The sequence below is a fragment of the Acidocella aminolytica 101 = DSM 11237 genome (genome assembly GCF_900129125.1).
GTDB classification, from domain to species: domain Bacteria; phylum Pseudomonadota; class Alphaproteobacteria; order Acetobacterales; family Acetobacteraceae; genus Acidocella; species Acidocella aminolytica.
Map to the genome: position 1 here is coordinate 57,200 of NZ_FQVJ01000004.1, position 112,248 is coordinate 169,447.

The window sequence follows — 112,248 nt, forward strand, 5'->3', positions numbered from 1 at the left end:
GTGTCGATCACGTCAGGCTATGACTATCCGAAGGACGCCAATGTAAAGCTGACCGTCGGATCCCAGGACTTTGATTTCTATACGCAAAAGAATATCGCGTTTACCACTTCGGGCGAAGGCGCCGTGGCCGCCTTCAAAGCGGGAAATTTTGCCATTGTCACCGGCCCAGCGCCGAAGGATAAGCTCACAGTTACCGACAAATTCTCTCTCTCTGGCTTCACCGCAGCTTACAAGGCTATCTCCGACGCATGTCACTAACCACCAATCTCACCGCCGCTGAGCACGAGCGTATTCTGGCCAAGGCGGCGCATTTCTCGCCGCCGCCTTACATTATGCCCGATGGGCGGCGGGATCTGGTCGGGCTATCGCGCGAGGAGTTGGCGGCTGAGGTTGAAGCCTTTGGCGAAAAACCCTTCCGCGCCAAGCAACTTTGGCACTGGATCTATCACCAGGGCGTGCGGGAGTTCCCGGCAATGTCCAACATCGCCAAGCCCTTGCAGGAGAAGCTGGCGGAACGTTTCGTCATTGGCCGCCCGGAGGTGGCGACCGACCAACTCTCTAAGGACGAGACGCGCAAATTCTTATTCCGCTTCCGCGACCATGAAGCGGTGGAAACCGTTTACATCCCGGACCGCCAGGAGGATCGCGGCGCGGTATGCCTATCCTCCCAAGTAGGTTGCACCCTCTCCTGCCGTTTCTGCCATACTGGCACTCAACGCTTGGCGCGCAACCTCTCGGCGGCGGAAATCGTCGGCCAGTTCATGGCAGCACGTGATGCCTATGGCGAATGGCCCAGCCCCAAGGGTGAAACGCCGCGCTTGCTCTCCACCATCGTGCTGATGGGCATGGGAGAGCCGCTTTATAATTACGAAAACGTCGCCAAAGCCATGAAGATCATCATGGATGGTGAGGGCATTGCCCTCTCCCGGCGGCGCATCACACTTTCCACCTCCGGCGTGGTGCCGATGATGGACCGCGCGGGCGCGGAGCTGGGCGTAAATCTCGCCATCTCCCTTCATGCCGTACGGGACGATTTGCGTGACGAGTTGGTGCCGCTGAACCGCAAATACCCGATCAAGGACCTCATCGCCTCCTGCCACCGCTATCCCGGGGCATCCAACGCGAGGCGCATCACTTTCGAGTATATCATGCTGAAGGGGCTGAATGATTCCGAGGCCGATGCGCGGGAGTTGGTACGCCTCATCGCGGGCCTGCCCGCCAAGGTGAACCTCATCCCCTTCAACCCCTGGCCCGGCTCATCCTACGAGCCTTCAACACCCGAGGCGCTGAAGAAATTCGCCGCTATCGTGATGAAAGCGGGCTATGCCTCGCCCATCCGCACCCCGCGCGGGCAGGATATCCTAGCCGCCTGTGGGCAGCTTAAGAGCGCGCTGGAACAGGAAGCGGCTGAGTAAACGCCCCTTGGCAAGCTGCTCCGTAACATTAGCTTACCCGCAGAAAAACCTCATTTTCGCTTGAACATGGCCATCGTCGACCTGACATCTCGGGTCCGAAGATGGCCAATCCAGTGAAGGAGGTGCGGAAAATGGGTGTTTACCTGATCAGCGGCGGTGCAAAAGGCATTGGGGCGGACACAGCTGCCCGGTTGCTGCAGGATGGCCACCGTGTGGTCGTGGCTGATAAGGTCAAACCGGACAACACCAAGGCCCGCGCCGTCATCTGCGACGTTGCCGACCCCGCCCAGGTCGCCAGCCTGATGACCGGCATTGAAACAATCGAGGAGCGCCTGGACGGCATTGTCTGCAATGCCGGCTTCATGATTCGCAAATCTATTGAGGATCTGACGCCGGAGGAGTGGAACAGTGTGGTGGCCACCAACCTCACCAGCACCTTTCTGTTGGTGCGCGCGGGAGCGAAGATGCTGCGAGCCGCCCACGGGGCGGTCGTCACCATCTCCTCCACCCGTGCGCATATGTCTGAACCCGACACGGAATCCTACGCAGCCTCCAAAGGCGGGCTTCTCGCCCTGACCCATGCCCTTGCCGTGAGTCTGGGGCCGGAGATCCGGGTGAATTGCATCTCCCCGGGCTGGATCGATACCTGCCACTATCCCATCCGCCCGGAAGACCATGCTCAACATCCGGTCGGGCGGGTCGGTAAAACCCAGGATATCGCGGATCTGGCCGCTTATCTGCTCAGCCCCAAAGCCGGTTTCATCACCGGTGCGGAAATTATCGCCGACGGCGGCATGACCCGGAAGATGATCTACGAGGAATAAGAGGACAGAGACAGCTTGACATCAGACTGAGTTTAGATATATCTATTTGTATCTAAATACAGAAAGAGAAAGTTTATCCTCATCATGAGATCCAAACATCACTTCAAATCCATGTTTTCCGAAGGTCCCTGCCAAAACCGCCGCTTCATGCGGATGGAACGCGGCATAGGAAGGCGCGGCGGCAGGCGGTTGCTGGAGCAAGGCAATCTGCGCGTGCTGGTGCTGCATTTGATCAACGAAGCGCCGCGACACGGTTATGAGTTGATCAAAGCCATAGAGGACCTGACCGGCGGGGTTTATGCGCCCAGCCCCGGCGTTATCTACCCCACCTTAACCATGCTCGAAGAGTTGAGCCAGCTCTCTGCCACCACCGAAGGCACCAAGCGCCTGTTCAGCATCACCGATGCCGGAAAAGCCGCGTTGGAAGAAGCCAAGCCGGTCCTCGAAGCCATGCTGGCGCGACTGGCCATGGCTCCCTCCAGCGACGCCATGATGCCGGTTGAGCGCGCGGTGGAAAATCTCAAGACGGTGCTGCGCATGAAGCTCAGCAACCGCGCCGACGACCCCGAGGCCATGCGTAAAGCCGCGGATATGATCGACGAACTCGTCCGCAAAATCGAGGAGATTTGATCATGACTGAACAAACTCCCACACCCCAGAAAGGAAATTGGAGCGTGAATGCAACCGCCATCATCGCCACTGAGTCAGCCCGGCGTTATCTTGGCCAGTTTGTCAGCCATTTCGCCCATAAGCTCCCCGCCGCGCGCGAAGCTGACAACAGCCAGGGCGAGGTCAGCTTTGCCACCGGCCTCTGCACGCTGGATGCGGACGCGCAAAAGCTGTCCATCATCGTGAATGCCGGCAGCGTGGAAGACCTCACACGGCTAAAAGACGTGGTGGACCGGCATTTGCTGCGGTTTGCCTTCCGCGAGGACCTGCAGATCAACTGGCGGTAAGGCGTTTCTAAACCGTGCCTTTCGGCCAACGGCGATGCAGCCATAGCCAGTCGCCGGGCCGGGCGCGGATCCAGCCTTCCAGGGTTTGGTTCATCGCGTTTGTCACAGCCAGCATATCGGCCTGTTTGTCACCACTATCCGGCAAGGCCAGCGGCGGGTCGCATATAACCTGCAACCGCGCCGGGCCTTTGCGGACCACGTGAATCGGGAGAACTGGGCAGCGGAATTTCAACGCGAAGCTGGCCAGCGCATCCATGGTCATGGCCGTCTTGCCGAAAAACGGCACAGCCACTCCGGTATCCAACTTCTGGTCCACCAGCAGCCCCAGCGCGCCGCCTTTTCGCAAATGCGCATAAGCCGCCCTGGCACCCGTGGCCCCTTTCGGGAACATCTGCACCGGCTTGCCATATCCTTGCCGCCGCAATCGGCCGAGAATCTCGTCCACCGCCTTATTGGACGCGGCGCGATACATAAAACCGAAATCAAGCCCCTTCGTCTCGGCCATAACGGGCATCACTTCCCAATTACCGAGATGGCCGGTAAAAAACAGAACCGGCTGTCCGGGCGCCAGATTCGGCGCCACATGCTCGTTCCAGCCCGTCAGCACATAGCCGGGCTGGTCACTGCCCTCGGGAACTTCGCGGATTTGCTTCAGGGTCACCAGTTCTGTAATGCTCTGACCCAGATTTTCCCAGACCTGCCGGATAATCCGCTGGCGCTGCGACGCTGAAAGCGCTGGCAAAGCCAACCTCAAATTAGCGTCCCCCACCTTGCGCGAAACCGGCAAAAGCGGGCCAATCGTCCGGGCCACCGCACCGCCCAGCCTGGACGCCGCCGTAACCGGCAAGGCTGAAAGCAGCTTCACCAGCGCGCGAACAACCAGCGCCTCAGCGCGCCGGGAAAAGGGCAAAGGCGCGTCGTTCATGCATTCAACAACAATTCCAGCGCAAGCTCATCCTCCCAGACAAGCTGCGCCTGCACCACCAGACAAGCCGCGCGCAGATTAGGAGGCAGCTTCACAAAATCCTTCGCCGTGGTCACCAACCGAGCGCCTTTGTTGGCGGCCTCAGCCAGCAAGGCCGTTGCGTCCCGCGCCTCGTAAACATGGTGGTCCGGGTAGGCATGGCTGGCCACCAACTCCGCCCCCAACGACAATACGGAGCGGAAGAACTTATCTGGCCTGCCGATGCCCGCAAAAGCAATAACCGGGCGACGGCCCAGCGGCTCTATGCAGTCCGGGATCAGATTAGCGCGCAACACCGGCAGAAAAGGTGGAAGCTGCGCCAGGGCGCCGGTTTCATCATTACCAATGAGTATCGCCGCATGGCAACGCTGTGCCGCGCAGGCCACCGGCTCACGCAGCGGCCCGGCGGGCAATAGCAAGCCGTTACCAAACCCATAGCCGCCATCAATCACCAATAACGATAAATCTTTCTGCAAGGCCGGGTTCTGCAAGCCATCATCCATGACAATGGCGGTAGCACCCTCCGCCAAGGCCAACCTAGCCCCCGCCGCGCGGTCACGGGCTTTTACAGTTGGGGCTGCGTCGACCAGCAAAAGCGCTTCATCCCCAACCTCATCTGCGGTGTGCAGACCACGTTCCACTAGAACCGGCCCCTCCAGCGCGCCGCCATAGCCACGCGTCAGCGCAAAAGGGAGCCCTGGTAGGCGTGACAAAATATCCAGCGCCACCACGGTTTTTCCTGCACCGCCAACACTGGCATTGCCCACGCATATCGTCTTGATACCAATCGACAGCCCAGGCCGCCCCACCCGCCTAGCCGTAGCAAGGCGGGTGATCAGCCCAAAGGGCCGTAAAAGCTGCGCGGCAAGGCCACGCCTGGTCCAGAATTCGGGAGCTATCATGACACATCATCTAAGATGAGCCTTGCGAGGCGTTCAGGCAATCGCTCCACTTCCGCAAAAATCGCGGCCGCGCGTTGACCCGCCGCTCGTGCCTCCTCCGGCAAAGTCAGCCAGCCCCGCACAGTTCCGGCCAACCCGGCAGCGTCCTGCACTTCAGCCAGCGCCTGAGCCATCCGCAAACGCGCGGCCGCTTCCTGGAAATTCTCGAGATGCGGGCCGGAAATCACAGGCCGGGACAGCAAAGCGGGTTCAACGATATTGTGCCCGCCAAACCCGGCTAGAGAATTGCCAATGAATGCAAACGATGCCAGCCGGAAAAACAGCCCCAGCTCGCCCAGCGTATCCGCCACATAAACCTGCCCAGCCACTGGCGGCTGCCCCAAGGCACGGCGCGGCGCGGCGCCACACAACGCCGCCACCTCAGCCCCACGTTCAGGATGACGCGGCGCCAAGATTGTCACCAATCCTGGAAACGCCCCCAGCAAGGCCTGATGTGCTTCATAAACCAGTATCTCCTCACCGGGATGCGTACTAGCAGCCAGCCAAACCGGCCCCGGTAAGGCGGCTTGCAGCGCAGCCAGGGTTGCCTCGTCATACGGCAAGGGGGCCGCGAAGAATTTCAGATTGCCCCACTCCAGCACCCTCGCCGCCCCCAACGCCCGGAAATGCGCGGCATCCCCAGTTGATTGCGCATGGATGGCGGCAAACCCACCCAGCAGCCGCCTCGCCGAACCCGCCGCACACCGCCAGTTCCGGGTGGACGCAGCGGAGATCCGGCCATTGACCAGAAACCGACGAATCCCCCGCGCCTCGCAGGCCAGCAGCAGATTGGGCCAGATCTCGCTTTCCAGAAACACCGCCGCATCCGGGTGCCAATGCTCAAGAAACCTAGCTCCCCATTGCGGCACATCCAGCGGCACGAATTGATGCACGGCCCCTTCCGGCAAACGTGCCGCCGCCAGCAGGGCCGATGTCACCGTGCCGGTGGTCAGCAGCACCGGGCCGCGCGCCGCCAGCAGCTTAATCAGCGGCAGGGCGGACATTGTCTCCCCCACACTGGCGGCATGCACCCACACCAGCGACCCTTCAGGCCGTGGCAATGAGGCGAACCCCTCCCGCTCACCTAGGCGCCCGGCTACCTCCTTGCCCCGCCCCGCGCGGCGCCGCAACATCCGCCGCAACACAGGCGGCGCCAACCGGGTTGCACCCGCGTAAAGCCCTAAAATCATGGCACGGCCCGCTCTTGCGCCGCGTTCAACGCCGCCTCAATCGCAGGCAGTGCGGCGCGCCAGTCCTCACGCGACACCTCCACCGGCGCCCCGCATACCAGCACCAGCCGCCCGAATGGCAGCGGTATCCGCATCTGATCCCAGCTTTTATGCAAGGTGATAAACCGGCTCGTGGCCGCGGCGCAGGGCAGGATTTTCACCCCCGTGATTCCGGCCAAGGCCGCAACACCCGCCGCCGCGCGCCGGGCCGGGCCTCGCGGGCCATCCGGGGTGATCGCGACATGCGCGCCGCCTTTAATACTGCGGACAAGCTCCTGCATCCCAGCCACGCCGCCCTTGGAACTGGAACCAGACACCAGCCCCATGCCCAAAGCTCGCATTATATTGCCAATTAACTGTCCATCCCGGTGGCGGCTGGCCAATGCCACTGCCGGGCGCATCATGCCGGCTTTATGCACCTCCCGCCATAATACCGGCATTGTGGGCAGGGTTTCGTGCCAGAAGGCCGTGATCATTGGTTGTTCACCTGCCAAAAGGCGCATATTCTCCGCGCCTTCAATTCTGAAGCCAAGCTGCAAGCGCAAAACGGCATGGATATACCAGGCCAGCAGCCGGGCCAGGACAGCTCGCACAGGAGCGGATTTAAACAAAGAACGCACCCAGCGCGGGTAGCACCAACCGGCGGCAGTTGCCAACGCGTGACCCAACCTTTACCGGGCGCGCATGTCTATTTTCACGCTGTCGCACGGCCTGCTCTGGCCCACGCTCCACACACTTTCCGCGCAAGGCTGGCTGATTGTCATCGGCGCTTTACTCCTGGGCGGCCTGGTGAAAGGAGTTGTGAGCATCGGCGTGCCGCTGGTTGCCATTCCTCTGCTCACCGGGTTGCTCACGGTCAAGCAGGTAGTGCTTTTGCTTTCCATGCCCATCATCCTCGGCAACATTCCGCAGGCGCTGGAGGGTGGAAAAACTTGGCCTGCCCTCAAGAGCATCGGGTTTCTGGTCATCGGCGCGGTGGTTGGCATCGCGCTGGGGGTGAAAATCCTGTTCATGATTCCGGCGCATTTGGCCGTGGGGCTGGCCGGATGCATCCTGCTCGTCGCTGCCATCACCCTGCTCGCCGCGCCGAAATTCACCCTGCCAAAGAAGTATGCCGCGTCGATGGGGCTGCTAGCCGGATTTATCAGCGGGCTGATGGAGGGCGTTTCAGCCATCCCAGGCCCGCTTCTGGCCACCTATCTCATCGCCACCGGTGCCACGGGCAAACGTTTCACCAAAGAGATCGCGCTAGTGCTAGTGATCTCCGTGGCCGTGCTCATTGCCATGTTCGGGCAATCCCGCCATGCCAATGAGACAGACCTTCTAATCTCCGCCCTGGCGGCTGTTCCGGTCATTGCGGGAATCGTGGCTGGCCGCCCGCTGCGCGATGCCTTGCCGCCCAAGCTGTTCCGCGCCCTGGTGCTGCTGTTCATTATCGTGGCAGCAGTGCAGATGTTGCGGCGGTCAGGTTTGCTGGGGATCTAGCTCCTGCAGGCCGCGCCACTGTCGGTCCAGCGCTGCGTTAAACTCAGCCCCAAACAGTACGACATAGGCCGAAATATAAAACCACATCATCAGGCCGATAATCGTGGCCAGCGGACCGTATGTCGCGCTGTAGGCGGCAAAGCGGCCTACGTACAAGCCAAACGCCCAGCTTGCCGCGAGCCACGCAACCGTGGCGATGGTCGCCCCCGGCGCGTAGAACATGCGATCTTGCCCCGCCGGGCCAAAGCGGTAAAGCAGCCCGAGCGCGACGATGACAAAGCTGATCATCGCCCCAAAGCTGATCAGCCCGACCAGAAACTCCAAATTCCCCGGCAGACCGATATACGCCATCGCGATCGGCAGAAACACCAGAAAGCCAATGGCCAGAATGGTGCCCAGCACGGCGATGAAGGTCATGCTGAGCGCCACCAGATGAAAGCGGATCAGCCCGCGCGTCTCACGTTCATGATAAGCCAGCGTTAGCGCATTGATCACGGATTTCGTGCCCGTGGAGGACGACCAAAGCGACAGCAGTAAGGACACGGCAAAAGACAGCCCCAGCCCCTTGGCGGGCTGCGCCACCAGATTTTGAATCCGCTGCGATATCAGCATGTAAACATCCGGCGGCATGAAGCCTTGCAGATAAGCAAGCTGCGGCTGCACCGTATCCGGGTCGAACACCAATCCGTAAAGCGAGATCAGCATGGTAATGGTAGGGAACAGCGCCAGGGTGGCATAAAATGCACATCCCGCCGCCACCAGGGACACACGCTGCGAGGCCGTGGCCCGCGCGGCGAAGATTGCGGCACTCTTAACCCGCGGCATGTTCGCGCGGCTGAATATCTGACCCACCATAAGATGAGTTTAAAAATTCAAGCCGCTTATTCAAGCATGTAATGCAAGCTTCATCCGCACTTTAGGTCTCAGCCTTCAAGCAGAAAAGCCTTAATCCGCGCCTGGCTCTCATAATCCATCAGCGCCGGGGCATGGCCCGCATCCGCCACCACATAGCCCTCGGCACCTTCCTTCAACATACGCTCATAGGTCTCGCACAGCAGCAGATCGCTCTCAGCCCCGCGAATCACCAGTCTTGGCGCGTGAATCATCTCCCAGACAGGCCACATATCCACATCCAACGGCACGGCGGCACGCATCGGGTCGATGATCTTCGGGTCGTAATGCATGGCAATCCTCTTGCCGCTGCCGGTGGGGTCCAGCACCTGCCGGGCGGAGAACCGGGCCAGATGCGCCCACTCCGCATCAGAAAGCAAGCCAAACGGCGCATGAACCTCGCGCAGATGCTGGGTGAGGTCCGCCATTGACCCAAAACGCTCCGGCGCCTCCAGCATATAATCACGGATACGCTGCAACGAGGCTGAAGGGATGTAAGGGCCAATATCATTCAACACCAGCTTCTTGATCGGCGTATTCTGCGCGGCGGCGATCATCATGCCACAAATCCCGCCCAGAGATGTGCCAACCCAGGACACCGGCTTATTAAGTTGGGCCAGCAAATGCGCCAGTGCCACCACGTAGGTCGGCGGCTGGTAGGCCAGCCCATCCTGCAACCAGTCGGATTTTCCGCGTCCTGGCAGGTCTGGGCAAATAACATGGAACCGGTCGGACAGTGCCTCCGCCAGCGCATCGAAATCCCGGCCATTGCGTGTCAGTCCATGCACGCAGACTACGGCGGGCGCGGCCGGATTGCCAAACTCGACATAAGCCATTTTGTAAAAGCGCGTGCCAAACAAATAATTGACAGCCCCTGCCCGCGCCATGCGCTACTCCTTCTCTCGACCGCTCTGTAATCCTGCCTTATGGCCATAAATGATGCCGACCCGCGCCACAACCAACCCGGCCCGTTTGAATATAATGCGGCTCATCGCCGGGTGCGCCGCGCTGAATTTAACCTTACTGGCCTTGCTGTTAGTAAGCAAAGCGAGGCTGAATAGCGATTTCATGGCGTTTTGGGCTTATCCGCGGTTTGCCGCCGGGGCGCATCCGGAGTGGATCTATAACGCCGCCTCGCTTAAAGCATTTGAGCAAAAGCTGTATCCAGGCTTTCACAGCTTTTACCCCTACATCTACCCGCCGCCGATGCTGCTGGCGCTGTCCTGGCTGAAGACGCTGCCCTTCGGCGCCGCTGAACTCGTCTGGACCGCGCTGGGGGTCATTGCATTGGCCTTAGGCACGCGCGCCTTGTTTCCTGCCCGTCCCTGGGCGGCGCTGGCGGGGCTTTTGGCAAGCCCCGCAGCTTTGCTCTGCATTGCCACCGGGCAAACCGGCCTGTTCGCCACCGCGTTGCTGCTGGCGGGGTTTGCCTACCTGCCAAAACGCCCGGCGTTAGCTGGGGTTTGGTTCGGGCTGCTGACGCTTAAGCCGCAGTTTGGGCTGCTGGTGGCCGTGTTTCTACTCGCGCGCGACGCCCGGCGTTGCATCCTCACCGCCAGCCTCACCACCCTGGTGCTGGCGGGCGCGGCCTGCCTCTTTCTACCCGCCACCTTATGGCCACTCTGGCTGCACGCCATGCCGGCCTATCAAAATGGTTATTTCCAAGCGTCACACCTCAATATCGCCCCGGTTATCACACCTGCCGCCAATCTCGCGATGCTTGGCGCCGGGCCTGCGACCATCTGGGCCGTGCAAGGGCTGTGCGGGCTGATGATGATCGCCTTGACGGTTTGGGCAGCCCGGTGTGTTCCGTACCGGTTGGCGGTGGGAATCGCTCTAATCGCCAGCTTTCTCGCCCAACCACATGCTTACGCTTATGACAGTCTCTCTATTATCGCCGCCCTGGCCCTCGGGCTGGAAGCTGTGCCCGGCAAAGCAATGCAGGCGCTGGGGAGCGTTACCTATCTTGCGCCATTCTTGCTGCTCTCAGCTTTCTCACCTTGGTTTTTCTATTCCCCCCTGCTGGCTGCATGTCTGCTTGCCTTGATAGCCCTTGCGTTTTCGGCACGAAAAGGGGCAGACTCGATGCATGAGCCAGACCCTGTTCTACCCCCCTCAACCGCCTGATCAAGCGCTATCGGAAGGCGTGATTCTACGCCGCTGCGCGGCCCTGATCATGGATGCCATTTTCATGAGCATCTTCGGCTGGGCCATGGTCTTCGCCATCGCCATTTTCGGCGTGCTGACTTTCGGGTTTGGGTGGATTGCCTTTCACATTCTGCCCTGGCTGCCGTTTGTTTATTACACGCTGCTGATTGGCGGCACCGGCGCCACGCCGGGCCAGCGCATGGCCGGGCTTGCTGTCCGGCAGGACACAACGCTGGCCGCCCCAACGCTGGCCCAGTCCTTTGTCTGGTCGCTGCTGCTTTGGCTCAGCTTCGCGCTGGCGGGGCTGCCTTTTCTGCTTGCCTTCTTGAGTCCGCGCCGCCGCACGGCACATGACATGCTGTCCGGTCTAACACTAATCCGCGCCACGCAATTTCCTTATTGACGCCGGGCGCGCGAGTCTCAAACATAGGGCTTACAATGAGCTTCAAGCCCGCCAGGAGACCACACTTCTTCTACACCACCGCCCCTCTGCCCTGCCCTTACATTCGTGGGCGGACAGAACGCAAAGTGGTCACGGAACTCGCGGGCGTCTCTGCCGAAACATTGCATGACCGGCTTTCGCGCGGCGGTTTCAGGCGCAGCCACAACATTGCTTATGCGCCGGTCTGCCCTGGTTGCAATGCATGCGTGCCCATTCGCATCCGCGCCGATGCCTTCAGGCCAGACCGCACGCAAAAGCGCATCGAACGCCGCAACGCCGACTTGCTGGTACAGGAAATGCCACCTCGCGCCACGGCCGAGCAATATGCGCTGTTTCAGGCTTACCAGAGCGCCCGGCATGGGGATGGCGATATGTCCACCATGAGCTTTTACGATTACCGTGCCATGGTGGAAGACACGCCGATCGAAACCTCCCTTGTGGAATTCCGCCTACCCAGCGGACGGCTGGTGGGCGCCTGCCTGACAGACCGGCTGGAAGATGGGCTTTCAGCCGTTTACAGCTTTTTTGAAACAGAACTGGGGCCGCGTTCGCTTGGCACCTACGCGATCATCTGGCTGGTGCGCCGCGCGGTGGCGCTAAATCTTGAGAATGTCTATCTCGGCTATTGGGTCGAGGAGAGCAAGAAAATGGCCTACAAGGCCAAATTCCAACCCAGCGAAGTATTGCGCGGCGGCAAATGGAAACCGCTGGGCGAGGCTACGCCGCTGTTCTCCGGCCTGCTGTCACAACCCGTCTGAGATTTTAGGGCTGGACGCGCGGCCGCACCGTGCCCATCTGCAAAACTCAAGCATCAAACAGCCGAAGGTCTGTCTCAGATGGCCATGCCGCGCCCTAAACTGCATCACCTCGCAGCACTGTCCTTACCCGTTCTCGCAGTGGCTGGTTACACGGTCTGGAGTCGGCGCTCACCTGTCGGCAACCCGCTGGTGCCAGAACCGCTCAAACCCGTGGACCTCAACGCCTATCTCGGGCGGTGGTATGAGGTTGCCCGATATGAACAGGCTTTCGAGAAAGGTTGTGAAGGTGTCAGCGCTGAATACCGCCTGCGGCCGGACGGCAAGATTGATGTGGTGAATAGCTGCCGCGCACCGGATGGTAAGTTCCGTACCGCCCGCGGCACGGCCAAAATTGTCCCCGGCTCACAAGGGGCCAAGCTGAAAATTAGCTTTTACGGCCCTCTTTATATTGGCAATTACTGGGTCATGGACCATGCGGAAGATTACAGCTGGTCAATCGTGGGGGATCCCACGGGTCGCTATCTCTGGCTGCTGTCCCGGCAGCAGGTGCCGGAGGAGATGGAGCGGCACAGCCTCATCAAGCGTGCCACCGCACTGGGGTATGATACTTCACGGCTGGTGATCACCACGCAGCCCTGAAGCACGGCTCAGAACCCAAACATATGGTCGAGCGAGAAGCCGCCCGCCTCATCCTCCAACCCATGAAAGCCGAAAAGACGGCAAGTCACATCACGGATTAGCACATATCCCGCCTCGCCTGCCGCCCGCAGCGCGGCGGGGGCAAAATGCTGATCTGGCCGCATGAGCTTTGACCCTGAACAAGCAATGCGGATACGTGAGGTTTCCAGCAGCACCCCGTTCGCATCATACAGTTCCAGGTCAGTGCTGGAATGTTCTTCCCACGGCGCCGAAGCCGGATAAATCAGCACGCAAAAGCTCTCCCGCCCGCCGAAACCCAGCTTCAGGAACAACCGCGTGGAAAGCCCTGGCGGCTTACCGGTATAGCTTTGCGGCTCGTTCTTATAGACCATCAGCGTATTGAAAATATGCGCGCCGAAGCTGCTTTCCGCCGCATGGCCGTTGGCCCGATCCTCAAAGCGAAACAAAGCGTGCAGCCAGCCATCCGCCTCACCGCCGTCACGGAAATCATAGACGAGTTCCGCGTGGCCGCCTTCCAGCAGCGCGCCGTCCGGCAGCAGATCGTCGAGATCAACCGCGCATTCATGGTTGCGCGGCAGGCGGCCCAGGAATTTTTCAGCGATCTTCTCGCCCTGCGGGGTGAACACATCCAGCCGCAGCGGCATGTCGCGTTCAGCCTCCACCATCGGGGTGGGCAGCGCGAAAGTGCGGAACCGCCCACGCGGCAGCACCGGAAACGGCAGCAAATAGCCGCGCCCCATGGAGGGATGCAGCGCCTTAATCTCAGGGTCAGGACGCAAATCCGCGCGCTCGACATTCACATGCGCGATGCGCGTGCGTCCTTCCCGCACAACCTCATAGCGCGGGCGCACCACATGCCGCCCGGCGCGGACCTCAAGCTGGGCGGGCCAGCGCAGATCCGGGAAAAGTTCCGCCACGTCCAGCGCGCGGGTGGCAAAAGGCGGTATCTCCTCCTCCAGCGCCACCGGCGCATCCGCGCCCATACGGTCCAGCGCCAGATCGCCCGCCGGAATTGGCACGCCATGGCTGTTCTGCACCCAGAGAATCACGCGCTCATCCGCGCGCGGCGCGGGCAGCCCGGCAAAGCGCGCGGCTGGCCAGGCATTGGCGTCATGCGTGCAGGAGAGCGAGGCACCGTTATCCGTAGCGTAGGTATCCAGCGCATATTTCACCACATCATGCCCCGCGACACCGATGGCATGGATAAAAAGCTGCCCGGTAAAGGGCTTCAGCCCAAAGCGTGCGCGTACCTCCCGGCTGTCCACCACATAGCCGCCAGGCCCGGTGGGGGATTTCTGCGCCCATTCCGCCAAAACCTGCCCACCTTGGTCAAACAAAATATGCTGAAATAGGACTTCCTTCGCGCCATAACCCGCCCAGTAATTGGCCGTAGTCAGGCGCGTGGCAAAACGTTCATCGTCACGAAAAAACACGAAATTCGTGGCGAAATTCCGGGGCTCCAGATAACGCCTCGACACGGAGAGCCAATCTTCCGGCAGCTTCACGGCATCAAGCGTCACCAGCTCCGCACCGGGCGGCAGCAGGGTTTGCAAATGCTGGGCGCGGCGCCCGGCATCGAAGGCCGCCAGCAGCACTTTCCGCACCCGCGCCTGCGGCAGGTCCAGCAGAGCGCGTGCCACATGCCCGGTCCGGATCTGGCCGATCGCCTGGGTGTCCTGCACATACAGCCCCTCGACCTCGAAAGCCGGGCATAAAGCGAGCAGCGGCCCGGCAATGCCATCCGGGTCGAACAAAGCCACCGGCCCGACCGTCTCCGCCAGCCTGGTCAGGGCCCGCGCCGCCAGCGGATGCGACAGCGCCTTATAAACGACATTGCCGCCCCGTACATTGTCGAAGGTTTCAATATTCAGCATCCGTCACAAACTCCCAGGCGGCGGCGCAGCTCCTGGCCCGCCCATTCCGTGTCATCCAGTGGCGCTGTATCCCACAGCTCCAGCCGCCCTGCAAAATCCCGTACCCGGCCATCCGCCACCAGCGCGTCCATGAAGGCGCCGATACGCGCGGATTTGCCCGGCAGGCGCACCAGCAATACCGGCGCGCTGGTGGCCACTGCCTCGGAGACCATGGAGACAGAATCCGCCGTGCATACGACCTCGTCCGCGCAAGCCAGCATCCCGAAATAAGGGTTCTCGCCGATAAAATCCCAGATCCAGGCGCCCAGCGGCTCCAACGCCGCGCGCAGAATCGCCATCACCTCCGGCGCCGTGCGGCGTGACGGCGTGATCATCAACCCCGCCCCCTGCCGCATGATATCCGCCAGTTGCGCCGCCAACAGGGTCGCCTCGGCCGCTTCAAACCGGTAACGCCCGTTGGAACCGCCCAGCAGCACCGCCACCAGCGGGCGCGGCAGATGCGCGAAGCGCGGCGCCCACACCGCTTTTTCTAACGCCAGCCGGGTTCGCGTCACACGATGCAGCGCGGTGCGGGTTACGATCACGTTCGGCCCTTCAATCCCGTCATGCCGCCCCGCGAGAATCGCATCGAACCGCGCCAGCGCCATGCGTGGATGCTGGATGGCCACGGCCTTCACATCCCGTCCGCGCAGCGCCGCCGCCACGCGTGCGCCAGCTCCTCCCGCGCCGATTACCACCGGCGGCAATGGCGCCGCGAACAGCTCCGCCCCCACCGCCCAGTGGGGATTGAACCAGAAATTGGTGGGGATATGCCGCCATGGCGCCCGGAACCGCAACGCCCGAAAATCCGGAGCCAGCCCGGCAGCTTCCGCCAGCCCCAGCGCCTGAGATTTCAAACCCGCGAGATCAGTGCAGATAATACGCGCTTCACACATGGTGCCCGGCTTTGCGGCGGCAAGGGGATAACGTCAACCCAGCCGCATTGCACACCACCGCAGGTCGGCTAGAGTAATGATCATGACGTCCGGCCCCGTAACCGCACCGCAAACTGGCCTGCCGGTATTCGCGGTGGAGATTCCACCACCGGACCTGTCCGCCTATGTTCAGGGCAATACCGGCATACCCGGCTTCACCCTCATCGATTCAGGCCGGTCGGGGCCACATGTGGTTCTGGTTTCACTGATCCATGGCAATGAGTTCGCGGGTGCGATTGTCCTGAAAGAGCTGCTGGATAGCGGTTTCAGCCCCTTGCGCGGCAAGCTCACGCTGGGTTTTGCCAACCTTGCTGCCTATACGCGCTTCAACGCGGACAACCCCATCGCCGCGCGCTATGTGGAAGAAGACCTGAACCGCGTATGGGACGATTTCGCCCTGTTCGGCGTGCGCCGCTCGACGGAGCTGGAACGGGCGCGGGAAATTAAACCCATCGTCGATTCGGCGGATATTCTGCTGGACCTGCACAGTATGCTCTGGCCTTCAGACCCGGTGCTGCTCTGCGGGGCCGGGCCGCGCGGGCGGGCATTGGGCATGGCGGTGGGCACGCCGGAACTGGTGGTGGCGGACGCAGGCCATGCGGGCGGCAAAAGGCTGATCGATTACGGGCGCTTCACTGAAAACGCGCCCAACGGTGCTGCCTGCCTGCTGGTGGAAGCCGGGCAGCATTGGCGACCCACGGCGGTAAAGCAAAGCCGCGAAACAGTCCGGGCCCTGCTGCGCCATGCTGGAATGCTGCACGCCGCCGCCCGCCCCCCAATCAGCCGCTTTGCCGAAGTTGTGCAGGTGGTCACCGCGCGTACCAACCGCTTTGAGTTTGTTCGCCCGTTTCGTGGCGGTGAGGTCATCGCCAGGGCGGAGACGCTCATCGCGTATGATGGCGACGAGGAAATCCGCACGCCGGAGGATAATCTTATCCTCATCATGCCTAGCCTGAAGGTCAGCCACGGCCATACGGCGGTACGGCTGGCGCGGCTGGGCCGAGACAAGGATAGTTTCTCAAAATTGCCATGAAGGGCTGGCAAAATCTGGCTATGCCCCAGCCGCCCGCCCAAGACACCATCCGCGACGACCACATCACCGCCACAAGCAAAGAAGAAATCGGCGCGCTCACCGGTATTCGCGGCGTGGCGGCAGTACTCGTGGTGATTTATCATATCTACCCGTTTACCGATTTCCCCTGGGGGCTGCGGCAGATTGTTGCGCGCGGCTATCTCTCGGTGGATGTGTTCTTTGTCCTCAGCGGGTTCGTGATGGCGCTGAATTACGGCGCGTTGTTCAAAACCGGCTTTTCCAGCGCGACCTTTGGCACATTCATGTTGCGGCGGCTGGCTCGGCTTTATCCACTTTATATTGTTTTTCTGTTGTTGCGGATCGGCTATTCCCTGCTCGCCTATGGCAGCCTGCATGTCAAAAATTATTGGTTCGCGGTGGATCTGTCGCATCCCGCGGCATCGCTCTTCGCCAACATGGCGATGATACAAAGCTGGGGCATCGCCACCGCCATCACTAACCCCACTTGGTCCATTAGCGTGGAATGGGGCGCTTATTTCCTGTTCCCTTTTATCATCGCCGCCATTCTGTATAGCCGGGCCTGGCAGGCTGGGCTGGCAACCGGCATCGGCGCGGGACTGGTTATTTTAGTCACATGGCTCACCCTGCATGACGGGCAAGGCCATAACGGACCGCTGGACGCTTATGACGGCCGCACCCTCGTGCCGATGATACGCTGCCTGGGCGGGTTCACACTGGGGCTGGCCACCTACCGGCTTTATCGCTGGGCGCCCGCGCGGCGCTGGGCGGGAAGCTGGCTCGGCTGGCTTGTCTGCCTGTATCTGCTAGCCGGCATTCTGCTGCATTGGGGGGATCTGGCCCTTTATGCAGCCTTCCCGCTACTGATCTTGTCCTTGGCCTGCAACCAGGGGCGGCTAGGGAGACTTTTCGCTTGGGGGCCTATCTTCCAGGCTGGCGTTCTGTCTTACGCCATTTATGTCATCCACAACCCCTGGATCGGACTATTCTACTGGGCGCGCCATACGCTGCCCAACTATATGCCGCATTGGCTGGCAGAAACGCTGATCGCGACGGGGCTAGCTGTGTCGATCCTCGGCGCCGCGATCATTCTGCATCACTTTGTAGAAGTACCCGGCCGCCGCTTGGTGCGACGGCTGACCATAGCAAGAACAAAAACCAGAACCATCGAGGCTTAACGCAAAAGCGCATCCGCCAAAGCGGTCCAGCTTGCCTCATCCGGCGCAAGCAAAAGCCCACCATTCGTGACCGAGGGACGATATTCAGAACCATCGAAATGCCGCGCAAAGCCGCCAGCCTCACGGTGCAACAGCACACCCGCCGCGTGGTCCCATGGCAGCAGCTTGCGGAACATCTGCACGTGGCAGTGTCCCGCCGAGAGCATCCGGTATTGATGCGCCGCGCAACGATAATCTGTCACCGCAGCCAGCCGGTCCAGCCGGTGCAGCACATGGGAGCGCAAGGGCTCGGGCATGAAACGCCAGGACATCGAGCCCACCATCTCCTCCACCGGCACGGGGGCGGCCACCTTTAAGCGCCGGCGTGTGCCGTCGGCGGCCGCCAGCCACGCGCCCTGGCCCTTCAGCGCCACCGCGCAATCATCCCCGAACGGATCAAAGATAAATCCGGCCAGCACATCATCCTGCTCGACCAGAGCTGCCATGATACCAAACAAGGGCAGCTCTGCGGCAAAGTTCGCGGTGCCGTCAATCGGGTCGAGAATCCAGACCCGTCCAGGTTCCGAAAGCCGCTTAATCCGCGCCGCGCCGGAGGAAACAGCCTCCTCACCAATCACATCATCGCCGGGAAACAGCCGGTTTAACCCGGCCTTCAAGGCTTGTTCCGCCGCTTCATCCGCCACCGTCACTGGGTCCAGCGGGCCGGATTTAATTCGGACATCCTCCGGGTTGAGGTTCTTAAACCGCGTCAGAACCTCCGTGCGGGCCACATGCCGCAGCAAATCGATTACGGACTGCACCTCGGTTTCATTCATAGCGTTTCAAACCTCGCTTTATCCGTGGCGGAAAGGCGGACCTCCAGCTTCACGTGGGTCTCGTCATCGGTGCGGAAGAGTACCTCGCCATGGCGGTACAGCCATGCGATGCGCGCACCGTCGGAAACCGGAACCTCCAGCGTGAACACCTCCTGCGCCGCCGCCAACCGCGAATCGATATCCGCGAGTAATTGCGGCAGCCCCTCGCCAGTCAGCGCGGAGACGGCAATGCCCTCCCCTTGCACCACATGCTCGATGCCGCCCAGCACATCTGCCTTGTTCAGAACTTCCAGCGTGCGGATAGGCCAATCCTCATCCAGCGCGCCTTCCTTGGCCATGCGGTTGAGCACATTACGCACATCCTTCGCTTGGGCCTCTGTGTCCGGGTGGGAGACATCGCGTACATGCAGCAGCAGATCCGCCTCCGCCACCTCTTCCAACGTGGCACGGAAGGCCGCCACCAGCTCGGTCGGCAACTCGGAGATAAAGCCCACAGTGTCAGAGAGGATGATATTCCGTCCCGAGGGCAGAACCAGCCCGCGCATGGTCGGGTCCAACGTGGCAAAGAGCTGATCCTCCGCCATCACAGTTGCCCCGGTTAGCGCGTTGAACAAGGTGGATTTGCCCGCGTTGGTATAGCCCACCAACGCCACAATCGGGTACGGTACCTTTTTGCGCGCCCCGCGATGCAGGCCGCGCGTGCGGCGCACATCCTCAAGCTCGGCCTTAAGTCGCACAATCCGGTCGCCGATCAAGCGGCGGTCTGCCTCGATCTGCGTTTCACCCGGGCCGCCCAGGAAGCCGAACCCGCCACGCTGACGCTCAAGGTGAGTCCAGGATCGGACCAGCCGCGAACGCTGATACTCCAGATGCGCCAACTCCACCTGCAACGCGCCTTCACGCGTGCGGGCCCGGGCGCCAAAAATGTCGAGGATCAAGCCGGTCCGGTCGATCACCTTAGTACCCCAGGCTTTCTCCAAATTGCGCTGCTGCACGGGCGTCAGGGCGGCATCCACCACCACCACATCCACCTGCGCGGCGCGCAAGGCGGCAGCGGCGGCTTCCACCTGCCCCTTGCCGAGCAAGGTCGCGGGCGTGATCGTCCGCAGTGGAAAAACCTGCTCATGGACGATCACGAGCCCAATGGACGCAGCTAACCCTACTGCTTCCGCGAGGCGGGCCTCAGCGGAACGAGTTTGACTGGCAGCAAAGGCCGCCTGCCTGTCCCATGGCAGCAAAATCGCCGCCCGGCTTGGCGGGGGCGCTGTCTCCCTCATCATACCATCCGAACGGGTTTAGTCCTCTTGGTCCTGTTCGAATTGCGACTCCGCAGTGCGGTTCAGTCGCAGCGTGCTAGCGCTGCCAGCCTCAGCAGCAGGCGCCGCCCCTTCAGCGCGGGAAGCATCGAACAGCATGATCGGCGCACCTGGCATCACGGTGCTGATCGCGTGTTTGTAAACAAGCTGCGTGTGACCATCACGGCGCAGCAGCACGGAGAAATTATCGAACCAGGTGATCACCCCCTGCAATTTCACGCCATTGACCAGGAACACCGTAACCGGCGTCTTGCTCTTACGGACATGGTTCAGGAAGACATCCTGCACGTTCTGGGATTTCTCATTTGCCACGGTTGCTGTCCTTTGTTTTTGTCGCCCACTTTGCCGGGCGAGTGATTGTATCCATTGTAAAAATTTCAAGTTCTTGAGGCTGCGTGGCGCACACCCCGTGGGATTTGTATACCAAGATTGTGCGCCGCCACAACCAGGCTCTTACCAAACCTTGCCAGCATGCTGCTTTTCCCGCAAAGCATGCCAAAATACAGGACGCCGCCATAATATGGCCACAAATACCAAGCCCGCCTCGCTCCCTGCGGAACCCACCCAAGCCCGCCGTTTCGGCAAAACCCGCGCTGCGCAATCCACCGCCATGCTTGAGGATTACGCCGAGCTGATCGACGATTTGCTGACCAGCACCGGAACCGCGCGGCCGACCGACGTTGCACGACGTCTGGGCGTCTCCCACGCCACCGCCATCAAAACTATTGGGCGGTTGAAGCGCGAGGGGCTGGCGACATCTGAGCCGTATCGCGGTGTGTTCCTGACCGAGGCCGGAACCGCGCTAGCGGCCAAAAGCCGGGAACGGCACCGCGTGGTGGTGGAACTGCTCACCGCCATCGGCGTGCCTCGTGAGGCCGCCGAGGAAGACGCGGAAGGGATTGAACACTACATCTCCCCGACCACACTCGCCGCCTTCAGGGCGTTTCTGAAACAGGCATGAACCGAGCTAGCCTTCACGCCACATGAACGCGCAATCTGCTTTCGACGGACTGGACGACGCCCAACTCGCCAGCCGTGCGCTATCCGGCGAACGAGCCGCATTTGATGAGATCGTGCGCCGCCATGGCCCTTCCACCCTCCGCGTGGCGTTACGCCTCTGCCATGACCGCGCCAGCGCTGAGGATATTACACAGGAGGCCATGTTGCGGGTCTGGAACCAGTTGCACCGCTACGACCCGGCCCTGGCCCGTTTTTCCACATGGCTGTATCGCATTACCGTTAATCTCTGCATCGACCAGTCCCGCAAATGGCGAGGCGAGGCGTTGCCGGGAAATTACGACGCGGCCGACACTAGCCCGGATAGCCAACAAACCCTGGCCGCACGAGAAGCCAAACAGCTTCTCGCCATGGCGCTGGCCCAGCTTCCCGTTCGGCAACGCGCCGTGATTCTGCTGGTTTATGAAGAAGGGCTTTCCGGCGCTGATACTGCCCGCGTGCTGGACCTTTCCCCCAAAGCAGTTGAGCGGCTTCTGGCCCGGGCGCGCGAGCAATTAAAAAAAGCTCTCCGGCGCAGGGGGATGCGTGAGTTTGAACCGTAACAACACGACGTCCCTTATAGGAAAGAGCATGGATATGATGAAACGCCTGAAAATCTCGGCTCTGGGTCTCTCGGCCCTGGTCTTAACCGGCTGCGCCAGCCCGCAAGTGACCGCGATGAGCCACACTGGCAGCAGTGCTAACACACCCGCGCCGGAACAAGTACTGGTAAACATCACCCCAGCGCCGCAGAGCAGCCCCACGGAAACGCAAACGGTGAATAACGCAGTCACCGGCCTGCAAACGGCTCTTATGGAAAACCTGTCCCGGGAGCATGTGGCTGCGTCCATCTATAACCCGGCCTTGGACCAAAGCGGCGTATTGGTAATGCATGTCACGATCTCCGCCGCCACACCTGGCAACGCCGCCGCGCGGCTTGTGGTGGGACTGGGGGCTGGCGCCTCTCAATTACTCGTCACCACGGATATACGCCCTGGCGGTCAGCAGCCCGGCGGCGCGGCAGAGCAATTTAGCGTGGCCAGCGGCAGCGGTGCCAAGCCGGGGCTGATTCTGCCGGGCGGCATTGCACTGGCGACGCATAATGTCTGGAGTCTGGCCATTGGCGGGGCCGTTGATGTGGCGATGAACCGCCGTTCCGGCATCAGCGCGGCGGAGGATAAAACCGCCAAGAGAATCGTGGCTGAGTTGAAGGCCTATTATACCGCACAGGGCTGGAACTGGCCCGCCCAGAGCGATTGAGACAGGAGGGCAGATCATTGAAAATCTCGGCATTCCGGCGGCTGGCGGCCGCCTACGGAGCAGATCTGACACGTTGGCCCGAAGCGCAACAGGCCGAAGCCCGGCGCTTGCTGGTAAGCTCAGCCGAGGCCCAGGCCCTGTTGCAGGCGGAAGCCGCACTGGACACCGCCTTGGCTAAACTGCTCCTCCCGCAGCCTGACGCAACGGATCTGGCACGGCTGCAAGCCGGCATTGCCACCCGCCTCGACGTCCCGAAACACCAGCCTTACCGACGACCCGCTTTGCCGCGTTGGAGCTGGCTCTGGGCTGGTGCCTCCGGCATGGTCGCCGCAGGGGTGGCGGTTGGGTTGTTAACCGCCACCCCGTCCGCCACAGCGGGCCTGCTCAGCGCATTGCAGCCCGCCGCCATACCGGTTTTTTCGGGATCATAGAATGAAAGCCCTTCCCTGGCGTCAAAGCGCCCTGTTTCTCTCCCTGGCGTTCAATCTGTTCTTGCTTGCGCTGATCAGCGCGCATGTGCTGCGAAATTGGCAGTTCGACACTGTCTTGAGCAGACAAACACCTTTGCAAAGGGTCCTTATTCAAGCCGAATCAGCTTTGTCTCCGGCTGACCGCAAAGCCTTCGACAAAGCGCTGCTGGCAGGTGAAGCGCAATTTGGCCCCGCAGCGGACAAAGTGGCTATCGCCCGGCATCATCTCGCCCAAACTCTGCTTGCCCAGCCTTATAACCCCACCGCGACAGAAGCCGCGCTGGCAGGCTGGCAGACAAGCTGGGTGCAGTTCCAGACAGCCTTTACCCCACCGTTGCTCAACGCGTTCCAAGCTCTTTCACCGCAAGGCCGCCAAGCCTTGGTGCATGAGCGCCGCACGCGGCTGCACACTAGCCCCTGACAATCGCCTCTCCGTCCCGCCAAGCCGGAAGGGCTGAAACAGTTTGCTTGAGATCTATTTGAACCTGCTTCATTTTCTCCAAAATGGAGAGGTTAGTCAGTATAAGCGAAGCGGCTCAGACGCTGGGAGTGTCGATTACGACGCTTCGGCGATGGGAAGCCGAAGGCCGGTTGCTGGCGGAACATACGGCGGGCGGGCATCGCCGGTATGATCTGGCAAAGCTGCTGCCGGAGCGGTTTCGGGCGGTGCAGCAAGCAAGCCGCAAAACCATCGGCTATGCCCGCGTTTCCAGCCACGATCAAAAGGATGACTTGGAACGCCAGAAGCAGGTTCTTGAACTGTATTGTGCTCGGCAGGGCTGGACGTTCGAGGTCATCGCCGGCCTCGGGTCCGGGACGGGATGAACTCCCGCAAGAAGGGCCTCAAGCGGCGGCTGGACGCGATCATTGACGATCAGGTTGGCAGGCTGGTGATCGCCCATAAGGACCGGCTGTTGCGCTTCGGCGCGGAACTGGTGTTTGCCATCTGCGAGGCCAAGAACGTTGAAGTGGTGATCCTCAATCAGGGCGAGGATACGGCATTCGAGGAAAACCTTGCCAAGGACGTGCTGGAATTCATCACCGTGTTCTCCGCCCGGCTTTACGGCTCTTGGTCATACCGCAAGCAGAAACTGCTTGATGGTGTCCGCCGCGCCGTCGAAGAGTCAGCGCCATGCTGATTGCGCACCGCATCGCACTGGACCCGACCGACAAGCAGCCAACCTACTTCGCCCGTGCTTCCGGCGCGTGGAACTGGGCGCTGGCCGAATGGCAGCGTCAATATGCGGCACGCAAGGAGGATCCATCTTTGCCGCAGCCGTACGATGCCGGGCTGCGCCGGCAATTGAACAGCCGCAAGCGCGAACAGTTTCCTTGGATGTTCGATGTGACAAAATGCGCCGCGCAGGAGGGCATCATCGACCTTGGCGGCGCGTTCCGGGCCTTTTTCGAGAAGCGGGGCCGCTATCCCAGGTCCAAAAAAAACCTGCCCGGCCAGCTTCTGCGCCGCCAATGAGGCGGGGACGTTCCGTGCCGATGGCAAGCGTATTGGGCTGCTGCCGGTGGTTGGCTGGGTGCGGATGCGCGAGGCCGTGCGGATCACCGGCAGGCTCAAGCGCGTCACGATTTCCCGCGAGGCCGACCGCTGGTTCGCCAGCGTCACGGTCGAGACGGACGATGTGCGGCCCGTGGCGCAGCCTTTGGCCGCTATCGGCGTCGATCTTGGCATCACCACCCTGGCCACGCTGAGCAACGGAGCGTCTATCCCTGGCCCCAAGGCTCACAAGGCGCTGTTGAAGCGCCTGCGCCGCGCCAACAAGGCCATGCCCGCAAGGTGCTTGCCGCCCGCCGGGCCAAGCGTAAATTCGGCGAGAACGTCGCCAAAGCCCGACGCAGGCTCGCCCGGCTGCATGCCCGGATCGCCAATATCCGCCGAGACGGCACGCATAAGGCGACAACAATATTGGCAAAGACTTACCGGCGCATCGGCATCGAGGATTTGAATGTGCGCGTCATGGCCCGCAACCGGCGGCTGGCGCTCTCCATCATGGATGGCGGCTTGTTCGAGTTTCGTCGCCAGCTTGAATACAAGACGCGGTTTTATGGCGCGGCGGTGATCGTCGCGGACCGTTGGCTTCCATCGAGCAAGACTTGTTCCTGCTGCGGTTCGGTCAAGGCCGAACTAGCGCTGTCGCAGCGGACCTATCATTGCGACGCCTGCGGGCATGAGATCGACCGCGATCTCAACGCTGCCCGTAATCTCGAACGTTTGGCCGCAAGCTCTGCGGTGTCAGCCTGTGGAAAGGAACGCTCTGGCGCTGTGCGCAAGCCCCGCGTGAAACGAGCCTTGAAGAAGCAGGAACCGAACAGCAGCCTCGCCGCGTAGCTTTAATCAGCTATGGCAAGGTATGCATAGGTTTCGGAGAGCGGTTCAACTATTCCGGCTTTTTTGCGCCTTAACACGGATACGAAACGTTACAATTCCATCTGTCGCACGGCTCATGCCCGTCCGTAACAACAGCATCAACCAACGACGCGGAACGCTAAACACCAAGGAGACAGGACATGACCCACAAAACAATTCTCGCCGGATTCACGACTTGCGCGCTTTTGCTGGCCGGGCTGAGCCCCGCCATGGCAGCCGGATGGTCCTATACCGGGCCGCACGGGGGAAGCGTGACCCGCTGGGGAGCCCCACCGCCACCACATTATTACCATTACGGATATAGCAGCGGGGCCGTGGCCGCCGCTGGGGTTGTGGGGCTGGCGACTGGGCTGGCCATCGGAGCCACGACTCAACCGCCCCCTCCACCGCCTGTTATAGTGGCGCCACCACCGCCGCCACTCACGGTTTATGTTACCCCGGCGCCTGGGTATTATTACGCGCCGTGACGCTTAAAACCGGAAGGAAAGCGCCACCGACCCATATTGGAAAGCTGGCGAAGAATTATGAAATTCCGGCGTCTCGAAGGTTTCAACCGCCGAGAGCCTCACGCCATGGAAGATCATTGCCGCGCCAACCTCCAGATCGCCTTGTAACGGTGTCAGCGGCACGGAGCGGCTGGATTGGAAGCTATTGCCCTGAATAAACAGGTTATGCGCCACCAGCCGCCCCAGCACGCCGCCAAACACATACCAGACGAAGGGCCGGGTGGGCGTGTAGGCATCCGTGCCGGAGAGCTGCGGCTGAATCAGCGCCGGGCCGAAATCTGAATCCAGCCCTTGGCCAAATCTTATAATGCCGCCCGCCTGCGCATAAATCTCGGTATTGCCAACCTGCCCGGTCAACTGCGGCAACACCTGCACGCCAACCCCGCCAATATCCCCCACATTCTCGCGCCAGATCCGCCCGCCGAAGAAATCCATCGTCGGCTCATTATGCAGCTGATAATGCCAGCCTTTGTTTGTGGTCTGACCAATAACCGCATGAAACCCGTTTTGCACGGACTGCGCGAGCGAGGCGGGCCCCACCACCCCAACCGCAACACCGGCGAGTGAGCGGGTCTGCGTGGTATCCTGAATCAAGCTGAACCGCAGGGAGAGCTGCCCGGCATAGGGGCGGTCATGCGGGTTGGGGTCATAAAGCTGGGTGTTTGTGGGGGTAAAGATCACCTGCTGAAGGTCGAACTCCATCCGCTGAAGCCCAGCCCCGAACAGGCTGTGGCCAAGCCCGGAGACAAAGCCTGGCACCGCCCCCGTGGGGCCGACATAGCCGAGCCGCTCGCCGGAAGTATAAAGTTCATCCGTGCCTGGGATTGAGGCGGCGTCATTTTCAAGTTGAAAGGTCAGAATGCTGTGCGGGTCTGCTGGCGGCACGGAGGCCATGACCGGCGTAGACACAAGCACAGCCGCTCCCAGAGCGGCGAGACAAGAGGCAGTCGCGGCTTTTTTCACGTCGGCAATACCTTGTATTTCAGAACCTGAAGAACTTTGCTTTCCGCAAGATGTGGTGGCCATGACAAAAAAGCAAACTCATGGCCTTAACGTTCCTCATTCGTACTCAACGCTAGATCGATCAGCCGTTCCAGAACTTCACTCTCCTGCGCCCCGGCAATCGCGTATTCTCCATCAATGAGAAAACATGGCACGCCGTTAATGCCGAGCCGGTGCGCGTGGAGATTTTCTGCGTGCACAAACTCCGTGCCCTCGCCTGAATCCAGAAAACTCCGCACTTCCTCCACTTCCATACCAACCTCGCTTGCCAGGGTTGTGAGTACAGCATGGCTACCAATATCCAGCCCCTCGACAAAATGCGCGGCGAAAATCCGCGGTACCAGCCTGTTGGCCAGCCCGGTCCGCGCGGCCTCACGCACCAGCCGGTGGGCTTCCACACTGTTGGGGGTGCGGCGGATGGCGGAGAAGTTGATCGCGATCCCCTCAGCTTCGCCCAGCTCGGCAATGGATGCATAAAGCCGCTTCGCCCTGTCCTCCGCGCCGAATTTACGGATCATGTAATCCGCCCGCGACATGCCGCCCTTGGGCATATCCGGGTTCAGCAGAAACGGGCGCCAATTCAACACCACGTCCAACTCACGCCGCCGCGCAAGCAGAAAGGAAAGCCGCTTCACCCCCAGATAACACCAGGGACAGACAAAATCGAAAACAATCTCGATCAGGAGTCGCGACGGCAAAGGCGCCAGACTGTTCATTACTTTTGAATAGCGGATTTTCTACCCTGGCGCGAGAGGCCTTACCAACTGGCGCAAGGCGGACATACCCGCGTTTCAATCCGAGGGCGGCGGCAAAATCTTGTTTGAAAGGGCATTTTCGCTTAATTCCGCGGCATGACCGAGAATAACGACGTCCCCCCCCAAGACAGCGCCCCGCAGGACGCTGCCCCGCAGGAAGAAAAGCTCCTGGAAGCACCGGATCAGCGTATCGCCACGCTGGAGCAGGAATTGCAGGAGATGCGCGATAAATGGCTGCGCGCCGAGGCCGAGATGGCCAATCTGCGCGCCCGCACTAAGCGCGAGGTTGATGATGCCCGCCTCTACGCAGTGCAGAAATTCGCCCGCGACGTGGTCGAGGCGGCGGAAAATCTGAAGCGCGGCATCGACAGCCTGCCCCAGAAGACCGAGGCCGAGCCTGAGCTGGTCTCCAAGCTGCGTGAAGGCTTCGAAGGCATTGAACGCTCCTTCATCGGGATTCTGGAGCGCAACGGCATCACCCGGAACGATCCGACTGGCGCGGCGTTCGACGCCAACCAGCATCAGGCCATGGCCGAGCAGGAAAGCGCCGAACACCCGCCCGGCACCGTGATGCAGGCCTGGAGCCAGACCTGGCAGCTTAACGGGCGGCTCCTGCGCCCGGCGATGGTTGTTGTCTCCAAGGCACCCGCCCAGGGGTAAGATTTAAAACCACATGACGTTTCGGTATGCGGCCTTTCCTCTGGGAAGGCCGCTTTGGTATCCGCTACTTGCCCTTCGGTTTCGGCGTGGCCTCGCCCAGCCCGAAAATATCCCGCAAAATCCCCGGTGTGAGCGCTGAAAGCGGATTCGCCTGCACTTGCGGGTCTTGCAGATTGCCCTGCACATGCGCTCGCACGGCAAACAACCCACCGCCTTTCTCCGCCGAGAATAAATGCCCGATCAAAGGTATCTTCCCCGGCAGGGAGTTCAGCGCGTAGGCGGGGATGATGGTGGTATCCAGGTCGCAGATGCTGGTCTTGGTGTTGACCGTACCGCTGGCGGTAAAGCCGAGCGATTCCGAATAAGCATCCGCCCCATGCAGGCTGAACACGCCTCTCTGCAAGGTAAAGGGGATAACGGCATGGTCAATCAGCAAGCCAGGGCCGGACAGTGCTTCCGCAACGCCGTATAAAGTGGCCGCCTGCAAAATCTTGGTAAAGCCCGGCGCCTGAACCAGCCGTGCCTGGCTAAGCTTCAGCGTGCCTTGGATTAAGCCGCCACCAAAACTGGCCTCCAGATCCAGTTGCCCGCCGCGCATTCCATTATAAGCTCCGAGCACTCGCAAAAGCTTCCCAGCATCGTTGCCTTGCATGGACAAGCTGTGCCGCCCGCCGGAAAGCGGCGCCACCGTCACATTCATTTCATCCGCCGCTCCTTTGGCGTCGTGCAGGTCATACCCCTGCCCGGCGGCGGTGATTTGCACATTGTCCAGCGGCGGAGCTGGCGATTTGCTAACATATACCTTTCCGAAGTCCAGCGTCGCACGCCAGGGTGATTCAATGGCTGCCGGTTGCGGGCTGGCTCCCTGTTTGCCCGCATGGCTGGTCATGCCATTCTGGCGCAAATCAAGCACGGCGCCGGTGGCACGCAGCAGCCAGGGCGCGCCGGGTGTGGCGGGGGCGCTAAGCGTACCGCTGGCCTGGGTCCGGCCAATCTGCGCTTTATCAAGCGTGAACACACCGCCTTGGCTATGGCCCCGTATCGCCAATGCCGGCCCCTGCATGGAGAAATCCTGTATCCCATCCAACGCGCCATCGCGCAGGGCAAACTTGGCGGAAAGCGCCCCGGTGCTGCCTGGCTGTTTTTCCCACCCCAGTAGCGGTAAGGCCAGCCCGGCAGGGGTTAGGTCAACCGTCAGCGCGGCCTGTTGTGTGCCACCGGGCGGCCCGTTCAACGTAAATTCGAATGGCGCCGTGCCTTGAGCGGCGGAGCTGACATCGTTCGGCGTATCCAACCCGAAAGCGCGCCAAAGCCGAGGGCCCGCGACACCTTTCATCGTGAAATTTTCATTCCCCCGCGCGGCGGTGAGGTCCTGCTGCACGGTCAGGCTAGCGGGCTCGCCCGCAAACTGCGCCGTGGCGGTAGCACGCAAAGTCTCGCCATCCGTATGCAGCGCCACCTGCCCATCATTGAGCCCAATGCCGGGGATCATCGTGGCCATTTGTACGCCACTCAACTCAGCTTTCACATTCAGCGTCACATCCGCCGCTGTCAGATCTTTCTTGAACGGAATATTGATAGTCAGCAGCCCCTGCGCCGCGCCGGTAGCGTTTTTAATCTCCGGGGGGGTATGGTCTAGCAGATTCAACGGCGGCGCACCCAAAATGCCCAGCACATCCTGCACCCGTCCGGACAAATTCAGCGTCAGCGCGCCATTCTGGTCAGGCGCTGAGAGGCCTGTAATCTTCATTGTACCATGATCCAGCTTGACCCCTGCGGTCTCACCGGTCGTGGCGGTAATCACCGCCGTATCCATGTCCGGCATCACGAAGCTACCATTTAGCTGCCGCAGAGGCGGCGCGCCCTTCAGCCAGCTCAACGTCAGATCATCAGCGTTGAACGCGCCGTAGACGTTATCAATCCTGAAATGCGAGAGATCGCCATTGGCCGCCATATCAAACACGAAATGCGCGTCATGCGCAGTGCCCGCAGTGATGTTCTGTGTCACCCATGCCCGCGTATCCGGCGACAGCCCGGGCGGCCAGAGCGCCGCCAAGTCCTGAGCCTGCACCTTATCCAGCCGCGCATCCAGGCTACCATGCCAGAGCTTGTCCCGATGGGCGTGGAAGCTGAAGGTCAGGCGAGGTGAGCTTCGCCCCTGCTGGGCGAATTGCGCCATGCCATCAGTCACATTCACCCCGCCGCCGCGCGCCGTGCGCAGCACGAACGACCCGTCGCGCAGCGTCACGTGATAGGCACCATGGCCAATATATCCTGCGCCAACCGTCACATAAACCGCACCGCGTGCGAAGCTGAAGCCCGGTCCTGGCCAAAGATCAGCGTACCAAGAAACTGGTACATCCCCCGCCGGAAAGGTCGCCCCAGCGCCACGCATCAAAATCGGCTCCCGCCCGCCGAACAAATCGGCCGTGGGCAGGCTCAGATCCGCTGAGGGAATATGCGCCAGCACGCCGCCGGAATCCGTTTGCACCGCGATATCCGCCAGCCGCAGCACAAACGGCACTGCCCCGCCTTCATGGTATCCTGCCCAGGCCAGCTCCGCTTTGGCCACATGCACGTTAATGCCCTCGCCAGTCAGGCGGGTTGCCACCCGTGAGGCCAGATGCGGAATCTCCAGCGGCCCTTGAGACAGCCGGAAACCAAGCGCCCCAAACAACGCAAGCACCAGCAAAACCAGCAGCATCATAATGCGGCCGAGCTGATGCAGCGCATCTAAGATTATCCAGGTAGCTTGACCTCTGCGGAACTTCATCCTGTTGTGCTTGCCAGATGCTAGCCGATCTTCACAAGCCATCCTTTCCGCAAGCTGCCGATCAGGCGGCCGCATCACATCTGCGCACGGATTTTGCCGCGCTTGGGGCCCAGGAAGCCGCCTTCGCCGCCACCGAATCGGGCGCTTCATTGCTGGACGCGTTAGGCGGCAACGCGCCTTATCTATCCGACCTGGCATGCCGTGAGCCCGCCACGCTGCTCGCCTGCATGGAAAACGGGCCTCATCCGGAGGCGTTGCTCGCCGCGCTAGCTGCTCTGCCACCAGATACACCACGCGCCCAACTTAGCGCCGCGCTGCGCCGGACCAAGCGGCAAATAGCCCTTACCATCGCGGTGGCTGACCTTGGAGGGCTCTGGCCACTGGAAAAAGTTACCACCGCGCTCTCGGACCTCGCGGAAACCGCGCTGCGGGCCAGCGTCCGGCATCTGCTGTGGGAGATGCACGAAGACGGTGAGATCACACTGCCCCACCCTGACGCCCCTGAGCGGGATAGCGGTTTTGTGGCCCTGGCCTTGGGCAAGCTCGGCGCGCGGGAGTTGAATTACTCCTCGGACATTGACCTCGTGCTGCTCTACGACCCCGAAGCCGCACCTTACGAACCCGACTCCCAACGCCTGATGGTCCGACTGGCACGCGACCTCACCACCCTGCTCTCGGCCCGTGACGCGGACGGCTATGTGTTCCGGGTGGATCTACGTCTGCGGCCCGACCCTGGCGCCACCCCGCCGGTGGTAGCTCTGCCCACGGCGTTGACTTATTATGAAAGCCACGGCCGCACCTGGGAGCGTGCCGCCTTCTCCAAAGCCCGCCCCGTGGCCGGAGACATTGTCCTGGGACAGCATTTTCTCTCCGCCATCCGCCCATTTATCTGGCGCAAATATCTGGATTTCGCGGCCATCTCGGACATTCATGAGATGAAACGCCAGATCGATGCACAGAGCAGCAATAAAGGGCTGAGCGGCTTTGACGTGAAATTAGGGCGTGGCGGCATCCGTGAAATCGAGTTTGTCGTGCAGACATTAGGGCTCGTCTGGGGCGGGCATGACCCGGCCTTACGGATCCCCGCCACGCTGGAAGCCCTGCTCGCCATGGCACGTGCCGGACACATCCCCGAACGCGCCGCCAAACAGCTCGCGGCAGATTATCGTGAGCTACGCCGGGTGGAACACAGGCTGCAAATGGTGGCGGACCGCCAGACTCACGAACTGCCCAATACCGAGGCAGCGCTGGATGCTTTCTGCGTCTTTCTGAACACGCCACGTTTCAAACGGGACTTCCCCCACCTGCTAGCGCGCGTGCATGCTTATTTCCTCGATTTCTTCAACGCTGACACAGAAGACACGAAAGGCGCGCTGGACCCTGGCGTGGAAGGACCTCCCCCGGCTGAATTCACTGCCCGGCTGCGTGAGCTGGGCTTTAAGGACGATAAACATATCGCCACGCGGCTGCGGGAATGGTCCTCCGGCAGCATGCAGGCGCTACGCTCCCACCGCGCGCGGGAGCTGCTGGATGGGCTGGTGCCGCATCTGCTCGCCGCCCTTGCAGCGCAGCCTGAGCCTGACAAGGTCTTCGCGCAGTTCGACACGCTGCTCAGCCGCCAGCGCGCCGGGGTACAGCTTCTCTCGCTCTTTACCCGCAACACCGCGCTGCTGAAACGTCTGGCCGCCGTACTGGGCGCAGCCCCGGCGCTCTCGGACTATCTGGCCGATGACCCGCAGGCGCTGGATGGGCTGCTCGCCCCCCAGGCCCGCTTCGCCGCCCCGCGTCCGTTGCTGCGCCGCCTTCTGGCCGATGCGGAAGACCTTGAACAAGCCGTCGCCACCACACGCCGCCTTGTGCGGCAGGAGGAATTTCACCTCTCCGTCGCCACCCTGGAAGGACGGTTGGACGCGAATGAAGGCGGGCGCCTGCGCAGCGCCCTGGCGGAAGCCTCGCTCTCCCTACTTTTGCCCTTTGTCATCGCCGCGCAAAAAGAACGCCAGGGTCCGGTGCGCGGCGCCAAGGTGGCGGTAGTGGCACTGGGCAAGGCCGGTGCCGGAGAAATGCTGGCCGGGTCAGACCTCGACCTGATGCTGATCTACGACCACGCCCCCACCGCCATCGCGCCAACACAATGGTTTGTGCGGCTCAGCCACAGCTTTGTCGGCGCGCTCACAGCGCAAGGGCCGGGCGGGCCGCTTTACCATGTGGATATGCGGCTGCGCCCGTCCGGCAATGCCGGGCCGGTGGCGGTTTCGCTCGCCGCCTTCCGCAATTATCACGCCCGCGAATCCTGGACCTGGGAACGCCTAGCCCTCACCCGCGCACGGGTGATTGCCGCCACGCCCGGCTTTGCCGCAACCGTGCGCGAGGCGATTCTGGGCGCGCTTTGCCGCCCTGAGCCGCCTGAACGGATCTTCAAAGACACGGCCGCCATGCAAGCGCGCCTTGCCGCTGAGCTTCCGCCGAGCGGCCCCTTTGACCTACGCGGCATCCCCGGCGGCATGATGGAGGTCGGGTTTGTGGCTCAGGCGCTGCAACTCATCCACGGCGCCACAGCCCCTGCCCTGTTCCAGCCCAATACAGCCAAAGCGCTAAAAACCCTGGCTGATGCAGGGCATCTGCGGCAAAGCGAAGCCGAAACGCTGATCCAGGCTGATTTCCTCTGGCGGACCATCCAGGGCATCAACCGCATCACCGGGCTTTCCGCCCGCGCCAACGAGCCGCCCACCGCCATGCTGGACCCTCTGCTGCGCGCCACGGGATTTAAAACATTATCGGCGATGCGGACTGAAATTATTGAAACCGCCCGAGCCGCGCACGAAATCTTTGCACGTCTGATTATTGAAGGAACTGCCTGATGAGCTTGACCGAAGGTGACTACGCGCCAGATTTCTCCCTTCCAGCCACAGGCGAACGCACCGTCTCGCTTGAAACGCTCAAGGGCAAACCATTTGTGCTCTATTTCTACCCCCGCGCCGACACGCCCGGCTGCACCAAGGAGGCCTGCGCCTTCCAGGACGGGCTGCCCGATTTTTCCGGCCTTGGCGTAACCGTTATCGGCGTGTCCAAGGATAAAATGAAAGCGCTGGAAAAATTCGCTGAAAAATACACACTCGAATTCCCCCTGGCCTCCGACCCGGACGCCACGGTGATCGATGCTTATGGCGCCTGGCAGGAAAAATCCATGTACGGGAAAAAATATATGGGCATCCAGCGTTCCACCGTGCTCGTGGACGCACACGGTAAAGTTGCAAAAATCTGGCCGAAAGTAAAAATCGAGGGCCATGCCGAGGTTGTTCTAAAAGCCGTGAAGGCCTTAGGCTGACACGCCACGGGCGCCGGGCTTGAAGTTTGGCGCCCCTTAATTATTAAAAATTCCCGCGCGGCGTTATATTTTCATGTCCCGTTAATTGTTTCGTTCGATCATGGACCCGTAATGGAAAGGTTCATGACTGGTGAACGGAATAATGGAAACTAACCACATCGAATCCTCGCCCACGCACGCCCCGCTGTTCATGCCGAACAGAGAGGATGCGCTGCATGCCAACCGGCTTGACGATTACGATATTCTGGACAACGCCCCAGACAATGCCTTCGACGATCTCGCCCGTCTGGCCGCCCATTTATGTAGCGCGCCGCTAGCACTTATCTGTTTTTTTCACGGTGCTGAACAATGGGTTAAAGCCGGCTGGGCCAGCGAATCGCTGAAAGGAAAACTCAAAGCCTTGCCTCGGCGCGCTTACCTTTACAACCATAGATTGCATGAGCATGGCGGCCTATTGCCTCTCCATTCCGTCGCCCCCGCGCCGCCGCTCATCAGCCTTAAACTGCGTCCGCTGGCAGCCATGCCGCTTTATGCGCCGGATGGGCTGGCACTCGGCAGTATTCTGGTGTTGGACAAAAAGACGCGCGCTCTACCCCAAACACAAGGCGAAGCCTTGATGCTCCTGGCCGCGCAAACGATGGAGGTACTGGAATTACGGCGCACGCTGCTTAGCCTGTCGCAGGCCAATGCCCAGCTCGGCCAGCAAAACATGACTGATTCACTCACCGGCATTCCCAACCGCCGCGCCTATGACCAAAGACTGGCCACGGAAACCTCCCGCGCCCAACGCACGGGTGAGGCACTATGCCTGCTGTTGCTCGATATCGACCATTTCAAGAGCTATAACGATGAATTCGGCCACCCCGCCGGAGACACCGCCTTGCAGGAAGTCGCACGGCTGCTCTTTTCGACCCTGCGCCCTTATGATTTTCTGGCACGTTACGGCGGCGAGGAATTTGCCATCATCCTGCCCTCCACCAACCTCACCGACGCGCTGCTGGTGGCCGAGCGCCTGCGCGGCCTAGTGGCAAAAACCACGTTTCCGCATCGAAAACTCAGCATTTCCATCGGCGTATCCAGGATGGATCAGGATTCAGGTGCGCGCGCCATGGTTCTGGCCGCAGATAATGGGCTGTACCGGGCAAAAGCGGCAGGGCGCAACAAGGTGGTCGTTGGTAAATTGAGGCACGGAGAAGTTTCAGGCTCCGCGCGTGCTTAAATAAGAACTCTTCCCCCTCAACGCTGCGTCTTGGGACAATAAAATGTGCTGCGGCCAGATTGGGTGATTTGCCGGATTCCGTTACATTCCGGCGGGCCGGGGCAACGCTCACACGGCTCCCCCGTGCGGCCATAAACCTTCCAGGCATGTTGGAAGTAACCCAACTCACCGCTCGGCTGCACATAATCGCGCAAGGACGATCCCCCCGCCGCAATCGCTTCAATCAGTGTGGCCCGCACCGCCGCCGCCAACGTCTCCAGCCGGGGGAGGGAGATTTTCCCCGCCGCGCGTGTGGGTGAAATGCCCGAACGGAACAACGCCTCACTCGCATAAATATTGCCAATGCCCGCCACAACGCGCTGGTCCAATAGCACGGCCTTAATCGGCGCGGAACGTCCCTTGCACACCGCCGCCAGATAAGCGCCGGAAAACTCATTCCCCAGCGGCTCCGGCCCCATCCCAGCCAGCAACTTATGGTTGTCCTCATCCACCGTGCGCACAAGGTCCAGCGCCCCGAACCGGCGCGGGTCTACAAACCCCACGCGTCCGCCATCCTCGGTTTCGATGGTCAGATGCTCATGCGCCGCTTCCGGCTTATCCAGCAGCATCCGGCCGGACATGCCGAGATGGATCAACACGGACCAGCCATTATCCAGCCGCATCAGCATAAACTTCCCGCGCCGCCTGAAACCCAGCACGGTCGCGCCGGTCAGCACGCGCGGCAGCGTAAGGGGAATCGGCCACCGAATATCGGCGCGGCGCAGAATGGCGCGGGCAATTCGCCGTCCGGTCAGATGACCGTCCAGCCCGCGCATCACGGTTTCAACTTCGGGGAGTTCCGGCATGGCAAAACAAGGGTATAAAGGCGCCCATGAGCCAGAACAATGCCAGCGATACCGCTGATTTCGGTTTCCGTTCCGTTCCCCGCGAGGAAAAAAGCACCCTAGTCCGGGAGGTGTTCAATTCCGTGTCGGGCAAATACGATGTGATGAACGACTTGATGTCTCTCGGCATCCACCGGCTCTGGAAGCGCGAGTTCCTCACGATGCTGGACCCGCGTCGTTATCATAAGCTGCTGGATCTCGCGGCGGGCACGGGAGACATCACCTTCGGTTGGCTAAAACGCGGCGGCGGGCAGGTGGTAATGTCGGACATCAACGAATCCATGCTGAATGTCGGCCGCGACCGCGCCACCGCCAACGGCTATTTGGGTGATATCGAGTTCCTGGTTGCCGATGCCGAGAAGCTGCCTTTGCCAGCTTCCAGCTTCGACCGTATCTCAATGGCATTTGGCCTGCGCAACTGCACCAATAAGGACAAAGTCATCGCGGAGGCTTTCCGGCTACTCCGCCCCGGCGGACGTTTCATGGTGCTGGAATTCTCCAAGCTTCAAATCGCGGGACTTGAAAAGCTGTATGACACTTGGTCATTCCAGGCTTTGCCCAAAATCGGCAACATCGTGGCCAAAGATTCCGAGAGCTATCAGTACCTCGCCGAAAGCATCCGCATGTTCCCCCCGCAGGAAGAGTTGAAGCGCATGTTCGAGGCAGCGGGGTTTGAGCGTGTGAACTACCGCAACCTCTCCGGTGGCATCGCCGCTATCCATGCTGGCTGGAAACTGTGAAGCGTATTCTGCTTATCGTCACGGGCGGCATTGCTGCCTATAAGGCGCTAGAGCTGGTGCGCCTCGCCACCAAGGCGGATATTGGCGTTACCGCCGTGCTTACCAGGTCTGGCGCGCAATTCGTTACCCCGCTTTCGCTGCAAGCCCTCACCGGGTCCAAGGTGTATCAGGACCTGTTTTCCCTGACCGATGAAAGCGAGATGGGCCATATCGAACTGTCCCGCGCGGCTGACCTTGTGGTGGTGGCCCCCGCCACGGCGGATATTCTGGCCAAAATGACAGCCGGGCTGGCGGACGACCTCGCCAGCACCCTGCTGCTGGCGACGGACAAGCCCGTGCTGGTGGCACCAGCCATGAATGTGCGCATGTGGCAGCACCCCGCCACCTCAGCCAACATGGCAACCTTGATACAACGCGGCGTACTGGTGGTGGAGCCGGATGAAGGCCCGATGGCCTGCGGCGAATATGGCCCTGGCCGTCTGGCGGAACCGCCGGCGATCTTCGCAGCGATCCAGGCCGCGCTGAATAAGGGCCCTTTGAGGGGCAGGCACGCCATCGTCACCTCCGGCCCCACCCATGAGCCGATCGACCCAGTGCGCTTCATCGCCAACCGTTCCTCCGGCAAGCAGGGCCACGCCATTGCCTCAGCTTTAGCGGCATTGGGGGCGCGCGTCACGCTTATTTCCGGCCCTGTTTCCCTGCCGGACCCGCCGGGCCTCACCACCATCCACGTTGAAACAGCACGCGAGATGCAATCCGCCGTGCAGGCCGCTCTGCCGGCTGACATCGCCGTCTGCGCCGCCGCCGTGGGGGATTGGCGTACCGCCACTGAAGCCGGACAAAAAATCAAGAAGGGTGGCGGTGCGCCACCCAGCTTGGCCCTGGCCGAAAACCCGGACATTCTGGCCGGCATTTCTGCCCCTGGCCCGCAACGCCCACGCCTTGTGGTGGGCTTCGCCGCGGAGACGGAGAAACTGGAAGAACACGCCGCCACCAAGCGCGCCCGCAAAGGGTGCGACTGGCTGGTTGCCAATAATGTCGGCGGCACCGGCATCATGGGCGGCAACGAGAACGAGGTGCTGCTGCTGACCGAAACAGACAGCGCACATTGGGACCGCATGAACAAGCTGGCGGTGGCGCAACGCCTTGCCGCGAAGATCGGAGATTATTTTAAATGAAATCTGTTGGAGTGAAGATCCGCCGACTGCCGCATGGGGAAGGGCTGAACATGCCCACTTATGCCACCAAGGGCGCTGCGGGTATGGATCTTCTGGCCGCCGTGCAGGCGCCCGTGACCATCGAGCCCGGCAAGCGCACCCTCATCCCCACCGGCTTCTGCATCGCCCTGCCGGACGGTTATGAGCTACAGGTGCGCCCGCGTTCCGGCCTCGCGCTCAAAAATGGTATCACAGTCCCCAACACCCCCGGTACCATCGATGAGGATTATCGTGGTGAAGTTGGTGTCATTCTTCTTAACACTGGCGACACGCCTTTTGAGATCACGCGCGGTATGCGTATTGCCCAGGCCGTGCTGGCCCCGGTGGTGCGCGCCGCGTGGGAGGAGGTGGACGACCTGTCTGAAACCAGCCGAGGTGCTGGCGGCTTCGGCTCCACAGGCCACTGAAACGCATCGCGCGGAGACCAGCATGGAACGGATCACCATCACTATCGATGACGAGCTGCTCGCCAGTATCGACGCGCTGGCATCTCTGCGCGGCTATACCAGCCGGTCCGAGGCGATCCGCGACATGCTGCGTGAGGCCGCCAAGCGAGAGCATCTGGCCAATGGCTCCACGGAATGCGTGGCCAGCCTGACCTATGTGTACGACCATTCCATGCGCGACCTGCCGCAACGGCTGGTCGAGGCACAACACTCGCATCATGACCTCGGGATCGCCACCACCCATGTGCATTTCGACCATGATAACTGCCTGGAGGTCGCCCTGTTGCGCGGCAGCGCTGAAGCCATCCAGCACCATGCAGACAGTCTCACCGCCCAGCGCGGCGTCCGCCATGCGCGGCTGCATCTCATTCCGCTGCCGCATGGGACCGCTCCGCACCGCCACGGCGGGCGCACGCATAGCCATGGCGGCTTGTAATTCCCTCGTGTCTTTCACGAAAGCTCAACCCGCCCCCGGTGACAAAGGCTGGCCATCCGGCTAAAGAGCGGAGTTGAGTTTCTCCTCCCGATGCCAGGCGGCCTGATGACGAATTACACCCCCCCTGCCCTGGCTGGGCAACGCTTGCCAAACCGTTTTGACGGTGCCGCCATGTTGCTGGTTATGGCGCTGCTGATCGCACTGGTTGAAGTCGGGCGCACCACCATCGGCACGCCCATCGCCCAGATCGAGAATACGCCTATCCATCTGGACCCGTCCTGGCTGCCGTATTACGCGCTGCGCTCAACCGCGCGCATGTTTCTGGCGCTGTTTTTCTCGCTCATCTTCACGTTCACCTACGCGACGCTGGCGGCCAAATCCCGTCGCGCCGGCATGGTGCTGATCCCGATCCTTGATATCCTCCAGTCCGTGCCCATTCTAGGCTTCCTTACCTTCACCACGGTGTTCTTCCTGCACCTCTTCCCTGGTGAGGTGATGGGCGCGGAGCTGGCCTCCGTCTTCGTCATTTTCACCAGCCAAGCCTGGAACATGGCCTTCAGCTTCTACCAGTCCCTCACTACCTTGCCGGATGATTTGCAGGAAGCCTCGCGCAGCTTCCGCCTCTCCTCCTGGCAGCGTTTTTGGAAGCTGGACGTGCCCTTCGCTATGCCCGGCTTGGTGTGGAACACCATGCTCTCAATGTCCGGCGGCTGGTTCTTCGTGGTGGCGTCAGAGGCCGTGACCGTCGGCAACACCCAGTTCACCCTGCCTGGCATCGGCTCCTATGTGGCCGTGGCGCTGGCAAAAGAAGATCTGCCCGCAATTTTCTACGCCATCCTGACCATGCTGGTGGTGATCCTGCTTTACGATCAACTGCTTTTCCGCCCGCTTGTGGCATGGTCGACCAAATTCCGGTTCGAGACCACCGCCGCCGTCGCCGGCCCTGAGCCCTGGATGCTGAAACTCCTGCGCCGCACTGCCTTGTTCCGCAGCATTGGGGAGATGATCGGCGGGGTGTTCGGCACCATCTTCCAGCTGCGCTTGTCTTTCCGCCAGCCCGGCCAGGTGGACGAGACCAGCGAACCCTCCCGCATCATAGACGGCGCCTGGTTCCTGATGATCACCGCCGTGGCGCTTTACGCGGCCTGGCATATTGTGGGCTATGTTTCCTCCACACTGCATTGGCATGATTTGTTCACCGCCGTACTAATGGGCGTCTATACCGCCATCCGCGTGACGGTGCTGATGATCATCGCCTCGCTGGTCTGGGTGCCGATCGGCGTCTGGATCGGCCTGCGCCCCAAAGCTACGCGCATCGCCCAACCCATCGCGCAGTTCCTGGCTGCCTTCCCGGCTAACCTGCTGTTTCCGCCCGTGGTTCTGGCCATTGTGTATTTCCATCTGGCTCCGGATATCTGGCTGACGCCGCTCATGCTCATCGGCACGCAATGGTATCTGCTGTTCAACGTCATCGCCGGTGCCGCCGCCTTCCCGGGAGACATGAAGGAGGCCGTGGCGAATTTCCATATTCACGGCTGGCTTTGGTGGCGCAAGGTGATGATCCCCGGCATCCTGCCTTATTTCATCACTGGCGCGCTCACCGCCTCGGGCGGAGCATGGAACGCCTCCATCGTTGCCGAGGTTGCAAGCTGGGGGCACCATACCCTCATCGCGCATGGGCTCGGCGCCTATATCGCGCAGGCCACCGCTGCCGGTGATACGCCGCGCGTGGTGCTGGGCGTGGTGGTGATGTCCTGCTTCGTGATCTTCTTCAACCGCATTCTGTGGCGGCCGCTTTATGCCTACGCCGTCCGCCGCACCACGCTGGGGTAAACGCCATGGACCAGATTTACACGCCGCTCGTCTCCGTGCGCAACTGCCGCCAAGCCTATCACAAGGATTCCAGCGCCGACCTCGTGGTGCTGGACGATGTAGACCTTACCCTGCACGAGGGAGAGATTGTCGCTCTGCTCGGGCGCTCTGGCTCGGGCAAATCCACATTGCTGCGCATTGTCGCCGGGTTGCTCAAACCCACCTCCGGGGAGGTAAACTGGCGCGGCTCACCGCTGAAAGGTCCCGCCCCCGGTGTGGCCATGGTGTTCCAAAGTTTCGCGCTCTTCCCCTGGCTCACCGTGCAGGAGAATGTCGAACTCGGCCTGGAGGCTCTGGGCGTGGGGCGCGAGGATCGGGAAGAACGCTCCGAGGAAGCCATCGATCTCATCGGCCTCGGCGGTTATGACGGCGCATATCCCAAGGAACTTTCCGGCGGTATGCGCCAGCGCGTCGGCCTCGCCCGCGCCCTGGTAGTGCATCCAGACCTGCTCTTGATGGACGAACCCTTCTCGGCTCTGGACGTGCTGACAGCCGAAACACTGCGTACCGACCTCATCGACCTCTGGATGGACGGCAAGCTGCCAGTCAAATCCATCCTGATCGTGACGCATAATATCGAGGAAGCGGTGCTGATGGCGGACCGCATCCTGGTGTTCGCCTCCAACCCGGGCCGAGTGGCGCATGAGCTGAAAGTGCCCTTCACCCATCCGCGCAACCGCTTCGACCCCGCCTTCCGTCAGATGGTAGACGATATTTATGGCATCATGACCCGCCGCAAGGCGCCCGAAATACACACCACCACGGCCGCAGCGCCCAACCCGTTCTCACACCCGCTGCATCCGGTGGGTACCAACATGATGGCCGGTCTTTTGGAGACACTGAACAGCCAGCCCTATAATGGCCGGGCCGACCTGCCCGCCTTGTCCGCCGCCTTACAGTTTGAGGTGGACGAACTGCTGCCCCTGGGTGAAACGCTGAGCATGCTGGGCTTCGCCTTGCTGGAGGAAGGTGATCTTCAGATCACGGATACCGGCCGCCACTTTGCCGAAGCCGAGACCGAGGACCGCAAGGATATTTTTGCGGAAGCCCTGCGCGCCCATGTGCCGCTAGTCACCGAGATCCGCAACGTGATCGACCAGCGCTCCAACCACCGCGCCGCCGCCGTGCGCTTCCGTGACCAGCTGGAGGATTATATGTCCCCCGAATATGCGGCGGAAACGCTGCGCACGGTCATCGCCTGGGGACGCTACGCGGAGTTCTTCGAATATGATGAAGAAGCCCAGCAATTCAGCCTTGAGGAAGACGACGAAGCGGAACACGAGGAATAAGGCGCTCTTTCTCGAAGCAAAGCGCGCCCTTTCCAGCTTACCGCCGGGTCAGGGACCAATAAAGCGGCGCACGCCCCGCGGCGATGGCCTTGGCTTTATAACGCGTATGGGGCCAGCCTTCAGGATGAATATCCGTCCGGCTCACCATGAAGACATCTTGCGCCCCCAGCACTTCATCCGTCCATTCCTGATAGGTCGGGTCGTCAGAGGCGATGCGCCACTCCCCACCTGGGCGGATCACTCGCGCAACCTCCGCCACGATTTCAGGATGCACAAAACGGCGTTTAGCATGGCGGGCCTTCGGCCAGGGGTCCGGGAACATCAGAAACAGCTTTGCGAGCGCGCCCTCCTCAAAGCCGCGCAGCAGCGGGCGCGCATCCTCGGTGTAAAGGCGCAGATTGGGGAGCGGCTGCGGGTCTCCCGCGCCGTCCGGCGCAATGCGTGAGAGCAGCGAACAAATGCCGTTATCAAACACCTCCGCCGCGATATACCCCACATCCGGGTTCTTCGTGGCCAGTTCATAGGCATGTTCGCCGCCGCCAAACCCCACCTCCAGCCACAATTCACGGGGCTGAATGGTAAAGGGCGTGGTTGGCCAAACGGTCCGGGGCAAAAATTCTTCCAGCAGCCATTCCTGGCGAGGGCGCAGCTTCTTGCCACGGGAACGGCCGTAAAGGCGATCAGGGGGAGATTTCAGAGTCGTCATGCGGCTTTCCTTTGCCCTCGCACCAGCGCCACGCCAAGCCCCGCCACCGCCATACCTGCCCAAGCGAGCACTGGCATCGCCTCCCCCAGCAGCCCCCAGGCCATCAGCCCGGACAGCGGCGGCACCAGATAAAACAAAGCGGAAACCTGCGATGCCCGGCCAAACCGCAGCATGGCGATATAAAGCGAAATCGCCACCAGAGAATTCGCGGTCACCAGATAGCTCATGGCCATTATGAAATGGGGGCTGACATGCACGCGCCAATCCAGCAGCGCGAACGGCAAGGTGGTCAACAGCCCCACGACATATTGCACGATATTGGACGGCACCGGATGCATCCCCGTACCAAATCGCTTTTCATATAAGGTGGCCCCCGCCATGCCGGACAGCGCCCCAAACGCGCACAAAATGCCCAGTACGGAGACATTCCCCATCTCACCATAGCCCAGAATCGTGATCACCGCACCGCAGAACCCCAGCCCCAGCCCGGCCCAGCCCTTGGCACTAATCTTTTCCCGCACCAAAACGGAGGCCAGCACCCCCACCAAAAGCGGCTGCAAGGACACCACCAGCGCAACCACCCCCGCCGAGGTGCCCAGCGCATAAGCCGTGTAGCACATGCCGAAATAAACGGTCTGGATGCAAAACCCCACCACTGCCACATGCAGCCACGCTACGCGCCGTGCGGGCAAAGGCGGGCGCAGCCAAAGCGCCAGCGGCACCAGCACCAGCAGCGCAAGGCTATAGCGCAGCACCAGAAACGTGAACGGCGCCGCGTATTGAATCCCGATTTTCGACACCGGAAACCCCGCCGACCAAAACAGCAGAAACAATACCGGCGCCGCGCGCAGCCAGAGCGGCACGGATGAAGCGGGCGTATCCTCAGTGCGGATTTTCATGGACCACCAATAAAGACAGGCCTGGAGCACTATGTCTCAGGCCTGTCTTCGTCTCTCACTTTGCCGCTACCCGCAAGCGGGCAGCCTTTAGCGGTTAAAGGCGCTCTTCAAAGAGGGCACCAGATCAGTCTTTTCCCAGGTGAAGGTGCCCAGCTCCTCATCCGGTGTCCGGCCGAAATGCCCGAAGGCGGCGGTCGGCACATAAATCGGGCGGTTGAGCTGCAGATGCTCGCGAATACCGCGCGGCGAGAGATTTACCAGCTCACGCAGGGTCGTCTCCAGCTTCGCCTCATCCACGTCCTTGGCGGTGCCGTGCAGATCCACATAGAGCGAGAGCGGCTGGCTCACGCCAATGGCATAGGAAAGCTGCAGAGTGCATTTCTCGGCCAAGCCCGCGGCCACCACATTCTTGGCAAGGTAACGGCACACGTAAGCGGCGGAACGGTCCACCTTCGTGGGGTCCTTGCCGGAGAACGCGCCGCCGCCATGCGGGGCCGCACCGCCATAGGTGTCCACGATGATCTTGCGCCCGGTCAGGCCGCAATCGCCATCCGGCCCGCCAATCTCGAAGATTCCGGTCGGGTTGACGTAGAAATCCTCGTCCTTGGGCATCCAGCCATCCGGCAGGGCGGCGGTGACGATCGGGCGAATCATCTCCTTCACTGAAGCCGGGGTGAAGCCCGGCTCATGCTGGATGGAAACAACCACAGAGGTCGCACCCACCGGCTTACCACCCACATATTTCAGCGTCACCTGGCTCTTGGCATCCGGCAGCAGACCCTTCACCTGGCTGTCAGCGGCGCGGCGCAGCTCAGAGATGCGGCGCAGAACCAAATGCGAATAATAAATCGGAGCCGGCATCAGCGCCGGAGTTTCGGAGCAGGCATAACCGAACATGATGCCCTGGTCGCCAGCGCCTTCATCTTTATTGCCCGCCGCGTCCACGCCCACGGCAATATGGGCGGACTGCGCATGCAGATGCACGGCGATATCGGCATCTCGCCAGGAGAACCCTTCCTGGTCGTAGCCAATATCCTGCACCGCCATCCGCGCCAGATGCGCCAGATATTCCTTGGTGATGGTCTCCGGCCCACGCACTTCGCCCGCCAGAATGATGCGGTTAGTGGTCACCAGCGTTTCGCAGGCCACGCGCGCATAAGGGTCAGCCGCCAGATAGGCATCGACAACGGTGTCGGAAATCCGGTCAGCAACCTTGTCCGGATGGCCCTCGGAGACGGACTCAGAGGTAAACAGAAATTCTCCGCGATCGCGCATGCAAAACCCCCGTAAGACTTCGAACCGCCGGGCGATTCACCCATAAACGGCGCGGCCCGCATGGCGCATCGGGGGGCTGGGGTCAATATGCTGGCGTTTTACAACAATCACGCCTCGGCCGCCCCTGCTTGCCCAGGATTACCAGCGTTTTTGGTGCCACTTTTTTCAAAAACCAGAAAAAAGCGGCCTTTTTTGCGAAAAAGGCCGCTCACAAAAAACTTTTATCTGTTTGAATAAAGACTTTACAGCTTCAAAAAATCCCTCATGCCATACAGCCCTGCCGGTTGTGCATGAAGCCACAGCGCCGCACGCACGGCACCTGAGGCAAACACACGCCGGTCAAACGCATGGTGGGTGAGGCTGATCTGCTCATCCCCGGCCGTAAACATCACAGTATGGGAGCCAACAATCTGCCCGCCGCGCAGCGTGGCAAAGCCGATCTCACCATCCTTGCGCGGCCCGGTATGACCATCTCGGCCAGAGGCGATCACATCGCCCAGATCCACGCCCCGGCCTGCTGCCACGGCACGGCCAATAGCCAGCGCGGTGCCGGAGGGCGCGTCCACCTTCTGGCGATGATGCATCTCCACAATTTCAGCATCATATTGTGACGCGGGCAGCACTGCCCCCAGCTTCTCGGCCAACAGCAGCACCAGATTCACGCCCGTGCAGAAGTTCGGTGCGGCGATCACCGGAATAACCTTTGCAGCTTCCTGGATCGCGATTTCATCTTCCGGACCATAGCCGGTGGTGCCCAGCACCCAGGGTGTCTCGGTCTCGGCCAGCGCCCTGGCGTGGGCCTGGACCGTGCTGGCATGGGTGAAATCAATCACTACATCCGACTCCCGAGCGAGCGCGATAATATCCGGGAAATGCGGTGCCCCGGCCGGGCCCGCGCCGGACCGACTGGTGCCGCCGGAAAGAGTTGCCGCGGCGGCGGCTTCCTCCGCCAGATAAATGCCCATGCGGCCGGAAATCCCGGCAATGCCGATCCGCAAACTCATAACGCTTACATACCTCCCGGATAGTTCGGCCCGCCAGCCCCCTCCGGCACCACCCAGTTGATGTTCTGGGTCGGATCCTTAATGTCGCAGGTTTTACAGTGCACGCAGTTCTGGGCGTTGATCTGCAGGCGCGGCTCATTCTCCTCCGCGCCGACAATCTCATACACACCCGCCGGGCAATAGCGCGTCTCCGGGCTGGCATACTCATTATAGTTGACGCTAATCGCCTTGGCCGGGTCCAGCAGCGTGAGATGCGCGGGCTGGTTTTCCTCATGGTTGGTGTTGGAGAGGAACACGGAGGAAAGCCGGTCGAAGGTCAGCTTGCCATCCGGCTTGGGATAGTCGATCGGGGTGCAGTCTTTGGCCTTCTTCAGCGCCAGATGATCCGGGTGATGATGCAGCGTCCACGGCGCCTTGCCTTTGAACACATAGGTTTCCAGCGCCGCGTTCACCAGCCCGCCATACATGCCGAACTTGGCGAAGCCAGGGCGGATATTGCGCACCTCATGCAGCTCCGGCCACACCCAGCTTTCCTTTAGCTTCTGCGGATAAGCTTCCAGCGTATCCGGCTTATCCCCCTCGAGAGCCTCGGCAATCGCCTCGGCGGCGACCATGGCGGACTTCATCGCGGTGTGGGAGCCTTTGATCTTCGGCACATTCAGCGTGCCCGCCGCGCAGCCAATCAGCACACCGCCAGGGAAAGCCAGCTTCGGCAAAGACTGGAACCCGCCCTCATTGATAGCCCGCGCGCCATAGGAAATACGTTTGGCCCCCTCGAACGTGGGCGCGATGGCCGGATGCGTCTTGAAACGCTGGAACTCCTGGAAGGGCGATAGATACGGGTTGGTATAATCCAGCCCGATGACGAACCCGACCGCGACGAGATTCTCCCCAAAATGATAAAGGAAGGACCCGCCATAAGTATCCTTGGCCAGCGGCCAGCCAATGCTGTGCTGGGTCAGCCCCTTGCGGAATTTTTCAGGCTGGACCTCCCACAGTTCCTTGATGCCGATGCCATAAGTCTGCGGGTCCGCGCCCTCGCGCAGGTTGAAGCTCTTTTCCAGCTGCTTGGTCAGGGAGCCGCGGCAGCCTTCAGCGAAAATCGTATAGGTGGCGCGTAGCTCCATGCCGCGCTGATAATTGCCCGTTGGCTCGCCATCCTTGCCGATCCCCATGTCGCCCGTGGCAATGCCCACCACGCAGCCATCCTCGATCAGCGTTTCAGCGGCGGCGAAACCGGGATAAATCTCCACCCCCAGCTCCTCGGCCTGCTGTCCCAGCCAGCGCACCAAATTGCCGAGCGAGACGATATAATTGCCTTCATTATGCATCTGCGGCGGGGTGGGCAGCTTCCTCGCCCCGGTGGGGGTCAGCATCAGGAACTCATCCGCCGTGACCGAAGTGGCCAGCGGAATTAGGGCAGGATCAACATCCGGGATCAGCTCCTTCAACGCGCGCGGCTCCAGCACCGCGCCGGAGACGATATGCGCGCCCACCTCCGAGCCCTTCTCGACAACGCAGACCGACAGTTCAGGATTCAACTGTTTCAGGCGAATCGCCGCTGAAAGCCCACCCGGCCCAGCGCCCACCACCACCACATCGAATTCCATCGCCTCACGCGGCAGAGCCTCGTCCGACATCATCGTGTCCCTTTGTTATGCCTCTATCCTGATGGTCTAATGATAAATCTACCCATGAGTAAAGGGGCAGGCACGGGCTAGCCGGACGGGGGCCCACAAGATAATGATTTGCCCATGGAACTGCTGGACGGTCTGAGGCTGCAATGGGAATGGGGGGCTGACGAGGCGTTGCTCGACGCGCCGCAAGACCGCCGCCACTCGCCCGCGCCGCCGCCTTTGCCTTTTGCCAAGCCGCAGGACACACCACCCGCCCGGCGCCCCCCCCGCCAGCCATCCAGCCCCGCTTTGCCAGGGCCCGAGGATGCTGCGCGCCTAGCCGCGAGTTGCACAACCCTGGCGGCGCTGGAAGACGCAATGCGCGGCTTCACCGGCTGCGCGCTGCGTGAAACCGCTACCCAGCTTGTTTTTGCCGATGGCGCGGCGGATGCCAGGCTAGTTATTATTGGTGAAGCGCCCGGCGGCGAGGAAGACCGCGTCGGCAAGCCTTTTGTCGGCCCTGCCGGGCAATTATTGGACAGGATGCTGGGCTCCATCGGGCTGGACCGAACCAAGGTGCGGATTATCAACGCGATTCCCTGGCGTCCCCCCGGCAACCGCACCCCCACCGAAGCTGAAATCGCGCTCTGCCTGCCTTTTTTACACCGGCAGATCGCCCTCATCGCCCCGTACGGGCTTTTCACCTTGGGGGCCGTCGCGGCCAAGGCGCTGCTCGGCAAAGAAGCGCAGACCGGAATAAGGCGGCTGCGCGGCAGGTGGCGCGAAGCCACAATTGAGGGCCTCCCCGCCCCTTTGCCTGTACTGCCCAGCTATCATCCGGCGTATCTGTTGCGTACGCCCACGGCCAAGCGGGAGACCTGGCAAGACCTGCTCAGCCTCCGCGCATGGCTGGAAACACAATGTTGATTAATGTAAAATTCATATCTTGCCGCCATATTTCCCCTGGAATCCCAAGCCGAAATATGGCAACAATGTGGTACATGGCCGCGACCGTCTCATGAGCTGAGATTTGAGTCGTTGTTAAGGCTTGCGTCACTAGTTCTATGTGTGTACGTCCGTCACCATGCGAGGAGCCATCAAACCGCTCTCCCGCCTGAACGTGACGCGCACGGCTCTTGCCGCCATGTCCGTTTTCGCTACGAGTTGCATGCTTGCCATGCCAGCGTTGGCGAAGTCCCAAGATGCGGGACAAGGCCCGGGAACGACGACGCCCCCCACCCAGCCGTCAGACGGCATCAACGGGGAATCTGTAGCCTATGCCGTGCCGCGCAATGCCCCTTCAGGCACTGTTGAGGTCATCCTGCCGCGCCCGCTGGCTCCCAGCGATGTGGCTTTCTATAAACGCGCCCTGCAACTCCAAAAAGATGGGCAGTTTGCCGCGTCAGACAAGATGCTGGACCGAGCGTCCGATAGCGGGCTCGTCGGCGCCGTGCTGGCCTTACGGTATCTGAGCAACAATTACATCACCAAACCTGCCGAACTGACCGCCTGGTGGGCCAAATATTCCAACCAGCCAGAGGCCCCGGCCATTTACGCGCTGATGCAGCACAAACTGCCACGCGCGAACCTGCCGCCTGCGCCCCATCAGGCGCTCCTGCCGGAAGAAACACTGACCTATAGCGGCGCCGCCCGCCCCGGTTACGCGCCGGACAGCGCAAGCTGGCGAAAAATCTTTCTGTCAGGTCTCGACGCCTGGAAACAGCACAACCTGACCCAGGCCGCGGATGATTTCCGCAAATCATCGCAGCTCCACGGCATCTCCGCCGATGATCGCGCCGCCAGTGACTTCTGGGCCGCGCGCGCGGCCCTGCGGATGCAGCAGCCCGACCAATATCTTGACTGGCTGCATCAGGCCTCCTGGGCCAGCGGCACATTCTACGGCATGTTGGCCTCCCGCCTGCTTGGCCAGAACTTCATGCCCACCTACTCCACAACGCTGACGGAAGCCGACGTCACCGCCGTCGATTCTCTGCCGGACGGGCATTTGGCCTTTGAGATGCTCCAGGTCGGACTGACCGAGCAGGCTGAAACCGCCCTGCGTGCTTTGTGGCCGCAAATCCGGTCCACGCCGGATCTTGGCCACGCGGTCATGGCTGTAGCCGCGCGAGCGGGGCTGGTGAACATCACAATCGCCATCGCCGGCACGCTGCCGCAGAGCGGCAACGAGTTCGCCGGGGTTCATCTTCCCATGCCGCCCTTGCATCCTGAAGGCGGTTTTAAGATCAATCCCGCCTTGGTCTATGCCCTCACCCGCACTGAATCTGGCTTTGACCCCCATGCTGTCTCGTATGTCGGCGCACGCGGGCTGATGCAGCTCATGCCGCGTACGGCTGAGTTCATGCGCCAGGATGCCGGCATTTCCGGCTCCATCAACAACCCATCCGCAAATCTCGCGATGGGCCAAGCTTATATTCAATATCTGGCAAGACAGCCGGATATCGACAACAACCTCATGGCGATTCTGGCCAGCTACAATGCTGGGCCGGGCGCTGCCGCCACCTGGTATAACGCGATCACCAAAGACTCTGATCCGCTGATGTTCATCGAAACCATCCCCAACGACCAGACCCGCCATTTCGTGCATCAGGTTCTGGCCGATAGCTGGATTTATGCCGAGGAAATTGGGGTTCACCCCCGCAGCCTGGACGAACTAGCGCAAGGCGAATTCCCGACCCTGCAGGCATTCACCCCGGCGCCGATCGAAACAGCGGACGCGCAATGAGCCGGATCGACGAAAGCCGCCTTTTCATTCCCGTGCGCATCGCAGTGGCAACGATCTCAGACACGCGCAAGGCGGAGAACGACACATCTGGCGACGCGCTGGCCGCGCGCATTGCCGAAGCCGGTCATGAGTTGGCCGCCCGTGTCGTCATCAAAGACGACGCAGAGCTGATCGCGACCCAGCTTCGTGCCTGGATTGCCAATCCGGCCGTGGATGTGGTCATCACCACCGGCGGCACCGGGGTCACGGGCCGGGATGTCACTCCGGAAGCCTTCCATCGCGTGCTGGACAAGCTGATCGAAGGGTTCGGCGAGCTGTTCCGCATGTTGTCCTATGCGAAAATTGGCACCTCCACCATGCAGTCCCGCGCTTTAGGCGGCGTAGCAAATGGCACTTACCTCTTTGCTCTGCCCGGCTCCACCGGCGCGGTAAAGGATGGCTGGGATGATATTCTCCGTTTCCAGCTCGATTCCCGGCACCGCCCCTGTAATCTGGTGGAACTCATGCCCCGGCTAAAAGAGCATTTTTAACAGAACAACCGAGAGGCCGCGTCATGCGGCTTTTCTTTTATCTTTTAAGTTCTTCTTTTGTTCTTGACTTGCGACCAAAAAATGACCTTAATCAAACAAGAACGGAGCATGAACATAATGTCTGTTTCCCACGTGCATATCAAACAGGCTGCGGGTTCCGGCGTTCTCAAGGGGCGCGGAACCGCATTGAATCCAGCCAACAGGTTCGAAGCCGCCCGCCAAGAGGCCTTCGATGACGGCTGGGCACAGGAAGACGCAGCAGACAAACCACAGACTACCCTGATTCGGGACAGCACACGCAGCATCATCGCCCGTAACGACAGCCCAGACCTGTCTTTCGAGACCAGTGTGAACCCTTATCGCGGCTGTGAGCATGGCTGCATCTACTGCTTCGCCCGGCCCAGCCACGCATATCTGGGCTTTTCCGCCGGGCTGGATTTTGAAACCAGGATCGTTTTCAAACCCGAAGCCCCGCGCCTTTTGGAAAAAGAGCTCTCCCGCCCCGGCCATAAGCCCGACGTGATTGTACTGGGCTCCAATACCGACCCGTATCAGCCCGTGGAACGCACGCTTGGCATTACCCGCGCGATTCTTGAGATATTGGAGCGCTTCAACAACCCGCTTGGCATTGTCACCAAATCCGCCGGCGTGGTGCGGGACAAGGATATTCTAAGCCGCATGGCCGCGAAGGGACTGGCCAAGGTTCATCTCTCCGTTACCACGCTGGACCCACCCCTAGCCCGCGCCATGGAACCACGCGCCGCCGCGCCCGCCCGGCGCCTTACCGCCATCTCTGAACTTGCAGCGGCCGGTATTCCCGTGGGCGTGATGGTCTCTCCCATGATCCCCGGCCTGAACGATGCCGAAATGGAGACCATTCTGGAGGAAGCCGTAAAAGCTGGCGCCAGCAGCGCTTACACCACAATGCTGCGCCTGCCGCATGAGCTGGGTGCCTTATTCACAGACTGGCTGGAGCAATATCTGCCGGAACGCGCCGCGCATGTGCTCAGCCTGATCCGGCAAAGCCGCGCTGGGCAGCTGAATGATTCAAAATTCCATACACGCTTTGCCGGTGAGGGCCCTTACGCGGCAATGCTGGCCCAACGCTTCACCCGCGCCGTGCAACGGCTGGGACTAGATGAAGCACCCTCCCGCCTCGACATTTCGCAATTCCACGTCCCCGGCCGCCCCCCCGCCTGCTTACAGATGAGCCTCTTCTAACAAAGGAGTTTCGCGATGGAATGGATTTTCTATATCAACCCCCGCATCGTCATCAGCATCGCCTCAGCATTGGCTTGTTTGTATTTTCTCTGTATCTGCGCTGAGGAAATCCAGGTCCTACTAGCTTACTGGAAAACCACCGGCCTTAGCGCTGAGCCTTTGACCATTCATAAGCGCGTGAAATTTCCGCGATTTCCACGCGATACGATTCATACCACCGCGCCTGGCCTCTATTTTGTGCCAGAAGATGCTCAGCTTGCCCCTTCCAGGCTTTAATCGCAGCGAGATCAGGCCAATAAGAAAGCGTAATCTCCTCCGCCCCCTCGGTCACAGACTTAAATTCCAGGCAGCCATAATCGCGCAATGCCAGATCACGTAATAAAGCCGCTGTTTCAATATAATCCGCATCCACCGCCTTAATGCGGGCGCGGAAGATCACCACGAACATTCAGAGCAATCCGAGCACTGTTTCTGCGGGTCGACAGGCTCTCGCACCTTTTTCCGTCACCACCACTGGGCGGTTGAACAAAACAGGATGCTCGGCAATCGCATCCAGCACTACGTCCTCGCTGGCCTGCTTCAACCCCAACTCAGCGGCCAGCGGTTCCTTGGCGCGCAAAAGTGCTTCCGCGCTGCCAAGCCGCTTGGCCAAGCTGGCCAGTTCTTTGCGCGATAATGGCGTTTTCAGATATTCGACAATCCTGGGCTCATTCCCGGCTTCGCGCAGAATTTGTAGCACCGCACGGGAGGTGCTGCATTTCGGGTTGTGGTAGATTGTCGCGTTCATCGAAAATCCCCTTTCAAGCGAGAACCGTTGAAATCACGCAGTCTCGTTACTTGTGAATCATCGTCCCGATGCCATGCTCGGTAAACAATTCCAGCAGCAGCGCATGTGGCACGGTTCCATCCAGAATGGTTGCCCCCTTCACACCCTGCGTGACGGCTTCCATGCAGGTTTCCACCTTCGGAATCATCCCGCCGGAAATCGTGCCATCCGCGATAAGCCCACGAATCTGTGACAACGACAAATCACTCAGCAACTGCTTGCTCTTTTCCAGCACGCCCGGCACATCGGTCAGCATCAGCAGGCGTTGCGCGTTCAACGCACCCGCAATCGCTCCGGCTACCGTATCGGCATTGATGTTATAGGTCTGGCCATCTTCACCAGCCCCCACCGGCGCAATCACCGGAATCAACCCAGCCCCGGTCAACGCATGAATCACACGCGTATCAATAAACATCGGCTCGCCCACATATCCCAGATCAAGCGCCTGCTCGATCATCGAATCCGGGTCTTTATAGGTACGGCGCAGTTTACGGGCACGGATCAACCCGCCATCCTTGCCGGAGATCCCCACCGCTAGCGCACCGGCGGCGTTAATCAGCCCGGCCACCTGCTTGTTCACGGTTCCAGCCAGCACCATTTCCACTACTTCGACCATGGCGGCATCCGTCACGCGCAGCCCTTGCACAAAGCTGGACTGGATACTCAGCCGTTTGAGCATCGCGTTAATCTGCGGCCCGCCACCATGCACCACCACGGGGTTGATGCCTACCTGCTTCAGCAGCGCGATATCCCGCCCGAACTCATTGGCCAGCGAGCCATCCATCGCGTGCCCGCCATATTTCACCACAATCGTCGCCCCGGCATATCGGCGCAGATACGGCAGCACCTTAGTAACGATATGCGCTTCCCGGGCAGCGTCTTTGATGTCTTGACGGTTCATCTGGTCCTCATTCAACGAATTCGGCAATGGCGGCACGCAGCTCCTCAACGCCGATTCCTGCGGCACTGGAAGTGGTGATAATCTGGTTCATCGCGGCGGGATGTTTCGCCACCAGGGCCAGCACCTCGTCCTGCTTGCGCTTCAAGGGGCAGGGTTTTACCGAATCCGCCTTAGTCAGAACAATCTGGAAAGACACGGCGGACTGGTCGAGTAGTTCCATCACGGTCAAGTCAGAAACCTTCACCTCCACCCGCGCATCCAGCAGCAGAAACACCCGGCGCAAATTAGGCCTGCCGCGCAGATAATCGAGCATCAGCCCTTGCCAGTCACGCTTAATCTCCTTCGGCGCCTCGGCATAGCCGTAGCCTGGCATATCTACCAGTACCAAAGGCCCCGCCTGGCATTCAAAGAAATTCAGCTGCCGGGTGCGCCCCGGCTGATGCGAAACCCGCGCCAGCGCCTTGCGTCCGGTAATCGCGTTGATCAGCGAGGACTTGCCGACATTGGAGCGGCCGGCGAGAGCAATCTCATTGCCCCGCGGCGCGGGCAGATGGTCCAGCGCCTGCGCGGCGTAAAAGAATTCGCAAGGTGAGGCGAAGAGTTTCCGCCCTGCCTCGATCTGCTCCGGGCTCGGCCCGCTGGTCTCGAACTTCAGCCTTTGGCCGGAACTGTCGGCTTTGGCCCCATGGCCCTGCGCATGATCAGCCATTGCTGCCCCACGGAAAGAATGTTGTTCCATGCCCAGTACAGCACCAGCCCGGCGGGCGAACGTGCCAGCATGAAAGTAAAGATAATCGGCATCAGCTGGAACATACGCTGCTGCGCCGGGTCGGGCGGCGTCGGGTTCAGCTTCTGTTGCAGATACATGGTGAAGCCCATGATGATTGGCAGCAGACCAACATGCAGCAGCGGGCTGATCATGGTCGGGTCATACGGGATCAGGCCGAACAGGTTAAAGATGTTCGTCGGATCCGGCACGGAAAGATCCTTGATCCAGCCATAGAACGGTGCCTGACGCATCTCGATGGTGATGAAGATCACCTTATAAAGCGAGAAGAACACCGGAATCTGCAACAGCATCGGCAAGCAGCCGGAGGCCGGGTTGATCTTCTCGGTCTTATACAGCTCCATCGTCGCCTGCTGGAGCTTGGTGTTATCACCCTTATACTGCTCCTTCAGCGCCGCGATCTTCGGCTGCATCGCCTTCATCCGGCCCATCGAGCGATAGGAATAGCTCGCCAGAGGGAAGAACAGCAGCTTCACACCCACGGTGAAGATCATGATCGCTAGGCCGAAATTGCCGGTCAGCGTATTCAGCCAGTCCAGCGCAAAGAAAATCGGCTTGGTCAGGAAATAGAGAATGCCGAAATCGACGGCTTTATAGAAATTCGGGATATGATAAATACGCTGGTAATAATCTAGGATTTTTACAACCTTGGCGCCGGTGAACAAATGGCTGGTAAACGCCGCCTGCCCGCCTGCCGGCACGGTAATCGCCTTATCGGTGATGAAGCTGGTCTGATAAGCACCGCCGTCCCCGTCGATCACCTTGCCATAGCTCATTGTGGCGTTCATCTGCGCTGTCTGCTCAGGCGCTACGGCGGCAAGCCAATATTTGTCGGTAATGCCGGTCCAGCCGCCCGGGCCGCTACTGGAATAAGCCACGCCCCCCGCAGATTTCTCGCCCTTATCCTTCAACGCACCATAGCCTTCCTGCTTCAACGTGCCGTTGAACACACCCAGTGGCCCTTCAAACAGCACCCAACTGCTCTCCACCTTGGGCTTGTAGTCACGCACCACCCGCGACCAGGGATAAACCTGAACCGGCGCGGCCCCCTTGTTCACCACGTTCTGCGTCACAGTGAACATATATTTGTCGTCAACCTTCAGGATCAGCTGGAATATCAGCCCCTGCCCGTTATCCCAGGAGAGCGTGACCGGCGTTTTCGGCGTCAGCTCCTGCGCGCTGGGGGTCCAGACGGTGCTGTCATCCGGCACCTTCGCGCCCGCAGGCGCAGTCCAGCCGAACTGAACATAAGACGGCGTGGTGCCACCTCGGCGGCCCATGATCTGCACCAGCGGCGAATTCTTCGCCACGGTCTCATGATAATCCTTCAGCACCACGTCATCGAACACCGCGCCGGTGAGTTCGATACTGCCTTTCAGCATGGGTGCATCCACGGCCAGACGCGGGCCATTCGCGACAGCAGCCTGGGTGGAAGCGGAGCCCGGCGCACCGGTGGCGCTCTGCGGCTTGGTTGCCGTGCTCTGCGGCGTGGTTTGCGCCGTTTGCGTGGGGTTATGGGCTGGGTGCGGAAAAAACTTTTCCTGCAACACCGTAAAAATAGCCAGGATGCCGAATGACAAGGCTAGGGCGAGGATCAGGCGCTTCGAGTCCATCAGGGTCAGCTATCCTTGGGAGTGGGAACCGGGTCGTATCCGCCGGGGTTGAAAGGGTGGCAGCGCAGAATACGCTTGGCCGCGAGCAGGCTGCCCCGCGCGGCACCGTGGCAGACCAGGGCCTCGCGCGCATAGGCGCTGCAGGAAGGGTGGAAACGGCAATTTGCACCAATCACCGGGCGCAGCGTCAGCTCATAAGCCCGCACGGCACCGGAAAGCATCAGGGCGGCGGGGCTCATGCCAAAGCCTCCTCCACTGCCTGGGCCAGACTATGGGTAAGGCGGGAAAATGGAACATCCCCCGTCTCACGCCGCGCGATCAGCACCAACTCCACGCCGGGCATTTCGCGGCCAGCCAAAACAAGCCGCGCCGCCTCCCGCAGCCTGCGCTTGGCGCGGTTGCGAGTGACGGCGTTGCCGATTTTCTTGGTGGCTGTGTAGCCCACGCGCAGGGCTTCCTCCGAGCCATCTTTAGCGGCCTGGAGCACGAAACCATGCTTCGCGATTTTTTTCCCCCGCGCGGCCAGGCGCAAAAACTCTGCGCGCCGGGTCAACCGAGCGGGCGGGGTTTGGGCAATGGCCATAACGCTACCGGCGCGCAGGGCGCGCGATCAGGCGGAGAGCTTGGCGCGGCCCTTGGAGCGGCGGTTGGCGATTACCTTGCGGCCGCCAACAGTCGCCATACGGGCGCGGAAGCCGTGCCGGCGCTTGCGGACGAGCTTGGAAGGTTGATAGGTCCGTTTCACGGTATTCTACTCCGGCAAAAGACAAACAAAACTGTTCGCGGACCGTCCCCGGCCCGGCGTGTTGGCGGGGTATAGGCAGGGCAGACCCGCCACGTCAATCTCACCGACACGTGAACCCGGCAAGGCAAAGGCGCAAAGCCGCCTTTTTCCTGCCCCCGGCGTCTATGCGCACGCGTCTTTCTTCCCCACACCTGGGCCTTACCGGAGTCGATGATTCGCTAAACGCAGGATTCGCGTCCCGGTTACTCTCGGCGCATATTAAGTATTAAAGCTTTGATATTACGTTGAACCCGGAAGCAGCCCTATGAATTTGGAAGATTTCTCAAAACTCTACCCCGCCGCGCCCGCCGGGCTGCGCAACCTCTCCGCCGCCATGAAGAAGGCCCAGCTGGACCTAACACTGACGATACTTATTAAAATCCCTGCCTCGCAAATGAATAGCTGCGCCTTCTGCACACAATTCCACCTGAGCATGGCCCGCAAGCTTGGCGTTGCACAGGCCAAGCTTGACCTCATAGCCGTCTGGCGCGATGCCAGGCTGTTCTCGGCGCACGAACAAGCCTCCCTGGCCTGGACGGAACGACTAATTGCCCTGCCCACGTCCACCTGACCGAAACTGAGAACGAGGAAGCCGAATGCGCCTTCCCCGGCACGGAATTTGCACAGCTTTGCACCGCCATCGCCACCATCAATGCCTGGAACCGCATTGCCGCCGGACTCGGTTTTCCGCCCCGCTTTGACCATTGATGGTTGCAACGACTCGGTGTTTTCATTCACAAAAAAGGTGAGCCCATGCAGATTTTTTCCTCACCACGCCCCCGCACTGTTCTGGCTTTGCAAGGTGGTGGCGCGCACGGTGCCTTCACCTGGGGTGTTCTCGACAGGCTTCTGGAGAACGAATTCAAATTCGACGCCGTCACCGGCGTATCCTCCGGCGCCATGATCGCCGCCCTGGCGGTGCAAGGCATGGTAAAAGCCGGGCCGCAAGGCGCGCGCACGGCCATCACCAAGCTCTGGACCCGGGTGATGGAAGGAAATCTCTTTGGCAATTTCCCCGCCACACCGCTCGATTGGATGTGGGACACCACCAAAGCCCTCAGCAACGACTTTGCCTGGACCGGTCTGACCCAGGCCTTGCGGCTGTTCGACCCCGCGCAACTCAACCCGCTGGGGCAAAACCCGCTGGAACCGTTGCTGCGCGAATTGCTCGACACCAAAGCCCTGTGCGCCCCCAACGCCCCCCGGCTTTATGTTGGCGCCACGGATGTTGAAACCGGCGAGGCAGCCGTGTTCTCCAACGCCGAGATCGGGATTCCTGAACTTCTAGCCTCTGCCTGCATCCCCATGATGTTCCCCACGGTTCGGATCAACGGGCGGCATTACTGGGATGGCGGCTATAGCTGCAATCCGCCTCTGGCTCCGATCCTGACCCCCAAGCCGGAAACGCTGATCCTGATCCGCGCCCAGCCCCGCCAACGCAGCGGCGTGCCTAGCGCCACGGCGGACATTGTCCACCGGCTGCACGAAATCGCTTTCCAAGCGCCTCTGGCGGCGGAATTATCCATGCTTCCGCGCAATGTGCGGTTGGTGGATATCCCGGCGGATGAAGCGCTCTCCCACCATCCGCTCACCTCCAAGCTCAACACCGACCGCCCCTTTCTTGAGGCCCTGTTCGATGCGGGCCGGAAGGCGGCAAACAACGCCCTACATAGTACATGAACCGGCTGAGCCGCCTCAAACCCCAGCCCGCTTCCCTATCCAGCAAGGTACTGTGGGTCACGGTCATTGCCATCCTGGTCATCGAATCCCTCGCCTTACTCCCCGTCCTTGGCCGCCAGCGTCTGCATTGGATGTATGAGGTCCAAAGCCGGGCCAATGTCGCCGCCTATGCGCTGCAATCCGCGTCTCCAACCCAGGCGGCGCGCATATTGCGGCTAGCCGGAATTCACCGGCTCACCCTGGTGTCTCCGAGCGGCCAGCAAGAGAGTTGGTCAGCATCGGACGCCCCGCCCCCTACAAACGCCGTTCTCATCCCTGAGGAAGAACATTTAAGCTACAGCATCTGGCGCACCTGCCTGCGCATCGCGGGGCTGGCACCGGCCGAGCAAACTCTTCTCTTTACCTCCCCGCTTTCGGCCACGGGCGGCATGGCGGTTCAGGTCAGCACCGCCCCACTGACCTTCCGGATGCGGCTTTATGCACGGCGGGGGGTCAGCTTGATCGTGCTGCTGTCCATGCTTGCCGGGCTCGTTGTTTACGGGGTTCTCAACAAGCTGCTTGTCCAGCCCATGGAGATTCTCACCGCCTCCATCATCCGGTTCCGCGAAGCCCCGGAAGAAGCCGACCATGCCGGGTTGGACCTGCTTGCCGCCCGCCCACGGGACGATATTTCCACCGCCGCGCGGGAGTTGAAAGCCATGCAGAGCGAGTTGCGCGGCGCCCTATGGCGCAATGCCCGCTTGGCCGCTGTGGGCACGGCGGTGGCGAAAATCGCCCATGACCTGCGCAACGTCCTCTCCTCCGCTCTGCTGGTCGCCGACCGATTGCAAGGCGTGGAGGACCCCGTGGTCCAGCGCGCCACCCGCACCCTCATCCCCGCTGTTGAGCGCGCCACGCAATTTGTCAGCCGCACGGTGGAGTTCGCGCGGGAAGGTCCGCCTCCAGTCACCCGCAGTCTGGTGCGGATCTGGGAGCTAATCGAAGAAGTGGCCAACACCGTCCGGCCCGCCAGCGCCAAATGGCGCATCGAAAACCTGGTGCCAGAGATGTTGGAACTACCCATGGATCGGGACCAACTCTACCGCGTGCTGACCAACCTGATCCGCAATGCGGCTGAGGCGGGCGCCACCCTCATCACGCTGAGTACCGAAATCATCGGTGATCAAACGAAATTACGGGTGCTGGATAACGGCCCCGGCCTGCCGCCTAAAGCCCAGGCCAATCTGTTCAAACCCTTCACCGGCTCGGTCCGCAGCGGCGGCACGGGTCTTGGGCTGACCATCGCGCGTGACCTGATCCGCGCCCATGGTGGTGATCTAGTGCTGGAGCATAGCGGCCCGGATGGCACAGTCTTCTGCATGGACCTCGCCACGCACGACCCGCATACGCCCCCGCCCTTCGCCAGCCGTGAGTCTGCTCTATAAACCATTAAAAGCATAGAGAATATTAGGGTTTATGCTTGCCCTGAGCTCTCAAATTCCAGAAAAACCTTTTCACAACGCGCTGAATTTTGGCAGAAAATCGTTATTTTTCGCTAGAGATTGCATTTCGCGCGGAAATCCTTTTCTAAAGACCCATGATCCCATTGGCTCTCAACTCTTCTCGCCTGCGGCTTGGTTTGGCCGGGGCTGGCACGCCCGCTTTGCGGCGGCTGCGGGCCCTGCGCGCCGCCGGCGCCGGAGAAGAGCTGCGCGTCTTCACCACAGACCCCGCTTTGAGCGCCGAAGCCGGAGCAGCCACCACGCCCCGCCTACCCACGCCAGAAGATATCAGCCCGCTTAACCTGCTCTGGATCGCCGGGCTTGAGGAAGATATTTACCGCCCGCTGGCCCAGGCCGCCCAGGATGCGAAACTCCTTCTGAATGTCGAGGACGTCCCTGAATTTTGCGATTTCAACTCCGTCGCGGAAATCCGCCGGGGCGATCTGCTGCTCACCGTTTCCACCGGCGGTCAGGCGCCTGGCTTGGCCGGTGCCATCCGCAAGCGGCTGGAAGCCTGTTTCCCTGAAAGCTGGGCCACCCGCGTGAAAGAGATTGCCACCCTCCGCCAAGGCTGGCGGGCTGAACGAATGCCCATGGCGGAAGCCGCCCGGCGTATCGACACGCTGGTTGAGGAAAAATGCTGGCTTTCCTGTCCAAAGCTCCGCTGACCTTCCGCCTTGTTCCTCTCCGCCCCGCCAAAACGGCCGGCCCATACGGCCCTGGGAGCCTGATACATGCCTGACAGCCTACCCCCCTTCTCCGATGCGGAGACCGTTCTGCGTAACGCCATCACCTGGCAATTTCCGGGCAAAATCGCGCTCGTGTCCTCCTTTGGGACGGAATCCGCGATCCTGCTGCACATGGTGGCGCAGATCGACAAATCCCTGCCGGTGATTTTTCTAGAAACAGGAAAATTATTCCCCGAGACCCTCGCCTACCGGGACGAGCTGATCGAAAAGCTTGGCCTGACTGGCGTGCGTTCCATCCGCCCCTCTGGCAAACAGCTCGCCGCCTACGACCCGGACGGCCGGTTGTGGGAGAAAGACCCGGATCTGTGCTGCACCATTCGCAAGACCAACCCGCTGGACGACGCGTTGGAAGGGTTTGATGCCTGGATCACCGGCCGCAAGCGCGGCCAGTCCGCCACCCGCGCCAATCTGCAATTACAGGAAACCGGCGCGGATGGGCGTATCACCATCAACCCACTGGCCTTCTGGAACGATGAAATGCTGGAAGCCTATTTCCTGGCACATGGCCTGCCGCACCACCCACTTGAGGTTCAGGGCTATACATCCATCGGCTGCGCCACCTGCACCCACAAGCCTTTGCCGGGGCAGGATAAACGCTCCGGTCGCTGGGCGGGCCAGGCCAAGACAGAGTGCGGCATCCACATGCCCCGCGCTATGACCAAGCCTGACTGGCCGGAGACGCTGATCTTCGAAGTCTGAGCTTTTCCGGGCGCTTTTTGGCTGCGCTCATAGATGGTCTCTCCCATGCGTGAGGCGCAGCCCAATGGCAATATAATTTCGTCAACCCTCAACAATCATACATTATATTACTGAAACCATTAGGTTTCAGCACGTCTCTCCGACCCTCCGTGGATTTCCACCGCCTGCTTTTCAACGCCGCTCAACCCCATGGCTGCCATGCTGCGGCGCGGCAGACTGGCTTTACACAAGGCGGCGGATTGAATAACGCTTCAGCCGTTCCGTCCCGTCGGGAACGCCTTTCCTGACGCCTAATAAAGTTACAATGAGAAGGTGAAGCATATGGCTAAAACCGCTACGAGCAAGCAGGTCGGCACGGCGACGCTTAATTTCAACGACAAAACAGCGACCCTGCCGGTGCTGGGCGGCACGCTCGGCACGGATTGCATGGATGTCCGCAAGATCCAGAGCGAGCTTGGCATCTTCACTTTCGACCCGAGCTATGGCGCCACCGCCTCCTGCGAAAGCTCCATCACCTATATCGATGGCGACGAAGGAGTGCTGCTGCACCGTGGCTACCCAATCGACCAGTTGGCCGAAAACTCCTCCTTCCTCGAAGTGGCGTACCTGCTGCTAAACGGCGAACTGCCGAATGAGGCCGAGTTCACCAAGTTCACCAACGGCATCACCCGCCACACGATGCTGCACGAGCAGATCCGCAATTTCTGGAACGGCTTCCGCCGTGATGCCCACCCGATGGCGATGCTCTGCTCTGTGGTCGGCGCCATGTCCGCCTTCTACCCGGACAGCATCGACATTCACGACGAGCACCAGCGTGAGATTTCCGCCTTCCGCCTGATCGCCAAAATGCCGACGATCACCGCCTGGGCGTATAAGTATAATGTCGGCCAACCCTTCATGTACCCGCGTAACGATCTCTCCTACGCGGAAAATTTCCTTTATATGTTCCATGGTGTTCCGGCCGAAACCTACAAGCCAAACCCGGTGTTGACCAAGGCGATGGACCGGATCCTGATCCTGCATGCGGATCATGAGCAGAATGCCTCCACCTCCACCGTGCGTCTGGCCGGCTCCACCGGCACCAACCCGTTCGCCTGCATTGCCGCTGGCGTTGCCTCCCTCTGGGGTCCCGCTCATGGTGGCGCCAACGAAGCGGTGCTGAAGATGCTCGGCGAAATCGGCCATAAGGACAACATCCCCGACTTCATCAAGCAGGTGAAGGACAAGGATTCCAACGTGAAGCTGATGGGCTTCGGCCATCGCGTTTACAAGAACTACGACCCCCGCGCGAAGATCATGCAGAAGACCTGCTACGAAGTGCTGGGCGAGCTGGGCATCAAGGACTCCCCTCTGCTCGACCTCGCGATGGAGCTGGAAAAAATCGCGCTGGAAGACGAATACTTCGTCTCCCGCAAGCTCTACCCGAACGTGGATTTCTATTCCGGCATCATCCTGAGCGCGATGGGCTTCCCTACCACCATGTTCACGCCGATCTTCGCCCTGGCACGCACCGTGGGCTGGATCAGCCAGTGGAAGGAAATGATCGAGGACCCGACGAACCGCATCGGTCGTCCCCGTCAGATTTATACCGGTGCGGCGCAGCGCGACTACACGCCGCTCGACAAGCGGGGCTAATGCCGCTTCCGCGACAATCCGTAACGCAGGGGAAGCATCTCCTCCCCGGCTGCCTGCCCTTCCGTGCCTCGCGCGCGGAAGGGTTTTGTTTTTCGTGACCTCGCATGAAGGGGTTTTCTGAAAATCCTGCCCGTAACCTCATCATCGGGCTTATCTTCATCGTGGTGCTCATCACCTGCGCCACACTCGCCTTCACCAGCGAAGGCTGGAGCCTCGGCGATGCGTTCTACTTCGTTATCATCACGGTTTTCACGGTAGGGTATGAGGAAGTCCACCCTCTCACCACGCCAGAACTGCGCGCCATCGCGCTGGCCACCATCATTCTCGGCTGCACGGGTGTCATTTTCCTCACCGGCGCGCTGGTGCAGTTCATCACCTTCGGGCAGATTCAGCAATTATTGGGGAACAGACGGATGAAAACGCAAATCGGCAAGATGAGCGGGCATGTGATCGTCTGCGGCTATGGACGCATCGGGCACATGCTGACCGATGAGCTGACAGCCGGCGGCGCAAGTTTTCTGATTCTGGACCGTGACGAAGCCAAGCTGCACGACGCCGCCGCACGCGGCCTCATCACCCTGGCAGGCGATGCAACGGATGAAGCCGTGCTGGAGGAAGCCGGCGTCAAACGCGCCCGCGCCTTGGCCTGCGTGGTGCCGAATGACGCGGTGAATGTGTTCATCACCCTCTCCGCGCGGAATTTGAACAAGGATATTGAGATCATCGCCCGGGGCGAGGCTGCCAGTACCAAAAGCAAGTTGCTGCGCGCGGGGGCCAGCGCGGTGGTGGAACCCACCCATATCGGCGCTGAACGCATTGCCCAGCTCATCCTGTTTCCCCGCACTGCCAAACTCACGGATTCCAGCCGGATGCGCCTGCTCGGCTCAGGGCTGCGCACGCTGGGGCTGGAGCTGGAAATTGTGCCCGTCCCCGCCGAGAGCTCTTATGCCGGGCAAACGGTCGAGCAAATCGAACAAAGCGCCAACGGCACCTTGTTTGTGGTCGCGGTGAACCGGCAGAACGGTGAGACCATCACCCGCCCAGAGCCGGAGCTGGTGATCGAGGCGGGGGATGGCGTTATCGTCATCACCCGCGCCGGGCGGGAATCACCCCGCATCATCTAACCTCAGCCCAAGGGCGGCACATGCACCCAACCGCTCATCAACACTCGCGCGCTGCGGCTCATCATCGCCTTACTCACCTGCCATTGCTGTTTCACCAGCGTCGCCCCCGCGCCCACGCGCAGCGTGCCGGAAGGGTGGCCAAACCGCACTGACTCACGCGCCCCACCACCAGCGGCCATATTCACCAGCGTGCCCGGCACGGCGGCGGCTGTGGCAATGGCCACCGAGGCCGTGCCCATCATCGCGTGATGCAGCTTGCCCATGGACATGGCGCGCACCAGCACATCGATATCCCCAACTCCAATCCGCTTGCCGCTGGATGCTGTGTAGCCCTTCGGCGGGGCCACCCAGGCGATTTTGGGGGTATGCTGGCGCGTCGCGGCTTCATCAAGGCTCTTGATCAGCCCCATCCGCAACGCCCCATACGCCCGGATGGTCTCCAGCTTTTTAAGTGCCGCCACGTCAGCGTTCACATCTTCCTGCAACTCCGTGCCGCTATAGCCCAGCGCCTCGGCATTCAGGAAAATGGTGGGAATCCCGGCATTGATCAACGTCGCCTGAAAGCTGCCAACCCCCGGCACCTCCAGCTCGTCCACCAGATTGCCGGTCGTGAACAAAGCGCTACCCTCCCCTTCTTCAGCCGGATCGAGAAATTCCAACTCAATCCCAGCGGCGGGGAATGTCACGCCATCCAGTTCGAAATCACCGGTCTCCTGCACGGCCCCGCCCGTCATCGGTATATGCGCGACGATGGTTTTGCCGATATTCGCCTGCCAGATGCGGATAACGGCCACGCCATCACGCGGCAGCCGCGCCGGGTCAACTAGGCCATTACTGATCGCAAACGGCCCCACGGCGGCGGATAAATTCCCGCAATTCCCGGACCAATCAACAAACGCCTGATCGATCGCCACCTGCCCGAACAGATAATCCACATCATGATCCGCCCGCGTGCTGCGACTGACAATCACGGCCTTGGACGTGCTGGAGGTCGCGCCCCCCATGCCGTCAATCTGTTTGCCATACGGGTCCGGACTGCCGATGACGCGCATCAGCAGTCTATCCCGCGCGGAACCGGGCATACGCGCGGCCTCGGGTAGATCCTCCAGCCGGAAGAATACGCCCTTGGAGGTACCACCACGCATATAGGTGGCGGGAATTTTGATCTGCGGTGCAAAAGCCATGGCGCTCACTCCGCCGCCTGCGCGGCTTCCAGGAAGTCCTGCGCGAAACGTTGCAGCACCCCGCCGGCATCGTAAATCGAGACTTCCTCCGCAGTATCCAAACGGCAGATCACGGGCACACGCGTCTCATCGCCATCCTTGCGGTGAATCACCAAAGTCAGTTCCGCGCTCGGCTTGCGCTCGCCCAGCACGTCATAGGTCTCAGTACCATCCAGCCCTAGCGTCAGGCGGGTGGTGCCGGGTTTGAACTCCAGCGGCAGTACCCCCATGCCGATCAGATTGGTACGGTGGATTCGCTCGAACCCTTCCGCCACAATCGCCTCCACCCCTGCTAGGCGCACGCCCTTCGCCGCCCAATCGCGTGAGGAACCCTGCCCATAATCCGCGCCCGCGACGATAATCAACGGCTGACGGCGGTTCATGTAGATCTCAATCGCCTCCCACATCCGCGTCACCTGCCCTTCCGGCTCCACACGGGCCAGCGAGCCTTTGCGTACGCTGCCATCCTCATTGCGCACCATCTCGTTCAGTAGCGTGGGGTTGGCGAACGTGGCGCGCTGTGCGGTCAGATGATCCCCGCGATGCGTCGCGTAAGAATTAAAATCTTCTTCCGGCAAGCCCATCCTCGCCAAATACTCACCCGCCGCCGAACTCGGCAGAATCGCATTTGAGGGCGAAAGATGGTCGGTAGTGATATTATCCCCCAGCACCGCCAGAGGACGCATGGCCTTCAGCGTGCGCTCCCCGGCCAACGCCCCCTCCCAATAAGGCGGGCGGCGGATATATGTGCTTTGCGGTCGCCACGGATAAAGCGGGCTCACCTTCTGCCGCGTCGCACGCTGGCCAAACATCGGCTCATACACATTGCGGAACTGCTCCGGCTTCACCGAGGCCGTGACCACCGCGTCAATTTCCTCATCCGAGGGCCAGATATCCTTGAGCCGGATTTCCTTGCCGTTCGTATCATGCCCCAGCACATCGCGCCCGATATCAAACCGGATCGTCCCCGCAATGGCATAGGCCACCACCAAAGGCGGCGATGCCAGGAAGGCCTGTTTCGCATACGGATGGATCCGCCCATCGAAATTCCGGTTTCCTGACAGCACGGCGGTTGCGTAGAGATCCCGGTCAATAATCTCCTGTTGGATCTTCGGGTCCAGCGCGCCAGACATGCCATTGCAGGTTGTGCAGGCAAAAGCGACAATGCCAAAGCCGAGCTTTTCCAACTCCGCCGTCAGCCCGGCCTCATTCAGATACAACGCCACCGCCTTAGAGCCCGGCGCCAGCGAGGATTTTACCCACGGCTTACGCACCAGCCCGGCGCGATTGGCATTGCGCGCCAGTAGCCCGGCGGCAATCACGTTGCGCGGGTTGGAGGTGTTAGTGCAGCTGGTAATCGCCGCGATAATCACCGCCCCATCCGGCATCTTCCCCGGCTCCTCCTTCCAAGGTGCCGCCACGCCTCGCGCGGCAAGATCGGCAACCGGTAAACGCTTGTGCGGGTTGGAAGGCCCGGCCAGCGTACGCACCACGGAGGAAAGATCAAAACTCAACACACGCTCGTAACGGGCTTTCGTCAGCATATCCGCCCATAGCCCAGCGGCGCGGGCATAATCCTCCACCAACTTCACATGCGCCACCTCACGGCCAGTGAGACGCAGATAATCAATGGTCTGCTCATCAATGGCGAACATCGCCGCCGTGGCCCCATATTCCGGCGCCATGTTGGAGATGGTGGCCCGGTCGCCGACTGTCAGGCTGCGCGCGCCCTCTGCATAAAACTCAAGATACGCGCCCACAACTTTCTCACGACGCAAGAATTCCGTCAGGCTCAATACAATATCCGTGGCGGTAATGCCCGGCTGACGCCGCCCAGTCAGCTCCACCCCCACAATATCCGGCAACCGCATCCAGGAGGCGCGGCCCAGCATCACATTCTCGGCTTCCAGCCCGCCCACGCCAACGGCAATCACGCCCAGCGCATCCACATGCGGCGTATGGCTGTCCGTGCCCACCAGCGTATCCGGGAAGGCCACGCCGTTCGTCAGCTGAATCACAGGCGAAAGCCGTTCCAGATTAATCTGATGCATGATGCCATTACCCGCGGGCACAACATCGATATTGTCGAACGCTTCTTTCGTCCAGTTGATGAAATGAAAGCGGTCTTCATTTCGCCGGTCCTCAATGACCCGATTCAGCGCGAAGGCGTTCTTCTCGAACCCCGCATGTTCCACGGCCAGCGAGTGATCCACAACCAATTGCACCGGCACAACCGGATTCACCTTGGCCGGATCACCGCCTTTCTCGGCAATGGCATCACGCAGCCCAGCCAGGTCGACCAGCGCCGTCTGGCCCAGAATGTCATGGCAGACCACCCGTGCCGGATACCATGGAAAATCCAGATTGCGCTTACGTTCAATCAACTGTTTCAGCGCATCATTCAAAAGTGCCTGCTCGCAGCGCCGAATCAGGTTTTCAGCCAGTACGCGAGACGTATAAGGTAGCGTCTCATACGCACCGGGAGAAATCGCCTCTACCGCCGCGCGCGCGTCGAAATAATCAACGCCCGCATCGTTCAGAGGCTTGCGGAATTTCGTGTTCATGCTTTCGTTTCCTGCAAATTTTGACGTTCGATATTCAACCGCGAAGTACGGATATGGCGGCGCATCAACAGCTCCGCCAACTCACCATCACCATCCGAGATAGCATCCAGAATTCTATGATGTTCCGCGAACGCCTGGGCCGGACGGTTGGGCGTCGCGGAATATTGAATCCGGTACATACGCGCGAGTTGGTAAAGCTCATCGCATAACAGGCGGAACAGCATGGCGTTCCCGCAGGCTTTGACGATCCTGTAATGAAAATCGAAATCGCCTTCCTGCTGATAATAACCCCGCCCGGCCTGGAAGGCTTCATCCTGCTCATGCGCCCGCAGCACCGCGCGCAAGGCATCCACCTCCGCCGGGCTCATATGTTCAGCAGCCAGGCGACAGGCCAGCCCCTCCAACGATTCCCGTATCTGGTAAAGCTCATTCAGTTCCTCACGGCTCAAAGAAACAACCCGCGCCCCCACATGCGGCACCCGCACCAAGAGCTTCTGGCCTTCGAGCCTGTGCAACGCCTCACGTAACGGCCCCCGGCTGATCCCATAAGCCCGTGCCAGTTCAGGCTCGGAAATCTTGGCACCAGGCGCAATCTCCCCTTTCACGATCGCGGCCTGAAGCTGCCGCAGCACTTGCTCGGTAAGGGTTTCACTCTCAGGCGGCAGGGACGCTATCATCACCGATGACCCTCAATTATTGTTGACAATAACCTATAAAATAACTTTTTTCGCAGCAAAAAAATGAGCTATATTTGTTATATTGTCAACAACCATATAAAGTCAGAAATTTCTCTCGCGCCGCAAACGCACAAAAAAACCCACGGCCTAAGAACCGGAGCTTGCGCAAAGAACATCGATTTTCAGAAAATATAATGGCGGAGGAGATGGGATTCGAACCCACGATACGCCTTGACAGCGTATAACGGTTTAGCAAACCGCCGCCTTCAGCCTCTCGGCCACCCCTCCGCAGCAGGTTTCCACTACACGTGGAATCGCCGCTGTTTGCTCATAATGGTCAGCCGCGCGAAGGTAAAGCCCAAAGGCGGCAATAATCGTTCATAATAGCTATAACCGGCCCGTCATCCGGTCAAACTCCCAAAAATGTCCACCAACCAACTGACAAACAACATTTTTCTAGAAACCAAGCCCACGTCATGCTGCAACGCAAAATTTCTCTTGCAGTGCAGCATTATTTGCGGTATAAACCTCCTACAGGGTGAGTTTCTCCCCTGTTTCTTGGACGTTTCCTCCCTAAACTTGGCGGTGCATCATTGCACCGCCTTTTTTTTATTCTGCGGCTTCCGCCAAGCCAGGGCCGCGCGCGCCCCAGCTCTGCTCAGTAGCAATCACGCCTTCTAGAAAGCAAGTCAGTTTCTGCCGAAGCGTCTCAAAGACCGGCTTACGGGTGAACTGACGCTCGTTCATATAAAGACCCCGCGCCAGTTCAATCTGCATGACCTGCACCCCTTCATGCGGATTGCCATAATGGCGGGTGATGAACCCCCCGGCATAAGGGTCATTCCGGCGGACGGAAAAACCAAGCCGCCCAAACCCCGCCGCGATATGATTGGACCAGGCCGGCAAACAGCTCGTGCCATGACCATCTCCCAGAACAACATCGGGCCGCCCGCCCAACCGAGACAATGGCGTCGGCATGGAGTGGCAATCCAGCACTAGGCAATGCCCAAACCGCGCCAGATTATCGTCAATCAACTTCGCCAGCGCCTCATGAAACGGCAGCCAGCATTGTTCCACCCGCGCCTGCGCCTCCTGGAAGCTCAGCTTACGAGTATAAATCGGCTCTCCTGCCCCCACAATGCGCGCCAGCGTACCCAGCCCCGCCGCCACACGCGGGCTGGTGGTATTCACATAATCAGGCAGATGGTCTGTGAACATTGCCGGATCAAGCTCCCACGGCTCCCGGTTCACATCGCACCAAGCCCGGGGAAACTGCGCTGCCAGCAATGGCAGGCCCAAATCAGGCGCCATCTCGAACAGCTCATCAACAAACGCATCCTCCGAGCCACGGATACTCAGCGAATCCAGCCGTGAAGATTCAAGAAATTCACGCGAATACCGGCTTCCCGAATGGGGTGAGGTTAGCACGATACCCGCCACGGGCCGCTCGGGCAGACGCAATGTGATGGGCGGAAATTCCATGAGCTTCATATTCAACCAGCATGACGTCCTCCCGGCAAGGGAAACGATGCGTCACGGCACCGCCTGCCGCGCGAATAAAGGCTGCCCCGGGCGGCGCACTATCTCCCCCATGGCTCGGCGCCAGCGTGCAGGCAACCAACCCAAACGCCCCCGGGCGCTTCCCGCCAGCACCAGAACCTCCGGCCAGGGCACCAACGGGCAGATGGTGCACCAAGGCCAACGCCGCCAGCCGTCCGCCAGTCAGCAATTCACGACAATACTGAGAGTATTCACCCCGGCATACCTGGAAACACCTGTCCGCTGGCCGTAGGCAGAGGGTTGACCAGCCGATACAGCGCCAAAAGCGGCGCCAGCACGGCAAAGCCCGCCGCGCGCTCCGCCAGCACGGTCACAAAATTCCGGTCCGCCCCCCGCGCCGCGTCGCGTGCCAAACCCATTCCCTCCTCCCAGAAGCGAGACCAGACAAAACAACTTTAAGTTACCAGAAAGTCACAAACTTAACCACAGACCACACAGCGCCAGCCCCAAGGCGGGCGGCATCATCACCGCTCCCAGCGCCAGAAACCGCCAGCCATTCATTTCGTAGCCATGGCGACGCAACGCATTCAGCCACAAAATCGTCGCCAGAGAGCCGGTTACCGAAAGGTTCGGACCCAAATCCACGCCCACCAGCGCCGCCGCCTTCACGCCAGGCGCCGCGCCCGCGAATAAATGCGCCGCCAGCAGCCCCACCGGCAGATTATTGGCAATATTGCTGAACAGCGCCAACCCGGCGGCCACCGGCACCAAGCCAGAGCCCGCCCATGTGGCCAACTCCCGCGCCAGCCCGGCTTTGTCCAGCGCTGCGACCATGATAAACAGCCCCGCCACCATCGGCAGCACACTCCAGGACACACCACGCACCACCTGCCATGGCGGGTGCCGCGCCACAATGCCCACCAGCGCTACGCAGGCCACGCCAAGTGCGCAGGTCAACAGCCCCAACGGCCAGCCCAGCGCCGCCCCCAAGACCAGCAGTACCGCCGCCCCGCCCAACCCGGCCAGCGTCCAACGCCCGCCCAGGCTCAAAGCTGGAATAGCCCCGGGCACGCGCGGCGCCGCCCGCAAATGCCGCCTCTGGGTCAGCCACAACCCGACATAGGTCGCCAAAATCGCCATCACCGAGGCCAACCCAAACAGATGAAGCCACACCCCAAGCCGGGGCATCTGCCCATCAAACAGCACCAGATTGGCCGGGTTTGAAATTGGCAATAGAAACGACGCCGCATTCGCGACAAAAGCGCAGATCAGCAGATGCGGCAGAGGTTCCGCCACACCGGCGGCCTCAGCCATGGCGACCACGGCGGGGGTGAACACCACGGCGGTCGCATCGTTGGAAAGCAGCGCCGTAATCCCCACCGCCAGCCCATATACCAGCGTGAACAACCGCCAAGCCGAGCCTCCCGCCCGCCGCGCCAGATGAGCCGCCGCCCAGGCGAACACGCCCTGCAGCAACGCCAGTTCCGCCAGCAGCATCATACCGACCAGGAACAGATACACCTCCGTCCCCTGCCCCGCCGCACGCCAGGCCACCAGCGGGCTTATCACCCCGGCCAACACCAGCACTCCAGCCCCTGCCAGAGCAGGCACAGCCTCTTTCACCCCAAACGGGCGGATCATCATGCCAACAAGGCTGGCCGCAACCATCAGCAGGATGGCGGCCTGGCTCATGCCTGCCGGGCAAAACTGAAATAAACCAACGCCAGCAACGGCAGCGCGCCACCCAGCACGCACAACCCATTCCATCCCGCCTCGGTCAATAATAGCCCGGTCACCGCCGACCCCGCAGCCCCACCGAGAAAGAAGATCGCCATAAAAATCCCGTTCATGCGTGACCGAAGTTCCGGCGCCAGAATGTAAATGGAGCGCTGGCTCAACACTAGATTGGTCTGCACCGCCGAATCCAGCACAATCCCCGCGAATGCCAGCACCACCACCGCGTGCAGTTCCGCCCCCAGCGCCGCGATGCCAAACGCCACCACCACGCCGCACAGCGCACCAATCGTCCCCGCCTTGGTATGGCCGCGATCCGCCAGATGCCCCGCCGCCGGAGCCACAAACGCCCCCGCCGCGCCCGCCAGCGCAAACACGGCAATACCGCGCTGAGTGAACCCGAATTCCTGCGCCAGCAGCAACGGCGCCCCGGTCCAGAACAGCGAGAACCCGGCAAAACACGCCGCCTGATAAGCCGCCCTTTGGCGCAGCACTGCAAATTTCACCGGCAAGATGAACACCGAGCACAGTAGCGCGGCATAATGCAGCCGCACCTGCGGCACCCGGCGCGGCAGCTTATGGCTGAGCAGCCAAGCCAGCCCCGCCATGACCCCGGCGGAGAGAAAAAACACCAGCCTCCAGGACCCAACCGCCGCGATCACCGAAGCCACCGGCCGCGAGAGCAGAATGCCAAACAGCAGCCCGCTCATCACCTTGCCCACCACCCGGCCGCGATGGCTTTCGGGCGTGAGATGCGCCGCCAGCGGAATCAGCATCTGCACCACCACAGAGGTCAGGCCGATCAACGCTGAAACCACGAGCATCACCGGCCCATTCCAGGCCAGCCCGGCCAGCACCAGCGGCAGAATCGCCGCCAGAATCGTCGCCACCGCCAGCCGGCGATTCTCCACCAAGTCCCCCAACGGGACCAGAAAAATCAGCCCCGCCGCATAGCCAAGCTGGGTGAGGCTCACAATCAGGCTCTCCGCCCGCGACCCCATATGCAAAGCCGGGCCAATCAGCTCAATCAGCGGTTGGGAGTAATAAATATTCGCGACGGCCAAACCGCAGGACGCGGCCAGCAGCCCGACCATTGGCCGGGAAGGTACGGTTTCAGACATGATCCTCTGACTTAACGGCGGACAAAATTTCTGCGAAGCAGCAAATGGGGCGCCCAGGTGCGGCGCGCCATACCCGCTGGGAGGATTTATGGATTTATTGCACGCCGTTCTGTTTGCCATCCTGCAAGGAGCGACAGAGCTGTTTCCCGTCAGTTCGCTGGGCCACGCGGTTGTGGTGCCCGCCTTGCTGGAATGGCATATCCACCAGGAATCCCCAGGCTTTCTGCCGTTTTTGGTTATGCTGCATCTGGGCACCGCCATCGGGCTCGCCACCTATTTCTTCGTTGAATGGCTGACCATGGCACGCGGCGTGCTGGGACTGGGCCACGCGTCTGAAAACGCGTCCGCCCGGTCCTTGTTCTTCAAGCTGGTGGTGGCCACCATTCCCGCCGTGATCATTGGTGGGCTGTTCAAGAAACATATTGCGCTACTGTTCGGCACCCCACTCATCGCCTGCGTGTTTCTCGTGCTCAACGGCGGCCTGCTAATGCTGGGTGAGCGCCTGCGCGGCCGCGCCAGCCGAGAAAACAACATTTCCTACAAAGACGCGCTGATCATCGGGCTGTTCCAGTGCCTCGCCTTCCTGCCCGGCCTTTCGCGCTCAGGCGCGGCCATGGTCGGCGGGCTCACGCGCGGCGTCTCCCATGCCGGCGCAGCGAAATTCTCCTTCCTGATGGGCACGCCGATCATCTTCGCCGCCGGTGTGGCGGAGGTGCCCAAACTCATCCACACCCACCAACTTCATGATCTGTTAGGCCTGTCTCTGGTCGCGGCTATTGTCGCGGGCGCGGTGGCCTATGCCAGCACCGCCTTCCTGATGCGCTATTTCAGCAATCACGATGAATGGGCGCTGCGCCCCTTCGCGCTCTATTGCGCCATCGCCGGTATTGGCGGATTTCTGCTGTTGCAGGCCGGACTATGAAGCTGCTTTTTCTGCTGGCGGCCTTGCTGCTCGTCCCGGTTGCCGCACATGCCAAATTCAACATCGCCGAAGCCCCCATCGGCCGGACGAACTTGCGTTGGTGGGATGCCCATTGGCACCAGACACTGGCTGAACGCGACGCCGACCCGACTGCGAAAATTGTCTGGCTGGGCGATTCCATCACCTATTATTGGCAGCGCCAAGGCGGGCATGGCTATGACGACATCAAGCCCGTCTGGAACAAATATTACGCCCCCTACGGCGCGCTGGATTTCGGCTTCGTCGGCGACACAACGGCCAGCCTCATCTGGCGTCTGGACCATGGCCAGGTGGCCGGGCTGAACCCGCAACTCACCATCATCCTCATCGGCGCCAATAATTTCGGCCACACCCATTGGGGAACGGACATGACCGCGCCCGCTATCGAATCAGTGGTCGGCAACACACAAAAACGTCTGCCCAACGCGCATATCCTGCTGCTGGGCGTACTGCCTTCCATCCGCAGCGCATGGATTAGCGAACAAACCCTCTCCACCAACGCTGCCCTGGCGAAGCATTACGCGGGCAACCCGCGCGTCACCTTCATCGATCTGCGGCATTTATTCATTAAAAACGGCAAGGTGGACGCCTACCTCTATGTCGATCCGCGCATGACCCCGCCGGAACCCGCCTTGCACCCGGACCGTGAGGGCATGACCCTCATCGCCGAGGCTCTGGCGCCGTATGTGAAGAAATACGTCCATTAACCAACCATGCGGCGGCTGGCTCAGGCCTTCCAGAAAGTCATAACCAGCCCGCCCGCAACCATCAGCGCACCGCCTACCAGCACCGGCAGATCCGGCCTCACCCCGAAGGCCAGCAAATTCACGATCTGCGCCACTACAAAAAACAGCGCCACATAAACGCCCAGCAGCCGCCCGAAATCCCAGGGCGGCAAATTCACCATCACGCCGTATGTAAACAAAACCACCGCTGCCGCCGCAAAAAACCCGGCCCGCACCGGCAGCGCGTGGGGATGCAGCGCGGTCCGCGCCAGCGCATCGCCACCCACCTCCAGAATAGCGGCCAGAGCCAGCATCAGCAGAGTTAGAAGATTATTCATCCCCGCCCAACGGGCTCACCGCACCCTCACACCAGCTTGCTGTACTGAATAAAGCCGGGCTTGTCCGCCAGCTTGTCATACAGCGCCTGAGCGGTCTTGTTGGTCTCGTGCGTCAGCCAATAAACCCGGCCGCAGCCCATCTCACGTGCCCGCGCATACACGGCCTCGATCAGCGCCCGGCCAATGCCTCTGCCCCGAGCGGCCTCAGCGGTGAAAAGATCCTCCAGATAACAGACATCATTCACAGACCAAGTACCGCGATGAAATACGCAATGCACCAACCCCAGCAGCACGCCATTCTCCTCTGCCACCAATGCTTCCATTGGCTCGGCAGGGTCCAGGAAGCGCGCCCAGATCGTGTCCGTCACCTCCGGCGCCAGCACTTGGTCATAAAAGCGCAGATAGCCACACCAGAGCTCCTCCCACCCGTTCCTGTCTTCCGGGTGGAGGGCACGCACCCTCATGCCAGCCTCGCCAGCGCGGCCCCGAGGCGCTTCACCTCGTTGGTGAAACTCTCCTCGCGATCCCGGTGTTCATCTAAAATCGCCTCCGGCGCACGGGCAACAAAATCGGCATTGGCCAGCTTCGCCTGCACCTTTTTCAACTCGCCTTCCGCCTTGGCCAACGCCCCGGCCAGCCGCTTCTTCTCGGCCTCCAGATCAATCAATCCTTCCAGTGGCAGGATAATCGTCGCCTCACCCAGCACCGCCTGCGCGGCATTCTTCGGCACCGGACCGTTCAGCGCCCCAATCTCAGAGGCGCGCGCCAAGCGGGAGATTGCCTCAAACCAGCGTTGCGCCCGGTCCAGCGTTTCACGCACCGCGTCCTGCAAAAACACCGGGGATTTCTGCGAAGGCGGCACGTTCATCTCAGACCGCACGGTGCGGATTTCCGAAATCAGCGCCACCAGCCAGTTCAGCTCATCCTGTGCGGCCTCAGCGCCGCTCACCTTCACCGGCACCGGCCAGGGCGCGGAAATCAGCGAGCATGCCGCGCCATAGCCGAAATGATCCCACAGCTCCTCGGTCACATACGGGATCAGCGGGTGCATCAGCCGCAGCAACACGCCCAGCACATAGGCCGCCGAGTCACGAATTTCCGGCGCATCCTCGCTGGCAAACCCCGGCTTGGCGAGTTCGATAAACCAGTCGCACACATCACCCCAGGCAAACCGGTAGCAGGCCGCGGCATAATCATTCGGGCGATACGCCTCCAGCCCCGCCGTGGCAGCCTCAATCGCTTCATTCGCCCGCGCCAGCACCCAGCGGCAGAGCGGCAGCGTTGCATCCTGCGGCCTGAAATCCGAGTTCGGCTTCACCCCGTTCATTTCCAGAAACCGCGCGGCATTCCATATCTTGGTGATAAACGCGCGGTTGGTCTCGACGATCTTCTCGCCCAGCTTAACATCACGCCCTTGGCCCGCGGCGGCGGCCACGGAATAGCGCAGCGCATCCGCGCCGAATTTGTCGATGAGCGTCAGCGGATCCAGGACATTGCCCTTGGACTTGGACATTTTTTGTCCCTTTTCGTCACGCACCAGCCCGTGAATATAAATGGTGCGGAACGGCACATCGCCCATGAAATGCAGCCCCATCATCATCATCCGGGCCACCCAGAAGAAAATGATGTCAAACCCCGTCACCAGCGTGTCGGTGGGGTAGTACTTAGCCAGCTCCGTTGTCTGCTCCGGCCAGCCCAGGGTCGAGAACGGCCAGAGTGCGGAGGAGAACCAAGTATCCAGCACATCCTCATCCTGCGTGAGCGCCACACCCGCCCCGGCCTTGGCCTGAGCTTCTTCCTCGGTGCGCGCCACATACACTTTGCCCGCCTCATCGTACCAAGCAGGAATCCGGTGCCCCCACCAAAGCTGGCGGGAGATACACCAGGGCTGAATATCGCGCATCCAGGCGAAGAAGGTGTTTTCCCACTGCTTGGGCACAAACTGCGTGTGCCCTTTCTCAACCGCCTTGATGGCAGGCTGCGCCAGCACATAGGCGTTGCAATACCATTGCGTGGTCAAAAACGGCTCAATCACCGTACCCGAGCGGTCGCCATACGGCACCACATGCGGATGGGGCTTCACCTCCACCAGTTGTTCGCGCGCCTCCAACTCCGCCACGATAAGTTTACGCGCCGCGAACCGGTCCTGCCCTTCAAGCGAGCGCACAAACTCCGGCATCTCGCCCAGCTCGGCCAGCGTGATCCTGCCCTGCTTGTCGAGCATCGAGGGCATGGCCAGCCCATGCCGCTTGCCAACCTCAAAATCGTTAAAATCATGTGCGGGCGTTATCTTCACCGCCCCGGTGCCCTTCTCAGGGTCGGCATACTCGTCCGCGATGATGGGGATTTTCCGCTCCGTCAGCGGCAGCACCACATGTCTGCCGATGAGATGCTTGAACTTTTCATTCTCCGGGTGCACCGCCACGGCGATATCCGCCAGCATTGTCTCCGGCCGGGTGGTGGCGACGATAATCTCTTCGCCGCCCTCAACGGGGTAGCGAATATACCACATATTCCCCTTGGTATCCCGACTCTCCACCTCAAGGTCGGAGATCGCGGTCTGCAGCTGGGTATCCCAGTTCACCAACCGCTTGTCCTGATAAATTAGCCCTTCCTCGAACAGCCGCACGAATACCTCGCGCACCGCCACGGAAAGCCCCTCATCCATGGTAAAGCGCTCGCGTGCCCAATCCGGCGAGGCGCCCAGGCGGCGCAGTTGCCGGGTGATATTGCCGCCGGACTCAGCCTTCCACTGCCACACGCGAGAGAGGAACGTTTCGCGCCCCAGATCTTTGCGGGACACGCCTTCCTTATCCAGCAGCCGCTCCACCACCATCTGCGTGGCGATGCCCGCATGGTCGGTGCCTGGCTGCCAGAGCACGTCGCGCCCCTGCATCCGCCGGAACCGGACAAGAATATCCTGCAACGTCATGGTCAGCGCGTGGCCCACATGCAGGCTGCCGGTGACGTTCGGCGGCGGGATCATGATGGAGTACGGGTCCGCTTCACGCTCCGGTCGCGCCGCGAACGCGCCCGAAGCTTCCCAACCACCATAAAGCCGCGCCTCGGCGGAGGACGGCTCGAAATTCTTGTCCAATGTTGTCACGAAAAAACCCCAACGCCCGCCAGGAGGCGCGTCTTACATTAAATAATCAGGGGGCGCCGGCACGCCCCTTTAACAACCGGCTTAGTCCTGGGCGCGGTCCATCACGCGGTTGATCTCGGCACGCACCATACGCTCCACCAAGCTGGGAAGATGTGTGTCCAGCCACGCCTTCAACACCGGCTTCACCTCCTCACGGACAATATCCTCAATGGTGATGCCCGCACGGCCAACCGAGGCGGCACGCTCCACGCTCACACTGCGTACCAGCGCGCCAATGGAGTTGCTAATCTCAGACACGGCCTGCTCGCCAACCAGCCCTTCCGGGCGTTGCACTTGCTCTTCCATGTTCACATCCTTTTCTTGGTCTGCCGCCATGGCGCCCCCTGTTTCCGCCAACAGCGGAAAATGCACATCCAATGTCTGCGTCACGGATTCAGGGTCAGGCATAATGGTAATCGGCGCCAGTTCCTCTTCATCTTTTTGCATCGGCTGAATATGCAACGCCGGGTCGGTGGCAAAATGTTCCGCCACCGGCGCAGGCTCGGTCTCAGGCTCAAGGGCGGGTTGTTCCGTCGCAGTATCCGACAGATCAGACTCCCGCACCCTCATGCTGGCATCCAGCAGCAACTCATCATCTGGCACCTGCGCCCGCTGCACCGCTTCCTCTTCTTCCGAGAGAATACGGCGGATGGAGGCCAGAATTTCCTCCATCGAGGGTTCCGCCGCGCTGGCCGGGCCGGAATGATTAGAAATGCCGTCGCTTTCGCTCATTCTGCCTCCTCAAGGGGTTGCTGGCGCCGCGCTGGAAACAGGCACAATCGGAGACACTGGCGGCGCATTGAGCATCTCCCCATCCGGCGCGATTCCGGCCGCCGCATCCGCTCCACCGCCTGTGCCTATCCCGGCGTATTTCACGGCGTCATAATATTTCTGGTCGTTATAATCATGCACCGGCAAGTCCAGATCCTTGGCGGTGAGCCGCCCAATTGCAACGGCGATGTTATAGGAATAAGTTACCAACTGCCCAATGCTCTGCACCTGCTGGATCTGCGCGGTCAGCAAGGCTTCCTGCGCGTTCAGCACGTCCAGCGTAGTGCGCGTACCCACTAGTTCCTCGCGCTCAGTGCCATCCAGCGCCACTGCATCCGCTTTGATTTGCGCGTTGGAGGCCAGAATCGAGGTCCGCGCCGCATCCAGCCCCTGCCAGGCTTGCGTCGCATCGGAATACGCCTTGCGCTGCGCCGCCAAAATCGCGGCAAAATCTTGCTGCTGCTTGGCCTTGGCCTGCCGGATCGCTGAATATTCCTTGCCACCCTGGTACAGCGGCACGGTCAATTGGCCGATAAAGGATGCCCCGCTGGTGTAATTATTTTGCCCGGAACTGCCGGACAGATCATAAGCCGAAGCTTGGAAGGTAAGCTGCGGCATCAACGCCGCGAACGCCACATCCACGGCATCCTTGTCGGACGCATCTGTAAATTTCGCGGCAACAACATTGGGGTTGTTCCGCACCGCCAAGGCGCCAGCCTTTACCGCGCTATCCACCGGCAGCACCAGCGGCTGCGGCGGGGCCAGATTATCAGCCGGGTCTTCCCCCACAAGCTGGCGGAAATTCTCACGCGCCATTTTCAAATTGCCCTCGGCAACAGCCACCTGCTGCTTGGCCTGCGCCAAGGAGGCCTGCGCCTGCGCCACGGACGTCATGGTGATCTCACCGATATTGAACTGCGTCTGCGTGTCGTGAAGCTGGCGCGTGAGCACCTGCTGGTTGCTATGCTGCAGCGCCAGCAGCTTCTGGTCCTGCACCACGGTCACATAGGCCTGAACCACGTTCTGAAACGTGGTCTGTTCCGTGGCCAGTAACTGCGCCCGCGCCGCATACACGGCATTTTTCGCCTGCCGCGTCTGCGCGACCACCTTGCCGCCTGAATAAATCGGCTGTGTCACCGTCACCTGGGCACTTGTCTCAGTACCATTCTCCGGCACCTTGGAGGAGGTGGTCACATATTTCTGCGTCGTCGGGTCGTAAGCCGAGCTTCTGTATTTCTCAGACCCGGTTACCCGCCCCGCATCGCCCTGGAACGTTACGGTCGGCCGCCAGCCGGACAAAGCCGTCGGCACCCCTTCATCCGCCTGACGCAGCGCAGCGCGTTGCTGTTGCAGAGTGGGGTTATTATAATAGGCTGCCACCAGCGCCTGCGTGAGGGTCGCGGGCGGTGCGGCATAGGCGGAAATAGGCAGCAGCGTCAGCCCCGCCAGCGCCATTCCTGAAAGCATATAAGCGCGCGGCAAAAGGCTGCTCCTTTCGATAATCAGAAGCTGAAGGCCGGTGCAGGTGTGAATTGCGGCAGCAGACGCGCCGTGCAATCAAACGCTTTAACATGCCCATAAGCACCGCCCGCCGACTCCGCCACCACGGCACGGCCCAGCGCGCCGGAGGCGCTGTCATCGGCAATAATGGTCACGACTCGGCCTCCAGGGGCCAACTGACCGGTCAGGGAGTGCGGAATCTCCATCACCGCGCCTTCGATCAGAATCGCGTCATAAGGCCCGGAGGCAGGCCAACCAGCCTTAAGCGGGCCGGTTGCGGCTTGCACCTTGGAGGCATAGCGCGCCAGAGCATCGTTGGTCAGGCGCGTTTCTTCTTCCAGCGCCACCACATCGGCCCCGGCTAGGCTCAGCACAGCGGCCAGATAACCGCTCCCCGCGCCGATCACCAGAACATGTGCGGGATTGGCCTGCAACACCAGCGACGCGAGCCGTGCCATAATCATCGGCTTCAACATGAAACGCCCGCCGCCCAGCGGCAGATCAGCGTCGGAATAAGCCAGCGCGCCCAGGGGGGCGAAAGCCTCACGCGGCAACGAACGCATCGCCTCGGTTATGCGCAGGTCATGCACATGATTAGGGCGGACCTGCGAATCCACCATATTGTCGCGCGCTATCGCCAAAGCATCCAAATCAGCCATGGAACCCTTTCCACTTCGCAAGTGCGACACTTATAGCGGCGGCGCGGTATTAAACTCAACTGTACCCGCTAGCTTGGCACACCTGACGGAAGAATTGTCTTTTAAATATGAAAGGCGGCTTGACCGGCGCGGCGCGGACAGAGATATAGGGGCCGCACCAAGCCGGTCCGGTGGCAGAGTGGTGATGCAGCGGACTGCAAATCCGCGAATGTGGGTTCGATTCCCGCCCGGACCTCCACGCAAAGCGTGGCTCCCAAAAACATGATAGCCAACCTAACTCTTATTACGTACCGTAATAGGCGTTTTTTGTGCTCATCCGGTATCCAGACGAAAAAAAAGCCGGCCCGGAAACCCGGAACCGGCTTTTTTTATGTTTGGGACGCTCAGATCAGCCGCGAAACGCCTTGGGCAAAGCGGTAATGGCATGGTCGATCAGAGCGGCATCAGTGTCATTGCTCACGGTATCGCGCAAGAAAGCGGAAGACGCCGCCGTCGCGATATCAATCGCCGCGGCACGGACTTCCTTCACGGCCGCTGCTTCCGCTGCCTGAATCCGGTCCATCGCCATCTGCTCACGGCGGCGGGCTGTGGCTTCGGCCTCGGCAGCCAGCTCGTTCGCAAGACGCTCGGCTTCGGCGTGCGCCGTGGCGAGAATATGCTTAGCATCTTTCGCCGCCTGCTCCTGCTTGACCTTGGCGTCGACCAGAATAGCTTCGGCTTCCGCCTTGAGCTGTGCGGCTTCATCCAAGGCGGCTTGCACCGCCTTGGTCCGCGCATCCAGCAAGTTACCTATCGCGCCCAACACTTTGCGCCCCGCAACGAAGGCAAAGATAAGGACCGCAACCGTAACCCAGAAGGTGCCGTTGGCCCAGAAATGTGCTTTGAGAGCTTCGTATTCCATCTGTTACGCCGCCTTGCGTGCCGCCAGCGCGTCGTCAACACGCCGGGTTAGCTCGTCCTGGCCTGGCACGGAACCGGTCAGCTTGAGCAGGATGCTGTTGGCTGCTTCCGCAGCAACAGGTTTGATGGCTGCCATGGCAGCGGCCTGGGCGGCCTCGATTCGCGCTTCGGATTCGGCGAGCTTGGCTTCCAACTTCGCGTCCAGCGCGGCGGCTTTGGCGGCGGCCTCGGCCTTGGCGGCAGCGATTGCCTTTGCCAGTTCAGCCTGAGCGTTGGAGCGCGCTGCGGAGAGTGTCGCAATCTGCAATGCCGCCGCCTTGTCTGCTTCCTGCTTGGCGGCACGGGCCGCGGCAAGATCACGTGCAATGACAGCGGCGCGGTTCTCAAGAACCTTGCCAATTTGCGGCAGCCCCCAGCCCGACAGCACGACGTAAAGCACCACCAGAATCACCGCCATCCAGCCCACCTGGTCGAGGGTGAGCGGGTTGGAGAAATTCATCTGCGGCATCGTGCTTCCCTCAGCCATCGCGGCGGAGGGGGCAAGCGTCAGCAACAGAGCGGCGCTGAACCAGCGCATCTTAGGCGAACAAAATGATAAGCGCGATGACCAGCGCGTACAGTGCCACTGCTTCCGTCAGCGCGAAGCCGAGCAGAACGTCGCGGAACATCGCGTCGCGGGCAGCCGGGTTACGGCCGACGGAAGACACGAAAGAACCGAACAGATTGCCGATACCCACACCAGCACCGGCGACACCAATGGTCGCGAGGCCAGCACCGACATCCTTGGCGAGCAAAGCGGCAGACTGAGGATCCATTTAACTTTTCCTTTTCGAAGAAACTTTTTGTAGGTCAGATCAGTGCATATGCACGGCGTCGTGCAGATACAGGCAGGTGAGGATGGCAAACACATAGGCCTGCAGCCCCGCCACCAGAAGCTCAAGCGCGGCCAGCGCGACGTTCAGTCCCAGAGGGATGATCGCAGCAACGGCACCGAACACACCGAACCCGGCCACCAGCAGCAGCATGAACCCGGCGAACACCTCCCACATCACATGTCCGGCTGTCATGTTGGCAAAAAGACGGACAGAGAGGGACACGGGACGGGAGAGGTAGGAAATGATCTCGATAGGCACCAGAAGCGGCAGCAGCCAGCCCGGCACACCGGCGGGAACAAAGAATTTCAGGAAGCCTACCCCGTGCGTGTAGAACCCCACGGCAGTCGAGAAAAGGAACACGAACAAGGCCAGCGCCAAGGTCACTGCGATATGCGAGGTGAAGGCGAAGAAATAGGGGAAAAGGCCTATCAGGTTCCCGAGCAGGATGAAACTGAAGATGGTGAAGACCAGCGGGAAAAAGCGACGCCCTTCCTCACCGATTGTGTCCGTGCACATATTGTGGACGAACTCATACAGCACTTCAACCAGCGCCTGTATACGGCCTGGCACCAACGCGCGGGCCCGCAGGCCGACCGCGAACATCCCCACGATGATGACCGCTGCGGCCAGCATTGCCTCGTTCGAGTTGGTGAAATTGACGGCGCGACCAATGGGCCCGAGACCCGTGGTCAGGCTGAATTGTTCCAGCGCGTTGATCGATGGTCCCGCCATGTATTTACCCTGCCTGAAGCCGTCTTGTTCCGCCGCTCGCGCGGCACCTTAAAACCTTACCGTCCGCGGTCTGCCCGCAACAAATTGCGCAGACCGGCCGCCAAACCAACGGGGACCATGAGGATCATCAGCCACGGTTGCGTGTGGAGCAGCTTATCCAGCCCCCACCCTATTACCACGGCGATGACCATCGCGGCCACCATTTCAACCCCCAGGCGCGTTGCCAGCTCCACAGCGCGTTGCGCCGAAGCCGCCTGGCTCTTGCCCGACTCAGGACGTTTGGGCCCGCTGGCAGCTTCCTCAGCCGCCTTCAACCTTACCTCAAACGCCTTTTTCTCCGGCCCGTCGCTCATGCACCTGTCTCCTGCGGAAAACCGCCAGAGAGGTTGGGCCGGTTGCTATCCTCCCCCCCTGGCACTGTCAAGAATGAAGACGCGTTATAGTGCATGTGCGTCTTTTGTGCCAAAATTATACAAGCTGAAATGTTGACGCGGTTACGGACGGTTCGTCACTTATTCGCGAGTCGTTTAAATTTGAGGACCCGCTGTGCCTGTGGAAATGCTGCGCGAACTGCCGCTGGATCAGATTCTTCTCGGTGATGCCGGGACAATGCTGCGCATGCTGCCCGATGCGTCGGTGAACTGTGTGTTCGCGGACCCGCCGTACAATCTGCAGCTTCGGGGCGAACTACGCCGCCCGGATGACAGTGTGGTGGACGGCGTGGATGATGATTGGGATAAGTTTGACGATTTCGCCGCCTACGATGCCTTCACGAAGGTCTGGCTGTCCGAATGCCGCCGGGTTTTGAATAAGGATGGCACAATTTGGGTCATTGGTTCGTACCATAATATTTTCCGCATTGGGGCGATGATGCAGGATCTCGGATTCTGGATTCTGAACGATGTGATCTGGCGCAAGACCAACCCCATGCCGAATTTCCGGGGGCGGCGCTTTACCAACGCCCATGAGACGATGATCTGGGCGGCCAAGAGCAAGCAGAGCCGATATAAATTCAATTATCAGTCCATGAAGGCGCTGAACGATGATTTGCAGATGCGCTCGGACTGGACCCTGCCACTTTGTACCGGAAATGAACGTCTTAAAAACGTGCACGGGCTAAAGCTACACCCCACCCAGAAGCCCGAGGCGCTGCTGCACCGTGTGATTATGGCCTCAACCGGGCCAGGCGATGTGATTGTGGACCCGTTTCTGGGCTCTGGTACCACTGCGGCGGTGGCCAAGCGGCTGCACCGGCATTTTATTGGCATTGAACGCCACCCAGCCTATGTGGAGGCCGCCTGGGGCCGCTTGGCAGCGGAGGAGCGCGCACCCCGCAACGCCGTGGTGGCGCCGCCCTCCGGCCGGGAGACTCCGCGAATCGCCTTTGGCAGCTTCGTGGAACGTGGCATTATCCGCCCCGGCACGCAGGTAATGGACAAGCAGCGCCGTTTTGCCGCCGAGGTCACGGCCGAAGGCGGGCTTGTGAGTGGGCCGCATCGCGGCTCAATTCACCAGGTTGGGGCGGCAGTGCAGAACGCGCCAAGCTGCAATGGCTGGACCTTCTGGCATTATGAGCGGGACGGGCAGTTGCTAGCGCTGGATGTGCTGCGCAAGGAAAACAAGGAGGGGTAAAGCCCCCCTCCCCTTAACGCGCCACTTTGCCCGATTCGCCGATGAGCTTCTGTGCCAGCAGCACGGGAATCGCGGTGAACAGAATGATGGCGAATACCACCACATTCACCTCCGGCAGTTGTTGGCCGAGGCGGATGGCGCCGAAAATCCAGAGCGGCAGGGTATTCTGCGCGCCGGCGGTGAAGGTGGTCACGATTACTTCATCGAAAGACAGCGCAAAGGCTAGCAACGCCCCTGCCCCAATGGCGCTGGCCATCATGGGCAACTGGATGAGGCGGAAGGTGCGGAAGGCATCCGCCCCCAGATCCGCCGAGGCTTCGGTGAGGGAGCGCGGCATCCGCCGTAGCCGGGCCACCACATTATTATAGACGATCACCACGCAGAAGGTCGCGTGCCCTGCCACAATGGTCCAGTAAGAGAGATTGATTCCCCAAAAGGCGAAATAAGCCGCAAGCGCCATGCCGGTGAGAATACCCGGCAGCGCGATGGGCAGCACCGCGATGAAGCTCACCACCTCCTTCGCGGCGCTTTGCATCCGTGCCACGGCCATGGAGGCCAGGGTGCCCAGAATCATCGCGGCGATGGTGGCCACAGCGGCCACTTTTAAGGAGAGTACCAAGGCTTGGCGCACTGCTTGGTCGGCCCAAGTATCCGCGAACCAGTGCAGGGCGAATCCGGCGATAGGCCATGCAGGAATCGGTGCGGCGGAGAAGGCGTAGAGCACGATCACCAGGATGGGGATGAACAAAAAGGCGAAGATGGCCGCCACCACGGCCCAGATGAGGGTTTCAGAGCGCATCGAACGCCCCCAATCTCCGCGCGATAAGCAGGAATACCGCCATCACGCCCAAGGGCAGCACCGCATAGGCCGCCGCGAAGGGAATGTTGTTGGTGACGCCCACATTTGAATAAACCACGTTACCGATGAAATCTGACCCGCGCCCGCCCACCAGCATCGGCGTGACGTAGTCGCCCAGCGTGAGGGAGAAGGTGAAAATGGCCCCCGCCACCATGCCCGGCAGCGCCATGGGCAGCACCACGCGTCGGAAGGTGGCGAAGCCACGCTCGCCAAGATCCGCCGAAGCTTCGAGCAGGCTAGGAGGAATCCGCTCCACACTCGCCGCCACGGGCAGGATCATGAAAGGCAGCCAAAGGTAAGAGAACACGATCCACATGGCCCAGTTGCTGTACCCGATATGCAAGCGCGGCAGGCCGATTTCCATCAGCGTCCAGTTCAGGAGGCCGTCATGGGAGAGGATCAGCCGCCACGCATAAACCCGGGCCAGATAGCTAGACCAGAGCGGCACCATCACCGCCGCCATCATCGCCGCGCGCAGGCGGGGGCCAGCGAGGCGGATCATCGCGTAGGCCACCGGCCAAGCGAGGATGATGTCCGTGATGGTCACCGCCGCGGCAATGCCGATTGTCCTCAGGGCGATGTGGGTATAGACTGGCACCGAAAACAACTGCTGGAAGTTGGTTAGGGAGAAGCCGGGAATCAGGTCGCCACTGAGGTCGTCCACCGTCCAGAAGGAGGTGATGAGCAGCGCCCCGATGGCCGCCAGATACAAGGCCGCGAACCAAACCATCGGCAAGCCGAGCAACGCCACGCTGGCCGCTCCCGGACGCCGCCAGCCAAAGCGAGATAGGGATTTAGACAGGCTCATTGCCCCTGCCCTTTAAAACACAGAGGGGCAAGGCCCCTCTGCTGGTTCAGAAAGATCATCCCTTGATGATCTGCCATTCGCGCTGCCAAGCGGAATAATCCAGGCAATTATATTTACCATTGCCGCAATCCTTTCGAGGGGTTTTCCAGAACTTGATCTGGTCGAAATAAGAGGCCGGAGCGTTGGCGTGGTACTGAGCGCAAGAGCCGGGTTGCTGGGCGTCCATCTCTTTACAGGCCAGGGTGTTGGCCGGGGTTTCACCGAAATAAATCGCTTGCTCCGCCTGCACTTTAGGCGTGGTAACCCAGTTGATCCATTCATAAGCACAGTTGGGGTGCGGGGCCTTGGCGGCGATCATCCAGGTATCCGCCCAGCCGGTGGCACCTTCCTGCGGGATGGTTTCAGCCACCGGCACCTTGGCGGCCTGCAGCGTGTTGGTCTGGTAGGGCCAAGCCGCGCCCACCACAGCATCGCCAGAGGTAAAGAGCTGAATTTCGTCCGATGCCAGGGCCCAGTATTTCTTAATGAGCCTGGACTGCGCCTTGAGCAGCTTCACAACCGCGTTCATCTGCGTCTGGTTCAGCTCATACGGGTCCGTGATGCCGAGCGCGGGGTCTTTCTTGGACAGGTACAAAGCTGCGTCCGCGATCTGGATGGGGTTATCCGGCACGGTGATCTTGCCCTTATATTTCGGGTTATAGATCACGGACCAGGAGGAGGGCGCCGTGGGGAACACCTTGGTATTGTAGAGCAGCGTGTTCGGTCCCCATTCATACGAGACGCCGTAATGCACGCCCTTCACGGTGTTGAAGGCCGGGCTCTTGAGTTGGGGGATGAAGTTCTTCCAGGCCGGGATGAGCGCTATGTTGATGGGCTGCACGTCGTGGCCGTAGATGAGCCTCAGCGTGGCATCGCCGGAGGCGGAGACGACATCGTACTGGTTGCCGCCGCCGGAGCGCATCAGCGCCACCATTTCGTCTGACGAGCCAGCATATTTGGCGTGGACCATGCAGCCGGTGGCGGCCTCGAAGGGTTTGACCCAGTCATCCTGCGCGTAGCCTTCCCAGGCGATCACGTTCAGCACGCCTTCTCCCTTGCCAATGGCCTGCAAAGGCTCAGCCGCTGCCGCGCCCTGGACGAAAGGCAAAGACACCGACAGGTATAAAGCCAGCTTAGCGAGTTTACGTTTAAAACCGTCTCTCATCATTGCTCTCCCTTGTTGCTTGACCCACCAATGGCAACCGAGGCCGCTCGCGGCCAAGCCACCGTTACCGCATCCCCCGGCGCGAAGCGCAGAGCGCCTTGCACGGGCACGATATTCGCCTCCATCACTTGCATGGTGCCGCCAGCCTCCAGCGCCACGATGTAACGGGTGACAGCGCCGAGATAGACGGCCTCGCGCACTAAACCGTGCCGCTTCTCGAACCCTTCCGGCACCGCATGGGCATGGGGGAGAAGATGCAGCTTTTCCGGCCGCAGCAGCATGTTGCCGAGAATGTTCGAGGAACCGACGAAATCCGCCACAAATTCACTGGCCGGGCGCTCGTACAAATCATACGCGGTACCGACTTGTTCGATTCTACCTTGGGAGAATACGGCGATTCGGTCTGACATTGAGAGCGCTTCATCCTGGTCGTGCGTGACGTAGATGAAGGTGATGCCAGTTTCGTGCTGGAGGCGTTTCAGCTCCTGCTGCATCTGGTGGCGGAGTTTGAGGTCCAGGGCGCCCAAGGGTTCGTCCAGCAGCAGCACGCGGGGGCGGTTGACCATGGCACGTGCTAGGGCAACGCGCTGGCGCTGCCCGCCGGAGAGCTGGGCGGGTTTGCGGCCCGCGAAATCCGCTAGTTGCACGGCGGCCAGGGCTTTTTCAGCCTCCTCGTGGGCCTCGGTTTTTGGCATTTTCTTGGCGCGCAGGCCATAGGCGACGTTTTCAACCAGCGTGAGGTGCGGGAACAAGGCGTAATCCTGAAACACCGTGTTCACCGCGCGTTCAAACGGCGGCAGGGAGGCGACGTCCTGGCCATCCAGCAAAATCCGCCCGGAATCCGGCCATTCAAACCCCGCGATGAGGCGCAGGCTGGTGGTTTTACCGGACCCGGAGGGGCCAAGCAGGGTGAAAAACTCCCCGGCATGGACAGTGAGATCCACACGCGAGAGCGCCACCGCCCCACCATAGCTTTTGGCCACCCCTTCGAGTTGCACAATCGGCTGCGTCACCTGCGCACCTGCCTTCACGCGGTCATATCCCGTATTGTCCATAATAGCAGGATTGCCATGCGATCTCCGCTATTTTGTTGACCTGTGAACACAGGCGGGGCTGGCTGTATTCTGGGGTCAACCGGATTTTCCGGCGAACGGTCATAGTCTCGCCTGACCTTACCCGTGAGGAGACACATGCCCGACCATTTGAAGTTTTATATTAACGGTGCGTGGGTAGACCCTGTGGTACCCAACCGCATTCCGGTTATCGACCCCTCGACCGAGGAAGTTTTTACCGAAATTTCCGGTGGTTCAGCCGTCGATGTGGACAAGGCGGCGGCAGCCGCGAAAGCGGCGTTTAGGAGCTATTCCCGCTTCTCCCGCAAGGAGCGGCTGGAACTGATGGAAGCCTGCCTTGCCGCCTACAACAAGCGCTATGACGAAATCGCCGAGGCGTGCGCGAAGGAAATGGGCTCGCCGATTGGCTTTGCCAAAGAGGCGCAGGCCTGGGTGGGCCAGCAGCATTTCATGGCGACGATTGAGAAGCTCAAAACGTTTGAGTTCTCTGAAAAGCGTGGCAGCACCATGGTGGTGAAGGAGCCAATTGGGGTTTGCGGGCTGATTACGCCCTGGAACTGGCCGCTGAACCAGATTGTGTGCAAGGTGGCTCCTGCCTTGGCCGCGGGCTGTACGATGGTGTTGAAGCCCTCCGAGATCGCGCCCATCAACGCGCTGATTTTTGCCGAGGCGATGCATGAGGCGGGCGTGCCCGCTGGCGTGTTCAACCTGGTAAACGGTACCGGGCCAGAGGTGGGCCAGGTAATGGCCGGGCACCCGGATGTGGATATGATGAGCTTCACCGGCTCCACCCGCGCGGGCACCATTGTGGCGCGGGAGGCGGCGGCGACGGTAAAGCGCGTCTGCCAGGAGCTAGGTGGGAAATCCGCCAATATTCTGCTGGATGATGTGGATTTGGACAGCGCGGTGCGCCAAGGGATTGGCGCGTGCTTTATCAATACCGGGCAATCTTGCGACGCGGCGACGCGGATGCTGGTGCCCGTCAGCCTGCATGACAAGGCGGTGGAAATTGCGGTGGACGAGGCGAACAAGCAAACCCCCGGCCCTGCTTTTGCCAAAGGCACGGTGCTGGGGCCGCTGGTGAGCCAGATGCAGTGGGACAAGGTGCAACGGTTGATCCAGGCCGGGATTGATGAAGGCGCAACGCTGGCTTGCGGCGGCACCGGGCGGCCGGATGGGCTGAATAAGGGCTATTTTGTCAAACCCACCGTGTTTGCCAATGTGAAGCCGGGCATGACCATCGAGAAGGAAGAAATTTTCGGGCCGGTGCTCTCGATTATGCCGTATGACACGCTGGACGAGGCCGTGGAGATGGCCAATGACACGGTGTATGGCCTGGCCGCCTATGTGCAAGGCAAAGATATTGAAAAAGTCCGCAATGTGGCAGCGCAGATGCGGGCGGGCTCGGTGTTTCTGAACTACCCGGACATGGATTTTTACTCGTCTTTCGGCGGGTACAAGCAGTCCGGCAATGGAAGGGAATATGCTGACTGGGCCATGCACGATTTCTTGGAGATTAAGAGCATCGTGGGGTACGGGGGGTAGTTAAACTTTGGTGTGCCGAGCGGGACGATTCGGCACACCAAACCATTTTTTTGCAATTTTAAGAGACAAGAGACTCGAAAATCCATTGATAACACTTCAAAATTAAATCGCAGAATATCCGCTATGCGAATTATGTCGGGATATGCGAGTACATTTGCTAGGCTTTTTTGCCTTTTTATTGGCGACCATAAATTAGTCGGCATTCGCCAAAACAGACAACGAGATGGTTTATGTTCAAGGAAGTGTTAACGATAACGACACTTTAGGAAATCAAAGTCTTTTTGATGTAAAAGAAGCTATCACCAACTCACACCGTTATCTTTTATCTCAAAGTCTCGACACAAGCGAATACCAAATCATATTCGTAAGTGTTCCAGATTCTCCAATGACAGACGGCTCTCAGCTTTCATCCGCCTACTCATACGTTCCTCTTGCACAAGTTGTCGGCCTAAAGGAGAATTTGGATATCTTCCTTACGAACTATTTGGGAGATTGTGGTTACGAGCGCATCACAGGTTGTTCAAACAGCATCGTAGTTTCTACCCTAAATTATTTTGATACAGCAACTTCGAACTCAAACTAAACACAAAGAGACTTTATTGTTGTATAGATGTTTCTCACCCCACCTCAAACACCTTCACCTCCACCAACTTGGGACGGCGGACGACCGTGGCGAGGAAAAGGGGGCGAGTGAGCCAAGTTAGGCTGGGGTCGGCGGTTTCAAAGCGCGAGGTGGTGCGGAGATGAATCTGCTCGGGCTATACGGGTTCGCCGCGTGTGATTTTCTCCATCAGTTCCGGCACGCCCTAGCGCAAGCCGAGATTGGTGATATAGAGCACCGCCCCGTTCGCCATACGGGCGACGTAGCGGGCGTCCAGCGTGGTGTAGCCGTCCGCGCGGATAAGCTGGTAATCCGCTCCGGTGAGCAGAATCTCGCCTTGCAGATTCGGCCCCTAAATGCGCTCGCCCCGAATCGACACCACACGGCGCAGCCCCTCCCCGGTTTCGCCTATGGTAATGGGAGCCCCACCTCCACAAAGATATCCGCCACGAATGTAAGCGCCAGTGCGTTCATTATCTGCCCTCCTGGTTGCAGGCTCCAGGCATCCACAATGCAGTTTGGGCGCCCAGCCCCGGTTGCGCTTGCCTGCCACCCCAATCCCAGCCTACTCTTCCCCATCAGAGGAAAAACGCCGACCGCGGGCAAACCGGGCGGAGGACCAGAAAAATGGGTTTTGAGGCAGGGCAGGATGCTCAGGTGGCGTTGTGCGCCACGGCTGGGCTGCTGCCCCTATTAAGGGCGCTGGGTGCCGACGCAGACCGGATCTTCGGGCCTGCGGGGATTGATGCGGGCCATTTGAACGCCGGCAATGAGGGCAGGCTGGCGTTGTCTTCTTACGTGGAGGTGATGGAGCGCGCGGCCGGGCTTTCAGGCCGGACCGATTTTGGGCTGCTCTATGGGCGCTCCTTCCCGGCCTCTTGCCATGGGCTGGTGGGGGATATTGCGCTGGCGGCCCCCAGCATCGGCATGGCGTTGCGGCAGTTTACGGATTTGTTTCCGCTGCACCAGGAGGCCAGTGAGGCGCGACTGGTGGAGGAGGCAGGGCTGTTGCGGCTGGAATACCGGATTTTGGACTGGCGGATTTTCGAACGCCGGCAGGATGCGGAACTCACCATTGCGATGTTCCAGAATTTGCTGCGGGAGGCGTATGGGCCCGGGTTCCACCCGGCCGAGGTGCATTTTGAGCATCCCGAGCCCGAGGGGCGGACCACGCATGAGGCGGTTTTTGGCGCGCCGGTGTTTTTTGGCCAGCGGACTAATGCCATCGTATTCCGGCCGGGTGATCTCTCTCGCCGGATGCCTGGGGCGGATGCCGCGCGGTTCGCCCGGTTGGCGGCGGAAGCGTATCGGCGCCGGCTGCCCAAGGGCCGGGTGCCGCTGGAAGCGCGGGTACGGGCGGAAATACGCTCCCGCCTGCCGGATGGCTCGCCGCCGATTCTGGAGGTGGCGGATGCGCTGGGGCTCGCGCGCTGGACCCTGCAACGGCGCCTGAACGAGATGGGGCTGACCTATGCCGAGGCGGTGCAGGATGTGCGCAAGGCCCTGGCGGAGAGCTATTTACGGGAGCCGCATCTTTCCATCTCCAGCATCGCGCAGCTTTTGGGCTATGCTGAACTCAGCCCGTTCTCGCGCGCCTGCCGCCGCTGGTTTGGCGCCCCGCCGGAGCAGATTCGGGCGCAAAAATGGCTCGCCTCTTGACTTGACCGGCTAAGGAGGGCATTGCCTGCCCTGGTTAAAACCGCCGTGCTGCGAGGGTTCGCACCACGGCGCGTTTCGCGTTGTGCGAAAGCACACTAAACGCTGTTGTGGAGATCAGATCACATGTTCGACAATTTGTCGGGCAAATTCGGGGATATTTTCGAAAGGCTCCGCCGCCGCGGGGCGCTGTCGGAGTCTGATGTCAACGACGCGCTGCGGGAAATCCGTCTTGCGTTGCTGGATGCGGACGTCGCCTTGCCCGTTGTGAAGGATTTCGTCGCCAAGGTGCGGGAACAGGCAGTGGGCGCGGAAGTGCTGCGCTCCGTCACCCCCGGCCAGATGGTGGTGAAGATCGTCAATGATGCGCTGATCGAGGCGCTGGGCGGCATGACGGTGCCTCTGAACCTGAACGCCCCTGCCCCGCTGCCGATTTTGATGGTCGGCCTGCAGGGCTCAGGCAAGACCACCACCTCCGGCAAGATCGCACTGCGGCTGAAGACCCGCGAGCGCAGAAAGGTGCTACTGGCAAGCTTGGATACGCAGCGCCCGGCCGCGCAGTTGCAGCTTGAGCAGCTGGCTCAGCGGGCCGAGGTGACGAGCCTGCCGATTATCGCCGGGCAGCCCCCACTGCAGATCGCCAACCGGGCGATGGATACGGCGCGACGCGAATCCTACGACGTGGTGATTCTGGATACGGCCGGACGGCTTTCCATCGACCTCGCGTTGATGGAGGAGGTGAAGGCGATCCGCGCCGCGGTGAACCCGGTGGAAACGCTGCTGGTTGTGGACGCCATGACCGGCCAGGACGCCGTGACCACCGCCACCGCCTTCAACGAGGCCGTGAACATCACAGGCATTGTGCTAACTCGGCTGGATGGCGATGCTCGCGGTGGCGCGGCCCTTTCCATGCGCTCCGTTACTGGCGCACCGATTAAGCTGATCGGCCAGGGTGAGAAGCTGGATGCGTTGGATGAGTTCAACCCGGAGCGTATCGCCGGGCGGATTCTGGGCATGGGCGATATCGTTGGGCTGGTGGAAAAGGCCGCCGAGACGATTGACAAGGTTGAGGCAGAGAAGCTCGCCAAGAAGATGGCGAAGGGCAAGTTCGACCTTGAGGATTACGCGGCACAGTTGAGGCAGATTTCCAAAATGGGGTCGCTCTCCGGGATTCTGGGGCTGCTGCCGGGGATCGGCAAGATGAAGCAGCAGATAGAGAACGCGAATCTCGACCAGACCGTGTTCAAGCGCCATATCGCCATCATCAATTCAATGACACCGGGTGAACGCCGGGCGCCGGATATCATGAAGGCCAGCCGCAAGAAGCGCGTGGCGGCGGGGTCCGGCACCTCTGTGCAGGATGTAAACAAGCTGCTGAAGCAGTTTGACGACATGGCAACGATGATGAAGCGGATGAACAAGATGGGCGGCCCGGAGGCGATGATGCGCCAGATGCAAGCCGCCATGGGCGGCGCCAAGGGCGGCCGCAAACCTTTCTGATTTTCACGATTTAACCAAGGAGTTCCTATGTCTGTTAAGATTCGCCTGTCCCGCGCCGGTGCCAAAAAGCGTCCGTTCTACCACATCGTGATCGCCGACGTGAACGCGCCGCGCGATGGTAAGTTCATTGAGCGCGTGGGCACCTACAACCCGATGCTGCCCGCCGACCACGCCGACCGCGTGACCCTGAAGACCGAGCGTCTGCAGTACTGGCTGGGCAATGGCGCGCAGGCGACCGACCGCGTGGCCCGCTTCCTCGCGAAGGTTGACCTAGTGAAGACCACCGAGCGCGCCGAGCAGCCGAAGCAGTCCGCGCCGAAGAAGAAGGCCCAGGAGCGCGCCGCCGCCAAGGCCAAGGCCGAAGCCGCCGCTTAATTCAGCAAGGGCGTAATGGAAGACCGGCTGATCCTGATGGGTGTAATTGGCAAGCCACATGGCGTGCACGGGCAAGTGCGCGTGCATTGCTATGGGGAGGAGCCTGAGCTTCTCGCCGAGCATGTACTTGCCGACGCTAAGGGGCGGCGTTTCGCGCTTGAGTGGGCGCATGACAATGTCGCCTGGATCAGCGAGGTTTCCAACAGCACGAAGCGCCGGATCACGGACCGCGACGAAGCCGCACGCCTCACTAATGCCGAACTGTTCCTCCCTCGCTCCGTTCTGCCGGAGGTCGAGGAAGAAGAGTTTTATCTGGCCGATCTGATCGGACTTGATGCCCTTGATGAGAGTGGCAAGATACTCGGCAAAGTGGGGAATGTACTGGATTATGGCGCAGGGGCCAGCCTGGAGCTGTCTCCGGGTGGGCGGCTGATTCCCTTCACCAAGGCCTGTGTGCCGCAGGTGAAAATCGCGGAAGGTTATGTGGTGGTGAACCCGCCGCTGGAAGTGGACGCAAAGGAGGCGGGCGAATGAGTTGGCGCGCAGATGTGCTGACCCTCTTCCCAGCCATGTTCCCCGGCACGCTTGGCGAGTCTCTCGCCGGGCGGGCGCTGGAGGAGCGAAAATGGAGCCTGAAAGTCACGGATATGCGTGATTTCGGGCTGGGCCGCCACCGCGCGGTGGACGACACGCCGTTTGGCGGTGGTGCGGGCATGGTGCTACGCCCGGATGTAGTGGATGAAGCCATCGGCTCCGTGGCGGATGACAGACCGCTGATTTTCCTCACCCCGCGCGGTGCGCCTCTTACCCAGGCGAAGGTGCGGGAACTGGCGGAGGGGCCGGGCACAATCCTGGTCTGCGGCCGGTTTGAGGGGATCGACCAACGTGTGATCGAAGCCCGGCAGGGCCAGGAGATCAGCATCGGGGATTATGTGCTCTCCGGTGGGGAACTGCCTGCCCTGGTGCTGCTGGATGCGGTGATCCGCCTGCTGCCCGGCGTGATGGGGCATGCGGAGAGCGGCACGGAGGAGAGTTTCTCGCTCCCGCTGCTAGAATACCCACATTACACCCGCCCCGCCGAGTGGCAGGGCCACGTCGTACCAGAGGTGCTGACCTCCGGTAACCACGCCGCTATCGCCAAATGGCGGCAGGGGCAGGCCGTCGCCATCACGCAAAACCGCAGACCCGACCTTTACGCCCAATACGTTGCAACCGGCGCCGCCGCGCCTTAAAGACCCTTTTCGAGAAGGACCCAACCATGAACATCATCCAGACGCTCGAAGCCGAGCAAATTGCGAAGCTGACCGAGAACAAGAACATCCCCGCCTTCGGCCCCGGCGACACGCTGCGCGTGAACGTGACCGTGAAGGAAGGTGAGCGCTCCCGTATCCAGGCCTTCGAGGGCCTTTGCATCGCGCGCTCCAACCGCGGCATCAACTCCTCCTTCACCGTGCGCAAAATTTCCTACGGTGAGGGTGTGGAGCGCGTGTTCCCGCTCTATGCGCCGATCATCGCCGACATCAAGGTGATGCGCCGTGGCGATGTGCGCCGCGCCAAGCTGTATTATCTGCGCGGCCGCCGCGGTAAGTCCGCCCGTATCGCCGAGAAGGCCCGCGAGGTCACCGAGACCCAGGCCGCCGAGTAAGACGGCAACGTTGCCCCGGCCAAGGGCAACGCGCCCTTGCTGATTTTTTAAGCGCGAACGCCCATATCGGGTGTCGCCTGGGGCCAGGAGGACGATGTCCTTCTGGCCTTTTTTAACTTGGGAGAGCTGTATCAAATGCCCCGGACCTTATTCGACAAGATTTGGGATGCCCATGTGGTGGACCGGATGGAAGATGGCACCTGCGTTCTCTATATCGACCGTCATCTCGTGCATGAGGTAACCAGCCCGCAGGCATTTGAGGGGCTTCGCCTAGCAGGCCGCAAGGTGCGGAGGGTGGAAAACACCATCGCCGTGGTAGACCATAACGTGCCTACCAGCGCGGAACGGTTGACCGAGGTGAACGAGCCGGAAAGCGCGCTGCAGATTGCAACGCTGGAGCAGAATGTGAAGGATTTCGGGGTGACGTACTTCCCGATGTCCGACGCGCGCCAGGGGATTGTGCATGTGATCGGGCCGGAACAGGGCATCTCCCTGCCGGGCATGACCATTGTCTGCGGCGACTCTCATACCTCTACCCATGGCGCGCTGGGCGCGCTGGCTTTTGGCATCGGCACCTCCGAGGTGGAACATGTGCTGGCCACCCAAACACTGCTGCAGAAACCAGCCAAGAACATGCTGATCCGCGTGGAAGGCAAGCTCCCGGAAGGCTGCACGGGCAAGGACATCATGCTGGCGATAATCGGCAAGATCGGCACAGCGGGCGGGACCGGGCATGTGATGGAGTTCGCGGGGGAAGCCATCCGCGCGCTGGACATGGCCGGGCGCCTGACCATGTGCAACATGAGCATCGAAGCCGGTGCGCGCGCCGGCCTGATCGCGCCAGATGAGACGACCTTTGAATATATCAAGGGCCGGCCCTTCGCGCCGCATAACGCGGATTTCGATGCCGCCGTGGCCTACTGGAAAACCCTGCCCAGCGATGAGGGAGCGCATTACGACAAGGTGGTGGAAATGCGCGCGGAAGATATTATTCCGCAGGTCACCTGGGGCACCAGCCCCGAGACTGTGATTCCAGTGACCGGCAGCGTGCCCAATCCGGCGGATGAAAAAGACCCCGCCAAGCGCGCCCAGATGGAGCGGATGCTCAATTATATGGGCCTGGAAGCCGGACAGAAGATTGAGGGCACGAAAGTCGACGTGGTGTTCATAGGTTCCTGCACCAATTCCCGCATTGAGGATTTGCGCGCCGCCGCCGCCGTGGCCAAGGGCCGCCATGTGGCCGAGGGCGTGCGCGTGTTGGTGGTGCCGGGCTCCGGCCTGGTGAAACAGCAGGCGGAGAAGGAAGGTCTGGCGCAGATCTTTACCGATGCGGGCTTTGAATGGCGCGAGGCGGGTTGCTCAATGTGTCTGGGAATGAACCCCGACAAGCTGACACCGGGCCAGCGCTGCGCCTCCACCTCCAACCGTAATTTCGAGGGCCGTCAGGGACCGGGCGGGCGTACTCATCTGCTCTCCCCCGCCATGGCCGCCGCCGCTGCCGTGACCGGCAAAATAACCGATGTGCGGGAGCTGATCTGATGGATAAATTCACCACACTGACCGCCATTACGGCGCCGCTGAATATCGACAATATTGATACGGATAAGATCATCCCGGCGCGGTTCCTGAAGACCATCAAGCGCACCGGCCTTGGCAAGAGCGCATTTGCCGATATGCGCTATACCGCCGACGGTGCCGAGAACCCAGATTTTGTGCTGAACCAGGAACCTTACCGCAAGGCGGAGATTCTAGTGACGGGCGATAATTTCGGCTGTGGCTCCTCACGCGAGCACGCCCCTTGGGCGCTGCTGGATTTCGGGATCCGCTGCATCATCGCGCCAAGCTTCGCGGATATCTTTTTCAATAACAGCTTCAAGAATGGCATTCTGCCGATCGCGCTGCCGGAAGAGATCTGTGCCCAGCTACGTGAGGATGCCGCCATGGGCAGCAATGCCAAGCTCACCGTGGACCTGGCCCGCCAAGTGGTAATCCGCCCAAATGGCGAGGAGATCCCATTCCAGGTGGACCCGTTCCGTAAGCACTGTCTGCTGAACGGGCTGGACGATATCGGCCTGACGCTGGAGCACGCCGTCGCCATTGACAGCTATGAGGCGAAAATTCCCTCTTGGCAGCCCAAAATTCAGGGAGCTTAATAGATGATTGCCAATAAGAATCTGCTGCTGATGCCGGGTGACGGGATCGGCCCCGAAGTGATGACCCAGGCCAAGCGCGTGCTGAACTGGTTGCAGGAAACCAAGCGCGCCTCTTTCAACATTGAAGAAGAGCTGGTGGGCGGGGCGTCCATCGACGCGCATGGCGTGCCGCTGACAGATGCGGCGCTGGCGAAGGCCAAGGCAGCGGATGCGGTGCTGTTCGGCTCTGTCGGCGGGCCGAAATGGGACAAGGTGCCGTTTAACATCCGCCCGGAAGCCGGACTGCTCAAGCTGCGCTCGGAATTGCAGGTGTTTGCAAATCTGCGCCCGGCTAAAGTGTTCGATGCACTAGCGGCGGCGTCCTCGCTGAAGCCGGATCTGGTACGCGGGCTGGATATTATGATCGTGCGCGAGTGCATCGGCGGTATTTATTTCGGTGAGCCGCGCGGAATCGAGACCCTGCCCAACGGCGAACAGAAGGGCGTGAACACAGAAGTTTACACCACCCACGAAATTCAGCGCGTGGGCCGTGTGGCGTTTGAGCTAGCCCGCAAGCGCCAGAACCGCGTGTGCAGCGTGGAAAAGGCGAATGTGATGGAGGCCGGGCTGCTCTGGCGCCAGGTGATGACCAAACTGAAGGCGGAGGAGTTCCCAGATGTGGAGCTCTCCCACATGTATGCCGACAACTGCGCCATGCAGTTGGCGAAGAATCCGAAGCAGTTTGACGTGATTGTGACCGGCAATCTGTTTGGGGATATTCTCTCCGACCTCGCCGCCATGCTCACCGGCTCGCTCGGGCTGCTGCCTTCCGCGACGCTCGGGGCTAAGGATGCCTCCGGGCGGATTCCGGGCTTCTACGAGCCGATTCATGGCTCCGCCCCGGACATTGCGGGAAAAGGTGTGGCCAACCCGCTGGCGGAAGTTCTGAGCCTCGCCATGCTGCTGCGCTATTCCTTCGACATGCAGGAAGACGCCGACGCGATTGAGGCCGCCGTGGAGCGCGTTCTGGCCAAGGCCGGCCGCACACCAGACATTAAAGCCGAGGGCCGGCCCACCATTTCCACCTCGGAAATGGGGGATGCGCTGATTGCGGAGCTTCGGGCAATTTAATTTGGTGTTGGGGGTTGCCTGTCCGCGAAGGTTCAGTTACATCACCGCCCACGACGCGCTCGTAGCTCAGCTGGATAGAGCATCAGACTACGAATCTGAGGGTCAGGAGTTCGAATCTCTTCGAGCGCGCCACGGAATTTCTTGAACATCATGCGAAAACGGGCCGGTGAAATATCACCGACCCGTTTTCTTTTTGGGGGGTCGCCCACCATAGACCGCCCGAAAGGACTCGTACCGCTGGTCGATCTACTCAGCCTCCTGCCCTCTCAAACATAAATAGCAGCGTCTCCATTTCAGCTTGACGTGCAAGCGCAGGCGACAGCAAAGCGGGTAGTCTCATTTGCCTGGGCTGATAAGGCGTAAAGAAGCGAGGCGTTTACCGTCTCGCATTTTGGCGTTCGGTGCCGGATGGTGGGATCATAACAAGCCGCTACCGGCAGCATCGAAGCCGTAACGGCCTTCATTAGGTGTATAGGGCAAAGAAACTCTATAACTGCCCCAAAGCCGATTAACGGGCAGTTACAGGCGATATACAGCCGCTAATGACCGCCTTCAGAGGATTGTGCCGGGGGCTGGGAGGGCGCGGCTTTTTTGCTGGGGAAGAAACGCTCACTGAAACGTTGCAGCACCACATAAAAGACCGGCACGAACAGCACCGCGATACAGGTAGAGGCCAACATGCCGCTGGCCACCGCGATGCCTATGGACTTACGGGAGTTAGCACCTGCGCCGGAGGCGAACACCAGCGGCATCACGCCGAGGATGAAGGCGAAGGAGGTCATCAAGATCGGGCGAAACCGCACCGTGGCGGCCTTCACCGCGGCATCCACGATGGAGGCGCCGTGGAATTGCCGCTGCTCGCGCGCGACTTCAACCACCAGAATGGCGTTCTTGGCCGCGAGCGCGATGAGCAGAACAAGACCAATCTGGGTGTAGATGTTATTCGCCAGCCCCAAGGCAGTCAGAGCCGCCACGGTGCCCAGCAGTGCCAGGGGCACGGCCAACAGCACCGTTATGGGTGTGATCCAGCTTTCATACTGTCCGGCGAGAACCAGATAAACCAGCAGCAGAGACAAGGCGAAGATGATGGTGGTGGCGCCGCCCGCCAGACGCTCCTGGTAGGCGGTGCCGGTCCATTCAAAGCCGAATCCTTGCGGCAGAACATGGGCGGTAAGATCGTCCATCACGTTTAGCGCCTGACCGGAGCTGTAGCCCGCCGCCGCTTGGCCGTTGATCATGGCCGAGGGGTAGGTGTTGTAGAGCGTAATGATCGGCGGGCCGAAGGTCTTGGTGACATTGGCCACGGTGCCCAATGGCACCATCTGACCATTATCATTACGGATCGCGTAATTGCGCACCTCTTGCACGCTCATCCGCGCGGAAGGTTCGGCTTGCACGTAAACCGGGAAAACCTGCCCGTATTTCGTAAACAGATTCACATAAGACGAGCCAAGATAGGTTTGCAGCGTGCTGTAAAGGTCGCTGGCGGAAACGCCGAGGGCGCGGGCCTTGGTGAGGTTGAGGTTGGCCTCAAGCTGCGGCGCCTGGGCGCGGTAAGTGGTGAACAGATTATTAAGGCCGCTCTGGGTGTTACCGTCATGGTCCACCAAATCCGCCACATGCTGTAGCTTGGAATAGTCGAAGCTGCCGTCACGCAGTTCCACGACGCCCTGGAAGCCGCCGGAATTGCCCAAACCTTGAATAGGCGGCGGCGGCACCACAACCACCTTGGCGGCAGTCTCGTCACGCGCTAGCTTGCTCAGCGCCTTGTAAACGGGCAGCAGCCCCCATTTGGAACCGCGCTCATCCCAGGGTTTGAGCATGACATAGATAGCGCCGGCATTGGCGAGGCTGGCACTATTATCCATCACCGAAATGCCGCTGATGGTAATGTCGCTCTCGACATAAGGCTGCTTGAGGATCTCTTTGCTGAGATTAGCCAGCACCGCATTGGTACGGCCGATGGACGCAGCATCCGGCAGTTGGATGCTGAGCACCATATATCCCTGATCCTCCAGCGGCACAAAGGCGCTGGGGATGCGGGACAGGCCAAAAACCGCGAGCGCGATGAGCCCCAGGCCACAAAGGGCAAGCAGCCCAGCTCGGCTGACCATGCGGGTGATCAGCCGAGTATAGGCGGCCTCAGCCGGATAATAAACGCGGTCGAAGGCACGGAAGATGATATTCTTTTTCGTGCCCGGCTTGGTGGGTTTCAGCAGCAGGGCGCATTGGGTGGGGCTGAGGGTGAGCGCGCTGATGGCGCTAATGAGCGCCGTGGCGGCGATGACCAGCGCGAACTGCGCGTACATCTGCCCGGTGATGCCCGGCATGAACGCGGCGGGGATGAACACGGACATCAGCACCAGCGTGATGCCGATGATGGGGCTGGTCAGCTCCTTCATCGCTTCGATGGCACTGCGTTTGGCGTCCAACCCCGTGGTTTCCATTTTGTGCGTGACGCCCTCAACCACCACGATCGCGTCATCGACAACGATACCAATGGCAAGAACGAGGCCGAACAAGGTCAGCAGGTTGATACTGAAATGCAACGCCGCCATGGCTGCAAAGGCGCCAATGATGGTGACCGGCACAGTGGTAGCAGGCACCAGCGTGGCGCGGAAACTTTGCAAGAAAAGGAGGATCACCGCCAGCACCAAGATGCAGGCCTCGAACAGGGTTTTATACACCTCATCGATGGAGGCCGTGACGAACACGGTGGTATCGAACGGGATGCTATAGGTCATATCCTTAGGAAAGGATTTTGCCATCTGCGCGACGGTAGAACGGACCTCCTTGGCCACAGTAAGAGCATTCGCGTCGGGGCTTTGGTAGATACCGATGGCGGCGGTGGGCTGGCCGGAAAAATTAGCCTCCATATTGTAATTAACGGAGGCCAGCTCGACCCGCCCAACATCGCGCAGCCGCACGATCCGCGCCGCGCCGCCGCCATTATCACCGGATTTGATAATGATATTGCTGAACTGGGTGGGGTCCGAGAGTTGACTGGGCACGTTGACCGTGAGCTGGAAGGCCTGCTTGCCCGCTGTAGGCGGCGCACCCACCTGCCCTGCCGGCACCGCGACGTTCTGGTTACGCAATGCGGTCAGCACATCGGCGGGGGTGAGGCCGAGCGATTGCATCTTCGCCGGGTCCAACCAGATACGCATGGCATACTGGCCGGTGCCAAACACTAGCACATTACCCACGCCCGGCAGGCGCGCCAGCGTGTTCTGCATGTTGATGAGGGCGTAGTTGTTCAGGAACAGCCCGTCATAAGTATGATTTGGCGAAGTGAGCGTGATGAACTGCAAAATCGAGGTGGATTTCTGCTGCACCACCACGCCTTGCGCCTGCACGGCCTCGGGCAATTTGGCCAGCGCCGCGGAAACGCGGTTTTGCACAAGAACCTGCGCGAAATTCAGATCCGTGCCGACCTTGAACGTCACCACGAGCGTGTAATTGCCCGAGCTGGTGCTGGTGGACTGCATATAGAGCATGTCCTGCACGCCGTTGACCTGCTGCTCGATCGGCAGGGCCACTGTGTTGACCAGCGTTTTCGCATCGGCGCCAGGTTCGGAGGTGGTCACCTGGATGGTTGGCGGCACGATCTGCGGATATTGCGAGATTGGCAGTGCGCCGATGGCCACCAAGCCGATCACAATGAACAGAACCGAGATGACGTTCGAGAGAACCGGATGCTCGATAAAGAATTTCGACATCATGGTCAGGCGTCCGGCTGCTGCGCGGCGGGAGCTTTGATGTCCTTTTCTGTCGGCTCAACGGCATTACCAGGGGCGGCGTTCTGCAAACCATCCACGATCACCTGCGCGTCAGCGGTGAGACCGGTAACGGCAACCATGCCATCCTCCTCAATGCCGGTTTTTACGCGCTCCTGCTCGACGATGTTGTTTTTGCCGACGACATAGACGTAGGAACCGGCTTGGTCGCTCATCAATGCGGCCTCGGGCAGGGCGAGCTTGTTAACCGGCTTGCCGAGCGGGATCTGCCCGCGCACGAACAGGCCCGGCAGCAGAATGTCTTTATCGTTCTGCAATTCGGCACGCACCTGGATGGTGCCAGTGGCGGGGTCTACGCTAGGGGAGACGTAATCAATCTTGCCCGCAAAGGGGTAACCGCTGTCTGATTGCAAGCCAATATCAATAGGCGCGCCTTTCACGTCGCTGGGGTTCAGACCTTCCTTAGACAGGGTCTGGCGGATGTTGAGGGCGTCCAACTCGCTGACGTTGAAGTAGACATAGATCGGGTTGATCTGCGTGATGGTGGCCAGCGTGGTAGCCGTGCCATTGCCGACGAGATTGCCTTCATCGACCAGATGGCGGCTGATGATGCCATCAAACGGCGCGCTGACGGTGGTGTAGCCGAAATTGATGGCAGCGAGTTGCTCGTTCGCCTGCGCCTCGATCACCTGGGCCTTGGCGGAGTCACGCTGGGAGAGCCATTGCTCGACATTCGCCTGGGAGGTGGCTTTCTGAGCGTACATAGTCTCCTGACGGTCGTACTGGGACTGCGCGTAGATAACCTGAGCCTTGGCACTGGCCACGGCAGCCTTGGCTTGCTGAAGTTTGGCGGCGTAGGGGGCGGGTTCGATGACGAACAGCTTCTGCCCCTTTTTCACCACGCTACCGTCGGTAAAGTCGATCTCTTGCAGATAGCCTGCCACGCGCGCGACCAGTTCAACCGAGTTGACCGCTACGGTGTTACCGGTGACGTCCAGAAATTTCGTCATCGGCATGGAAACCGGCTTGCTGGTGACAACAGGAGGTGGAGGGGGGGCCTTATAACTGTTGCTCTTGCCGCAACCGGAGAGGTTCAGCACCAGCAGCCCTGCCCCTGCCAAACCAAAAATAGGCCTCAATGCAAAGCGATTCCGCATGTTTCTCACCAGCTCGGCACGTAGGTTTGTTGAATTTGCTCCCCTTTGGTCGCCGGGGCGGCGTGGTTCTGGGGCGTCAGCAAGCCGCCCCAGTTGGTGCGCTTGGCCATGTCCGCCTTGATGCTTTCCGGCACCACGTCATGACCCTTGGCGATCTGCCAGCCGCCGCCGAGCGCCGCGTAAAGCTGGACCAGAGCGGTTGGCACCTGCCCCTGCGCCGAGGCCAGGGAGTTCTGCACCTGAAGCTGCGCCTGCTCGGCATTCAGCACCGTAGTATAATCCGATGCGCCATCGACATAACGAATCATGGCCAGTTTCACGGATTGCTGCGCGGACGCATTGGCGGCGGTCAGCACTCTGACGCTCTTTTCCGCCTCGATATAGGCGGCGATGGCGTCTTCCACCTCTTGCTGTGCTTTCAGCACCACATTCTGATAATTCAGGATCGACTGCTCGAATGCGGCGTCCTGGGCGCGTACTTGGTTGGTAAGCTGGCCGTAATTAAAGATGGGAATTTGAATAGAGGGACCAATGGAGACCGTGTGGCTGGACCATTTGAACAAATCCCCCAGTGAGGCACCGTTGGCATTGCTTGATTCAAAACCGAACGTCCCGGAGAGCGATAAAGCCGGGTAAAGCTGTGCCTTGGCCACGCCAAGATCTGCACATTGCGCGGCGGCTTCTTCCTCGGCCTGCTTCACGTCTGGGCGCATCCGCAGCAGGTTTTTGGGGATGCCGACTGAAACATCCACGGGCGCGGTGGGAATGGGGGCACTTCGCCCCACAAGCGGCACGATCTGGTCCGGCGTCATGCCCAACAGCACAGCCAGCGCGTCCTCCTGCGTGACGAGTTGGGCCCTGAGAGTGGGCACCGTGGCCTCGGTGATGTTGAGCTGGGTTTGTGCCTGCTCAACATCGAGCTGGCTGGTCTGGCCGGAATTGTACTGCACCGTAGCGATACGCAGGCTCTCTTGCTGCGCGACCACGTTAGCGTTGGCGACGGCTATCTGCTCCTGCAAGGTGCGGATGGCGATGTAGGTTTGCGCGACACTTTGGGTCAGGCTGACCAGTGCCGCGTCGTACGCGTCAATCGACCCCAGGAAATTAGCGTTCTGCGCCTGGATGGCGCGGCGGTATTTGCCCCAGAGATCAATCTCCCAACTAGCGCTCAGCCCTAGGGACAAGTCCTGGAAATTCACCTGCGCCCCCGGAATATGGGTAGGCGAGGCATGGCTTTGGGTCGAATCCTCATAAGCGGCGCTGACAGCTTGCTGCTGCGGGTAAAGCTCCCCCACCGCGGCGGCAAGTTGAGCACGAGCCTGAAGCACATGCACGCCCGTCTGCTGCAAAGTGAGGTTATGCTGATAAGCGAGCGTGATCAGCTTGTTGAGCACAGGATCGTTGAAACCGTGCCACCACTCAGGGTCATTCGGCGCGCCCTCTGGAAGGGTACCGTCAATGGACCGGTATTGCCCGGCAACAGATGCCTGGGGAGTTTTAAAATTTGGCCCAACCATACACCCGGCCAAAAATAAGGCCGGAAGGCAAGCAAAAGCCATGCCATACCGCATCAGCGCTTCCTACTCCCCAACCCAAACGCCATCCCTTAATCCCTCCGAATTATTTTGTAGCATTATCAATAGAATGGTTGACAGAGCTTAATGCACTTTTTTTGCGATAAAATTCATACTATTACGAAACTGTCTTATTACCGGCCGTACACTTGGCCGATCTTTTGGCATGCCTGCAACGCAAAACAGGCTGAGCTTCGAGGTTCAGCCTGCCTTATTATCAGTCGGGCGGTGAAAACGCCGTTGCCATCACCCAGGGCGCCCCGAACCGTTTATTCAATTCGGTGACCGCCTTCCTGTATATGGATTGGCCTAAAAAATTAGGACAGCGCCGTGACCTCGCGACGGAATGCCAAGCTGTCGCCCCAATCTTCTGTCCACACCCCACTATCGAGCTCGCGCGCATAGCGGTGCCCGGCGAAGGTAGCCCAGGCGATAGGCCCCGGCGCGGCGGCATCGCCGATTAACCGCACAGAGCGGATGCCGGCCTCTGCCCAGTCCGCCTGACGGGCCCGAAGGGCATGATAAAGCCCGTCAGTCTGCTGGCGGGAGGCAACCATAACGAGCGATTCGGCCTCGACCATGCCACGCTGGTCTGTATAGGTGCAGTTGGTTTCAACGGCTCCAGCATGGATGGACGCAAGCCCCGTATTCAGGACGATCTTCACCCCCGCCTCAATCAGGCGGACATGAATAGCACCTTGCTCCAGCGTGTTACGCGTCCATTCCGAGACAAAAGCCGAGGGGGTGATGAGCGTAACTTCGTGCCCTTCCCTGGCCAACCATTCGGCAAGGACGCCTCCCATATAATAATGGTCATCATCAAACAGCACCACACGGCCGGTGGGGCGTTTGCCGTCCATGAGGTCATCTGGTGTGAAAACCGGCATGGCCGCGTCCGCCGGAATGGGCACGACATGCTGGCGTGCCACGCCATCCGCCCGCCAGCGGCTGCCCGTAGCGATGCAGATATTCTGAAACCCGAAGGCCAAAACGTCATCAACGCTCAACGCCGAGCCGGGATAAAGCTGCACATTCGAGCGCTGGCCAATTTGATACAGACGGTAATCCATCACCCGCCCCCAGGCGGACAGGCCAGGCAGCAGACGCTCGCGCGCCACGCGCCCGCCAAAGCTCTCACGCGCTTCGGCAACCGCCACCTCATAACCACGCAGGCTCAAGGCACGCGCGGCCTCCAGCCCCGCCGGGCCGGAGCCGATCACCAGCACGCTCTCCGACGCGCCTTTGGGCTCGATCTTTTCAGGATGCCAGCCGCGCCGCCATTCCTCCATGAAGGTCGGGTTCTGAGTGCAACGACTTACAGACATCGTCATATCTCCGGTGATGCAGATATTGCAGCCGATACATTCACGAATATCCTCGACACGCCCCTCATTGATCTTTTTCGGCAGGAACGGGTCCGCGATCGAGGGACGCGCGCAGCCAATGAAATCAATTACGCCTTGGCGGATCATCCGCGCCATCACATCCGGCGAGGTGAAGCGGCCGACGCCGACAACGGGCTTCGCGGTGAGTGATTTGATGCCTTTGACCAGCGCTTCCTGCGCGGCTTCCTCCTTGAAGCGGGATGGACCCGAGCAATCCTCCCAGGTGCCATGAGCAAGGTCCCAAAGATCCGGCAGATCCTTGTTCATCTCGATAAATTCACGCAATTCGGCATTTGAGAAGCCAAGCTGACCGATGGTTTCATCCAGGCTGACGCGCAACGTGATGGCCATGCTGTCGCCCACCGCGTCCTTCATGTCAGCAATCACTTCATTCACGAAGCGCGCGCGGTTTTCCAGGCTGCCACCATATTCATCCGTACGCTGGTTGGTTGCACGCGAGAGAAAATGCTGGAAAATACCAAAGCCATGAGCCCCATACAGACAGATGAGATCAAACCCCGCGATCCGGGTGCGCTTGGCCGCGTTGACGAACCAACGGCGTAGATTGCGGATGTCGTTCTTATCAAGCGCGCGGGCCTGCACCGGGTCGTTGGTGAAGGTGCGGATGGGAAGCGCGGTGGGGGCCAGCGGCACTTCCTTGGTGTAGAAATTCGGGCCATTAATACCGGAATAAGCCAGTTCAACCCCCGCCAGCGCACCATTCTGCTTCATGGCCTCAGACATGCGGCGCAAGGCGGGAATATCCGCATCCTCCCAGAGCCGCAGCTCAATGAACGGGGTAATTTCAGATGTTTGGTGAATTTCAGCTTGTTCAGTGAAAATAACGCCCCAGCCTCCTTCGGCCTTGATGCCCCGCATGGCCGCCACGGCGGAAGGGTCACGATACCCGCCGCCATTGCAATGCGGCACCTGGTAAAATCGGTTTTTCGCCATTAACGGGCCAATGGCCAGAGGGTCAAACAGAATATCGTAGGCGGGATTTCGCAATTTTTTCTCCGTTTTCAAGGACGAAAAAACCCGCGGGGAATGCCGCGGGTTTCAAGTTTATCTCAGCTTCAGTCAGCCATCTCCGGCAGCGCCATGCCTTGATAGGCAAGATAGCCGCGCTGTTTGATGATGTGGTCAGCGATGAATTTGGCATCGTGCCACACCCCCCAGATGAAAGAGGAGCCGCGCCGCGACTGCCAGGGCAGACCCAGGAAATAGAGCCCCGGTTCAGCGGAGACGCCGCGCTGGTGCTTGGGCGTACCGTTTTCGTTAAAACAGTCAAGCTTCAGCCAGTTATAGTCGGAAACAAAGCCGGTGGCCCAGATGATTGTGGAAATTCCGGCCTCTTTTAGATTGAGCGCGCGTATGGGCGTAGTCACACATTCAGGGTCGGGCGGAATGATTTTGGCTTCCGGTTCCTCTGGCAGATCAAGCCCGTTGCGGACCACATAGGCATCCGCCTCTTCCAGCAGGCTAAGGTAATTTCTGTCGCCTTTGGCAAGATTGGAGGCAAGGTCGGAGGCAAAGCTGAGCATGCCGTCCTGGCAAGCCTCGGTCCTGCCGAGCAATGTCATGCCTTGCGCGGCGAGGCGGCGGAAATCGATTGTCTCGCCGCCATTGGCACCGCTGACCGCGATGGTCACATGGTCCGTGGTGGGCGGTGCCTCGGCGTCCCATTTATTCAAAACGCCCAGCCACCAGCAGAAATCCCGGCCACGATAGCGCCGGGGAGGCCGGTCATGCGGGCCAACGGAAAGATAAACCCGCCGCCCCGCACGCAGTAGCTCATCAGCAATTTGTACGCCCGAGGAACCACTGCCCACCACCAGCACCGCGCCCTCCGGCAGTTGGGCGGGGTTGCGGTAGGCGTTGGAGTGGAGTTGCGTGAGCCCTTCAGTCTCCGGGACCAAAGTCGGAATCACGGGATTTTGAAATGCGCCGGTGGCGACAACGACATATTCAGCGTCGAACAGGCCATTCGATGTTTCCACCTTGAAGCCAGGGCGGCCCTGATTGCGCTGCACGTGGCGCACCGTCACACCGCAGCGGATATTCGCGCCGATCTTTTCCGCATAAGCTTTGAGGTAATCAGCAACTTCCTCCTTGGGTACGAAGGAATCCGGTCCATGACCGGAAAATTCCATGCCGGGAAAGCGGTCATGCCAAGCGGGACCATTGGCGACCAGGGAATCCCAACGGCAGCTTCGCCAACGCTCGGCGATTCGATTTCGTTCCAGAACGAGGTAAGAGATGCCGTTCCGGCCAAGGTGTTCGCTCATCGCGATACCAGCTTGGCCCGCACCGATCACAAGCACATCGATATGTTCAGTCACCATCAACCTTGTTTCACTTTCCAATAACAGGCTGAGGTTACACAAGCGCCAGGCGCAGGGGCAGAAGCAATTTCCTATTCAATGCAAAGGCTAAACTGAAAACCCCCGGATAACGGCAGCAAAACGCCAACGGCACGGGCAGGCTGCCTAAAATGGCGGTTTCCGGCCGCTCTTGCGGGCATGGCGGCAGGTTTGGCCAGCCATGCTGCGGCCGGGTTGCAGGAAGAATTTTTTGGATATAATGTCCTTTCAGAATTTTCTGAAAGAACAAAAATGGAGTTGTCGCCGCTTACCGAGGCATTCGTGATGCATTTCGGCGAGATGGGCAGCCGCTGGGGTATCAACCGTACGGTAGGGCAGATTTATGCCTTGCTTTATATCTCCGGCCGCCCGTTACCCGCAGATGAGATCGCGCAATCGCTGAATTTCTCACGCTCCAACGTCTCAATGGGGCTGAAGGAGCTGCAATCCTGGCAGTTGGTGCGTTTGCAGCATCTGCCAGGCAACCGGCGAGAGCATTTCACCACGCCGGACGATGTCTGGCAGATTGTGCGCACCTTGGCCGAGCAGCGCCGCGCCCGCGAGGTGGACCCGACACTTTCAGTGCTGCGTGATCTATTGGTGGCTCAGCCGCGTAGTGAGGAAGACCGACAGGCTCAGGAAAAATTGCGCGAAATGCACGATTTAATCGAGCTTTTGGTGGGCTGGGCGGATGATGTGAGTAAACTGGAAACCAAGGAGCTGGTACAGTTGCTCAAGCTAGGCTCCAAAGTGGTTGGATTGCTGGAACTGAAATCGCGCCTGCCCTTGCTGGGCAGGGGTACGCGTGGCGCCGCCCCGGTGGAAGACCACGAACAGGATTGACGGTTTTTTGAAATCAGCCCCGGCCAAACAAGACCGGGCGGTAAAGACACGGAGTGTTGACGATGCAGGATAGCCCGCTTGCCGTGCTGATCTCACGGCTGGATTTCGCGTGGATCACTACCATGCATATCCTCTACCCGCCGCTCACCATCGGGCTTGCAATTCTTCTCTTTCTAGCCGAATGGCGCTGGGTCTCTACCAACAACGAAAACTGGTATCGTCTGGTACGTTTTTTTGAGAAGCTCTTCATTGTGAATTTCGGTGCCGGTGTTGCCACTGGCATCACCATGGAAATGGCGTTCGGCATTCTTTATGGCCCATTCTCCCAGGCCGCCGGGCCGTTTTTTGGACAAGTACTGGGCTACGAGACGATCACCGCCTTCATGTATGAGGCGGGCTTCATCGGGCTCATGATCTTCGGCTGGGGCAAGATCAGCAAGCGCATGCACCTGTTCGCGACATTTAACGTCGCGCTTGGGTCCACGCTCTCGGCCATGTGGATTTTGGACGCGAATAGCTGGATGCAAACTCCAGCCGGTGTGGTATTGAAGAACGGCTTCTTCCAGATCGTCGATTGGGGCGCGGCGCTGCTTAACCCCGATGTGCTGCTCGGCTTCCCTCACATGCTGGTGGCATGTTTCGAGATCGGGCTGTGTTTCGTGACCGCCATCTCCGCCTGGTTCATTCTGACCGGGCGACATATTCCGCTGTTCCAGAAATCGTTGAAATGCGCTGTGCTGGCGCTGGTTGTGGTGGCACCGCTGCAGATTTATTTGGGCGATGGCCTGGGCCGGGTGGTGGCCGACGACCAGCCCACCGCGCTGGCGGCGCTCGAAGGCCATTACCATACCTATAACCCCGATGGATCGGTGAACACCGGCTGGCATGTCGTCGCGTGGCCGAACGCGGCGGGCGACGGTGCGGCCTGGGCCATTACCATTCCGCATGTGCTGAGCCTGCTGGAAACCCACACATGGAATGGCAAGGTGCCGGGGTTGGACGATTTTCCGCCGCAGAACCGCCCGCCCATGCTCATCCCATTCTACGCCTTCCGCGTGATGGCCGGGGCGGGGGCCGCCATTATGCTACTGGCCTTCTGGGGGCTATGGATCGCACTGCGCAGGGGCTTTACGGTGGAGCGTGTCGCGCAACATCGCTGGTTCCTGCGCGCCG

General features: G+C 60.6%; 112 protein-coding genes, 3 tRNA genes and 3 pseudogenes (2 of these 118 only partly in view). 60 read left to right on the forward strand and 58 right to left on the reverse strand.

Going from position 1 to position 112,248, the window contains the following annotated elements:
- The 5 genes from BUB54_RS03315 to BUB54_RS03335 all read left to right on the forward strand — a co-directional run.
- Positions 1–258, forward strand: the 3' portion of a protein-coding gene (locus BUB54_RS03315; RefSeq protein WP_139284772.1) for an invasion associated locus B family protein. 240 nt of this gene lie to the left of the window's left edge; the window shows 258 of its 498 coding nt (coding positions 241–498); its start codon lies off the left edge, out of view; its stop codon occupies positions 256–258.
- Positions 249–1,415 (forward strand): 23S rRNA (adenine(2503)-C(2))-methyltransferase RlmN, encoded by a 1,167-nt coding sequence (gene rlmN / locus BUB54_RS03320; RefSeq protein WP_048880156.1) that lies wholly within the window; start codon positions 249–251, stop codon positions 1,413–1,415. The genes BUB54_RS03315 and rlmN overlap by 10 nt, the downstream gene beginning before the upstream one ends.
- A 131-nt stretch (positions 1,416–1,546) precedes the next feature.
- A complete protein-coding gene (locus BUB54_RS03325) occupies positions 1,547–2,239 on the forward strand; it encodes an SDR family oxidoreductase (protein WP_048880155.1) in 693 nt (230 codons plus the stop codon).
- 147 nt (positions 2,240–2,386) lie between these two features.
- Positions 2,387–2,869: a PadR family transcriptional regulator gene (locus tag BUB54_RS03330; protein ID WP_217652426.1), complete on the forward strand. Its 483-nt coding sequence runs from the start codon at positions 2,387–2,389 to the stop codon at positions 2,867–2,869.
- Positions 2,870–2,871: 2 nt separating this feature from the next.
- Complete coding sequence (locus BUB54_RS03335; protein WP_048880153.1) at positions 2,872–3,195, forward strand: DUF2218 domain-containing protein; 324 nt, start codon at positions 2,872–2,874, stop codon at positions 3,193–3,195.
- A 7-nt stretch (positions 3,196–3,202) separates the two neighbouring features.
- Here BUB54_RS03335 and BUB54_RS03340 read toward each other — a convergent pair whose 3' ends face one another.
- The 4 genes from BUB54_RS03340 to BUB54_RS03355 are packed head-to-tail and all read right to left on the reverse strand — an operon-like array spanning position 3,203 to position 6,922.
- Positions 3,203–4,120 carry a lysophospholipid acyltransferase family protein gene (locus BUB54_RS03340; protein ID WP_048880152.1) on the reverse strand — a complete coding sequence of 306 codons (918 nt, stop codon included), beginning with the start codon at positions 4,118–4,120 and terminating at the stop codon, positions 3,203–3,205.
- Complete coding sequence (gene lpxK, locus BUB54_RS03345; RefSeq protein ID WP_048880151.1) at positions 4,117–5,061, reverse strand: tetraacyldisaccharide 4'-kinase; 945 nt, start codon at positions 5,059–5,061, stop codon at positions 4,117–4,119. The genes BUB54_RS03340 and lpxK overlap by 4 nt, the downstream gene beginning before the upstream one ends.
- The gene (locus BUB54_RS03350) at positions 5,058–6,290 is read right to left on the reverse strand and encodes a 3-deoxy-D-manno-octulosonic acid transferase (RefSeq protein ID WP_073211245.1); all 1,233 of its coding nucleotides are present in this window, start codon (positions 6,288–6,290) and stop codon (positions 5,058–5,060) included. Before BUB54_RS03350 ends, lpxK begins: the two co-directional genes overlap by 4 nt.
- The gene (locus BUB54_RS03355; RefSeq protein ID WP_139284773.1) at positions 6,287–6,922 is read right to left on the reverse strand and encodes a lysophospholipid acyltransferase family protein; all 636 of its coding nucleotides are present in this window, start codon (positions 6,920–6,922) and stop codon (positions 6,287–6,289) included. Before BUB54_RS03355 ends, BUB54_RS03350 begins: the two co-directional genes overlap by 4 nt.
- A gap of 91 nt (positions 6,923–7,013) precedes the next feature.
- Here BUB54_RS03355 and BUB54_RS03360 point away from each other — a divergent pair, with 91 nt between their 5' ends.
- Entirely contained in the window at positions 7,014–7,814 is an 801-nt protein-coding gene (locus tag BUB54_RS03360; protein WP_048879123.1) for a sulfite exporter TauE/SafE family protein, read from the forward strand.
- Here the strand turns inward: BUB54_RS03360 and BUB54_RS03365 are convergent.
- The gene (locus BUB54_RS03365) at positions 7,794–8,639 is read right to left on the reverse strand and encodes a YihY/virulence factor BrkB family protein (protein ID WP_048879135.1); all 846 of its coding nucleotides are present in this window, start codon (positions 8,637–8,639) and stop codon (positions 7,794–7,796) included. The genes BUB54_RS03360 and BUB54_RS03365 overlap by 21 nt on opposite strands.
- A gap of 98 nt (positions 8,640–8,737) precedes the next feature.
- On the reverse strand, positions 8,738–9,592 hold the full coding sequence (locus tag BUB54_RS03370; protein ID WP_048879122.1) for an alpha/beta fold hydrolase: 855 nt from the start codon (positions 9,590–9,592) through the stop codon (positions 8,738–8,740).
- Positions 9,593–9,641: 49 nt separating this feature from the next.
- Between BUB54_RS03370 and BUB54_RS03375 the strand changes: the two genes are divergently transcribed.
- The 4 genes from BUB54_RS03375 (at position 9,642) to BUB54_RS03390 (ending at position 12,692) form a co-directional block, all read left to right on the forward strand.
- Entirely contained in the window at positions 9,642–10,832 is a 1,191-nt protein-coding gene (locus tag BUB54_RS03375; RefSeq protein ID WP_082075670.1) for a glycosyltransferase family 87 protein, read from the forward strand.
- The gene (locus BUB54_RS03380; protein ID WP_048879120.1) at positions 10,795–11,256 is read left to right on the forward strand and encodes an RDD family protein; all 462 of its coding nucleotides are present in this window, start codon (positions 10,795–10,797) and stop codon (positions 11,254–11,256) included. Before BUB54_RS03375 ends, BUB54_RS03380 begins: the two co-directional genes overlap by 38 nt.
- 35 nt (positions 11,257–11,291) lie before the next feature.
- A complete protein-coding gene (locus BUB54_RS03385; protein WP_048879119.1) occupies positions 11,292–12,053 on the forward strand; it encodes an arginyltransferase in 762 nt (253 codons plus the stop codon).
- Between the two features lie 84 nt (positions 12,054–12,137).
- Positions 12,138–12,692, forward strand: a complete 555-nt coding sequence (locus BUB54_RS03390) for a lipocalin family protein (RefSeq protein ID WP_082075674.1) — start codon at positions 12,138–12,140, stop codon at positions 12,690–12,692.
- A gap of 8 nt (positions 12,693–12,700) precedes the next feature.
- Here the strand turns inward: BUB54_RS03390 and BUB54_RS03395 are convergent, their stop codons facing one another.
- Positions 12,701–14,587 (reverse strand): hypothetical protein, encoded by a 1,887-nt coding sequence (locus BUB54_RS03395; protein WP_048879117.1) that lies wholly within the window; start codon positions 14,585–14,587, stop codon positions 12,701–12,703.
- Positions 14,581–15,522 carry a mitochondrial fission ELM1 family protein gene (locus BUB54_RS03400; RefSeq protein ID WP_048879116.1) on the reverse strand — a complete coding sequence of 314 codons (942 nt, stop codon included), beginning with the start codon at positions 15,520–15,522 and terminating at the stop codon, positions 14,581–14,583. The genes BUB54_RS03395 and BUB54_RS03400 overlap by 7 nt, the downstream gene beginning before the upstream one ends.
- Positions 15,523–15,604: 82 nt before the next feature.
- Between BUB54_RS03400 and BUB54_RS03405 the strand changes: the two genes are divergently transcribed.
- A complete protein-coding gene (locus BUB54_RS03405; RefSeq protein WP_052948373.1) occupies positions 15,605–16,594 on the forward strand; it encodes a M14 family metallopeptidase in 990 nt (329 codons plus the stop codon).
- Positions 16,591–17,790 (forward strand): acyltransferase family protein, encoded by a 1,200-nt coding sequence (locus tag BUB54_RS03410; protein ID WP_048879114.1) that lies wholly within the window; start codon positions 16,591–16,593, stop codon positions 17,788–17,790. The genes BUB54_RS03405 and BUB54_RS03410 overlap by 4 nt, the downstream gene beginning before the upstream one ends.
- Here the strand turns inward: BUB54_RS03410 and BUB54_RS03415 are convergent.
- Genes BUB54_RS03415 through hfq form a run of 3 tightly spaced genes read right to left on the reverse strand, consistent with a single transcriptional unit; the run spans position 17,787 to position 20,233 of the window.
- Positions 17,787–18,605, reverse strand: a complete 819-nt coding sequence (locus BUB54_RS03415) for an inositol monophosphatase family protein (protein WP_048879113.1) — start codon at positions 18,603–18,605, stop codon at positions 17,787–17,789. The two genes, BUB54_RS03410 and BUB54_RS03415, sit on opposite strands and share 4 nt — an antisense overlap.
- A complete protein-coding gene (gene hflX, locus BUB54_RS03420) occupies positions 18,602–19,882 on the reverse strand; it encodes a GTPase HflX (RefSeq protein ID WP_048879112.1) in 1,281 nt (426 codons plus the stop codon). Before hflX ends, BUB54_RS03415 begins: the two co-directional genes overlap by 4 nt.
- A gap of 18 nt (positions 19,883–19,900) precedes the next feature.
- Positions 19,901–20,233, reverse strand: coding sequence for an RNA chaperone Hfq (gene hfq, locus BUB54_RS03425; RefSeq protein WP_048879111.1), 333 nt, complete (start codon positions 20,231–20,233; stop codon positions 19,901–19,903).
- Positions 20,234–20,441: 208 nt separating this feature from the next.
- Between hfq and mntR the strand changes: the two genes are divergently transcribed.
- From mntR to BUB54_RS03465, 10 genes and pseudogenes are all read left to right on the forward strand, one after another.
- Positions 20,442–20,882, forward strand: a complete 441-nt coding sequence (mntR, locus tag BUB54_RS03430; RefSeq protein WP_048879110.1) for a manganese-binding transcriptional regulator MntR — start codon at positions 20,442–20,444, stop codon at positions 20,880–20,882.
- A 22-nt stretch (positions 20,883–20,904) separates the two neighbouring features.
- On the forward strand, positions 20,905–21,480 hold the full coding sequence (locus BUB54_RS03435) for a sigma-70 family RNA polymerase sigma factor (protein ID WP_052948369.1): 576 nt from the start codon (positions 20,905–20,907) through the stop codon (positions 21,478–21,480).
- Between the two features lie 28 nt (positions 21,481–21,508).
- Positions 21,509–22,177 (forward strand): DUF4410 domain-containing protein, encoded by a 669-nt coding sequence (locus BUB54_RS03440; protein ID WP_048879109.1) that lies wholly within the window; start codon positions 21,509–21,511, stop codon positions 22,175–22,177.
- A 17-nt stretch (positions 22,178–22,194) separates the two neighbouring features.
- Positions 22,195–22,608, forward strand: a complete 414-nt coding sequence (locus tag BUB54_RS03445; protein ID WP_048879108.1) for a hypothetical protein — start codon at positions 22,195–22,197, stop codon at positions 22,606–22,608.
- 1 nt (position 22,609) lies between these two features.
- On the forward strand, positions 22,610–23,068 hold the full coding sequence (locus BUB54_RS03450; protein ID WP_048879107.1) for a periplasmic heavy metal sensor: 459 nt from the start codon (positions 22,610–22,612) through the stop codon (positions 23,066–23,068).
- An 83-nt stretch (positions 23,069–23,151) separates the two neighbouring features.
- A pseudogene (locus BUB54_RS03455) lies at positions 23,152–23,786 on the forward strand (IS607 family transposase).
- The gene (locus BUB54_RS21065) at positions 23,780–24,121 is read left to right on the forward strand and encodes a helix-turn-helix domain-containing protein (RefSeq protein WP_199444700.1); all 342 of its coding nucleotides are present in this window, start codon (positions 23,780–23,782) and stop codon (positions 24,119–24,121) included. Before BUB54_RS03455 ends, BUB54_RS21065 begins: the two are co-directional and overlap by 7 nt.
- Positions 24,122–24,185: 64 nt before the next feature.
- Positions 24,186–24,353: pseudogene (locus BUB54_RS21895) on the forward strand (RNA-guided endonuclease InsQ/TnpB family protein); the annotation flags it as partial.
- Between the two features lie 86 nt (positions 24,354–24,439).
- Positions 24,440–24,991: an RNA-guided endonuclease InsQ/TnpB family protein gene (locus tag BUB54_RS21070; protein ID WP_199444699.1), complete on the forward strand. Its 552-nt coding sequence runs from the start codon at positions 24,440–24,442 to the stop codon at positions 24,989–24,991.
- Positions 24,992–25,170: 179 nt separating this feature from the next.
- Positions 25,171–25,497: a hypothetical protein gene (locus tag BUB54_RS03465; protein ID WP_048879106.1), complete on the forward strand. Its 327-nt coding sequence runs from the start codon at positions 25,171–25,173 to the stop codon at positions 25,495–25,497.
- Positions 25,498–25,500: 3 nt separating this feature from the next.
- Here the strand turns inward: BUB54_RS03465 and BUB54_RS03470 are convergent, their stop codons facing one another.
- Both BUB54_RS03470 and BUB54_RS03475 read right to left on the reverse strand, forming a co-directional pair.
- Positions 25,501–26,499, reverse strand: coding sequence for a lipid A deacylase LpxR family protein (locus BUB54_RS03470; RefSeq protein WP_158320115.1), 999 nt, complete (start codon positions 26,497–26,499; stop codon positions 25,501–25,503).
- A gap of 86 nt (positions 26,500–26,585) precedes the next feature.
- On the reverse strand, positions 26,586–27,254 hold the full coding sequence (locus BUB54_RS03475; protein ID WP_048879104.1) for a DsbA family oxidoreductase: 669 nt from the start codon (positions 27,252–27,254) through the stop codon (positions 26,586–26,588).
- A 135-nt stretch (positions 27,255–27,389) separates the two neighbouring features.
- Between BUB54_RS03475 and BUB54_RS03480 the strand changes: the two genes are divergently transcribed.
- Entirely contained in the window at positions 27,390–27,953 is a 564-nt protein-coding gene (locus tag BUB54_RS03480; RefSeq protein ID WP_048879103.1) for a nucleotide exchange factor GrpE, read from the forward strand.
- 64 nt (positions 27,954–28,017) lie between these two features.
- Here the strand turns inward: BUB54_RS03480 and BUB54_RS03485 are convergent, their stop codons facing one another.
- On the reverse strand, positions 28,018–30,726 hold the full coding sequence (locus BUB54_RS03485) for a YhdP family protein (RefSeq protein ID WP_048879102.1): 2,709 nt from the start codon (positions 30,724–30,726) through the stop codon (positions 28,018–28,020).
- Positions 30,727–30,743: 17 nt separating this feature from the next.
- Between BUB54_RS03485 and BUB54_RS03490 the strand changes: the two genes are divergently transcribed.
- The 3 genes from BUB54_RS03490 to BUB54_RS03500 all read left to right on the forward strand — a co-directional run bounded on the left by BUB54_RS03490 (position 30,744) and on the right by BUB54_RS03500 (position 35,273).
- Positions 30,744–33,587 (forward strand): bifunctional [glutamine synthetase] adenylyltransferase/[glutamine synthetase]-adenylyl-L-tyrosine phosphorylase, encoded by a 2,844-nt coding sequence (locus BUB54_RS03490; RefSeq protein WP_048879101.1) that lies wholly within the window; start codon positions 30,744–30,746, stop codon positions 33,585–33,587.
- Positions 33,587–34,054, forward strand: a complete 468-nt coding sequence (gene bcp, locus BUB54_RS03495) for a thioredoxin-dependent thiol peroxidase (protein WP_048879100.1) — start codon at positions 33,587–33,589, stop codon at positions 34,052–34,054. Before BUB54_RS03490 ends, bcp begins: the two co-directional genes overlap by 1 nt.
- A 142-nt stretch (positions 34,055–34,196) precedes the next feature.
- Positions 34,197–35,273 (forward strand): GGDEF domain-containing protein, encoded by a 1,077-nt coding sequence (locus BUB54_RS03500; protein ID WP_048879099.1) that lies wholly within the window; start codon positions 34,197–34,199, stop codon positions 35,271–35,273.
- 17 nt (positions 35,274–35,290) lie between these two features.
- Here BUB54_RS03500 and mutM read toward each other — a convergent pair whose 3' ends face one another.
- Positions 35,291–36,118 carry a bifunctional DNA-formamidopyrimidine glycosylase/DNA-(apurinic or apyrimidinic site) lyase gene (gene mutM / locus BUB54_RS03505; protein ID WP_048879098.1) on the reverse strand — a complete coding sequence of 276 codons (828 nt, stop codon included), beginning with the start codon at positions 36,116–36,118 and terminating at the stop codon, positions 35,291–35,293.
- Between the two features lie 26 nt (positions 36,119–36,144).
- Between mutM and BUB54_RS03510 the strand changes: the two genes are divergently transcribed.
- The 6 genes from BUB54_RS03510 (at position 36,145) to BUB54_RS03535 (ending at position 42,157) form a co-directional block, all read left to right on the forward strand.
- Entirely contained in the window at positions 36,145–36,897 is a 753-nt protein-coding gene (locus BUB54_RS03510; RefSeq protein WP_048879097.1) for a class I SAM-dependent methyltransferase, read from the forward strand.
- Entirely contained in the window at positions 36,894–38,075 is a 1,182-nt protein-coding gene (gene coaBC, locus BUB54_RS03515; protein ID WP_082075668.1) for a bifunctional phosphopantothenoylcysteine decarboxylase/phosphopantothenate--cysteine ligase CoaBC, read from the forward strand. The genes BUB54_RS03510 and coaBC overlap by 4 nt, the downstream gene beginning before the upstream one ends.
- A complete protein-coding gene (gene dut / locus BUB54_RS03520) occupies positions 38,072–38,521 on the forward strand; it encodes a dUTP diphosphatase (RefSeq protein ID WP_048879095.1) in 450 nt (149 codons plus the stop codon). Before coaBC ends, dut begins: the two co-directional genes overlap by 4 nt.
- 22 nt (positions 38,522–38,543) lie before the next feature.
- Entirely contained in the window at positions 38,544–38,996 is a 453-nt protein-coding gene (gene nikR, locus BUB54_RS03525) for a nickel-responsive transcriptional regulator NikR (RefSeq protein WP_048879133.1), read from the forward strand.
- A 105-nt stretch (positions 38,997–39,101) separates the two neighbouring features.
- Positions 39,102–40,829 carry an ABC transporter permease gene (locus BUB54_RS03530; RefSeq protein ID WP_048879132.1) on the forward strand — a complete coding sequence of 576 codons (1,728 nt, stop codon included), beginning with the start codon at positions 39,102–39,104 and terminating at the stop codon, positions 40,827–40,829.
- A gap of 5 nt (positions 40,830–40,834) precedes the next feature.
- Positions 40,835–42,157, forward strand: a complete 1,323-nt coding sequence (locus BUB54_RS03535; protein WP_048879094.1) for an ABC transporter ATP-binding protein — start codon at positions 40,835–40,837, stop codon at positions 42,155–42,157.
- A gap of 37 nt (positions 42,158–42,194) precedes the next feature.
- Here BUB54_RS03535 and trmB read toward each other — a convergent pair whose 3' ends face one another.
- From trmB to BUB54_RS03560, 5 genes are all read right to left on the reverse strand, one after another.
- On the reverse strand, positions 42,195–42,863 hold the full coding sequence (trmB, locus tag BUB54_RS03540; protein ID WP_048879093.1) for a tRNA (guanine(46)-N(7))-methyltransferase TrmB: 669 nt from the start codon (positions 42,861–42,863) through the stop codon (positions 42,195–42,197).
- The gene (locus tag BUB54_RS03545) at positions 42,860–43,762 is read right to left on the reverse strand and encodes a DMT family transporter (protein WP_048879092.1); all 903 of its coding nucleotides are present in this window, start codon (positions 43,760–43,762) and stop codon (positions 42,860–42,862) included. The genes trmB and BUB54_RS03545 overlap by 4 nt, the downstream gene beginning before the upstream one ends.
- Before the next feature lie 87 nt (positions 43,763–43,849).
- Entirely contained in the window at positions 43,850–45,037 is a 1,188-nt protein-coding gene (gene metK, locus BUB54_RS03550) for a methionine adenosyltransferase (RefSeq protein ID WP_048879091.1), read from the reverse strand.
- Between the two features lie 242 nt (positions 45,038–45,279).
- The gene (gene dapB / locus BUB54_RS03555; protein WP_048879090.1) at positions 45,280–46,041 is read right to left on the reverse strand and encodes a 4-hydroxy-tetrahydrodipicolinate reductase; all 762 of its coding nucleotides are present in this window, start codon (positions 46,039–46,041) and stop codon (positions 45,280–45,282) included.
- A 5-nt stretch (positions 46,042–46,046) separates the two neighbouring features.
- On the reverse strand, positions 46,047–47,681 hold the full coding sequence (locus BUB54_RS03560; RefSeq protein ID WP_048879131.1) for an electron transfer flavoprotein-ubiquinone oxidoreductase: 1,635 nt from the start codon (positions 47,679–47,681) through the stop codon (positions 46,047–46,049).
- Between the two features lie 114 nt (positions 47,682–47,795).
- Between BUB54_RS03560 and BUB54_RS03565 the strand changes: the two genes are divergently transcribed.
- The 4 genes from BUB54_RS03565 to BUB54_RS03580 all read left to right on the forward strand — a co-directional run bounded on the left by BUB54_RS03565 (position 47,796) and on the right by BUB54_RS03580 (position 52,151).
- Positions 47,796–48,584, forward strand: a complete 789-nt coding sequence (locus tag BUB54_RS03565; protein WP_048879089.1) for a uracil-DNA glycosylase — start codon at positions 47,796–47,798, stop codon at positions 48,582–48,584.
- 157 nt (positions 48,585–48,741) lie between these two features.
- Positions 48,742–50,400, forward strand: a complete 1,659-nt coding sequence (locus BUB54_RS03570; RefSeq protein WP_052948368.1) for a lytic transglycosylase domain-containing protein — start codon at positions 48,742–48,744, stop codon at positions 50,398–50,400.
- The gene (gene moaB, locus BUB54_RS03575; protein ID WP_048879088.1) at positions 50,397–50,930 is read left to right on the forward strand and encodes a molybdenum cofactor biosynthesis protein B; all 534 of its coding nucleotides are present in this window, start codon (positions 50,397–50,399) and stop codon (positions 50,928–50,930) included. Before BUB54_RS03570 ends, moaB begins: the two co-directional genes overlap by 4 nt.
- A gap of 117 nt (positions 50,931–51,047) precedes the next feature.
- Entirely contained in the window at positions 51,048–52,151 is a 1,104-nt protein-coding gene (locus BUB54_RS03580; RefSeq protein ID WP_048879129.1) for a PA0069 family radical SAM protein, read from the forward strand.
- 145 nt (positions 52,152–52,296) lie between these two features.
- Here the strand turns inward: BUB54_RS03580 and BUB54_RS03585 are convergent, their stop codons facing one another.
- From BUB54_RS03585 to rpmH, 8 genes are read right to left on the reverse strand one after another with little or no spacing between them, the layout of a single operon-like run.
- On the reverse strand, positions 52,297–52,599 hold the full coding sequence (locus BUB54_RS03585) for an antibiotic biosynthesis monooxygenase family protein (protein ID WP_048879087.1): 303 nt from the start codon (positions 52,597–52,599) through the stop codon (positions 52,297–52,299).
- A complete protein-coding gene (gene arsC, locus BUB54_RS03590; protein WP_048879086.1) occupies positions 52,600–52,938 on the reverse strand; it encodes an arsenate reductase (glutaredoxin) in 339 nt (112 codons plus the stop codon).
- Between the two features lie 46 nt (positions 52,939–52,984).
- Positions 52,985–53,878, reverse strand: a complete 894-nt coding sequence (argB, locus tag BUB54_RS03595; protein ID WP_139284774.1) for an acetylglutamate kinase — start codon at positions 53,876–53,878, stop codon at positions 52,985–52,987.
- A 7-nt stretch (positions 53,879–53,885) separates the two neighbouring features.
- A complete protein-coding gene (gene yihA, locus BUB54_RS03600; RefSeq protein WP_082075667.1) occupies positions 53,886–54,587 on the reverse strand; it encodes a ribosome biogenesis GTP-binding protein YihA/YsxC in 702 nt (233 codons plus the stop codon).
- Complete coding sequence (gene yidC, locus BUB54_RS03605; RefSeq protein WP_048879084.1) at positions 54,530–56,278, reverse strand: membrane protein insertase YidC; 1,749 nt, start codon at positions 56,276–56,278, stop codon at positions 54,530–54,532. The genes yihA and yidC overlap by 58 nt, the downstream gene beginning before the upstream one ends.
- Positions 56,279–56,283: 5 nt before the next feature.
- Entirely contained in the window at positions 56,284–56,517 is a 234-nt protein-coding gene (gene yidD, locus BUB54_RS03610) for a membrane protein insertion efficiency factor YidD (RefSeq protein WP_048879083.1), read from the reverse strand.
- Entirely contained in the window at positions 56,514–56,861 is a 348-nt protein-coding gene (gene rnpA / locus BUB54_RS03615; protein WP_048879082.1) for a ribonuclease P protein component, read from the reverse strand. The genes yidD and rnpA overlap by 4 nt, the downstream gene beginning before the upstream one ends.
- A 27-nt stretch (positions 56,862–56,888) precedes the next feature.
- A complete protein-coding gene (gene rpmH, locus BUB54_RS03620) occupies positions 56,889–57,023 on the reverse strand; it encodes a 50S ribosomal protein L34 (protein WP_026440011.1) in 135 nt (44 codons plus the stop codon).
- A gap of 304 nt (positions 57,024–57,327) precedes the next feature.
- On the opposite strand from rpmH, the gene BUB54_RS03625 reads away from it, so the two are divergent.
- The 7 genes from BUB54_RS03625 (at position 57,328) to BUB54_RS03655 (ending at position 64,430) form a co-directional block, all read left to right on the forward strand.
- Positions 57,328–57,633, forward strand: coding sequence for a carboxymuconolactone decarboxylase family protein (locus BUB54_RS03625; protein WP_139284775.1), 306 nt, complete (start codon positions 57,328–57,330; stop codon positions 57,631–57,633).
- A gap of 182 nt (positions 57,634–57,815) precedes the next feature.
- Entirely contained in the window at positions 57,816–58,742 is a 927-nt protein-coding gene (locus tag BUB54_RS03630; protein WP_048879081.1) for a patatin-like phospholipase family protein, read from the forward strand.
- Positions 58,739–60,166, forward strand: a complete 1,428-nt coding sequence (locus BUB54_RS03635) for a sensor histidine kinase (RefSeq protein ID WP_048879080.1) — start codon at positions 58,739–58,741, stop codon at positions 60,164–60,166. Before BUB54_RS03630 ends, BUB54_RS03635 begins: the two co-directional genes overlap by 4 nt.
- Before the next feature lie 152 nt (positions 60,167–60,318).
- Positions 60,319–60,891, forward strand: a complete 573-nt coding sequence (locus BUB54_RS03640) for a precorrin-2 dehydrogenase/sirohydrochlorin ferrochelatase family protein (protein ID WP_048879079.1) — start codon at positions 60,319–60,321, stop codon at positions 60,889–60,891.
- A 66-nt stretch (positions 60,892–60,957) separates the two neighbouring features.
- Positions 60,958–61,671, forward strand: coding sequence for a phosphoadenylyl-sulfate reductase (locus BUB54_RS03645; RefSeq protein ID WP_052948367.1), 714 nt, complete (start codon positions 60,958–60,960; stop codon positions 61,669–61,671).
- Positions 61,672–61,992: 321 nt separating this feature from the next.
- The gene (gltA, locus tag BUB54_RS03650) at positions 61,993–63,306 is read left to right on the forward strand and encodes a citrate synthase (RefSeq protein ID WP_048879078.1); all 1,314 of its coding nucleotides are present in this window, start codon (positions 61,993–61,995) and stop codon (positions 63,304–63,306) included.
- Positions 63,307–63,410: 104 nt separating this feature from the next.
- Positions 63,411–64,430 (forward strand): potassium channel family protein, encoded by a 1,020-nt coding sequence (locus BUB54_RS03655; RefSeq protein WP_048879077.1) that lies wholly within the window; start codon positions 63,411–63,413, stop codon positions 64,428–64,430.
- A gap of 2 nt (positions 64,431–64,432) precedes the next feature.
- Here the strand turns inward: BUB54_RS03655 and prpF are convergent, their stop codons facing one another.
- The 9 genes from prpF to BUB54_RS03690 form a co-directional block, all read right to left on the reverse strand.
- Positions 64,433–65,614: a 2-methylaconitate cis-trans isomerase PrpF gene (gene prpF, locus BUB54_RS03660; RefSeq protein ID WP_048879076.1), complete on the reverse strand. Its 1,182-nt coding sequence runs from the start codon at positions 65,612–65,614 to the stop codon at positions 64,433–64,435.
- Between the two features lie 5 nt (positions 65,615–65,619).
- Positions 65,620–68,217: a Fe/S-dependent 2-methylisocitrate dehydratase AcnD gene (gene acnD, locus BUB54_RS03665; RefSeq protein WP_048879075.1), complete on the reverse strand. Its 2,598-nt coding sequence runs from the start codon at positions 68,215–68,217 to the stop codon at positions 65,620–65,622.
- Complete coding sequence (locus BUB54_RS03670) at positions 68,214–68,894, reverse strand: GntR family transcriptional regulator (RefSeq protein WP_048879074.1); 681 nt, start codon at positions 68,892–68,894, stop codon at positions 68,214–68,216. Before BUB54_RS03670 ends, acnD begins: the two co-directional genes overlap by 4 nt.
- A gap of 195 nt (positions 68,895–69,089) precedes the next feature.
- Positions 69,090–69,182, reverse strand: a tRNA-Ser gene (locus BUB54_RS03675).
- 321 nt (positions 69,183–69,503) lie between these two features.
- Positions 69,504–70,376, reverse strand: coding sequence for an N-formylglutamate amidohydrolase (locus tag BUB54_RS03680; RefSeq protein WP_244890745.1), 873 nt, complete (start codon positions 70,374–70,376; stop codon positions 69,504–69,506).
- Entirely contained in the window at positions 70,282–70,623 is a 342-nt protein-coding gene (locus BUB54_RS20670; protein ID WP_148359205.1) for a hypothetical protein, read from the reverse strand. The genes BUB54_RS03680 and BUB54_RS20670 overlap by 95 nt, the downstream gene beginning before the upstream one ends.
- 22 nt (positions 70,624–70,645) lie before the next feature.
- Positions 70,646–70,813: a hypothetical protein gene (locus BUB54_RS20675; protein WP_158320114.1), complete on the reverse strand. Its 168-nt coding sequence runs from the start codon at positions 70,811–70,813 to the stop codon at positions 70,646–70,648.
- A 52-nt stretch (positions 70,814–70,865) separates the two neighbouring features.
- Positions 70,866–72,086, reverse strand: coding sequence for an SLC13 family permease (locus BUB54_RS03685; RefSeq protein WP_048879072.1), 1,221 nt, complete (start codon positions 72,084–72,086; stop codon positions 70,866–70,868).
- The gene (locus BUB54_RS03690) at positions 72,083–73,249 is read right to left on the reverse strand and encodes an MFS transporter (RefSeq protein WP_048879071.1); all 1,167 of its coding nucleotides are present in this window, start codon (positions 73,247–73,249) and stop codon (positions 72,083–72,085) included. The genes BUB54_RS03685 and BUB54_RS03690 overlap by 4 nt, the downstream gene beginning before the upstream one ends.
- Positions 73,250–73,337: 88 nt before the next feature.
- Between BUB54_RS03690 and BUB54_RS03695 the strand changes: the two genes are divergently transcribed.
- Positions 73,338–74,171, forward strand: coding sequence for an undecaprenyl-diphosphate phosphatase (locus tag BUB54_RS03695; RefSeq protein ID WP_048879070.1), 834 nt, complete (start codon positions 73,338–73,340; stop codon positions 74,169–74,171).
- Positions 74,168–74,917, forward strand: coding sequence for a GDSL-type esterase/lipase family protein (locus BUB54_RS03700; RefSeq protein WP_048879069.1), 750 nt, complete (start codon positions 74,168–74,170; stop codon positions 74,915–74,917). Before BUB54_RS03695 ends, BUB54_RS03700 begins: the two co-directional genes overlap by 4 nt.
- Before the next feature lie 20 nt (positions 74,918–74,937).
- On the opposite strand, the gene BUB54_RS03705 is transcribed toward BUB54_RS03700, so the two are convergent.
- The 6 genes from BUB54_RS03705 to BUB54_RS03730 form a co-directional block, all read right to left on the reverse strand.
- Complete coding sequence (locus BUB54_RS03705) at positions 74,938–75,273, reverse strand: hypothetical protein (protein ID WP_048879068.1); 336 nt, start codon at positions 75,271–75,273, stop codon at positions 74,938–74,940.
- Positions 75,274–75,299: 26 nt separating this feature from the next.
- Positions 75,300–75,737, reverse strand: a complete 438-nt coding sequence (locus BUB54_RS03710) for a GNAT family N-acetyltransferase (RefSeq protein ID WP_048879067.1) — start codon at positions 75,735–75,737, stop codon at positions 75,300–75,302.
- Positions 75,734–78,379, reverse strand: a complete 2,646-nt coding sequence (locus BUB54_RS03715) for a valine--tRNA ligase (protein ID WP_373318311.1) — start codon at positions 78,377–78,379, stop codon at positions 75,734–75,736. The genes BUB54_RS03710 and BUB54_RS03715 overlap by 4 nt, the downstream gene beginning before the upstream one ends.
- An 81-nt stretch (positions 78,380–78,460) precedes the next feature.
- A complete protein-coding gene (locus tag BUB54_RS03720) occupies positions 78,461–79,150 on the reverse strand; it encodes a DUF2497 domain-containing protein (protein ID WP_048879065.1) in 690 nt (229 codons plus the stop codon).
- Positions 79,151–79,159: 9 nt separating this feature from the next.
- Entirely contained in the window at positions 79,160–80,671 is a 1,512-nt protein-coding gene (locus BUB54_RS03725) for a TolC family outer membrane protein (protein WP_048879064.1), read from the reverse strand.
- Between the two features lie 20 nt (positions 80,672–80,691).
- Positions 80,692–81,348 carry a protein-L-isoaspartate O-methyltransferase family protein gene (locus tag BUB54_RS03730; RefSeq protein ID WP_048879063.1) on the reverse strand — a complete coding sequence of 219 codons (657 nt, stop codon included), beginning with the start codon at positions 81,346–81,348 and terminating at the stop codon, positions 80,692–80,694.
- Between the two features lie 164 nt (positions 81,349–81,512).
- On the opposite strand from BUB54_RS03730, the gene BUB54_RS03735 reads away from it, so the two are divergent.
- Positions 81,513–81,586 (forward strand) — tRNA-Cys (locus tag BUB54_RS03735).
- 150 nt (positions 81,587–81,736) lie between these two features.
- On the opposite strand, the gene BUB54_RS03740 is transcribed toward BUB54_RS03735, so the two are convergent.
- Genes BUB54_RS03740 through BUB54_RS03760 form a run of 5 tightly spaced genes read right to left on the reverse strand, consistent with a single transcriptional unit; the run spans position 81,737 to position 84,208 of the window.
- Complete coding sequence (locus tag BUB54_RS03740) at positions 81,737–82,249, reverse strand: F0F1 ATP synthase subunit B family protein (protein ID WP_048879062.1); 513 nt, start codon at positions 82,247–82,249, stop codon at positions 81,737–81,739.
- Between the two features lie 3 nt (positions 82,250–82,252).
- A complete protein-coding gene (locus BUB54_RS03745) occupies positions 82,253–82,825 on the reverse strand; it encodes a F0F1 ATP synthase subunit B family protein (RefSeq protein WP_048879061.1) in 573 nt (190 codons plus the stop codon).
- Position 82,826: 1 nt separating this feature from the next.
- Positions 82,827–83,063 carry an ATP synthase F0 subunit C gene (atpE, locus tag BUB54_RS03750; protein WP_048879060.1) on the reverse strand — a complete coding sequence of 79 codons (237 nt, stop codon included), beginning with the start codon at positions 83,061–83,063 and terminating at the stop codon, positions 82,827–82,829.
- Between the two features lie 39 nt (positions 83,064–83,102).
- Entirely contained in the window at positions 83,103–83,855 is a 753-nt protein-coding gene (locus BUB54_RS03755) for a F0F1 ATP synthase subunit A (protein ID WP_048879059.1), read from the reverse strand.
- A gap of 56 nt (positions 83,856–83,911) precedes the next feature.
- Positions 83,912–84,208, reverse strand: coding sequence for an AtpZ/AtpI family protein (locus tag BUB54_RS03760; RefSeq protein WP_052948366.1), 297 nt, complete (start codon positions 84,206–84,208; stop codon positions 83,912–83,914).
- 205 nt (positions 84,209–84,413) lie between these two features.
- Between BUB54_RS03760 and BUB54_RS03765 the strand changes: the two genes are divergently transcribed.
- On the forward strand, positions 84,414–85,487 hold the full coding sequence (locus BUB54_RS03765; RefSeq protein ID WP_048879058.1) for a site-specific DNA-methyltransferase: 1,074 nt from the start codon (positions 84,414–84,416) through the stop codon (positions 85,485–85,487).
- A 13-nt stretch (positions 85,488–85,500) separates the two neighbouring features.
- On the opposite strand, the gene BUB54_RS03770 is transcribed toward BUB54_RS03765, so the two are convergent.
- Genes BUB54_RS03770 through BUB54_RS03785 form a run of 4 tightly spaced genes read right to left on the reverse strand, consistent with a single transcriptional unit; the run spans position 85,501 to position 89,413 of the window.
- Positions 85,501–86,286: an ABC transporter permease gene (locus BUB54_RS03770; protein WP_048879057.1), complete on the reverse strand. Its 786-nt coding sequence runs from the start codon at positions 86,284–86,286 to the stop codon at positions 85,501–85,503.
- Positions 86,276–87,154 carry an ABC transporter permease gene (locus tag BUB54_RS03775; protein ID WP_048879056.1) on the reverse strand — a complete coding sequence of 293 codons (879 nt, stop codon included), beginning with the start codon at positions 87,152–87,154 and terminating at the stop codon, positions 86,276–86,278. The genes BUB54_RS03770 and BUB54_RS03775 overlap by 11 nt, the downstream gene beginning before the upstream one ends.
- Positions 87,155–87,209: 55 nt before the next feature.
- Entirely contained in the window at positions 87,210–88,361 is a 1,152-nt protein-coding gene (locus BUB54_RS03780; RefSeq protein WP_241869384.1) for an ABC transporter substrate-binding protein, read from the reverse strand.
- Positions 88,358–89,413, reverse strand: coding sequence for an ABC transporter ATP-binding protein (locus tag BUB54_RS03785; protein ID WP_048879055.1), 1,056 nt, complete (start codon positions 89,411–89,413; stop codon positions 88,358–88,360). Before BUB54_RS03785 ends, BUB54_RS03780 begins: the two co-directional genes overlap by 4 nt.
- Before the next feature lie 135 nt (positions 89,414–89,548).
- Between BUB54_RS03785 and BUB54_RS03790 the strand changes: the two genes are divergently transcribed.
- The gene (locus BUB54_RS03790) at positions 89,549–90,976 is read left to right on the forward strand and encodes an aldehyde dehydrogenase family protein (RefSeq protein ID WP_048879054.1); all 1,428 of its coding nucleotides are present in this window, start codon (positions 89,549–89,551) and stop codon (positions 90,974–90,976) included.
- Between the two features lie 617 nt (positions 90,977–91,593).
- Here the strand turns inward: BUB54_RS03790 and BUB54_RS21995 are convergent.
- Positions 91,594–91,920 (reverse strand): annotated as a pseudogene (locus BUB54_RS21995) (DUF3237 family protein).
- Positions 91,921–92,204: 284 nt separating this feature from the next.
- Here BUB54_RS21995 and qhpR point away from each other — a divergent pair.
- The 10 genes from qhpR to BUB54_RS03845 all read left to right on the forward strand — a co-directional run bounded on the left by qhpR (position 92,205) and on the right by BUB54_RS03845 (position 100,148).
- Positions 92,205–93,236, forward strand: coding sequence for an AraC-like transcriptional regulator QhpR (qhpR, locus tag BUB54_RS03800; protein WP_048879053.1), 1,032 nt, complete (start codon positions 92,205–92,207; stop codon positions 93,234–93,236).
- Between the two features lie 123 nt (positions 93,237–93,359).
- Positions 93,360–94,733 (forward strand): signal recognition particle protein, encoded by a 1,374-nt coding sequence (gene ffh / locus BUB54_RS03805; RefSeq protein ID WP_048879052.1) that lies wholly within the window; start codon positions 93,360–93,362, stop codon positions 94,731–94,733.
- A gap of 27 nt (positions 94,734–94,760) precedes the next feature.
- A complete protein-coding gene (gene rpsP, locus BUB54_RS03810) occupies positions 94,761–95,108 on the forward strand; it encodes a 30S ribosomal protein S16 (protein ID WP_048879051.1) in 348 nt (115 codons plus the stop codon).
- Between the two features lie 15 nt (positions 95,109–95,123).
- Positions 95,124–95,642: a ribosome maturation factor RimM gene (rimM, locus tag BUB54_RS03815; RefSeq protein WP_048879050.1), complete on the forward strand. Its 519-nt coding sequence runs from the start codon at positions 95,124–95,126 to the stop codon at positions 95,640–95,642.
- Entirely contained in the window at positions 95,639–96,340 is a 702-nt protein-coding gene (gene trmD, locus BUB54_RS03820) for a tRNA (guanosine(37)-N1)-methyltransferase TrmD (RefSeq protein ID WP_048879049.1), read from the forward strand. Before rimM ends, trmD begins: the two co-directional genes overlap by 4 nt.
- Positions 96,341–96,366: 26 nt before the next feature.
- Positions 96,367–96,753, forward strand: coding sequence for a 50S ribosomal protein L19 (gene rplS / locus BUB54_RS03825; protein WP_048879048.1), 387 nt, complete (start codon positions 96,367–96,369; stop codon positions 96,751–96,753).
- Between the two features lie 135 nt (positions 96,754–96,888).
- Positions 96,889–98,292, forward strand: a complete 1,404-nt coding sequence (gene leuC / locus BUB54_RS03830) for a 3-isopropylmalate dehydratase large subunit (RefSeq protein WP_048879047.1) — start codon at positions 96,889–96,891, stop codon at positions 98,290–98,292.
- Positions 98,292–98,906 (forward strand): 3-isopropylmalate dehydratase small subunit, encoded by a 615-nt coding sequence (gene leuD, locus BUB54_RS03835; RefSeq protein WP_048879046.1) that lies wholly within the window; start codon positions 98,292–98,294, stop codon positions 98,904–98,906. Before leuC ends, leuD begins: the two co-directional genes overlap by 1 nt.
- 3 nt (positions 98,907–98,909) lie before the next feature.
- Entirely contained in the window at positions 98,910–100,016 is a 1,107-nt protein-coding gene (gene leuB, locus BUB54_RS03840; protein WP_048879045.1) for a 3-isopropylmalate dehydrogenase, read from the forward strand.
- 55 nt (positions 100,017–100,071) lie between these two features.
- Positions 100,072–100,148, forward strand: a tRNA-Arg gene (locus BUB54_RS03845).
- Positions 100,149–100,555: 407 nt separating this feature from the next.
- On the opposite strand, the gene BUB54_RS03850 is transcribed toward BUB54_RS03845, so the two are convergent.
- The 5 genes from BUB54_RS03850 to BUB54_RS03870 all read right to left on the reverse strand — a co-directional run bounded on the left by BUB54_RS03850 (position 100,556) and on the right by BUB54_RS03870 (position 110,214).
- Positions 100,556–103,738: an efflux RND transporter permease subunit gene (locus tag BUB54_RS03850; protein ID WP_048879044.1), complete on the reverse strand. Its 3,183-nt coding sequence runs from the start codon at positions 103,736–103,738 to the stop codon at positions 100,556–100,558.
- A gap of 2 nt (positions 103,739–103,740) precedes the next feature.
- Positions 103,741–104,874, reverse strand: a complete 1,134-nt coding sequence (locus BUB54_RS03855) for an efflux RND transporter periplasmic adaptor subunit (protein ID WP_217652428.1) — start codon at positions 104,872–104,874, stop codon at positions 103,741–103,743.
- A 41-nt stretch (positions 104,875–104,915) separates the two neighbouring features.
- Positions 104,916–106,481, reverse strand: coding sequence for an efflux transporter outer membrane subunit (locus BUB54_RS03860; RefSeq protein ID WP_048879042.1), 1,566 nt, complete (start codon positions 106,479–106,481; stop codon positions 104,916–104,918).
- A gap of 320 nt (positions 106,482–106,801) precedes the next feature.
- A complete protein-coding gene (locus tag BUB54_RS03865; protein ID WP_048879124.1) occupies positions 106,802–108,877 on the reverse strand; it encodes an oxidoreductase in 2,076 nt (691 codons plus the stop codon).
- A gap of 68 nt (positions 108,878–108,945) precedes the next feature.
- On the reverse strand, positions 108,946–110,214 hold the full coding sequence (locus BUB54_RS03870; protein WP_048879041.1) for a flavin-containing monooxygenase: 1,269 nt from the start codon (positions 110,212–110,214) through the stop codon (positions 108,946–108,948).
- 177 nt (positions 110,215–110,391) lie between these two features.
- Between BUB54_RS03870 and BUB54_RS03880 the strand changes: the two genes are divergently transcribed.
- Both BUB54_RS03880 and BUB54_RS03885 read left to right on the forward strand, forming a co-directional pair.
- Positions 110,392–111,075 carry a GbsR/MarR family transcriptional regulator gene (locus BUB54_RS03880; protein WP_456304107.1) on the forward strand — a complete coding sequence of 228 codons (684 nt, stop codon included), beginning with the start codon at positions 110,392–110,394 and terminating at the stop codon, positions 111,073–111,075.
- Between the two features lie 62 nt (positions 111,076–111,137).
- Positions 111,138–112,248, forward strand: the 5' portion of a protein-coding gene (locus tag BUB54_RS03885) for a cytochrome ubiquinol oxidase subunit I (protein WP_048879038.1). Its footprint extends 326 nt past the window's final position; 1,111 of the gene's 1,437 nt are visible here — the first part of the coding sequence; its start codon is at positions 111,138–111,140; its stop codon lies off the right edge, out of view.

Excerpts from the sequence above, each read along its gene's own strand:
- BUB54_RS03335 (WP_048880153.1), top strand. The coding sequence starts at position 2,872 with ATGACTGAACAAACTCCCACACCCCAGAAAGGAAATTGGAGCGTGAAT.
- rimM (WP_048879050.1), top strand. The coding sequence starts at position 95,124 with ATGGAAGACCGGCTGATCCTGATGGGTGTAATTGGCAAGCCACATGGC.
- BUB54_RS03720 (WP_048879065.1), bottom strand. The coding sequence starts at position 79,150 with ATGAGCGAAAGCGACGGCATTTCTAATCATTCCGGCCCGGCCAGCGCG.
- BUB54_RS03435 (WP_052948369.1), top strand. The coding sequence starts at position 20,905 with ATGAACGCGCAATCTGCTTTCGACGGACTGGACGACGCCCAACTCGCC.
- BUB54_RS03370 (WP_048879122.1), bottom strand. The coding sequence starts at position 9,592 with ATGGCGCGGGCAGGGGCTGTCAATTATTTGTTTGGCACGCGCTTTTAC.
- BUB54_RS03545 (WP_048879092.1), bottom strand. The coding sequence starts at position 43,762 with ATGAAAATCCGCACTGAGGATACGCCCGCTTCATCCGTGCCGCTCTGG.
- lpxK (WP_048880151.1), bottom strand. The coding sequence starts at position 5,061 with ATGATAGCTCCCGAATTCTGGACCAGGCGTGGCCTTGCCGCGCAGCTT.
- BUB54_RS03400 (WP_048879116.1), bottom strand. The coding sequence starts at position 15,522 with ATGTGTGAAGCGCGTATTATCTGCACTGATCTCGCGGGTTTGAAATCT.
- arsC (WP_048879086.1), bottom strand. The coding sequence starts at position 52,938 with ATGAACGCGACAATCTACCACAACCCGAAATGCAGCACCTCCCGTGCG.
- BUB54_RS03490 (WP_048879101.1), top strand. The coding sequence starts at position 30,744 with ATGCTAGCCGATCTTCACAAGCCATCCTTTCCGCAAGCTGCCGATCAG.
- ffh (WP_048879052.1), top strand. The coding sequence starts at position 93,360 with ATGTTCGACAATTTGTCGGGCAAATTCGGGGATATTTTCGAAAGGCTC.
- BUB54_RS03790 (WP_048879054.1), top strand. The coding sequence starts at position 89,549 with ATGCCCGACCATTTGAAGTTTTATATTAACGGTGCGTGGGTAGACCCT.
- BUB54_RS03530 (WP_048879132.1), top strand. The coding sequence starts at position 39,102 with ATGACGAATTACACCCCCCCTGCCCTGGCTGGGCAACGCTTGCCAAAC.
- atpE (WP_048879060.1), bottom strand. The coding sequence starts at position 83,063 with ATGGATCCTCAGTCTGCCGCTTTGCTCGCCAAGGATGTCGGTGCTGGC.
- BUB54_RS03415 (WP_048879113.1), bottom strand. The coding sequence starts at position 18,605 with ATGAATGAAACCGAGGTGCAGTCCGTAATCGATTTGCTGCGGCATGTG.
- BUB54_RS03680 (WP_244890745.1), bottom strand. The coding sequence starts at position 70,376 with ATGGAATTTCCGCCCATCACATTGCGTCTGCCCGAGCGGCCCGTGGCG.
- leuD (WP_048879046.1), top strand. The coding sequence starts at position 98,292 with ATGGATAAATTCACCACACTGACCGCCATTACGGCGCCGCTGAATATC.
- BUB54_RS03625 (WP_139284775.1), top strand. The coding sequence starts at position 57,328 with ATGAATTTGGAAGATTTCTCAAAACTCTACCCCGCCGCGCCCGCCGGG.
- BUB54_RS03580 (WP_048879129.1), top strand. The coding sequence starts at position 51,048 with ATGTCTGTTTCCCACGTGCATATCAAACAGGCTGCGGGTTCCGGCGTT.
- BUB54_RS03440 (WP_048879109.1), top strand. The coding sequence starts at position 21,509 with ATGGATATGATGAAACGCCTGAAAATCTCGGCTCTGGGTCTCTCGGCC.
- nikR (WP_048879133.1), top strand. The coding sequence starts at position 38,544 with ATGGAACGGATCACCATCACTATCGATGACGAGCTGCTCGCCAGTATC.
- BUB54_RS03695 (WP_048879070.1), top strand. The coding sequence starts at position 73,338 with ATGGATTTATTGCACGCCGTTCTGTTTGCCATCCTGCAAGGAGCGACA.
- BUB54_RS03760 (WP_052948366.1), bottom strand. The coding sequence starts at position 84,208 with ATGAGCGACGGGCCGGAGAAAAAGGCGTTTGAGGTAAGGTTGAAGGCG.
- BUB54_RS03330 (WP_217652426.1), top strand. The coding sequence starts at position 2,387 with ATGCGGATGGAACGCGGCATAGGAAGGCGCGGCGGCAGGCGGTTGCTG.
- BUB54_RS03390 (WP_082075674.1), top strand. The coding sequence starts at position 12,138 with ATGCCGCGCCCTAAACTGCATCACCTCGCAGCACTGTCCTTACCCGTT.
- BUB54_RS03870 (WP_048879041.1), bottom strand. The coding sequence starts at position 110,214 with ATGGTGACTGAACATATCGATGTGCTTGTGATCGGTGCGGGCCAAGCT.
- BUB54_RS03780 (WP_241869384.1), bottom strand. The coding sequence starts at position 88,361 with ATGATGAGAGACGGTTTTAAACGTAAACTCGCTAAGCTGGCTTTATAC.
- BUB54_RS21065 (WP_199444700.1), top strand. The coding sequence starts at position 23,780 with ATGCTGATTGCGCACCGCATCGCACTGGACCCGACCGACAAGCAGCCA.
- BUB54_RS03560 (WP_048879131.1), bottom strand. The coding sequence starts at position 47,681 with ATGTCGGACGAGGCTCTGCCGCGTGAGGCGATGGAATTCGATGTGGTG.
- BUB54_RS03755 (WP_048879059.1), bottom strand. The coding sequence starts at position 83,855 with ATGGCGGGACCATCGATCAACGCGCTGGAACAATTCAGCCTGACCACG.
- dut (WP_048879095.1), top strand. The coding sequence starts at position 38,072 with ATGAAATCTGTTGGAGTGAAGATCCGCCGACTGCCGCATGGGGAAGGG.
- metK (WP_048879091.1), bottom strand. The coding sequence starts at position 45,037 with ATGCGCGATCGCGGAGAATTTCTGTTTACCTCTGAGTCCGTCTCCGAG.
- BUB54_RS20675 (WP_158320114.1), bottom strand. The coding sequence starts at position 70,813 with ATGGGTTTGGCACGCGACGCGGCGCGGGGGGCGGACCGGAATTTTGTG.
- BUB54_RS03565 (WP_048879089.1), top strand. The coding sequence starts at position 47,796 with ATGGAACTGCTGGACGGTCTGAGGCTGCAATGGGAATGGGGGGCTGAC.
- BUB54_RS03380 (WP_048879120.1), top strand. The coding sequence starts at position 10,795 with ATGAGCCAGACCCTGTTCTACCCCCCTCAACCGCCTGATCAAGCGCTA.
- gltA (WP_048879078.1), top strand. The coding sequence starts at position 61,993 with ATGGCTAAAACCGCTACGAGCAAGCAGGTCGGCACGGCGACGCTTAAT.
- BUB54_RS03480 (WP_048879103.1), top strand. The coding sequence starts at position 27,390 with ATGACCGAGAATAACGACGTCCCCCCCCAAGACAGCGCCCCGCAGGAC.
- bcp (WP_048879100.1), top strand. The coding sequence starts at position 33,587 with ATGAGCTTGACCGAAGGTGACTACGCGCCAGATTTCTCCCTTCCAGCC.
- yidC (WP_048879084.1), bottom strand. The coding sequence starts at position 56,278 with ATGGACTCGAAGCGCCTGATCCTCGCCCTAGCCTTGTCATTCGGCATC.
- rnpA (WP_048879082.1), bottom strand. The coding sequence starts at position 56,861 with ATGGCCATTGCCCAAACCCCGCCCGCTCGGTTGACCCGGCGCGCAGAG.
- BUB54_RS03340 (WP_048880152.1), bottom strand. The coding sequence starts at position 4,120 with ATGAACGACGCGCCTTTGCCCTTTTCCCGGCGCGCTGAGGCGCTGGTT.
- BUB54_RS03880 (WP_456304107.1), top strand. The coding sequence starts at position 110,392 with ATGGCGGCAGGTTTGGCCAGCCATGCTGCGGCCGGGTTGCAGGAAGAA.
- BUB54_RS03500 (WP_048879099.1), top strand. The coding sequence starts at position 34,197 with ATGGAAACTAACCACATCGAATCCTCGCCCACGCACGCCCCGCTGTTC.
- BUB54_RS03385 (WP_048879119.1), top strand. The coding sequence starts at position 11,292 with ATGAGCTTCAAGCCCGCCAGGAGACCACACTTCTTCTACACCACCGCC.
- BUB54_RS03710 (WP_048879067.1), bottom strand. The coding sequence starts at position 75,737 with ATGAGGGTGCGTGCCCTCCACCCGGAAGACAGGAACGGGTGGGAGGAG.
- qhpR (WP_048879053.1), top strand. The coding sequence starts at position 92,205 with ATGGGTTTTGAGGCAGGGCAGGATGCTCAGGTGGCGTTGTGCGCCACG.
- BUB54_RS03325 (WP_048880155.1), top strand. The coding sequence starts at position 1,547 with ATGGGTGTTTACCTGATCAGCGGCGGTGCAAAAGGCATTGGGGCGGAC.
- BUB54_RS03730 (WP_048879063.1), bottom strand. The coding sequence starts at position 81,348 with ATGGCTGATTTGGATGCTTTGGCGATAGCGCGCGACAATATGGTGGAT.
- BUB54_RS03740 (WP_048879062.1), bottom strand. The coding sequence starts at position 82,249 with ATGGAATACGAAGCTCTCAAAGCACATTTCTGGGCCAACGGCACCTTC.
- yidD (WP_048879083.1), bottom strand. The coding sequence starts at position 56,517 with ATGAGCCCCGCCGCCCTGATGCTTTCCGGTGCCGTGCGGGCTTATGAG.
- trmD (WP_048879049.1), top strand. The coding sequence starts at position 95,639 with ATGAGTTGGCGCGCAGATGTGCTGACCCTCTTCCCAGCCATGTTCCCC.
- hflX (WP_048879112.1), bottom strand. The coding sequence starts at position 19,882 with ATGAGGGAGACAGCGCCCCCGCCAAGCCGGGCGGCGATTTTGCTGCCA.
- leuC (WP_048879047.1), top strand. The coding sequence starts at position 96,889 with ATGCCCCGGACCTTATTCGACAAGATTTGGGATGCCCATGTGGTGGAC.
- BUB54_RS03570 (WP_052948368.1), top strand. The coding sequence starts at position 48,742 with ATGCGAGGAGCCATCAAACCGCTCTCCCGCCTGAACGTGACGCGCACG.
- argB (WP_139284774.1), bottom strand. The coding sequence starts at position 53,878 with ATGAACCGTCAAGACATCAAAGACGCTGCCCGGGAAGCGCATATCGTT.
- prpF (WP_048879076.1), bottom strand. The coding sequence starts at position 65,614 with ATGGCTTTTGCACCGCAGATCAAAATTCCCGCCACCTATATGCGTGGT.
- BUB54_RS03350 (WP_073211245.1), bottom strand. The coding sequence starts at position 6,290 with ATGATTTTAGGGCTTTACGCGGGTGCAACCCGGTTGGCGCCGCCTGTG.
- leuB (WP_048879045.1), top strand. The coding sequence starts at position 98,910 with ATGATTGCCAATAAGAATCTGCTGCTGATGCCGGGTGACGGGATCGGC.
- BUB54_RS03630 (WP_048879081.1), top strand. The coding sequence starts at position 57,816 with ATGCAGATTTTTTCCTCACCACGCCCCCGCACTGTTCTGGCTTTGCAA.
- moaB (WP_048879088.1), top strand. The coding sequence starts at position 50,397 with ATGAGCCGGATCGACGAAAGCCGCCTTTTCATTCCCGTGCGCATCGCA.
- BUB54_RS03775 (WP_048879056.1), bottom strand. The coding sequence starts at position 87,154 with ATGAGCCTGTCTAAATCCCTATCTCGCTTTGGCTGGCGGCGTCCGGGA.
- BUB54_RS03410 (WP_048879114.1), top strand. The coding sequence starts at position 16,591 with ATGAAGGGCTGGCAAAATCTGGCTATGCCCCAGCCGCCCGCCCAAGAC.
- BUB54_RS03485 (WP_048879102.1), bottom strand. The coding sequence starts at position 30,726 with ATGAAGTTCCGCAGAGGTCAAGCTACCTGGATAATCTTAGATGCGCTG.
- BUB54_RS03770 (WP_048879057.1), bottom strand. The coding sequence starts at position 86,286 with ATGCGCTCTGAAACCCTCATCTGGGCCGTGGTGGCGGCCATCTTCGCC.
- BUB54_RS03640 (WP_048879079.1), top strand. The coding sequence starts at position 60,319 with ATGATCCCATTGGCTCTCAACTCTTCTCGCCTGCGGCTTGGTTTGGCC.
- trmB (WP_048879093.1), bottom strand. The coding sequence starts at position 42,863 with ATGACGACTCTGAAATCTCCCCCTGATCGCCTTTACGGCCGTTCCCGT.
- mutM (WP_048879098.1), bottom strand. The coding sequence starts at position 36,118 with ATGCCGGAACTCCCCGAAGTTGAAACCGTGATGCGCGGGCTGGACGGT.
- BUB54_RS03745 (WP_048879061.1), bottom strand. The coding sequence starts at position 82,825 with ATGCGCTGGTTCAGCGCCGCTCTGTTGCTGACGCTTGCCCCCTCCGCC.
- BUB54_RS03450 (WP_048879107.1), top strand. The coding sequence starts at position 22,610 with ATGAAAGCCCTTCCCTGGCGTCAAAGCGCCCTGTTTCTCTCCCTGGCG.
- rlmN (WP_048880156.1), top strand. The coding sequence starts at position 249 with ATGTCACTAACCACCAATCTCACCGCCGCTGAGCACGAGCGTATTCTG.
- BUB54_RS03375 (WP_082075670.1), top strand. The coding sequence starts at position 9,642 with ATGATGCCGACCCGCGCCACAACCAACCCGGCCCGTTTGAATATAATG.
- BUB54_RS03635 (WP_048879080.1), top strand. The coding sequence starts at position 58,739 with ATGAACCGGCTGAGCCGCCTCAAACCCCAGCCCGCTTCCCTATCCAGC.
- BUB54_RS03700 (WP_048879069.1), top strand. The coding sequence starts at position 74,168 with ATGAAGCTGCTTTTTCTGCTGGCGGCCTTGCTGCTCGTCCCGGTTGCC.
- BUB54_RS03705 (WP_048879068.1), bottom strand. The coding sequence starts at position 75,273 with ATGAATAATCTTCTAACTCTGCTGATGCTGGCTCTGGCCGCTATTCTG.
- BUB54_RS03360 (WP_048879123.1), top strand. The coding sequence starts at position 7,014 with ATGTCTATTTTCACGCTGTCGCACGGCCTGCTCTGGCCCACGCTCCAC.
- BUB54_RS03465 (WP_048879106.1), top strand. The coding sequence starts at position 25,171 with ATGACCCACAAAACAATTCTCGCCGGATTCACGACTTGCGCGCTTTTG.
- BUB54_RS03685 (WP_048879072.1), bottom strand. The coding sequence starts at position 72,086 with ATGAGCCAGGCCGCCATCCTGCTGATGGTTGCGGCCAGCCTTGTTGGC.
- BUB54_RS03535 (WP_048879094.1), top strand. The coding sequence starts at position 40,835 with ATGGACCAGATTTACACGCCGCTCGTCTCCGTGCGCAACTGCCGCCAA.
- dapB (WP_048879090.1), bottom strand. The coding sequence starts at position 46,041 with ATGAGTTTGCGGATCGGCATTGCCGGGATTTCCGGCCGCATGGGCATT.
- BUB54_RS03395 (WP_048879117.1), bottom strand. The coding sequence starts at position 14,587 with ATGCTGAATATTGAAACCTTCGACAATGTACGGGGCGGCAATGTCGTT.
- BUB54_RS03365 (WP_048879135.1), bottom strand. The coding sequence starts at position 8,639 with ATGCCGCGGGTTAAGAGTGCCGCAATCTTCGCCGCGCGGGCCACGGCC.
- mntR (WP_048879110.1), top strand. The coding sequence starts at position 20,442 with ATGGCCACAAATACCAAGCCCGCCTCGCTCCCTGCGGAACCCACCCAA.
- BUB54_RS03860 (WP_048879042.1), bottom strand. The coding sequence starts at position 106,481 with ATGCGGTATGGCATGGCTTTTGCTTGCCTTCCGGCCTTATTTTTGGCC.
- BUB54_RS03510 (WP_048879097.1), top strand. The coding sequence starts at position 36,145 with ATGAGCCAGAACAATGCCAGCGATACCGCTGATTTCGGTTTCCGTTCC.
- BUB54_RS03785 (WP_048879055.1), bottom strand. The coding sequence starts at position 89,413 with ATGGACAATACGGGATATGACCGCGTGAAGGCAGGTGCGCAGGTGACG.
- BUB54_RS03645 (WP_052948367.1), top strand. The coding sequence starts at position 60,958 with ATGCCTGACAGCCTACCCCCCTTCTCCGATGCGGAGACCGTTCTGCGT.
- acnD (WP_048879075.1), bottom strand. The coding sequence starts at position 68,217 with ATGAACACGAAATTCCGCAAGCCTCTGAACGATGCGGGCGTTGATTAT.
- BUB54_RS03690 (WP_048879071.1), bottom strand. The coding sequence starts at position 73,249 with ATGTCTGAAACCGTACCTTCCCGGCCAATGGTCGGGCTGCTGGCCGCG.
- yihA (WP_082075667.1), bottom strand. The coding sequence starts at position 54,587 with ATGGCTGATCATGCGCAGGGCCATGGGGCCAAAGCCGACAGTTCCGGC.
- rplS (WP_048879048.1), top strand. The coding sequence starts at position 96,367 with ATGAACATCATCCAGACGCTCGAAGCCGAGCAAATTGCGAAGCTGACC.
- BUB54_RS03850 (WP_048879044.1), bottom strand. The coding sequence starts at position 103,738 with ATGATGTCGAAATTCTTTATCGAGCATCCGGTTCTCTCGAACGTCATC.
- BUB54_RS03585 (WP_048879087.1), bottom strand. The coding sequence starts at position 52,599 with ATGTTCGTGGTGATCTTCCGCGCCCGCATTAAGGCGGTGGATGCGGAT.
- BUB54_RS03405 (WP_052948373.1), top strand. The coding sequence starts at position 15,605 with ATGACGTCCGGCCCCGTAACCGCACCGCAAACTGGCCTGCCGGTATTC.
- BUB54_RS03670 (WP_048879074.1), bottom strand. The coding sequence starts at position 68,894 with ATGATAGCGTCCCTGCCGCCTGAGAGTGAAACCCTTACCGAGCAAGTG.
- BUB54_RS03475 (WP_048879104.1), bottom strand. The coding sequence starts at position 27,254 with ATGAACAGTCTGGCGCCTTTGCCGTCGCGACTCCTGATCGAGATTGTT.
- BUB54_RS03655 (WP_048879077.1), top strand. The coding sequence starts at position 63,411 with ATGAAGGGGTTTTCTGAAAATCCTGCCCGTAACCTCATCATCGGGCTT.
- BUB54_RS03765 (WP_048879058.1), top strand. The coding sequence starts at position 84,414 with ATGCTGCGCGAACTGCCGCTGGATCAGATTCTTCTCGGTGATGCCGGG.
- rpsP (WP_048879051.1), top strand. The coding sequence starts at position 94,761 with ATGTCTGTTAAGATTCGCCTGTCCCGCGCCGGTGCCAAAAAGCGTCCG.